Raw genomic sequence first — 83,701 nt, 5'->3', positions numbered from 1 at the left:
TGACAATATTAAAGAACTTATTCTCATTTTATACTTTCCTCTTTCGTTAAAATCATTATTTTAAAAAATTTCTTTTCTTAAATCTCAATATCTGTTATAATACAAATTATGAAAAAAGTAAATAACAAAAGATTTTTATTTTTGGTTTCGGCCAGTTTTTTAACACTATTATCTTTCGCTAATAGTTCTTTTGCGGCGAGACAATATTTCTCAGATTACGAACATGGTGGCATGGATACTTATCCTACTGACGACAAATGTTTACCTGCTATAAATAAGTGCTTAGCAGCGGTATGTAAAGAGAGTGATATGTCTAGAGCTCAGCTTAATGGTTTATATAGCAGATGTGATAGATATCAACCCTCAGATATTTATGGAAAGATTGAGTCTTGTTTGAGTGGAGCTTCTGTTCAGGATAGAATTAAATATGTTCCTTACTGTTCTAAATTTATTGTTGCTAAAACTCAAGAGTTTTTGACTAATAAAAATAAGATAAACGATTCTGCTTCTGAAAATTCATATGCATGTCAGCAAGCTAAAATTCAAGAGATGGCTTCGGCGACTTGTTTTAACTTTATATATACTCAAACTGCTCCATTTGCTGGAAGTGTTTTATCTAGACTTCAAAGTTTTTGTGGTAACGGAGTTGTTGGTGGATCAAATAAAATGGCTCAAGAGTATTTCTTAGCAGGTAATTATTCTGCAGTAGAAGCTTTTGAAAAAGGATTACCTGCTAATTCTAAGAGAGATAATTGGAAAGATGCTGCGAGAGCTGTAGCGACTTCTTATGAGACTAAAAAGATAAATGCATGTAGCAGTTCTAAGACTGAATATGATATGCCTAAGGTTCTTGGTAGTTATCAAAATTAATATCTAGGTTGGGAGAGGATTATGTTTAACCGAGGTTTTCAAACTTTTTTAGTTGGTTTGTTTTTAGGGATTTCTGGAACTTCTTATTCTGCTTATTTTGATGTTACTTCTATGCCAGACTTAAAGAAAAAAGAAGATGCTAGGAATATGACTAGGCATACTAGGGATTTGAGTAATGATTGTAATAAGTTTATTGGTGCTTGTATTGATCAGATTTGTGCTGACAAAGAACAAGTAAAGAGACGAGAGACTTCTGGTGGTCTTTACGATAAATGTGGTAGAATGTCTTTAAATAAATTGGTTGGAAAGATTTCTGATTGTATGGAAAGATTTAACACAGACGAATTTAATTATCAATTAAGATGTAGAGCCGGTATTGTTGGACAAGTTGAGCAGTTCCTTACTAATAAAGATGAATTAGAAAAGAACTTTAAGAGCTCTTCTATTGAATGTGTAGAGTCTAAAAGAGATATGATGGCTGCTAGAAATTGTTATTCTGTAATGATTAAAAGTGATGGCGGAGTTGATGTTCCTATGCAAGAAGCTCTTTATCAAAACTGCGGACCTGTTTCTATGAATGGTAGTGCTGTTGTTGCTGCGGACTTCTTTACTACTGGTTTGGTGGGAAGAAGTAATGCTGGCGAACTTATGGCTAATGACATGAAACCTTATAGAGAAGAAAACTGGAGAGAGCTTGTTGAAGTTAAATTGGCTGGGTATATTGAAAAAGCTCAATCTTCTTGTGGTGATGAAGATTTTGAAATTTCTCAAATTAATCTTTATAAGCCGGATGAGAAATCTGTTGAGCTACAAAAGCAAGAAGCTGCTGCGTGGCAAATGGGTGTAGATGCTGCTAATGGTACTGATGCTCAAGAGTGTCGTGATAGAAATATATATCAGCCGTTAGATGATGCCATTTGGAAATATGATCCTGCTCAAGGATGCCTTAAAATTAAAGTAGATTAAAATATGATTTCCCTGCTCTCTGAGTGGGGATTTTTTTTTAATTTGTAGGATTGAATGTATTCTTATTTTATGCTATCTTGTGTTGTATTATTTAATAATTGAAAGGATTAAAATAGTGTTATTAAAACAAAATCAAAAAGGTAGATCCATGATCGAAATGCTTGGTGTACTAGGTATTATGGCTGTTATCACAGTTTTAGGTATCACTGCTTATACTATGGCTACAAGAAACGTTAAATCAAACAACATTAAAGCTGAAGTTGCTACTATTGCTCAACAAGTTAGAACTATGACTCAAAGGTCTGAATGGGGAGAATGGGGACGAGGAGGAAATAAAACTTTTAAGTCGGCTTTCGTTGATACAGGACTTATGAAACCTTATAATGGAATGGGTGTTGGTACTGATGGAGAAACAACTACAGGATATCTTCTTAGAGGTAGAGATAATGATAGATTTGATATATATATATAACTTTAGACGATACTAAAGATTGTAACCTTATTAAATCTATGGATTGGAGTAATGCTACATTTGTAACAGCTGATTGCTCTGAAGGCAACCCAAATGTTATGATTACTTATACTGAATAATAATCACTTAATATTAGATTTATTCCCTGCTCTATGAGTGGGGATTTTTTTCTTTTATGTGCTTGAAAGAATCTTTCTTTTATGTTATATTTTTCTCGATTATTTTTAGAAAAGAAAGGATATGAAATAATGTTATCAAGACAAAATCAAAAAGGTAGATCTATGATCGAAATGCTTGGTGTGTTAGGTATTATGGCTGTTATTACAGTTTTAGGTATCACTGCTTACACTATGGCTACAAGAAACGTTAAATCAAACAACATTAAAGCTGAAGTTGCTACTATTGCTCAACAAGTTAGAACAATGACTCAACCTTCAGAATTTGGTGAATGGAATGGTTCTACAAGAAGTTATGACTCTGCTTTTGTACAAACAGGCTTAATGAAAGAATATAATGGCATGGGTGTTTCTAATGGATATACTATTATCGGTGCTAACAATGTTGGTTTCTCAATTACTGTTAATCTAGATGATGATGAAGATGCAGCTTTAGTTTACTCTATGGATTGGTCAAATGCAGATGCTGTCGTATGTACTGGTAGAGCTCCAGGATCTATATCATCAATTCCTACTTTAGATACTCCTTGTTCTTCAGGATCAAGAGCGATTGTTATTTACTATGCTCAATAATAATTAATTGATATTAGATTTATTCCCTGCTCTGATGAGTGGGGATTTTTTATTGAAAAATATTTTTTTATATTATATTCTGAAATAAATTTACATTTAAAAACTAACTAAATATCATTTTACTATGAAAGAGAAGTATATAGTAGTTCAAAAATTTATTACTATTAATAATGAAAGATCTGAGAATCTAGAAAAAATAACTGGAGAAGCAAGAGAAGAACTTATCGAAAAGGTAAATAAGAAAGTTAAAGACGGTTACAAACCTCAGGGAGGATTATCTATAACTGTTATCCTTTCTATGATTTATCTTTCTCAGGCGATGTTCCTAGATGAATAAAAAGACTAAATAAATATAAGGGCCTTCGGGGAATTGACTGAAGACCCTTATTTTTTTTTGACACATTATAGTACTGAACTATTATGGGAATGTGTAGGAGTTTATACCGCTAATGTGTCATCGCCAGATTTCCATCCACAAGGAGTTAATCCACCGGTTTGAAGAGCGTCCAATACTCTTAAAACTTCTTCTGGGTTTCTGCCAATACCTAGGTCAGTAACCATAACAAACTTGATAGTTCCTTCTGGATCTACAATGTAAGTAGCTCTTTGAGAAACGCCTGCATCTTTATCTAAAATACCTAATTCTGTAGATAATTCTCTTTTAACGTCTGCTAACATTGGCATTTGTAAGTTCTTTAATTGAGGATGGCTTTCTTTCCATGCGTGGTGAACGAATTCTGTGTCGATGCTGGCACCCATTAGAACTGCTCCTCTTTTTTCGAATTCTGAGTTTAAGTTATCGAATGCTACGATTTCTGTTGGGCAAACAAATGTGAAATCTTTTGGCCAGAAAAATACTATTTGCCATTTACCTTTGTTTGTTTCATCAGTAATCACTGGGAAGTTTAGACCTCCATCTTTTGTGCATGCTTCTAATTTAAATTTTGGGAATTTATCGCCTACGCCTAACATCATTTGTTTTGCTCCTTTTCTTTACTTAGTCTTTATATAACTTGTAAAAACTTTTTTTGTGTTAATTAATTTCTTTAATCATTCTATATAATTTTTATTAAAAAAGGAATTGAAACAATATTAGATTTTTTTGAAATATATTTTGAGTTGAATTTTTAATAAAAAAATCTCCTATTTTTCAAGGAGATAATTTTATTTATTTAAAGTAAGTCTTTAGTGACTTTTAAAAATATGCAATGCTATAATTGGTTTTCTTCCAATCATTCTGTTAACATATCTCTTGATTTCTTGCCCTACTACCTTTTCTACGTTAGAAGGAGAAATCTTATCACTTGGCATGCTTCCAACAGTTGCTTTAACTAATTGTTTGATACCTTCGATAAGGAAGCCCATGTCTTCTGTTTCTGCAAGAGCTACTGAAGAAACTTGAACTTTACCAGATACTTTACCCTTTCTGTCCATTGGGAATGATACAAAAAGAGTTCCGTTAAAGTGAGCTTTCTTTCTATTAGCAACAACTTTATCACCTGCAACGAATTTTCTGAATGGCTCGATGTAAACGTCACCTTCAGGAACTTCAGCAACTATTTCTAGTTTGTCTTTAGTTATTTCTATAAGGTCTCCATTTCCAAGTAGAATACCATCATACTTATTATTCTTATGCGCTTTTTTAAGATCATCAACTATTGCATAGTTATGTTTTAAGTGAGAATAAGTTCCGTGCATTGGTATGATATGCTTAGCTCCTAGAGCTTCGTAAAATCTGATAAGATCTTTCTTTGCAGGGTGACCTGATGCGTGGATGTCTGGATTTTCATTAGTAGAAATCACGTGAACACCTCTTTTAGCATAGTTATCATGAACTCTGTTAACATATTTTTCGTTACCTGGAATAATTCTGGCAGAGAAAAGAGCTGTGTCGCCTGGCTTAGTTTCTAAACCTCTGAAACGCCCTTGGCTTAATCTTGTCATTGCTGAGAATGGTTCCGCTTGAGTTCCTGTACAAAGGTATAGAACTTTATCATCATCTATCAATGTAGAATCTGCATCTTTTAAGTTTTCAAATTCTATATCTTTTAGATAGCCTAATTCCTTATATATTGCGAACATTCTTTCAAGAGATGCTCCTACTAAGTATGGAGTTCTTCCTGCTTCTTTTGCAGCAAGGTATGCTGTTTCCATTCTTACCATAGAAGTTGAGAAGCATGTCATGAATACACGACCTGTTTTGATACCTTTAACTACCTTGATAACTTCTTCTCTAGCTACTTTTTCAGATTTAGTGAAAAGTCCGTCGATTGCGTTTGTAGAGTCTGATACTACTGCAAGTACGCCCTCTTTCTTCATTTCTTCAAGTCTTTTAAAATTAGTAGTTTCTCCGATAAGTGGAGTTTCATCAACTTTAAAGTCACCAGTATGGAATACTATACCGTTTCCTGTATAGATTGCTAAACCGTAAGCTTCTAATACTGAGTGAGTTAAATGAACCGCTTCTAGGTTAAATGGACCAGCCTTGAACTTACCGCCGCCTTTTGGAAGTGCTTTAATAGGTAATGTAAATCTATTTTCTTTACCTGTTTGTTTTTGTATCATAAGAAGTACTTTTTCTACGATAGGTGAACAATAGATTGGACATTTGATTTCTGGCCATAGATCAACTACACCACCTAAGTGATCCCAGTGTGTGTGAGTTATTACTATACCAACTATATCTTTTTTAATAGCTCTTATGAATGCTGGATCTGGAACGATTCTTTCTACATTAGGTTCTTCCCTTTGATCTGGAACGAACATACCAATGTCTACGATTATCCATTTGCCTTTATAACCATAGGCGTAGCAGTTTTTACCGATTCTAACCATACCACCTAATGCAGTGAAGTATAGAGTTTCTGATTTTTCTGCTTCTGGACCTTGATTGATTTTGAAGTTTCTTTTGAATTCTGCAACTTTTTCTAATGAGAAATTAGATGGAAGATCTAATGATACTACTTTATCATTTTCTCCTTTGAAAGATTTTTGACGATTGAAGTTTTCTACGAACTTCTTGTCTGACATTCTATCTTTTCTTGCTTTACTTCTTTTTAAAATTTGGCTTACTGAAAATGTTTTTTCAGCTTTTTGCTTTTTGTTTTTGTGTTTTCTACCCAACTGTTTATTCCTTTATATTTTAGGTATTAAATTCACGCCAAAAATGGTCTCCCATATAGGAAAACTTTTCAATTATTTTTTGAAAACTCTCTCCATTTTTAGCAATTTGTGTTTCCTTTTTAGAAACATTCTAGATTAATTATTTGATTTTCCCAATCTAGTTATGGAAATACCTTTTTATGATTCTTCTTTTTGCGGTAGTAGCTTATTTTTAATCTCTGTAAACTTCTCTCTTGCTACTGGTATCCAGAAATATGCGAAGAACATTACGAATGTAATTATAGCACAGTCATTTTTTAAATCAAATGGTTTAACAAAATATAGTGAATAATAAACTTTTATTAATGAAATTGTGAAGAGGAACTGAACTGTTCTTCTTAAAAACTTTTTATCATCTGCGTTATCGATAAGGCTAGATGCGTAAACGAATGAAAAATACATTGGTATAAGCCAGAACTCAAAGAATTGTATTCCTCGAGCCATTGTGCCCCATAGATGAAATGCTAGGAAAAATAGTATAAGGTATACGAAACCAAACATTTTCCAATATGCTCTTTCTTCTATTAATTTTTTTATAAATGCCAACATTTTTTCTTAAACCTTTACTTATGAGTCCAATTTATAACTTTAATCTGTTTTTGTCAAGGAAGTTTGGGCGTAAAAAACCAGGTAGTCTTTGTGAGACATACCCGGTTCGTTTATTTGGTTTTCTAGGTGCAATCAATTTTTAGCCGTTTCCGACTCTTCCTCCACCTCTTTCATCACCGTTATTTTCGGTGTCTGCTGGGGCTCCATTGCCAGCACCGTCTCCGCCCTCGTTATTATCTCGAGCGACGCCGTTACCAACACCTCCTGAACCACCTCCCTCTTCTCGGTCGGGGTTTTCTTTTTCAAAAGTTTTTTCTATCATATCTTGAGGTTTATGAGTTTCACTTCTTCTATCAATGCATTCCATCGCTATTGCGAGTATAAATACACATGGTATTAAAATAATTGCTCTGAACCTTCCTGGTTTAAAATTTTCCATATCTTTTTTTATATTTTAGGTTTAACGCTTTTAATATAAGTTATCTTTTGTGATTTGTCAAGATATGAAGTGTTTTACCGTATATTTTGCTACTAAATCACTTTTTTAGAGCTTTTTCTTGACAATATAAAATAGGAATAATATATTATTTCAAACCTAATTTTTAAAAAAAATAAGTATTCATGAATAGTAAAGTAGATTACTTGGTGCACTCTTCTGTGCCAATTATTACAAGTGTGAGCCCTCTAGCTCTAGAAAAATTCCTTAATATTTTCTACCGCATAGATAATAGTGAATTTTCAGATACGATTGTGAAGATTGCAGAAAATCTACCTAATGCTATAGATTCTTCAGAACTATTATGGGCAGAAGAAATAAGCATAAAGGATGTTCTAAAGGAAATGCTTAGAGAAACTAGACAAGATGAGGCTGAGGCATTTGCTGAGAAAATGGAAAGTATTGTCAGTGACATTAAAAAATCTGATAATGAAGCTATACTCAAAAATATGCTAGAACCTTCTTCTAACTAATAAAAATCCCCGATTTACCGGGGATTATTTTTTATATCATTGATTTAACTTTTTCTCTGGCGTCGTTGGCGTTTTCTATTGATGCTGCGCCTCCTTGTGCCATATCAGGACGACCTCCTCCTCCTCTACCACCTAAGATTTCGGCAGTAGTACGAACTAGGTCTACCGCTGATAGGTTTGATGTCAAATCGTCTGAAACTGAAGCTACTATTGAAACTTTACCTTCGTTTTCATTCATTAATAACACAACTGTCTTTTTGCCACCTTGTTTTATTTTGATAGCGTCTGCAATTGGTTTTAAGTTCTTTGGAGAGATTCCTGAAAGTTCTTCTCCTATGAATGAAATTCCGTTAACCTTTTCAATTTTAACCGCTTCTAGCACTGTTTTGATTTCGTCATCTTTACCAGCTGCTTCAGCTTTCTTTTTAGCTTCTTTTTCTGCTATTTGTTTTTGTCTTTCAACTTCAGCTTTTTCAGCCTCTTCTTTACGTTTATTTTGTACGAATTCTACTGCTTCGCCAGCTTTAACGAAAGAGTATCTGCTCATAGATACACGACGAACACCAGCTGAGATACTTTCATCTTTTTCAAATACTAGGCAGTTGATCTTAGATGTGTTTTCAATATGAGTACCACCGCAAAACTCTATAGAAGGAAGATTCTCGCCCTCTCCTATTGTAAGAACTTTAACTTTATCTCCATACTTTTCATCGAATGGAGCTATAGCGCCTGTCTTACGAGCTTCTTCTAACGTCATTTCTTCGTGTTTAACTGGAAGTTTTTGATCTATGTAAGTATTTACTAAGTCTTCTACTTTAGCCTTTTCTTCGTCTGTTAGACCTTTACCGTGTGAGAAGTCAAAGTGTAGTTTGAATTGTTCTACTTTCGAACCTCTTTGTACTACGTGGTCACCAAGCACTTCTTTAAGGGCAGCTTGTAATAAGTGGCAGCCTGTATGATGAGCCATAATTCTTTGTCTTCTATGAGAGTCTATGCCTAGTTTTACTTTATCGCCTACTTTAAGGATTTCTTGAAGTTGTGCAGGAGATTTCTTACAGCTTTCGCATATATGGTAATAATGTACGAAGATACCGTCTACTGCTTTTTGTACGTCTAGGATATCTAGTTTACCTTCTAGGAATACTAGAGCTCCTTTGTCAGATACCTGACCACCGCTTTCCGCGTAGAATGGAGTTTTATCGAATACCATCTTTTCATCATCTATGTAAAGGATAGTTGCGTCATCGCATTCATATTCTTTATCGCCTATGAAGTTAGTACTACCGTGTTCTGCTTTAATGTCGTACCATAGCTTTTCTGTTTCTGTTCCTGATACAGATTTCTTAGCTCCCCTTGAACGAGCTTTTTGTTCTTCCATAGCTTTTTGGAAGCCTTCTTCGTCTATGTCTAGACCTTTGTCTTTAAGAACGTCCCTTACTATGTCTGATGGTAGGCCATAAGTATCGTATAGTTTGAATACAGTTTCACCTTTAAGGATTTTATCTCCTTCTGGCATATTAGCAATCTCTTTATCTAGTATTTTCATTCCATCGCCAAGAGTTCTAAGGAATAGTTCTTCTTCAGTCTTAAGGGCATTCTTAATGTAATCTGCTTTTTCATTAAGCTCATTATATGTGTCGCCCATTTCTTTTACTACTAAGTCATGGAATTTGTAGAAAGTAGCTTCTTCTATACCTAGACGATTTAGAGTACCTAATGCTCTACGGATAATCTTTCTTATAACGTAACCTTGACCTTCGTTAGAGAATGCAGCTCCATCTGCTAGGGCAAATGAACACGCTCTGATATGGTCTGCTACGATATTGAATAGAACATTATTTTCAGGTGTAATGTCTACATTGATTATTTTGCTTATACCTTCTTTGATGTTTGTAATAAGGTCTGTGTCGTAGTTAGATGATTTACCTTGAACTACTGAAGAAAATCTTTCTAGACCTGATCCTGTGTCTACGCATGGTTTAGGAAGATCTTTTTGTAAGATTTCTCCATTTTCTCCGTAGTACTTTTCATATTGCATGAATACTAAGTTCCATACTTCTACCCATCTGTCACCGTCTTCGTCTGGAGTACCTGGTTTGTCACCGAATACTTCTGGACCATAATCGAAGAAGATTTCAGAACATGGACCACATGGACCTACTTCGCCCATTTCCCAGAAATTATCTTTAGTTGCAATACGAATTATGTTTTCTTCTTTTAAGCCGTCTGGACAAGCTACTTCTTTCCAAATGTTATATGCTTCGTCGTCTGTATGGTATACAGTTATGCACAGTTTATCGATTGGAAGTTTCATTTCTTTAGTAATGAATGTCCACGCCCATTTGATAGCATCTTCTTTGAAGTAATCTCCGAAAGAGAAATTACCTAACATTTCGAAGAATGTATGATGACGGTTTGTGTAACCTACGTTTTCTAAGTCATTGTGCTTACCACCGGCTCTAAGGCACTTTTGTGATGAGCATGCTCTAGTGTAGTCTCTAGTTTCTTTTCCTAGGAAAATATCTTTGAATTGGTTCATACCTGCATTGATGAACAATAGTGTTTTATCGTTTTGAGGAATTACTGGTGATGAGGCGACAGCCGTATGTCCTTTACCTTCAAAGAACTTCATAAATTTTTCACGGACTTGGTTTACTGTCATAGTCATCTTGTTTTTCCTTATACTTATATAATTTGTTATAAATAAAACTGCGAATATTTTCATTCGCAATAGTTCCTAAACATTATAAATTAAAGGACTACAATAGTCAAGATGGGAGTTTATGCAAAAAAAAACATCCCCTACAAAAATGTATGGGGATATCTTTTTTTTAGCGTTTTATCTCAACTGGCAGTTCTAATACCAGATGAGCTTCCATCAACTAATTCCAGAATGAAAGATGTACTTCCATCAACAATCCTTAGAATGTTAACTCCTCGATTAATTGAATTTGTAATTCTTGTTTTAGCCTTTCCCACATCAGGAATTTCCTCTGTGAAAGGTAGCATACTTAGGCGATTTAACATACTTTTTCTGTATGCCTTGTCACTCTCACATTCATGCAAAATCCTATCAATGAGAACTCTTATGGCCTCTCCAGGATTTCCACTCATGTATTTAGAGGTGTTTAGGATTGCTGATAACAATCCACTTAAAACCACTTTTCCTTTTGGAGCAAGAAATTTTCCTACTTCCTCGTTAAATAACAATGGATTTAGGTTTATCTCTATTCTTTCTAATTGATTTACAGATGCGTTCATGTTGTAAATTTTTATTTATGTCAGATGTTTACATTATTAATTAAACTCATTGTACATTTTGATTCTTCATTTGTCAAGACTTTTATTTTTCGTAGGTAAAAAAATACCCCTCACATATAAAATGCAAGGGGATTCTCGAAAAATTTAAACCTAATTATCGGCCGATTAAAGATAAATCACTATAGTAATTTATAAATGATATAATCAAGCCAATTACTAAAACTATGAAAACGGTCCAAACTATGTACCCTATTCTTTCATAAGTCTTTTCTCGTTCTTTATTTATCTCTGCAACCTCGGCTCTCCTATCGATATTAACCTCTGATACATATTTGGAAAGCTCCTTATAAGCTTTTCCTATATCACGAAGTTGTGCATCGGTGTAACCTTCTGTATCATCATTAATATAATCTAATAGCTGGTACCTCATACCTCCTATATAACTTGATAAGGCTTGCTTCTCTGTAAGAGGTTTGAAGTTTTTTCTAGTACTGATTTTAACGGCATATATGCCAACAATGACTGTTAAGATAAATAATATCAGAAATATAAACGCTTTCTTTTTCATGATTGTACAAATTTTATTAAATTTTTTAAATTCTTACTTTGTACAAATCAATATATACTCAAAATTATATTTGTCAAGTATTTTTTAATAAACCTGGGATTGACTTATTTTATTAAGAGAAGTATAATTGCTCTGATTATTATAATACTAATGTTTAGGGAGAATTTAATATGAAAGATAAATTGTTGGAGCTGGCTTCCTATTTAATACTTTCCAAAAGAAAAAGAAGTAGTTTTAGAGCTAAACATAAGATTCTTCCTGTTAAGGAACTTAAGAAGCTTTTTCTTAAGAGAAAGGGGTATAAGCTGGACCTTAAAAATCCAAAAACTTTCAGTGAGAAAGTTCAATGGCTAAAATATTATACCAAAAATAATTCTACTATGAGATTATGTGCTGATAAACATCTTGTTAGAGATTATATTGCCTCTAAAGGTTTTGAAGATATATTAGTAAAATCCTATGGTGTTTGGGATAAGCTAGAAGATATTGAATGGAATAAATTACCTAAAAGATTTGTTATTAAACTAACCCATGACTCTGGTGGTGTTTGGATAGTTAAAGATAAAAATAAATTTGATAAAGAAGCCTTTTTTGTTGAAGCTGAGAAAAAATTAAAAAAGAAGTATGGAGCTCAAAAAGCTGAATTTAATTATGTTGGTATAAAACCTAGAATTATAGCTGAAGAATTTTTAGAAGAAGATGACGGATCAGAGCTTAAAGATTATAAATTCTTTTGTTTTAACGGAGATCCAAAATACATACAAGTTGATTTTGATAGAAACTCTAATCATACGAGGACTTTCTTTGATGCAAAATGGAAAGATATGAGATTTACTTCAGCAGGCTACCCTTTAACTAATGAAAAGCTTAAAAAACCTGCTGAGTTTGATAGGATGCTTGATATTGCGAGAGAGCTTAGCAAAGAATTTTATTTCGCTAGAATTGATTTCTATTTTACTAATGGAAAAATTTATTTTGGAGAGGTTACTTTTTGGAATGGGAGTGGTATGGTAGATTTTAATCCTTTGGATTGGGATCAGAAGTTTGGTGATCTATTAATATTACCGATTAACGAATAAAGAAAAGGATATAGTTGTGAAAAACAAACTTCTATTTGTAAGAAGAAAAGTAGTTAAATTTTTATCTAATTTTTTAATTTTTAAACCTCTAAGAAGAGAATTTATAATAATATTTAGTCAGAAAAGTGGCTTTTTTAGAAGGGTAAAAAATTCTTGTCAGATAAATAATTTGATGAAACTACTGAGAGCTGGCACTAAATTCCCTCATCCTGTTGGAATAGTTATTGCTGGAGATGTAAAGCTTGGTAAAAAGTGTTGTATATATCAAAATGTTACCATTGGTGGTAAAGATGATTTTAGAGGCAGAGGAAAGAGACCTGTTATAGGAGATAATGTTATTGCTTTTTCTGGAAGTGTTATAGTTGGGGATATATCAATAGGAGATAATGTTATTATTGCAGCTAACTCTGTGGTTTCAAAAGATGTTCCAAGTAATTCAATTGTATTTGGAGTTAATAAATTTAAAAAGAGAGAGGATATATAATAAATGGGAAAGACTATGAATGTAGTGTTATCCGGAGATGATAATTATAGCCCTTATATGGCTACAACTATGGTAAATTTGAGAAAATATTTACCTAATAATATAAAAACTGATTTTTATATATTATATTCTGGTAATGATGAAGTTGTTAAAAACAACCTAACAGACTTTGTAAATAATAAATTAGAAAACTCTTCTATTAAGTTTTATGATGTGGCGAAGAAGAACAAAAAGGAATTAGAGTTTCTAAAAGATTTTCATCATGGGGAGCATTTATCTATTGGTACTTATGCATTGTATTTCGTTGCAGATGCTTTCCCTGAGATAGATAAAGCACTATATATGGATGTAGATATAATAATTAATGATAATCTACTTCCTATGTATGAAACTGATTTGAAAGATAAGTATGCAGGCGTTGTGAGACATACTGATAATTCTTATCATGGAATAAATAAAATATGTAAAAATGGTATGAACTTTAAGGAATACTTTGCTAAATTTTATGAAGATAAAAATTGTGAAACTTACTTTAATGCAGGTATTCAATTAATGAATCTTAAGAAAATGAGAGAAGATAAATGCTCTACTCTATTTTTAAAAGAGATGAAAAGAATTGGATTAAAGACTTTTAAATCTGATATAGAATATCACAATCAAGATTTTTTTAATTCTGTATTTTACGAAAAGACATTAATAATTGATATGAGATATAATATTAATGTTAATAGAAAATTTAAATTTAAAAGTATGAAGAAATTTTTCCCTGCAGAGATAGCTGAAAATCTTGATAAAGCAGTTTTAAATCCAGCTATAATACATTGCACTGGTTCTAAGAAACCATGGAATAACTTTAAGGTTAAAAAATCTAGAATATGGTGGAGATGTGCTTTTAAAACACCATTTATCAAATATATAATTAGAAAAAATACTAAAAAGTTGCTTAAAAGCTTTTTTTAGAACTTTAAAAAAGAGGTAGAAGTATATGAAAACTATTTTAGTTACAGGTGGAGCTGGTTTTATAGGATCAACTCTTTCTGAAAGTTTGCTTATAGATGGCAGTAATGTCTTAGTCATTGATTCTATGAATGATTATTACGATGTTAGAATAAAGAGAGATAATATATCTAATTTAGAGAAAGCTGCAAAGACTTCTGGAAGTTTTAAGTTTTATGAAAACGATATTAGAGATTTGGATGCACTCGAAAAGATATTTTCTGACAATAATATCGATAATGTGGTTCACCTTGCTGCTAGAGCTGGAGTTAGACCTTCTATAGAAGATCCTTCTTTATATATGGATGTCAATGTTACTGGAACTACTAATATTTTAGATATGTGTAAGAAGTATAGCATTAAAAAAATAGCTTTTGCTTCATCTAGCTCTGTGTATGGAGCGTTGAAGAAAGGTCCTTTTTCTGAAGATATGGCAAGCATGAATACTATATCTCCTTATGCGGCTAGTAAAATGGCTGGGGAGATTATCTGTAAAACATATACCAATCTTTATGACATGAATATAGTAGCCTTAAGATTTTTTACAGTATATGGCCCTAAACAAAGACCTGATTTAGCTATTAATAAGTTTGCTTCACTTATGGCAGAAGGCAAAGAAATACCTGTTTATGGAGATGGATCAACTCAAAGAAATTATACTTATATAGATGATATAGTTGATGGTATTAAAAGAGCTATGTCTTATAATGAGAAAAAGTTTGAAGTATTTAATCTAGGTGGGGATAAAACTGTTTCATTATCAGATTTAATTTATGAGATTGAAAATGCTATGGGGAAAAAAGCTATTATAAAAAGACTTCCCGAGCAACCTGGAGATGTACCTCTAACACATGCTGATATATCTAAGGCTAGAGAGATCTTAGGATATGAACCAAAGGTTTCAATTAAAGATGGATTAAAAAAGTTCGTTGAATGGAAATTTTCCTAAGATAGATATATATTAAGATAATTTAAAAGCCCCTATTTTTTTAGAGGCTTTTTTATTAAGCAGATTTCTTTTTCTTAATTCTAAATATTCGTTTAAATAAACTTTTCTTCTTTTTCTTTTTTTTCTCTTTTATAACTTCTTTATAATGTTTTATAACTGAGGTTCTTTCTTCTGTGTTTATGCTCCATGTAACTGCTAAGCCTTTACGGAAATAACAAATGTCCCAATTTTTAACATTGGCCTTGTCTGCCATTTTAATCACATATTCTTTCTTATTAATATCATTGCGATAAAGATTATATGTAGGGTTTTCAGTACGCATACGGTGCTTTGCAAAAAGCTCTTTACCTACAGCCATTTTAACATTGTTTTTCCATGCTTCATAGAAAAAGATATAATGCTCCTGAGTTTTCATTTCATTATCCCAAGGATATTTTTTTACGATATCTGTTTTTGCTATGAAATAGTTCATCATACAATGTGTATAGGCAAATTCCGGAATGCAAAATTCATCAACATTCAGTATTAGATTGTTATCATACTCTATGAATTTAGCTACGAAGCCTCTCTCTTCATATTCACCTGTAGACATATTATATTGGTTTTTCCACCACCCACCGTAGATATCTAAATTTTTCTTTTCTAAAACTTTTATTACGTCTTCGAAATTAGAGTCTATATCTAGCAGTACATCATCATCACACAAAAGGAAATACTTCGTTTTAACTATATCAACTAGGCGATTTCTACCTTCGGCAAGACCTATATTAAATTCAAATGCTTGGAAATTTATATTTACATCTGGATATTTAGCTACAACCTTTTTATTTTCCTCTATAATTTCTTCAGGACTATCATCCCCTACTAATACTTCAGGAAACTTAATATTATGTTTTTTTTGATAATCTGAAACAGACTTTAGAAAGCTGTCCAACATATCTGGTCTAAGAAATGTTTTTACTATAATTGATAAGTCTTGTAATACTTTATTATCCATGATTTTTCCCTTCCAATTGAAAAATAATAAAAAAGTTATTTAAAGATAACACACATATTTAAAGTAATCAACTATTTAATACCTCTGGAAAGTCTTGAAAACTCTCACTTTTGTAGAAATTTTATTTTTTATTATAATAATTTATATTTTTTTTGTTGACAAATTATTTTTTGTCAAATATATTTAATTCATAATTACTAATATTTGTGTACAATAACCAAAAAATAAGATATGAAAAGTCAAAACCCTTTCACTTACGTAGTGATAATTATCGTAGCATTTGTTTTTGTTTTTACTTCATGTGACCAACCCACAGGAGAAAAGAAAATTTCCCGCCTTGCTTACAATGAAATTGAGGCTGCAGAACAAGACCACAATCTTTTTGAAACGGCATATACAGAGCTTTCTGTGCCGGTATTTAAAAAAGAAGATGGTTATAAGTTTGTTCCAGATAGCATTTTCTATGTTGTCAGAAGTAGTGCTGATAAATACGAAGGCTGCTATTATGTGGATCATTCTAATGACCGCACAGTTGAAATCTTTGTTTCAGGCGGTGAGTATAAAATTAACATATTCTATTATACTCTATCAAATCTGAAGAAACTCGGAATTGATGACTATAACAGAATTAGAGATGACTCAGATCTTCACTGGAGAAATGAGCATCTGATTATAAACGAAATTTTTATGGATGAAAACCAATATTTAGATGTCGAATATGAGACTGATAAATTTTGGGAGCTTTCAAAAAAAGTAGCCGTTTATAAAAAGCAACACCGATGGGAAAGTTTACTGGATGAGCCGTTTCATAACATTGAAGTCTATGAAAAAGATGAAAAGTATGAAAGAGATGATGCAAGTAGTTACCTAGAAGCCCTACTTCAATTTGAAAAAGGCAAAGGACTTGTATCTGAAGGTAGGCGCCGCAGGAGAAATCAAACTCCAAGGAACCAAAATCCAACTGTTGGTAATCAGCAGTAAAAAAACAAATGAAAAAAATCTACTGAATGCCCCTGCTTTATGCGGGGGTTATTCTTTTATTAAAATAACTACAATCAAAAAATTATTATTGACAAATAATAAAATAAGGTATATATTTAAAGAACATTAATTGTTAAATGCAAAAATATGGAAAAGTTTAGTTTGTTTTCGCTAGATGAAAATGGCGAAAATGTTCTTAGGGAAGTTCGACATAACTTCTTTGGAGTAATTGCTTATGAAGCTTATTACAATCCTGAAGGAAAAATGATTTCTGCTAGGTTTTATAAAGCTAATGATACAATTAGCAATAAATCTGTTGGAATTTACCTTAAAGATGGGAAGCTTCATTATGCACTAACCTCCCCGGCAGATGATAGGGAATTTGAGTCTTACGACGAATGGGCCGAAATTAATAAGCCTAAGACTTTTGAATACCATTCAGAAGAAGCCCTACTGCACACCGCTTTCGCTGAGAGTAAGAAAATGGTTGGATTGAAGAATCCCGAACTATTTCTTAGAAAAGCTCTTGAGTATTTCGATGATAGGATGAGATTAAACTTCTTTGATAAATATATGAAAGAAGCAGATACATCATCCATTCCTCGTGACGAAAATGGCGAACTTGATATTGTTTACCTAGCTAGATTAATTTCTATAGGGAGAAATATTCAAAAAGTTGCCAATAAAGGGGAAGATGGAGAGGACCTTGAGTTTAGACTAAAGAAACTGGAGGATTACCTAAAAGAACGACTGTAAAATTTTGACTATTTTTTCGCCCGTGTTGTATATACAGCATGGGCGTTTTTTATATATTCTTGACAAAATTAATATTTTATTTTAAGTTATTGTCAATATTGTATAATTTAAACCTTTTTTAACATGCGTAGAAGTTATTTAATTGCTCATACTAGAGGTGGTAAAAAATATTTTGCTGAAGAACGCTATGATTTTGATCACTTGCTGTGGCTCTCTATCTCTAGAAATGATGATGGGCTCATTGAAAAAGCTCAATTTGTTAAACCATATCATCACTGTGAATTAAAAGGAATTGGTATATTTTTTAAGAATGGATTTCTTTGCTTAAAAAGCTGTTATATTAAGAAGCCTTTCGTATTTGAGACATTTGATCAATGGCTGAAGTTTCATAAAGAAAAAGTCGGCTTAATGGAAGTTGAAGAATTATTCTTGTACCAGGTAATCCTAAGTATGAAAGATAGCATCAAATGTGGTACTAATAAAAATAACCATAAAGAAGTTGAAGATCTTTTTAAAACATTACGAAGTATGCTTGAACCGAAATTTGACTTCATGAAAACTGAAGATTGGATTGAAAAAATTCAGAATTTAAATGAGACACTTATTGCGGCTGATTCAGGTAATGAAGAAACCTTCATGGAGCTTTTGGATCTTCAGTATGAAGGTATAAAACTTAGCATCGCAGCAAGGCATAATGAACTTTCTGAAGAAGGTATGGAAAATCTTAAATCCGCACAGGAAAAGATTAACCATCTATTGAACTATTTTACCAGTTCAAATTGAAACAATTTTTGAGGCCCGTTTTTATAGCGGGCTTCCTTTCTCTATTGACAAGATCAAAATCCCATACTAGACTGATTTAAAATTATTTATACCAATCCTTTTAAATATGATTTTAGATGGAACCTTTGAAAACATTCTATTTATCCCTTCTATTGATACGGAACTTATTTTTGATTTTATGTGGGTTATGCCTAATAATGACCACACTAATAGCAATACGGCCGTGTTTTTGGTTAAAGCGGAAGAAATGGAAAGCAATGATGACATTGAAATAGGAATTGAGAGATCTATAAAGAACGTTATTATTATTTTAGAAAATAAAGTTATGTTAGATATGAGAGAAGAACTTAGTCTTCAGCATATGCGAAATTATCTAACTATATTCTCTAAAAAAGAACTTCGTAGAGAAATTCCTGCTGGAATAATGGAATCATTAGAAATGAAATTAAAACCTGAATTTATGGAAAATGTTAAGCTCGGAGCTTACATTGCCAACGCAGGTTATGCCTTAAAATAAAATCTCTATATGTCTGAAATATGGAGGTTTTATTTTTTTGTTGACTTAGGAAAAGAATCTAATAAGATAGACTTCACTGATTACTTATAAAGGAGCTTGGTGGCACAAGCAACGAAATTTTTTCTCAACTGGGGGCCTTCTTAGGAGGGCTTCCAATTGAAAATTTAAATTCGAAATTATTTATAAAAATATATAACAAAACAGGGTTAGGTTTGGTTAAAAGTGGGTGGATCCGTTTAATAAAGATTATTCGGATCCACCTTTTTAGAAGGGATTGATTTTGTTATAAATGAAATTGAGTTTTCTTTCTAGCCATTGAATACTTTAAGAAAGGTCTTTTACAAAAGTATAAAAGACCTTTTTTTATGCTCTTAAATTATGGAAACTTATTTTACTTTAGTATCCATTCTTTAAGCTCATCGTCACTTGGACTTCTTCCGAAGCACTTAACTTCTTCATCCACTACAACGGCAGGAGCAGACATTACTCCGTAGCTCATTACTACTGCTATATCAGTGATCTTTTCAACTGTAGCTTCTACGTTATTGTCTTTAACAAACTTTTCAATATGGTCTTTTAAGTTTGAACAGCTTGAGCACATTTCTGCTCCTAGTACTTTTATGTTTTTCATTTTAAGTTACCTCCCTGGTTTATTGTTAATTAAAATATTGCGTTATATAGGTATCCTACAAATATAAATGCTATTAATAGGAATGTTGCGAAGTATGCTATAAGTCTTGGTTTAAGCACCTTTCTTAAGATAATCATTTCTGGTAGTGATACTGCAACCACACTCATCATCATGGCTAGTACAGTTCCAATTGGCACGCCCTTACCTAACAAAGATTCTGCGATAGGTATTACTCCTGTTGCATCTGAGTATAGAGGAATACCTAGAATTACTGCTAGAGGTACTGCGAACAGATTATCCGCACTTGCATACTTTGCGAAGAATTCTTGTGGAACGAAACCATGTATTGCGGCCCCTATTCCAATACCTATAACTATATATAGCCATATCTTTTTAAGCATATCTTTTGCGTATTCGAATGCGTATGAAAGTCTTTCTTTAAATCCTGAAATCTTTTCTTCTACAACATTGTTTTTACCCATTTTGATATTGTATACATATTCTTCTACGTACTTTGCAAAGCCTAATTTTTCCATTAATAGTCCACCGATGATACCAACTCCCATTCCTGTAAGGACATATACCACCGCTATTTTCCAACCTATTATGGATGCTAAGACTGCTATGGCGATTTCGTTAATCATTGGAGATGTTATCAAGAATGCCATTGTTACACCAAATGGGATACCTGCCTCTACAAAGCCAATGAACAATGGAATTGATGAGCATGAGCAAAATGGTGTTACGGCTCCTAAACCTACGGACATTATATATGCCATCCATTTTGGTTTACCCTCTAGGTATTCTCTAATCTTTTCTGGTTTAAGATGAGATCTAAAGAATGATATTATTGTTATCATTACCGTAAGTAAGAATAGGATTTTAGTAACGTCTTCTATGAAGAAGTGAACGGCATGACCAAAGTGAGATCCTGGCACTAGATTAAGTAGATCATATGCTAAGTAATCTGCTAATAGCGTGAACAATGATAATATATTAAGGTTTATATTAATCATTGGTGCTAAGTAGTGATATCCTGCAAACATAAATAATACGCCCGTAATTCTTCTAGCCCACTTTTCGAAAGTAGCAAGTTTGTTATATACTTTAGATACATTCTTTACACTAAAGGCGATTACGAATGATAATATGATAACTGGAATACCTGTACCTATACCGTAAACAATTAATGCTGGAATATTTCCTTGTGTTTGTACTAGATGTCCCAGGAATAATGCAGCTGAGACTGGACAAAGCATCAAGGCAAATAGTGCGCCCAGTGAAAATGATCCTAGCAAACCTTTCTTTTGTAGGTTCTCTTGAGACTTCTCTTTTATTTGAAATTTAGGTAGTTTTACTTTTATCACACCTAGCATCATTAAACCAATAGCTATAAGTAATGGTCCTGCTATGTAAGCTAGCTGACTTTGTAAAAATTGTGAAACTACTGGTATTGAGCTTACACTTAGTGATAAAGCAAATCCTAATACTGTATATAAGAATGCTCTTCCTAAAGTATAAAACAGACCTGATAATAATACGTGGGATGGTTTACTAACCTTTTGTCCAACGTATGATACCGCGGCGATGTTTGTCGTTAGAGGGCATGGACTTATTGATGTCAATATTCCAAGCCATAGCGATGCTAAAAATAGTTCTATTATCATTTTTTCCTCCTTCTTATATAGAATCTAATTCTTTTGTGAATTGTTGCTTTACTTCACTATCAGTTGCACCTCTTTTGATTAGATTTCTGATAGATGAAACTTTATATTCTTCTGTGTTAGGATTATAAATAACTACTTCTTTTTGGGTTGGATGATATCCATCTATGTAGTCTTTATTATCCTCTGATGTATTTATAGATGAGAAGGTAAGATCTTTATCTGATTCCTTTACTATTTCTTTAATACATCTTTCTGCTTCTGAGCAAGTATAGCCATAGGGATTATGATAGAAGTGGTAAACCTTTAGGTTTTTATTTCCACTGTAATCTTTATTAAAGATTTTCATTGCAAATCCAAGGATGACTATACCAGCTAGTGCTAGTATTTTGTACATATCCTTTTCCTACGATTTAGTTAAATAAGAAGCTTTTCACCTCTGTTGTTATGTAGTTTTGAAAATCTTGTTTGTCACCTGCTTTGACCCAAACTTTATCAAGATTTCTAAAATCTACTTCTTGTCCATTCTCAGCTTTTGCTAAGACAACAGACCTGCTATATAAATTGTACTTCTCTATAAAGTGTCTGTTTTCTGGAGCATCTAGATTTATTAACTTCATATCAAGAGTATCTCTAAATTCGTTATCAAAAACTTCTTGAGTATACGCCTCTATTTTTTGACAAGTTTGACATCTCTTGTTTCCGTGGAAGTAATAAATTGTAGATTTATTAAGGGAGTTGTTTTTAACAATCTCTTGTTTTATTTGTTCAGCAGTTGCTGACTTTTTAGTTTCTTGTTTACATGCTGTTAGCAATACTAAACTTGAAACCGCAATTAACATAGTTTTCTTTAACATGGCTCTATCCCCCTACTTTATTATTTGCTTTTTGTTTTTGTAAATTCGCATTTGCCTAATAGAAAGTTTCCAAGCTCTCTGATGAACTCACATTCAGCATAATAGTGAACGAATTTACCTTTTTTTTCTTTTCTTACCAAACCAGCGTTTTCTAATTCTTTTAGGTGGAATGATAAGTTTGCGTTTGTTAAATCAATTTTCTCCAATATATTGCAAGGACAAAGACCTTCAGAATTGTGTTCCTCCAATAACCTTACTATTTCTAATCTGGTATCTTGGGCTAATGCAGAAAATGCTTTAACTGATGTTTTAATATCCAATTTTACCTCCGTGTTTCATTTTAACATTTCAATATTTATTTAAATATTAAAATAAGAATCGATTCGAGTCAATAAGAATATTTATTTATTTTCTTCAAACAATATTTCATGTTTTTCTTGTATTAAATTTTAGATTGTATTAAGCTTTTTATGTAACATAAAAAAAGGGGGTTATTATGTCTTTACAATCTGCTGTTCTGATGGGGATCGGAATATATTTTTTAATGATGCTTTGGATAGCATACTCAACTAAAAAACATGAAACTGAAGATGACTTTGTAATTGGAAGTCGTAAGGTAGGTATAATTCCTACAGTAGCTTCTATTGCTTCTGGGCTTAGAGATGGGGCTGGAATTGTCGTATGGGTAGGATTGGGTTTCTTACTTGGTTATGCTGGAATACTTTGGTTGATATTGGGACTTACTATTGGAACAATATTATTAGGATTATATGGTCCTAGGATGAGAGATCTTGCCGCTAAGAATAGTTGCATTACTATTGGACAAATGGTTAGGCATTTTATTGGAAGCAGAACTGCTAAATATATATCTTTTATAATTATACTATTCTCTACTCTAGTTATTGCTATGCAGCTTTTTGTTGCCGGTAATCTTATTTCTAAAATAGCTGATATAGCTCCAGTGTTTGGAATTTTATTCTCAGCATTAGTTGTTGCTATGTATTTAATGAGTGGTGGATACAAAGCTGTGATTAAGACAGATACTTTACAATTCTTTATTATATTATCGCTGATATTTATTCCTTTATTCATTCAGCCTAAATTAGTAGACATGAAAGATTTATCTACTGTATTTGCAATGGGAACTGAAAATAATATAGCTATATTAATTATAGGTGTTATGTATATGCTTGCTGGCGCAGATATATGGCAAAGAATTTTCTCAGCAAAAGATGGGAAAACTATTGTGAAAAGTATTTCTATGTTTCCTATATTTCTTTTTATAATGACATTGAGTTTAATGTGGTTGGGAATGGGTGCTAGAAATTTTGTTACTACTACTAACTCTGATGATGTACTTTTCTTATTATTTAAAAGTCCAGAAATTCCTGTAGCTGTTCTTGCTTATATAGCGATTGTTATTATTTCTATAACTATGTCTACTTTGGATACATATACTTACTTATTATCATCTACTTACCTTGAAGACTTTACTAAGTATGATGTTAAAAAACATAAAAAATAATATATTAAATTTTCTAGGTATATAATGGCTGGCGCTCTTACTTTTGGAAGTATCGCAGCTCTATTTATTGGAGATGTACTTCAATTCGTATTTTCAGTTACTAGTATAGTTTATATATTTGCTCCTATATTCTTGCTTACTGCTATGGGTAAGTTTAAGAAATCTGAAAGATTGGATAAGGCCGTTACTATTAATATGGCTGTAAATACCGTTATATACTTCTATATGTTTACAGGAGGATACTTTAAAGAATTTATTAACACTGCAATTCCTGCGGGTACATCTTTAATAGGTATTTTGATCTGCCTTACATTCTTTAATAAGGAGACCAAAGTTAAAAAAGTTAAGGTAAACTAGCTAAAAGGGTTGACATTTGAGAAAGTTGTTATATATTACAGACAATTAATTATTTGGACCCTAGTGAAGGTTTGCTAATTGTATAACCCATACCCTTTTTAGCAAACACTAAATAGAAAGCCCCTCTCCCGGGGCTTTTTTTTTTATTTATAGGAATATTTACATTGACAATTTAATTTGCTTGATATAATTTTTGAAGAAATTAAATATAAGTTTGAACCTAATATAATTTAAATGAAAAACAAAAACATTGAAATAGACGATGAGTTTGATTTAAAACTCTATTTCACTGATAACTGGACACTCATGTATACTTTAGATGAGCATGATGGTTTCAGGAAACTTCAATTGAGAAAAGTTGAAGGAGTATTTTCAGAGAAGATCTATAGACTTTTTTCTGATAAAGAAGCTAGAGTAATACTTCCTAATAAGGATACTATTCAACTTCTTACAGCTAAAGAAGTTATAGATAAAGCTATATACTTTAAAAGACGTGAAGTAAGAAAGAAAAATGCTTTAAGCAAACAAAATAGTAACGACAAAAAAACTTCTAGAAGAAGATCTAGGAGAAACAGGATGTTTTAATCAAATACTTATCTAGAATGTGCAAGAATAAAAAAACAGAGCAAGAAAGTGAAGACTTTAATATAAAATTTTATTATTCCAACACTGAAAAAGGAAGCTTGGCTTATGCCCTTAGTTATAATGGGAATAATAAAAAATCTCAAATAAGGAAAATTGAGGGAACGTTTTCAAATATGCTGAATTCTTTCTTTTCGGATAAAACCGCTAAGGTTATTTTTCCTGATGGAGAAAAGTTGGAGTTATATGCTAAGGATATATTATTAAAAGTTAGCGAATTAAAAATAAACTCTTCTGCAATGTCAGCCTAAATGGCAAAACTCCCCTAAATCAAAACGATTTAAGGGAGTTTTTTTCTGTTTTATTCTTCGTGTTTTTTTATGGCAACTCTAAGGTTTGTATCTCCTACCACCTCAACGTTTAAGTCGCTTCGTTTCATTATAAACCAAGAGTCCTGGTATATAAATAGCAATCCACCTGATTTTTCACCGGTAATCTGCTCTACGACCTCTTCTTTAATCGCCTGCTCTGTTCCAAGGAGTAAAGTAACGTAAGTACTCTTATTTGTTAGAGCTCCTAACTCAGTTGGATAATAAAACTTTGAAAGAACATTTCCTTCTTGAATGGAAAAGATTTTTACAACATCTTTTTCCTCTTCTTCCGCGTCAGCTTCTTCTACTGCTTCTACAGCCTTTGGATATGCGATTTTATATAAATCACCTGAACCAAAGCCATGAAGATAGTTAACGTCTTTGAAAGCATTCTGTACATTAAAAAAAGATTCTTTGTTCATCATTTTTAAATTTAGTTATAAAAAATTAATTGTTGGGAGTATAAAATATCAATCCAACTATTTCAAGGGGAAAATAAACTTAGAGTTGTTCTGATTTTATCAAATCACAAAAAAACACCCTTTATTCAAAGGTTTAAGTAAATATATCTATGTATTTGATTTTGGTAAAAAAAATCACCCAACTGGGTGTTTCTTATAAAAGACTTAGAATGGTGCCTGCTGACGGAGTCGAACCGCCGACCTGATGATTACAAATCAACTGCTCTACCAGCTGAGCTAAGCAGGCACTTATTAACCATGTCTGAGAGTATTATATGGATATAAAATTGAATTGCAACATTTTTTTTTGTTTTTTTATATTTTTTTTAATTTTTATTTTAGGTGGATTTTTAAGTCTTTGTAAGAACTGGAAAATTATTTTTATCTATTGCAGTATTTTTTTTATTTTTATATAATTTAGCAAAATATTAAGGATTAAATTATGGGAAAATTCACTGTAGAAAATAAAAACATTTTAATTGTTGGTCTAGGCAAGACAGGATCTGTAGCAGCTAAGGCTTTAAAAGAAATGGGAGCTAATCTTTTATTATGGGATGATAAAGAAGCTTCTATGGAGAAAGCAAGAAAAGATGGGTTCGAATGCCCTGCTTCTATTGAAGATATAGATTTTAAATCTTTGGAATTAGTTTTGTGGAGCCCTGGTATACCCCATACATTCCCTACTGATAAAGTTCATCCTATTGCTGAGAAGGCTAGAATGTTTGGCGTTAGACTTATGTCGGATATAAATCTATTTTATTTACTAAATCCTGAAGCAACTTATGTGGGTATTACTGGTTCCAATGGTAAATCTACTACTACGAAATTGACTTATTTTACTTTGCAACAAATGGAAAAGAATGTTTACCTTGGGGGTAATATAGGTTCTACTATTATGTTTGAAAATCCTTCATTGGGTAAAGGTGATATTTGTGTTGTAGAGTTATCATCTTATCAATTGGAATTGTCTCCTGACTTGAGATTAGCTGTTGGGGCATTGATTAATATTACTCCTGATCACCTAGCTAGACATGGTGGATTTGAAGGTTATGTAAATGCTAAGAAGATTATATGTAATATATCTGATAAATTAGTTATCGGAGTTGACGATGAGAATACTAAGAAGGTTGCTGAAAATTGTACTGATGCTGGTAAAGACGTTACCACCGTGTCGGCATTTGGTAATGAGGCTACTTTATATGTAGAGAAAAGAGATGTCAAAGGTGGAGATAAGACTTTCGTTATAGTTAATAATTTATCTGGTACACCTAGAAAGGTTTTAGATCTTGCTGAGCTTGAATATCTTAAAGGATTGCATAATGCTCAGAATATAGAGGTTGTATATGGGATTATGAAAGGCTTAGGTCTTTGTGGTAAAAGGACTATGAAGGCTGTGAAAGAATTTACTGGATTGGAACATAGGCAACAAATTGCTGGCACTAAGAATATAGATGGAGTTGAAGTTCTTTTCGTTAATGATAGTAAAGCGACTAATGCTGAAGCTGTTGAGCCAGCTCTTAAGGCATATGCAGACTATTATATATACTGGATAGCTGGAGGTATTCCTAAAGAAGGTGGACTTGATATGCTTGAGAGGTATTTTGCTGATGGCATAGTTAAAAAATCTTTCATGATTGGTCAGTGTGAAAAAGACTTTGCCAAGGTTTGTGAAAAGTATCACCCTTCTCTAGTTTGCAATACTTTAAACATAGCTATGGATGAAATCGTTAAAGCTATTAAATTAGATATCAAATCTGGAGAGATTACTTCTGATAAGAAGGTTGTTGTGCTTTTATCTCCTGCGACTGCTTCTTGGGATCAGTATCCTAGTTTTGAAGTTCGTGGTAATGCTTTTATAGATCTGTATAAAAAGATTTAACTAGTTTTAAAATTTGCGATTGACTTTGAGCCCTCACTACATTATGTTGTGGGGGCTAATTAATAAATATAAACCTAATAACAAAATACACATGTTTACATTTGAACAGACTAAGATTGATGGACTTATTGTAGTAAAACCAAAAATATACACAGATAATAGAGGTGAATTTTGGGATTCCTATAAGAAAAATGAATTCTTCGAAAATGGGATAACTTCTGAGTTCATTCAGGATAATATTTCTGAATCCCATAAAAACACCATTAGAGGACTTCACTTTCAAGCTGATAAATTTGCACAAGCAAAATTAGTAAAGGTAATGAAGGGAAGTATAAAGGATGTCGTCCTTGACTTAAGAGATGGATCTAAGACCTTTGGAGAACATTTGGTTTTTGAAATGAAAGCCGATGGTTCTATGCTTTATGTACCTAGGGGATTTGCTCATGGCTTTATCTCCTTAGAAGATAATACAATATTTCATTATCAAGTGGATAACTCTTATGAGCCTACCGCAGAACGTTGTATAAATGCTTTTGACCCTAATCTTAATATTGACTGGGGTATAAAGAAAAGAGAGGCTGAATTATCTCCTAAAGATAATTTAGGAATGTATTTTTCCGATTTCAAACGGGATAAAGAGATGCTTGAAGTGCATTAAAAAATATAACTTTCCTTCGTATATACGGAGGAATTTTATTTTATAGATAGGATTTCAAGTTGGCAAGCTTTCCAAAGTATTACATCTATGAACCCTCTGCTCTCTCCTGTTTGTTCTTCAAGAGAATTAAATATGTCATCACAGATAACTTTTACATCATCTGTTACTGGAAATTTTATTAGTGTTTCTGTTTCTTTTTTAGAAAGTTCTGGATATTTTAAAGCTATACCTAGACGTTGTATCCATACATCATATTTAACAATGCTTATACCTAAATTACGAGCTAAGTGATTCTTTGTTGTTTTACCTATGTAAGGAATTGTTTCTAGATAATCCACCTGTTCCTGAAGAGGTCTGTTTTCATTGCGAAGATTATAGAAGCCGTCTCTGAACTCTTTTTTATTTTCCCAAGCTTTAACTATGGATTTTATTTTGGTTTGGTTTTTAAATATTTGGATAAGCTCATCAAAGTTAGCTCCATTAGAATTTATTTCATTCATTATCTCTCTCCACTTCTTTATGGCAGTTCTTTGAGAGAAGCCTGAGGCTAAGATTACATATATTATTTCTTGCGCGAACTCTTCTGGAGTTAGTACTGGAGGATTTTTCAAAACTTTAGAAAGTTCTGCTGAAGAAATTCTATCTGAGTCTAAATTATTTTCTCTTAGGTATGATAAAATGTCATTGAATAAATTTTTATTTATAGATGAGATTTCTTTCTCTTTTAGGCTGAACAATACTTTCATAAAACTTTCCTTCTTTTATTAAAATAGTTTAAAATAATTGTTTGACATGTCAATCAGAAATTGATATTATTTTAAGTGAGAATTATGATTTAAACGAAAACAATCCTTAAATTAGATGCTTATGAAAAAAACATTTTTCAAGTATGACGAACCGGTTAATGGGAAAGTCGAGGTGTTAGCTGTCGGAAAGTATATTTTCTGAAAAAATTCACCAATAAGCAATAAATGCTTAAGGTAAAGATAATTATTAAACAATAAAGCGCCTGGTACTTCCAGGCGTTTTGAAACAAACTATTTAAATATCAATTTTTATTTGATATTGTGATTTTAATTAAAACAATTATTAACAAAAACCCAGGCTTATGCAAAGACATTAGTTCAATTAGACATTTTTATTCAAGAAAAACACTCTGGAATTTTCCCAAATTTTACAGGGTGTTTTTTTTATAATAATAATTTGACAAGGCAACTATAAATTGATATAATTTTCTCATTCAGTTTTACTTGTGAAATTAAATTTTAATTTTTAAAATCCACTGCCTATGGAAAAATCTTATTTTGTTAGGTAACAATATTTTTAGGATGATGTTTTGCACTAACAAAATAGTTTAGAATTCAGGAAAAATTTTACTCATTAAGAACGCTCGGGATACTCGGGCGTTTTTTATTTCTCTTGCAAATATTTAGGGCTGGAACTATAATGGGCGTAATGAGCTTATTATGTGAGGATAAAAATGAATATAAAAATATATACACCTAAAGATTTTCAAAAATTGAGAAGAGCTGGAAAATTAGCTTCTCAAACATTGGATTATGTTGCTGGTTATATTAAACCGGGTGTTTCTACTGAGAGATTAAATCAAATCTGTCATGATTTTATAGTTAAAAATGGTGCTAAACCTGCGCCACTTAATTATCATGGCTTTCCTAAATCTATATGCACTTCTATAAATGAAGTTATTTGTCATGGAATTCCATCTTCTGAAGAAGTATTAAAAGAAGGTGATATTGTGAATATAGATGTTACTGTTATTAAAAAAGGATACTATGGAGATACATCTCGTACTTTCATAGTTGGAAAGGCTTCCAAAAAGGCTGAGACACTTGTTAAAGATACTGAGAAAGCTTTGATGGATGCTATTGGAATTTGTAGACCTGGCACTACTTTAGCTGATATAGGAAAGACTATACAAGATTATGCTGAGGCTAAAGGTTATTCGGTTGTTAGAGATTACTGTGGACATGGAATAGGAACTCTATTTCATGAAGATCCAAATATACTTCATTATTATACTAAAGAAATGGAAAAAGTTGTTTTACAAGAAGGTATGGTATTTACTATTGAGCCTATGATTAATCTAGGTGTTTATGATGGTATTACTGATGAGAATGATGGCTGGACTGTTAGAACTGCTGATGGTAAGCTTTCTGCTCAATTCGAACATACTATAGGTATTACTGCTGATGGAGTAGAAATATTCACTAAAACAGCTTAGAATAATTCTATTGACTAGCTGTTGAATATGTTTTATAACTATTATTAGTTAGTAAGTAATTTAAAGTTAAAGATGAAATAGATCGCAATCCTGGAAATGCCATTCTGTAGCGATCTGATCCTCGATTTTTTAAAGTCCTCCCTCCCTGGGAGGCTTTTGTTTTTGATATTTCTATATTTTTTTTATAGGAATATTTTTTTATACTTGACACAGAAGCCTTATATCATTAGGATAACCATACGAATATTTGTATACACCTTTTTTTAAATTTTATAAACAATATGAAAAATGATTCAAATGACAGAAGTGTCTCACATATGCCAGGCATAAATGAGGCATGGCTAAATTGGATTGATAAAAATCCATTTGGCGAAGATGCTAAAAGTTACCTTATGAAGTTATTTTCTTCTTTTGAGAAGAAAAAGTTCGATTTCAAGGATAAAGAGTTCAATGTTTTAATAAGTGAATTTAGTTCTATAGCTAAATTCTTTAAAGACCGAGGCTCCCTTGATAAAGAGTTAAGCACTGATAACTGTAAGAGCTTATTAATAAGTTATAATGGTGAAGTGTTTATCTTTGGACTTGTCTTTATATCGAGGAAAGAAAATCCTCGTGATGAAGAAGTGAAAGCAGAAATAATATCTCCGGATGAAATTTTAAAGTTTAATTCATTTTCTTTGAAAGCATTCTATGTAGACTTTAATGTCTCAAGATGTGATTTCTTGGAAAAAGATATTAACTTTTCTGAAATGATTTCAGCTGGGAAACAGGGCTATTCAAATTATTATGAAGAAAAGCCTACCATAGATTTTATTGATGATTTATTAACTGATGAAGATCGAAAGGCAAAAAAAGCTGAAAACTTATTCAGAATTGTTTGCACTAGTAAAAAATTCAACCTACATCAGTTTGGTCTAAACTTCGGTGATGGCATATTCGAAACAGGAGGAAAAGAAAGCTCCTTTATCAGAATATTGCCTGTAAGTAATAAGAAGCCGGAAAAAAATGCTGAACGTGTAATTTTAACAGAATAACTCGTTGAGATATTTTTTGAAAAATAGGGTCTGTTAAAGGGCCCTATTTTCATATCTAAAGAATTCACTTTTATTTATATAAAAAAAGAGGTCGCAATTGCGAACCCCTTCTATATATATTGTGCAATCTATAATTAGTTTACAGCGTCTTTTAAAGCAGAACCAGCTTTGAATTTTGGTTGGTTAGATGCTTTAATTTTGATTTCTTCACCAGTTCTTGGGTTTCTACCAGTTGTAGCTTTTCTTTTGCTAACTGAGAAAGTACCGAAACCAACTAGTCTTACGTCGCCGCCTTTTTTAAGTGATTTAGTAACTGCTTCTACGAATGCATCTACTGCTTCACCTGCTTTTGCTTTTGATAAATCCGCTGATTTTGCGATTGCTTCGATTAATTCTGCTTTGTTCATTGTAAAACTCCTTTTCTTAATAGTTTTTTTTACATAAATCTATATTGGGGGTATTTCAATCCCAAGTCAAGAAAAAAACGTATATTTTATCAAAAAAGCCCAGATTTTATTGAAAAACCGAGCTTTTTTATGCATTTTTTTCTTAATTTTGGTTGTATTTTTTAAAATAAAGTTCTTGGAGATAGGTCATATTTCTCATTTTTTTTGCTATCTTTATCCAAATTCTTTACATTGTATTCTACTAAAGAGTAGCCACTTTCTGATATTAGATACTTCTTTTTTATAAATACAGCGCCTGCTTCATCGGAGTCACAACGTCTATAAAATTGGTTTGGTTGAGTACAATTTATATAGTTATGATTACGTGCAACATCTACTAATGAGAATTCTTCACCTAGGAAATATTCTAATGCAACGGCACCAAATACTAATGCGAATAATGCTATACCCATGTTCTTGAATTTATCTAATTTTAAATCGTCTTTATGCATATGGAAGACATTAAAGACTATATAACCAAAAACATAAACGAAAACTATTTTTAGCAAAAGCTTATAAACCATACCTGCTTTTTGGATGAATGGCCTTAGCTCTGTATATTTATCTGAGACAGTAGTTCTTTTTTCATATACGCATAGTGGAACAACTGATGGATTTGTGTTGTTTCTAACTTTTGATAAATGTTGCTTACATTTTTTTACTAGTTCAGGGGCTACTTTAGCTTTAGTTTGATAGGTTCTATTAGATGTTCTGTATGCTGCTTCTGATGTAGTTAATAATGGTGCAGATAAAAATATTGATACTAGAACAAATAGTAGTGATTTCTTTAAAAGATTTCTCATTTGATGATTTCCTTTCTCAAAAATAGTTTTGCAATTTTTGTTTAATACATTATAATATATCTCATGGTAAAATTGAAGAAAAAAATATTTATTATCGCGGGTGAGGCTTCAGGAGATATTCTAGCCTCTTCTATTATGGAAAAAATCATTGATAAGAAGAAAGATGTTGCTTTCGTTGGTATGGGTGGAGAAGAAATGCAAAAAGTTTCTGGCTTCAAAAGTATCATAGATATTAAGGATTTTTCAGTTATGGGATTTGTCGAAGTTCTTAAAAGATACAGAACTTTGAAAAGAAAAATTGATTTTGTTGTAGATGAAATTGTTAAGGCTAAGCCTGATGTTATTATGAGTGTAGATGCCCCTTCCCTTGCAAAGGCTATTATATTGAGAGCTAAGAAGCGTGGTGTTACTGTTCCTTGTGTTCATATTGTTGCGCCTCAGGTTTGGGCATGGAGACCTAAAAGAGCTAAAAAATATGCTAAAGTTTTTGATGAGATTCTTTGCTTCTTTAAATTTGAAGAACCTTTCTTTACCAAATATGGGGGGAAGATTAAAGCGATTGGACATCCAGCTATAGAAAGATATAAAGGCGATCATTCTGCTTTTACTAATAAGTATAAGTTTGTTAGAGGTAAGAAGATTATTGCTTTAATACCTGGTTCTAGAGAGGCTGAGATTGATGTTATGCTACCTGTTCTTAAAGAAGTATCTGAAAGGTTAAGAGATAAATATAATAACTGTTCTTTCTTTATGCCTTTAGTTGAAAGTACTGAAGATAAGGTTCGTAGTATTGTCGAGACTTGGGATGCCAAGCCTGCGTTTGTTAAAGGTAGTAAAGATCGATATGATATGTTTGCGCGTTCTAACTTAGCTATTTGTGCTTCGGGTACTGTGTCGCTTGAATTAGCTATCAGGAATGTTCCTACTGTTGCTTGCTATAAAGTTTCTAAATTAACTCACTTTATTATAAAGAGATTTATCAGTATTAAATATTTTTCATTAGTTAATATACTTAGTGATGAGATGATTATACCTGAATTATTCCAAGATGAGTTAACTGCTGACAATGTATTTAATGAAGCTTGTAAGGTTCTTGATGACAAGGATTACAAAAAGAAATATACTAAGAAGATAAAACCTTCTATAGATATGCTTAAGGCTGGGGCTGGAATGCCATCTACCAAAGCAGCTACGGAAGTTTTGAAATATATAAAATAAAAAAGAGCCCTAACTGGGCTCCTTTTTATTAAGTGCGAGTTCACCTCTTTCTATTCGAGTGGAGATGATTCTTGATTTTTTTCCGTTTGACACCATAATGAAATTTTCTCTGTAGCCCCATTTCTTATAGGATGCATCTGTCAGATCCAAACTTTCTTTCATGATACCATCTTCATTAAATTTTCTTGATAGTAATCTAATTTCATAGAAAAATCTATGATTAGCCTTAAAATTAGACGTAGTGTCTAATTGATTACCAAACATATCTATATCTTTTGGCCTGGAGCCAAATTCAGATAGAATTTTGAAATCTCTTTTTCCTGGATAATGCTTTTTAAAATCATTACTCATCATTCTGTAAAGATATTCTCTTTTACAGAAAACTTTTCCACTGTCCTTTTCATAGAAATCTGTCACTAGATATCTTCTGTTTAAAGGATTTTCTGTTTCTAAGTTTTTTAGTTGAATTATTTGTTTTTTAGGATTTCCATTTTTGAAAAAGAACTTTGAAGTGTCTGTAAAGAAAACTTCAAAATAAGTTTTTTCGAAGTTTAACTCACTGGCTAAAACTCCGCTTTCAAAATAAATTTTTGTTTGGTATTTTTTGCTATAGAGGTTTCTGCCATGTAGAAAAATTACAGCTGAAAATATTACTATACAAAATGTAATCTTTAATAGTTCTATCTTATTTATCAGATAGCGGCTCATATATAGGTAGAGCCCTATTATTAAAAAAAATCGTTTTGGATTCATATGTAAGGGATTTAAAGTGTTATTGTTTGTTGAGAATATAAGCTTATTTCAATGTTTTGTCAACGAGAAAGTTGTGTTTTTAATAAAAAAAATCCAGAGGAGTGTCCGGATTTTATTTCTTTTTTACATTTGCGCTCAAAATTGAAGGTTTCTCGCCAGTCATCAGGAGTTTTGTTGGCTATAAATAGTGCCAGCACTACCGCCATGAGAATGACTTGTATTACGAAAAATCCCTTTTCAAATTTAGTTTTCATAGGTAGTTGATTTTTCTGTTTTAAAAGGAATTGTTTCCTTAGAATATAATTCTATATTAAGATGATGTCAATTGGAAAAAAGAAGCTCAGTTTTATTTCTGAGCTTTGTCTTTTATAGGTCTTTTAATTGCCATCTTGGATTTGGAACTATATCTAGTGGAGATGTTTTACCTTTTCTAAATAATTCTAAACCTGTCCAGGCTATCATTACGCCGTTATCCATACAAAGTTTGATTGGAGGGGCAATGAAGTCTATATCGCTTTCTTCCGATATATTTTGAAGAGTTTTTCTAACTCCTGAATTAGCACCCACACCACCGCTAACAACTAAAGATGTTGGATTGATTCCCCTGCTCTTAACTTCGTCCAAAGCTCTGCGAATTTTTACATCTACTATTTCGCAAACTGTTTTTTGGAATACGGCTGATATATCTGCTTTCTTTGTTTCGTCTATTGGTTGTAGATCATTAACTAATCTTAATGATGCAGATTTTAAACCTGAAAAACTGAAGTTGCAATTAGGTTCTTTGATAAGAGGTTTAGGTAAGGTATATTTATTTGAGTCACCCTCGCCTGATAACTTATCTATCTTTGGTCCCCCTGGATATGGTAGGTCCATAATCTTAGCTACTTTGTCGAAACATTCTCCTGCGGCGTCATCTATACTTTCACCGATAAGTTCGAAGTCATCTACGTCTTTAACTAGAAGGATTTGTGTGTGTCCGCCTGATACTAGCAATAGTATATATGGGAATTGTAAATCTGTTCCCATTCTTGCCATAAGTCCATGTGCTTGTAAGTGATTAACTGATATGAATGGTTTATTTGAGAAGCCTGCTATAGCTTGGGCGAATGTTGTGCCTACAATAAGTCCGCCGACAAGTCCTGGACCTGTAGTCGCAGATATTGCGTCTAAGTCTTCTATTTTACAATTAGCTTCATCTAGGGCTTTATTGAATAGCGAGTCTATAGCGTCTACGTGTGCTCTTGATGCAATTTCAGGAACTACACCACCGTATTCAAGGTGTTCTGTTTGGGATATTAATTGATGTGATAATACCTCACCTTTTTCATTTACTATAGCTACTGCTGTTTCATCGCAAGATGATTCTATGCCCAATATCTTCATTTTTAATCCTTCGTCTTTTTCACGAATTTAAATAGAAACTATTCTAGTTTTTTTCTTTAATTATTATAAATTCTTTTACTGGGAAATCAATTGAAAAAAAGAAGTCACAAATTGTAACTCCTTAATTTTATCTAAAAGCCTTCTATCTAGGTAATAGTAGATATAAGCTTCCTTGAGCGTGAGTTCTTCCTGCTTCTGCGAAAGCGTCTGAACCTGTTCCCCAGAAATAGTCTGCTCTTATACCACCTTTGATAGCTGTTCCTGTGTCTTGGGCAAATGCCATCTTAGAAATAGTTTCTTTATCTACAGTTTTAAAGTCAATCCACATAGGTAATCCTAATGGGTAGTATGTTCTATCTACAGCAAGACTTCGACCTGATGTTAGTGGCACACCCATTGTTCCTAGAGGACCAGGACTTTTTACTTGAGTATAGTAAATGTATCTTGGGTTTTCTTTCATGTATTGTTTAGCTGCTTCAGGATTTGCTTTTAACCAAGCTTTAACTGATTGCATACTCCAATCGTTTAGTTTAACACCTTTATCTTTTAGTATTTTTCCTATACCTAAGAATTTGTGGCTATTGTTACCTGCGTATGCTAGACGAGTTTGCCCTCTTTCTTCGTCTAAGATTACACCACCGCCTTGGATTTGCATAATGAAGTAGTCTACAGGATTTTCAACCCAGTAAATTACTGGAGCTTTGTCTGTAAGGATACCACTTTCTATGTTGGCCCTTGTATAGTTTCTATGACCTTCTTTGAATGGTAGACCGTATACTGGTGTAAGAGTTTCACAAGTTGGGAACTTTGTACCTTTCATATAAGGTTCGTAGTATCCTGTGATAGTTCCAGTTGGTTTACCTCTTGAATATATTTTCTTGGCTTCGAAGTTACTTTCGAAGAAACCTCTGATTGATGAAGATGAAGCTTCATGGTACCTACCTCTTTTCCATCTTTCACAAACTGTTTGCATATCGCCAACTGTTACGTCTACGTATGAAGTTGAGATTTTTTTGTTTGGTGACATTTTTAAGAATGCTTTACATGAACGAGTGAATGGAGCTACAACTTCTTTCCAATCTTCTCTGTACCAATTTGGAATATCTCCATGGCTAATTCTTTGTGCGTAAAACTCTCTGTCTGTAGGAACTGAGTCAGGATAACCTCCCATGTTTACGAACGGATCACATGATGCTAATAATAGCGTTGCTAATATAAGATGAAAATTCTTTTTAATCATTCTTTTTATGCCCCTTTTTTTCATTAGTTTATCATAATAATATTTTTTTGCAAAATATTTTATTTATTTGCCTTGAAAAATGTAGAGAATCTGCTATATCTTTTATATAGGATATAATTATTTTTTAATTGCAATACGAAAGGGTTAAGTCATGTTTAAAATTCCAGAAAAAATTAAAATCACTGGTGGTAAACCAGTTTCAGGTAAAGTTAGAATTTCAGGTGCTAAAAATTCAGTTATGGGATTGATGGCTGCATCGCTCTTGACTAGAGAAAAAGTTGTATTGAAAAATGTTCCATTAATCTCAGATGTTCTTTTGTTTGGTTCTATTATGCAACACATTGGTGTAGATATTAAACACAGTCCTGAATCAAGAGAAATGGAAATTGAAGCTAAAACAATAAAAACGAATGTTATACCTGCAGATGCTTCAAAGAAAATTAGAGGATCTTATTACTTCTGGTCTGCTCTATTAGCTAGATTTGCTATCACTAGAGAGTTTGATAGCTTAGTTGTTGTAAGTCCTGGTGGATGTAAAATTGGTGAGTCTACTAGAAAATATGACTTCCATATCAAATTATTAGAAAAAGTTTTAGGTGTTACTACTGAAGAAAAAGTTGATAAAGATGGTAATGCTTTATTAGTATTCACTCTTCCTGAAAATAAAAAGATGGATGATAAACTTACTTACTTCTCTACTGTAAGAATGTCTCACGGTGCTACAATGAACTTCTTGTTAGCATCAGTTGGTAATGGAACTATTTCTATGCTTAATGCTTCTCAAGAACCTGAGATTGAAGATTTACTTAATATGTTAAACTTAATGGGTAAAGATATTATTAAGATTAATGGTAGAAATTCTACTGGTCTTGTGAAAAACCAATTAGCTAAGCCATCTCTTCTTAAAGGTGTGACTTATGTTATTATGCCAGATAGATTAGAAGCTGCTAGTTATGCGTTGTTAGCTGCTGTTACTGGAGGTGAAGTATTTATAGAACAATGTGATTACAATACTTTAACGCCGTTCCTAAGTAGATTTAAGCATTGTGCTGATGTGAGAATTATGCCTAATGGTATCTTTGTATCTGCTCATAAAGATTATAAAGATGTTCCGCTACAACATATGTTAATGACTCCATTCCCTGGTGATGAAACTGATCTTCATCAATTGTGGGCTCCATTATTACTTAAAGCGAATGGTATGTCTGAAATCATAGATCCTATTTGGATTTCAAGAATAGTTCATATGCCTGAGCTATCTAAGATGGGCGCTAAGTTTGAAGCTGAAATTGTTAAGAGTGAAGAGTCTTATTCTGTAAATTCTTATTCTACAGGTGAACATGCTTATATCAAAATTCATGGTAACCCAGAGTTTGAATTTAAAGCGGCCGACATGGAAGGTCCTGACTTAAGAGGTACTTGTGCTTTAATTTGGGCAGCTTGTGCAGCTAAAGGAACTAGTACTGTTTCTAATGCTAAATGGGCAATTAGAGGATACCCTAACCTAGTTAAAAATCTTAGAAATCTTGGCGTAGATGTAGAAGAAATTGGTGAAGATAAAATGTCATCGGTTCCTCTATTGCCTGAGTTAGAGATTGAATTCTATTAATAAGAAAGCCTCCTTCGGGAGGTTTTATTTTTGTAAAAAAAAGATGCTCAATAAATGAACATCTTTCTTTTTATTCGCAAGCCACTACGGCTGAAAAATTTTAGAATGTAAAGGCTAGGCCTATTCGATTCTTTCCCTCATATTTCCCGTCTTTTTTATACATAGAGCTGACTACAGGACTGAAGAAAATTTCAGCAGGACCGTAACCAAATCTTAAAGTTACATCACCGTCGAAGTGTGTTTCCTTTTGATCTTTGAATTCATCAAAGGAGCTGTCCATTTCGTACTTGTTAAATGCTACTCCAAGGCTAAATGATAAGCCGGCACGAAGTTTAGATTCTTCATTAAAATGGTACATGAACTCAGGACGAATACCTATAAAGATCCCTGTTCCCTTCATTTTGAAATCACTCCGGCGATAACCTCTGGTAAATTCTTCTCCTTTAGGAAGATGGAAGTTTATTCCTCTGAGCTGGTATCCAACCATATCTTCATGAGTGAAAGTTGAGTATCCAAGATAGCTCCAAAAAGAACTTTTTATTGGTAAATCAAACTTTTCTTCGAAGAAATTAACTTTAAACATTCGCTTCTCTATTTCTAAGCGAATGTGATTAATTGTTGTTGGAGCCTCTCCTCCTGGATTTATAATTCCGTATACATTAGGATTTGCTGGATCATCATAATAACCGGCAAAGCGATCGATACTGACAAAATCAAACGTCCAAGGTTCCATATTTGATCCTCGTTGATGATCTGTGTTCATACTGCTCTTACTTACGTTAATTCTGAGACCTAGGTCTTTCTTGTTTTCCTGTGCTATAGTTAATACTGTGATTAACAATAAGGCGATAAGTGAAATTAAATTTTTCATTATTCTACGATTTTAAGTTTTTGTGGGTATAAAAAGTATTGTGTTTATTGACAATAATATACTACGATTCATTTTTATTTGTCAAGTTTTTTGTTTTTGAATGGGGTTGCTTTTATATATAAAACCTTTAAAACCCAAGTGTATTCGGGCATTTCACCTCCTTTAATAAAATTTTGCTTTTTAGGTACTTTTCCTATTCTTAATTATTATTTACATAAATTCATGACTAAAAAACTATTTTTTGCGAATCACATTATTATTAATAAACAACATTTTTTATTTGAAAGTTTCTTAGGTTTTTGCTATATTTGGTCTTATGAGTAGTAAGGTGGAAAATAATAAAAATTTTGTGACTAGGAGAGAAGTTTTAGCAAAGATATCTAATTTTGCTGTTTTTTGCGTTTTATTTTCAAAAGTCTCTCCGTCGATTGCGTTTGCAGCCGGCACTAACCGTGATGGTGGTAAAGGTAAAAACAATCTGAAAGCATTCAGACTTGGCAAGCAAAATGGTAAGCTAATTAGGTTTGTGATAGAGAGTTCTGATAAGATTAAATATACTTATTCTTTCATTAAAAATCCTAATAGAATGATTATCAATATTGAGAATGCTAATTTTAATGGATTAGATGATACGACTGTTAAAACCGGTTTTGTGAATAAGACTAGATATATTGTAGATCCCCAAAATAATAAAAATATTAAAATAATTCTAGATTTATCTGATAGCGCTGCTATACAAAAGGACTTTGCTATACCTCCTTCTGCGGATAAAGGGCATAGACTTGTATTTGATTTAAAGCTTGCTGAGAAAGAAGCCGTTGAAGGTGATACCAACAAGCCTGTTGTTAAAGAAAAAAGAACTTATACTGTAGTTATTGATGCTGGTCATGGTGGTAAAGATCCTGGTGCTATTGGAAGAAAGAGAACTAGAGAGAAAGATATTGTTCTTTTGTTAGCTAAGAACATTAGAAATCAACTTAGGAAAGAAAAGAATTTTAAAGTTATTATGACTAGGGATTCTGATAAGTTTATCAAGTTAAAAGATAGAGCTATGATTTCTGATAAAAATAAAGCTGATTTATTCTTATCTATTCATGCCGATTCTAATAGAAATAAAAGAGCTCGTGGCTTATCTGTGTATACACTTTCTGATAAAGCATCCGACGAAGAAGCTAGAAGACTGGCTGAAAAAGAAAATGCTGCCGATTTAATTGGAGACAATCACTTTGAAGAATATGATCCTGTGGTAAAAAATATCTTAGGAGAATTAAATCAAACTATTGTAAAAGAAACTTCTATGGAATTTGCAGATGCTATAGTTAGAGAAGTTAAGAGAAATAGAAACATTAAATTATTATCTAAGCCTCATAGACAAGCTCCGTTTGCCGTTCTTAAGTCTTCTGTCCCATCTGTATTAATTGAGGCTGGGTTCCTTTCTAATTCTAAGGAAGAAGGCTTGCTTAATAAACTTTGGTATAGAACTGAAGTTGCTGGCTCTATTAAGAATGCAATCAAAAAACAATTATTAGGTTAGGATTTAAAAAATATAAAAACTCCCTCTCGATTTTGAGGGGTTTATTTTTCTATTTCTAGGATTTTGTTTTTTGATAGTTCGCCAACCTTTATTTCTATAGAAGATTTTGAAACTGAGAAATGTTTTGATAAAAGTTTTATCAGTTGTTTATTTGCTTTACCCTTTTCAGGTACGCAAGTAAGGTAGGCTTTGAATTCATTATTGCCTACCTCTTCTATTGCGTTACGAGAGCTGTTTGTGATTACTTTTACCGATATTTGCATATTACATATCTATGAAGATTGGCTCTGCTACCATCTTGATGTCTTTTCCTATTAGGAAGTTTTCAATCCATAGTGCTGATTTATCATCTATGCCAATTTCTTCTTTTATTGCTGATTTGATTGACATGTTTTTGCCTATTAATCTTTTAAGTTGCTCTATTTCAGATGATGAATCTGGGATAGATTTTAAGATTACTAAATCAGTTTCTTTTAATCCTAGTTCTACTTTCATTTTATTAACTACAGTGTTGTAATCTGCAATACCATCGACTAATTTGTTTCTAACTGAGTTTTTACCAAGCCATACTCTACCTCTTGCTAACTTATCAAGTTCTTTAAGAGATATACCTCTTGCTTCTGATACTTTAGTTGTAAAGTCTTGGTACACTAAGTCTAGGCTTCTTTCAAATGCAGCTTTTTGAGTTTCTGAGAAATCTTTTGTTACGCTTCCCATTCCTGCGTTTTTACCTATTGAATGTCTGTACCAGTTTATACCTAGAGTATTCCAAAGTTCTTCTGTTCCAACAAATTTACCACCGTAAACTCCTATAGATCCAGTAAGAGTACCCTTGTTCGCGAAAATCTTATCTGAAGCTATTGAGATGAAGTATCCTCCTGAGGCTGCATAATCTCCTTGGCTTACGAATACAGGTATGCCCTTCTCTCTTGCCCACATAAGAGCTTTATATATTTCGTTTGATGCTGTATAGCTTCCGCCTGGAGAGTTTACCCTTACAACTATACCATCTATGCTTTCTGATTTAACTTCTTGGTAGATAGATGTTACTATTGGTTCTGAAACAACATATCCCATTGGAGCGTCTTCAGCTTCTCCGTCTATAATAATTCCATCTATATTGATAGAAAGGATAACCTTATCTTCTTTTGTGTTATTATATCCGAAATCTTCTAGATTTGGTTTGTAGCTAGCGATGTCTTTAAATTTGATATCTTCACCATATAGTTTTTTAAGCTCTTCGTTAAATTCAATTCTTGTAGAGATTTTATCTATAAGTTTTAGTTGAAGGGCTTCTTTGTCATTTAGAGGTGCTGTATCAACAATTTTTGAAACTGTATCTACGCTTATTCCTCTTTTGATGGCAATTTCACTTATGATCATGTCGTATACTTCTTTAGAGAAGTCTTTTGTGAATGACATTTCTTCTGGTGTTGCGTTGTTTTCTAAGTATGTGTTTGGACCTGTTTTGTATTCATGTCTTTTTGAGAAGACTGGCTTAACATCAATCTTATTAAACAATTCTTTATAATAAGGTTTTTCTATGCCTATACCTAGAAGGTTTAATGTGCTATTACTTTCCATCCAGATTTCTTTTAGAGATGTTGCTAAGTAGTATTCTGCTATGCCGTTAGACATACCTGCTCCGAAAGTTTTTGAGAAGTAGATAGATTTCTTTCCGCTTTCGTTGTATTTCTTAAGAGCGTTTTTGATTTCTTCTATTGATGCAAGACCCAACTGGTTGTCTTCACCTTTGAAAACTATTGCTTTAATTTTTTCGTCTTTAGCTGCTATTTCAATTTTTTTAGAAAGGCTTGATAGATGATATGGTTGATCGAAATCTATATTGATAAAGAATTCTTCTTCGCTGTCAGCTACACCTTTGTTAAGGTCAACTACTAGAACCATTTCGTCTTCTGTTTCTTTTCCTTCTAATAGGCTTCCGATGAAACCTGCTATGTTTAGGATTACTATTAATGCGAAGATTGCTGCTATGAAATTACCAAGAACTCTTAGCCCTCTCATTAGATAATTAAATATTGATATAAATGGTCTGAAGAGAATGAATGGCTTTTTCTTTTTGAATATTTCTCTTTTGCCTGGTTTTACAACTTTCTTTAATCTGAAAATTCTTTTTACGCCTTTTTTTGGTTTAGTGTTTTGTGCGTCCATGGTCGTAGCCTTTCAATTTTGTCCTCTTTATAATTATATGGTAGATGATTAAAAATATCTTTTCAATAGCAAATTGAGTTTTTCACACTATTGATTGTAATAAAAAAATCTCCCGAATATAATTCGAGAGATCTAAGTATTATATTATTTTTTAGAATAAGTTCTTAATGTTGTTTAAGAATTTACCTAGTATTCCTGCCGCTTTAATGTCTTCTTTGGCAACTAGATCAAATGTTTTAAGTACTTTACCTTCTTTCTCTATAGAAAGCTCTCCAATAACTTCGCCTTTTTTAACTCCGGCATTGATTGGACCTAAGTAGTAAGCGATGAAGTCTACATTTTTGTATCCACCTTTTTGAAGAGTTAAAACTATATCTTCTGAAGTTGTTAGTTCAGCAGTAGCTTTTTTACCATACCAAACTGGAGCTTCAAGAACTGTTTGACCTGCAGTAAAGAATTTGTAGTTTTCTGTTGTTGCGTAACCCCAATCTGCAAATTCTTTTAATCTTTTAGATCTTTCAATATTTTTTCTTGCTGAGCCGTTAGCTTCTAATGTCATTCCGTTCATAACTGCAACTAGCTTTCTTCCGCCTCTATCGAAAGATGCTGTCATACCGTAACCACCAACTGTTGTATGACCTGTTTTTAGTCCAGTTGCTGATTTATCCAGCCAAAGTAGTTTGTTTCTATTTATGAATGGAGCTGAAGATGTTTTAAATTCAAAGCTCTTTTTAGAAAAGTATTCGAAATGATCTGGGAAATCTTTTTGTAACCTCATACCTAATACGGCAAGGTCGTGAGAGGTCATAAGGTGATCTGGAACTGGCCAGCCTGATGCATTTACAATATTAGAACCTGTCATTCCGATTTCTTCTGCTTTTTTGTTAGCGTCTATTGCGAATTGTTCTTCTGAACCTGAAACTAATTCTGCGATTACTACGCAAGCTTCGTTTGCAGATGCTATGATTACGCCTTTAAGTAGTTCGTCTACTTTTACCATATCCCCTGCTTTAAGGTACATAGTTGATCCGCCTTCTCTTTGCATTTCTAGAGACTTTTGACCTGCGTGTTCTGATACTACGACCTCTTGGTCTAAAGTAACTTGACCATCTTTTATTGCATCAAGAAGCATGTATGCTGTCATAAGTTTACTCATTGATGATGGTGGAAGTGGTGTGTCTGAATTTTTTGAATAGATTATGTCGCCCGTTTGAACGTCTAATAATGTAGCAGTTTTTGCAGTAGTTTCAAAGGAATAGGACTGGCTAACTGCTGCTACTGAAAGTGTTAATGTCAATAATGCTGTTTTTAAAAAATGATTTTTCATAAATCCGTCCCTCTTCTGTTTTATTTTTATATCCTCGATTTCCTTTATGATAAACGATTTGCCCTTTCATTTCAATAGCAAATATAAATAAAAAGCACCATCTTTTTAGGATAGTGCTCTATTTAAAATTTTATGCCATGTTATAATTTGATACTACTTGGCAAGTTGGAAATCCAGCAAAGTAACTTCCTGAAGATATTGTCCATCTCGAAGTTGAAATAGACTTAAAATCTTTAGCTTGAACATTATTCTTATTAATAACTAGTTCTCTAATACTGTCATTAACCATGTTTATCACTAGATTATCTTCTAACCTCTCTAGTGGGAGAGTAAATCTACCGACCTTTTTATTTTTAAAAATATAAAGATTTTTTTCATTACCCACGTCTTCACCCACATCATGGTTAATAACTAGTCTAATAGTTCCAATACTTTCATTTTCGAAAAAGTTTTTAATTTCCTTTTTTATAGAAGGTGTTGGAGTACAATCTATATTCTTTAAATATTTAAAAATATTACTTAAAACTTCTTTACTTGGTTTAACTCTGAAACTTTCTGTTTTTAACATTTAACTTTTTTTAAAGGTTTAAATTTTTTTCCTAAAGGAAAATATTATTATCCTACCAATTTGTCAAATATTTTTTTCACAAAAAAACACCCCTGGAGGGATGCCTTTTTAAATCTTATCAAATATTAATTTGGATTATGAGTGGAAATTATCTTACAAAGATGGTTTTTTATGAGATATTTTCCCCTCGGGAATGTTCTTTTTTCTATATTTGTATATTTTTTCCTTTCCAAGGAAATATCATTTCTGATAATGATCTCCATGGCATTAGTTGTAATGTTTTCTATAGTTGAGGTTTTTACTAGCCTTTCTATATCTGCTATTTCAACAGCTTCATCATCTGGATTTTTAAATATATAAATAGATTTTTCTCTAATATCTCCGAAGTTGTTAACTATCCACATCATTCCCAAGTCTTTATTTTGGAAAAATTTCTCAATATCTTTTTCTAGAGTGGTTATTTGCCTGTAGTCTAGCTTTTTGATAAAGGTTGATATGTAAGATAAAACATCTTCGAGAGCTTCTTTTTTTGCTTTTGACATTTAACTGTAATTTGAGGTTTATATTTTTTTCTTCTTAGGAAAATATTATTATACTATCAATTTGTCAATTGTTTTTTACTTTACAAATATTTTTGATGTTGATATTTATTTAAGAACACAGTTTTTATATAAAAATTATATCTATGAACAAAATTGATCTAAACAAAGCATTAAATATAGTTGATGAGATTAAAATAGAAGTGAACTCGTTCTACTTTAAGAAAGAAAAAACTGATCTTAAATTTCAATTTGATTGTCCTGGGACTGGTCGCTTTAATACTTTTTATAGAGGTATTAGGCCTCCTAATTTTTTAAATGAAATTGCGGAAATATTTAATGATGAATGGTGTTGGGAATTTTCTAAAGACTATGGAAGTATTGAGGATAACTTAGACCTATTACCAAATGCTATTTTTATAACTAAAAATGAAATTGAACTATTGTATTTTGATGAAGATAGATTTAATACTTCTCAATGGGAAATTTTGAAAGAAAATATTTTAGATTTTTTAAATTTAAAGTTTATCCATCAAAATCAGATCTCTTTATTATTTCAATAAAAAAACACTGTCCTTTTGGGCAGTGCTTTTTCTTTTGTAACTACTTGGTTATTAAATTTTACCTATGTAAATTCCCAAATCTTTAGCTGTCTTAACTATGTCAGAGTCTTTTTGGACTGCAACTGTAGTGTTTGACTTAAACATTTTGCTAAATGCTACATGTGATACCTTACCACCGTCATCACAAACCATTACACTTCTTTTACCTTCTATCATTAGGTCTAGGGCGTGAGTACCGAATTCGATACCTTTAATTTTATCTTTGATTGTAACTCTTCCACCTCTTTGTATGTGACCTGGAATGTTACATCTGATATTTTTCTCACCCATTTCTTTGAATTTTTCAACTATGTATTGACCAGCACTCATACCTTTGTATTTAGGATCTTTTTCATCTTCAGGAAGTTTTTTGATACCTTCTGAAACTACGATAGTAATTGCCTTTTTAAAGAATGAAGCTCTTGTTTTTTGAATATGTTTGTATAGTTCACAGAAGTCATATTCTATTTCTGGGATTAGAACTGCGTCTGCACATCCTGCAACACCTGAGTTGATTGCTATGTGACCAACTGAGTTACCCATAACTTCTACAACCATAATCATGTCATGAGAGTAAGATGTCATTTCTAGTGCTGAGATTACGTCTATAACTTGGTTACAAGCCGTATCAAAACCTAGAGAATAATCTGTGCAAGGTGTATCGTTATCGATTGTTTTTGGTATAGCTATAATTGGTGTGTTTGGAATTAATTCCGCCAAGAACTTGTTTGCATATATACTTCCGTCACCACCTGTGAAAATAATACCATCGATGTTATATTTTCTAATATTTTCTTTGAAAATTTTTAGTTGTTCTTCGTCTATTGTAGCTTCACCAAAGTCAGAAACTAAACCGCTTTCTCCTAGATCTACAACACCACCTCTTCTTGAACCAAGTATTGTACCAGATCTGTCGAAGTGAATATCAAAGTGGTTGTAGTTTAGTTTACCACAAACTGGGTTAGCTGTTCCGAAGCCTTCGTCTCCATTAAATAAACCGTAAACTTCTATGCCTTTTTGTTGCGCTCTTTTCATAATACCATACATGGCTTGGTTTAGACCGGCACAGTCTCCACCCGAGTTAAATATTGCTATTGTTTTTATGTCTTTTTTCGCTGCTGCGTTCATTATTTTTTCCTTCGTTTTTTGCACGACTAATCGTTTTGTTTCTTTATAAAAAGAATTTTTTTAGGGGCTTATGAGTTGTGAACTATTAGCATACCATCCCCTAATGGAGAGATGCTTGTAGATAGAGAATTGTCTTGGCATATATCCTCTACTAGCTCTTTCATAAGCAAAATTCTTTTTAGTTTTCTTGGATTGTTATCCTTATATTTCTCTTCTATTTCCTCAGTAGAAAAGAATATTTCTCCTTCTTGGAAAATGTTGTCTATTATTATAGCCCCACCATCTTCCAGCATCTTTAAAGATACTTCAAAGTAATTTCTGTAATTGTTCTTGTCCGCATCGATGAAGATGAAATCATACTTTTTATTTTGTGAAAGTAAAGAATTTAATTCTGATAGAGCTTCACTATTTATTTTGTTTGGATCTCTTCTATCTTTGCAGTTTATTTCTGTAATTTTGTTTGATACTTCTGGTATAAGTTTATCCCATTGTTCTCTTGCTTTTTCTAGACTTCTTTCATCTCTATCGATTGTTGTTATTTTTGTGTCTTCTGAAGTGTAAATCGCTAAGCAAGCAGTAGAATATCCGTAGAAAGTTCCTACCTCTAAAATGTTTTTTGGGTTTTGGGATTTTAGGAATGATCTGAAGAAAGCCACTTGAGAATCTGATATTGAAAGATCTATTTCGCTTCTTTTGGAAATATATTCCCTTAAGTCTTTTAATTCACTTGGGATTTTTAAGATTTTATTCAAATAGTTTTCACCCTCTTTTGTTAGGGCTTTATTGTATAAACTCATAATGTAATATTCCTGAAATACTTATTTCCGTTGATATTTTACCATAAAATTGAAGATGTTTCTAGTATTTTTTATAGATACTTGAACGGAAGCTCTTTAGATCTGATGCCTGCAGCTTTTTTATGACCGCCGCCACCATGTTTTTTAGCTAGGAGACTTACATCGATATCTTTATACTTTTCGTTACCAGTTCCTCTTAGAGAAAGCTTCCATTGTCCTTCGTTATTTCTATAATAAGTTATTACGAATGGATACTCCTCATATAGGTTTCCTTCTTTTGCGTGGAAGAATACTTCATACTTGAAGAAGTATATATTTGCTGCTGGAACTTTGTAACCTTCGAACTCTACGAAATGAATGATTTCTTGAGCTGCTTCTTGCTCTATAGACTCTCTATATCTTTGAGCTACCCTGCCCTCTGTTAATAATGTAGAAAGCATACCTTCATCGTTATTTATTAATTTTTCCCAATCTGGATTTGTTGGGTCATATAACTCTGTATGCAAAATTAATGCCGTAAGGAATTCTTCTGAATCTTTTAAAGGTTTCTTTATGTCTACGTGTCCTACGTAATTTATTGCTTCTGGGAATTTAGCTGTTTCTATACTTGAAAATTTATCTTGATTGAACCAGAACCAAGTTAGTTGTATTGCTGCGTAATCAGCTCTTTGTATACCTCTAATGTTTAGACCTTCGCAATTCTTCATAGATGATGCGTGGTGATCATTCCAAATAAAGTTATCACCGTAAGTTTCTAGCAAATATTCCATTTGCTCTCTTTTCGGAAAAGATATATCTGACATATAAACCATGGCATCTTTATCCCATTCTTTATAATCATGAGGAACTTCTTCATTATTTAATGGAATGTTTACTATTTCGAAACCTTCTTTGTTTCTGTAGAAGTCATTTATTACCGCTGCTGAACCTCTGCCATCAAAATCTGTTCTGTGATATATTACGTAAACTTTCATTATATTTCCTTTGTAATACTAGGGTTTCGTATATTTTTCATATCTATTTTTAATAATCGATTTCTCAAGTATTATTTATACTATACGAAAGCCGATTTTAAAAATATTTAAAGCAAACTATCCAAAACTCCAAGAGTTGTCGTTTATTGGATGAATATCTTAAAATACCTTTCCTTTTATGGGAATAAGATACCAGACCATTTAATAATTTTCAAGGGAGATTTGATTAGAGAAATAATTTTTGAAAAATAGCTTGACAAATATTTTTTCGAGTATATGCTGATTTGTATAGTAGATAAAATATAAATAACCAAAAATATATAAAATGAAAAAAGTTAACTTTAAAAAGATTTCTATTGTAAATGCTATAATGAAATCTCTTAGTAATAATGAAACTTATTCTCATAACGGAATTATTGCCATGCTCAAAAGTGCTGGTATTTCCGAAGATGAGGAAGCCATTGTTTTTGCTATGCTTACTGAATTTTCTTTAAATGTAATGTGTAGCAATGAATGTGAAAGCAAAAATGCTTTTATGAAACTGGCTGAAATTGAGTCTGGGAAGTTTCCTGGCAAAAGCATACTTGATCTTATTTTCAAGTATAACTTTGAAAAGGACGATGCTGAGTCAGCCATGTTTTTTAATATAAACAAGTTTAAGAAAGAGCTTGAGATAGACTTCGAGTTCAAAAACCTTAATGAAGTTTATAAAAAAATAGCAGTTAATGAAGATGCTATTAAAGAGCGATGGGACAACTATTTTTCCTCTGATGAATTTGATGAGTTCGTTGAAGGAAGAAGAAGCGACGTTATATCTGAAGGAGCTGAATTAGCTGAGGAATTTGTTGGAAATCCTGCTGGTGCAGACCTATTCCTCCAGGATAAAGGATATTAATTTTTTTTAGGTTTAAATTAGAAAGAGCTATGAGATGTAAAAATCCATAGCTCTTTTTTTATAAAATATTTGTTTTTTAAAAGTTGATTTATCCAAACATGTAAAATATAATAATAATATGAAAAACATTTATATATATAATGATGATGGTGTTGTAAAAAAACATATTAAAAAAGTTAAAAATTGGGCTATGTTAACTTTTAATTCTAAAAATGTTTTTACAATTAATTCTAAAGACATACTATCTAAAAAATATCTATCTAAAGATAATATCTTAATAATTCCTGGTGGAGAAGCTAGGTTTTATACTGATAAACTTTATGGTAATGGAAATATTATTATTAGAGATTTTATTAAAAATGGAGGTATTTATATTGGAATTTGTGCCGGAGCATATTATGCATCTTCACACATTGACTTTATAGGAAATGATGGTGTCATAAACACTGTTCAAAATACAGATGGAGATCTTAAATTATTCTTTGGAACTTGCAAAGGAACTATTAGAGAAATTGCCCCTTTATATAGAAATGATTTTTCCTCTGCTACTGATATTTTTATTGATGGGTTTTCGGAAAAATTTAAAACATATTATAATGGAGGCCCTGAATTTATACCAGAAAAAAGAGAAGAAGTAGAAATACCTTTCCTATATTCCAAAATTGATAAATACGCATCAATATATAAAATATATGGTAAAGGAAAGGTATTTCTATTTGGATTTCATCCTGAACTATCTAAAGATGAAAATTTACAAAAAAAGTTAAACTTATTTTTTCGGATAAAGGTTTATTCCAACATCTATTCCTGAAACCAAATGCTCTTCAGTTCCATCTTCTTTTTGAGCTATTAATAAACCATCCTCATCTATCCCTTTATCTATAATTTTATAACTACTTCCATCCTTTAAGTGAACTTTAGTTTTTTGATTATAGTATTGAGAATACTCTGGGTATTTTTCCTCAATTTTAAGCTCTTCGGAAAGAAGAAGTTTTAACTTATAAATAAAGGATTTTAAAATCTTATCTAATATTTCTATTGGATCATGATTCTTATTTGTTACAATACGCAATGAAGTTGCAATATCCTTTATTTCTTCAGGGAATGATGTTTGATTTATATTCACACCAATACCCATACATAAATTACCAGAATTATTATGAAACAATATCCCTGATAACTTTCTTTTATCAACTAGGACATCATTTGGCCATTTCACTTTAGCCCTATCACCTACAAACTCCTTAATAACATCACAGATAGCATATCCACTAATAATGTTTATTTTAAGTGCTAAAGCTGCATAAGAAGTTGGTAAAGCCATAGAAAAACACAATGTTTGATCTTTTTCTGACAACCATTTTCTACCAGTTCTTCCTTTTCCTTTAGTTTGAAGTCGAGCCACAATAACGTCCCATTCCGAGAGTTCTATATCTCCAAGCTTCATTTCTTTAAAAGGATCCATAGTAGATTCCATTTGATCAACAACATAACAGTTACCATTACCTGTCAATGCCTCATACAAATAACTTTTTTCAATAATCATACTTATTTAAATTTTAATTAAAATTGCATTTAATATATAAACAACTAAAAATTTCAATTAAAATTTTTATTTTTTTTATTCTAGGCTGTTTTTAGCAATCCTTTTGGGATGGATGTGATTTCTGCTAGGTGGTTTATTAACTTTTGTGTATCTATTATGTTGGATAATTGACCTTCTCCTAGAATGCTTAGTGAAGATATAAATCTTTGGATGTTTGCTATTTCTCTGTCGTTGTTTACGTTCATTATTGGTGAACTGTATTTTAATGAGATTATATTTCCATCTATGATTAGGTTTGCTATCTCCCCTCTTCTTTTAAGGATGCTTACTGCTCTTTCGATTAATGGTGTAAGGAGTTCCGTTTGAAGTCGTGAGAACACTGCTGTAAGTGTTTGATATAATTCCATTGTTCTTGCAGAAACTTCTGTTGCAGTCATTTGTTTGCTTTCTTCCGGCTTACCTAGAACATCTGTATAGAACGCTTTATTTATATTGTTTCTTAAGTCTGAAAGGACTAGTTGTGAAACGTTGAAGTTAGCTCCTGTTTGTAATGGTGATAGACCTTGAGAGCCTATTGCTTTTGGTATTATTGAACCTGGTGACAGATCAATATTATTAAAGTTAATTACTCCGTCGTCTTCAGCTTGCCATACTCCTGAGATTGCTATTGTTGCGTTTTGTAAAGTTAGTTCTACAACCTTGTTTGCTGTTTTGATATCTGGAAGAACCTTCATTACCGGTGATCTTCCATATACTTCGCTTGAGGTTTTTAACCATCTGAAACAAATGAATGGAGAGCTTTGTAAGACACCTTCTTTTAATACTAATATGTTATCTTCTTTTGCTGATTTTTTAGGTGTAAGGATATTTTTTTCATCTTCTATAAATGCTGTATATACAAAGCCTTGCTGTCCTATTTCTTTCATATTAGGGACTACAGCTTCAATCAGTTTAACTCGCTCTTCTTTGAACTTTGTTGCGAGGTTACTTAAACCATTTTCTTCAAAAAATTCTGGGAAACGAAGTTGTAGATTTTCTACCGTTATGCTTGTTTCTCTATAGATTTTATTTACGTTACCTTCGCTGTCTTCATCTATAGTCAGTTGGTTTAATGGAACTGATTTAAACCTGAAGGCAGATTTTTTACCTATTTGGTTTTCTTCGAAGAACAGACAAGAGGTTCCCAATGTAACTAGATCAAAGTAACATTGTTGTATTTCTGTCGCGAAGTTTGAAAGTGAGATATTTTCTGAAATTGTTTTTTCTATTTTCTCTATATCTTTTTCAATATTTGCTTTTGTTGTTTCATCCTCAACAGTGATATTTCCTAGAGATAAATTAAACCATTTTTCATATGATGGTGTTAGGCTTGAAGCTATTGTAGATACTAAATTTTCTACCCCGCAAATTGCAGTTGAGTCGTAGATATCTACATTGTTTTTATTAGCTTCTTGGAATGAGTTATAGAAGCTTCCATATCTTTCTGGGGATGAATATTTTATGCAATCTTCCCAAAGATTTTCCCAATTGCTTCTTTTGTTTTTTGCCTTTTTATATTCTTTAATTAGAGTATCTCTATTTATTAAGTTTGAGTTTATTTCTGGTATTTTTTTCATTTAATTATCCTTTATAATATTAATGTTTCGTATATTTAACTTCATCTAATCGCGAGAAATAATTTTGAAATTCAACGATTGAGTATTAATATACGCAATATTAAATTTAAAAATCATTTTCGCTTCTATCTAAAGCAAACTATCCAAAACTCTCTGGGGAGAGATTGCTTGATGAAGTTTTTTATAAAAAAACACCCTCAATTGAGGGCGTTTTCATTAGTTTTGTTTAAACTTTATTAGAAGTTGTTACAAAATCTTGTGTTGTCGTAATCTTTTGCTTTACTATTAGATTTGTAAGCAATTATTCTATAAACATCGTCTGATACTTTTTCTAAGTCACCTTCTCCAAGTGCTTCTAATTTAGTAGCCTCTTCAAGAGTTAGGTCACTTAAACGGATATTGAAACCGTCTGATGAACCGCAAAGAGCAACGTCTCCACCGAATGGGTGCTTTGCTTTTATTAATTCTTGGCCTTCTAGTTCATCATTTAAATTATCTAGTGTTAGAGTTGAATAATTACCATCTATATAAATAGAATTTATTTTTCCTCTAATATCTTCTAATAAGAATTCTGTTCTTTTGAATGTAGCTTTAGTAGATACTTTCGTATAGAAAGAAACTATAAGAACTGACATTACTGTTACTATTGCTAAAGTTCCTAAAACTTCTACGATAGACATACCTTTTTGATTATTTTTTCTCATCTTATAAATTCCTTAATTAAAAGTGAAAGTAACTGTTTTATTAGATGTAGATGAGCATGTATCTGTCGTTTCAGCTTCATCCATACCTTCTAGTTTTTTAGCAGCAAATTTATAGCAATCTTCTTGATCTTCAATATTTACAATTTGGATTGTATATGAACTAAATGGAGATTGAGAACCTATTACTAAACTTGTACCATATGCATCTCTTAAGAATTTAGGATCCACACCTTTATTTTCTAGACGAGTAACATTTATTCCACTATAGCTGTTTCTTCCCCAGTATATAGTTTTAATACTATCTGTTAATTCTGAAATATTATACATAGTCTTTGTAATTTTTACTTTTGCATCATTCTTTTGATAAGTTCTCATTGCAAGAGCGATACCGATTGAAGCTATTGCTAGAACACCGATAACTTCTACAATACTTCTACCTCTTTGATTGAATTTTGTCATAATCTAACTCCTTTTAAAATTATTAGTATATTTTGGCTTTATTATAACAAAAATCATATATTTATAAAAGTAAAAAGTTTTAATAAAATTTCATAATTGATGGTGATGGAATTATATTCTTAAACCTATTTAATGTTATGCCTGAAACGGCATCCAATCCATCATCTTTTCCGTCTATGTTTGGTCGCCAATTTTTAATTTCATTTATGAACTGATTTGCCTTAGAAAATATTGTTTTATTAAAGCTTATTATTTCTGCTGAAACTAGAGGTTCTATTCCTTCCATAATTCTTATACTCTTGCTGTTATGATTATAAATTTCTGAGACTTCTATTTTTAGTCGTAGTCGGCGAATTTCCTTGTTTATTAATTCTGGGATAAATTTCCCTATACCATTTGTTTCTATGTGAATTATTCCTATATCGTATTTTTTTAATATAGAAATAACTTCTTCTATTTGTTTCGTTATTCCTTCCTCGCCTCTTTTGATAATTGAGTTTAAGTATATGATTTTTTCTATGTATATTCTGTCTTTGTTATCTTTGAATGCTATGACTAGAACTGAACCGTCTCTTTTTCTTCCACATGAAGATGGATCCCAATAGGATGAGGCCTGGACGACTTTTTCATTATTAATTTTATAGACTGATCGGAAGTTTTGCTCTGTTTTTGAAAAGCATATGTCATATGTTTTGAAATCATTTATATCGAAAAATGGATCTGTTAAGTTTACTGGTTGTAATTGCATTTGAGCTTGGAATTTCTTTTCCCCTACTCGTTTACGAAGTTCTTTAATTCTTTTCAGAGGAAATCTTTTTGACCAAGCTGATCTTCCAGCCTCTGATAACAAAGGAATTTTTAATCTTTTATATCCTGATAGAAGCTTTTCTGTTTCTTCTTCTTTAGGTTTTAATTCGTTATCTATTGTTTTGTTGTAAATCTTTTGCATTTATTCTCCCCTGGATTTTAGACAATAAAAAAACGCCTTGCGGCGCATTTTAAATAAACCTCGGAGCTCTTAAAAAAAGGAGGAAAGGATATATAAAGGAAACTCCGAGGATTAAAAAGAACTTTCGGAGTCTTCTTAAAGAGGAGAGAGAAATAAGTAGGGAGATCTCCGAAAGTAAGTTTAGTTTAGAACTTTCATTTTATTTTGTCAACTATTTTTTGACATTTTTTTCATTTTTCTTATTTTTAAGTTGTAAGCCACTGTTTTTTCTTAGAACTTTCTTGACATATTTTTTTGTCCAAAAATGAATATTTCCCTTTTACTGATTCTTTTTTTAATAATAAATACTATTTTCTGTATGGGGAGTACCCACATATAGAATCATTCCTTTTGGCGTTATTATAAATTCTAACTCTGCCAATCTCTCTCTTAACTCTTCTCTTTTCAATTCAGTATCGCAAGTATTTGGGACTTCGACATCGTCACATATTATTATATCGGCTCTAGATCCCGTTGCGTTTCCTGAAAGTCCTATGGCAAGCATTGAAGGGTCTCTCATTTCTTTGAACCTTTCTATGGTGAATTCTTTGCTTGCCCATCGCCCTCCCTTTTTCTTTGGTATAAGATGTGAAAGCAGCGCATGTCTTTCTATTATGGCTTTGACATTTTTGCTCATTTTACCAGCTAGGCGTTCTTCTGCTGATATTACCAATATTCTTAGATTTGGGTTTTGATAAAGTAGCCAACAGCAGAATAAACCTACTATGGTAGATTTACCTGACCCTCTGAAGGACATTAAAACCCCTCTTCTGTCTGACTTTTCTTCAAGCCATAATTTTTCTAACCACCGTGCAATCTTTTTATGGTGGGCAGGAGTTGTTTGCTCCTGATCTTGATTCCATAATTCTATGAAATCTAAAAATGTTATTTTTTCTATATTTTCTTTTAAATTTTTTTCATCTTTAAATTCCGCCATTATCGCCTTCTGTGATTTCTCCTAAGTCATTAGATACTAATGAGCTATCTTTTATCTCACCATTATCATCAAAGTCTTCTGGGAATTTATTATTTAAGAAAGTTAATATGTCTTGGATTTTTCCTGCTAAACCCGCTGTCTCTGAAGTTCCTAATAATGTAGACATTGCATCGTACATATCTTGGCAGATAGTTGCATAGTCATGAGCTTCATTGCTTGCTTCTATTATTAGGTCAGCGTTTCTTAGTTCTAGTCCATTTTCTGTTTTGTTCCAAACCATCATACAACCCGCTTTTGGTTCTGGAACAGTTAAGTCTATATCTTGATCTTCGACATCTGATCCAAATTTCATTGCATTCCCAAGTTCGTAATTAACTTGTTGAAGGCACAGAGTTTGGTAGTCTAGTTCTTGATTTATGTCTTCAGCTCTGAAGCTTCCACCTGATTGAAAGTCGTGCTTTCTCGTAATATCTAGAACTCTCTTGATTGAGACTTCTGAATTTGTAACTGGAGCTGTTTCAAATGTTATCATTCCACCTTCTACATCTTCGTGATATTCTATAATGAATGTAGTTTGTATTTCTTTTCCATTTATGGACACTTTTAATTCATCTGCTGAATATATTTTAAATGGGAATGAAAATTGTTTTGAAGTTCCATTTGCTAGGTATGTTATTAGGACTGATTTGTTAGTTATCATACTTTCTCTCCTTTATGTTCTATATCTTTGAGATCTTAGAGTTTCGTCGTGGCTTTCGATTTCTTTTAATATATTTTCGAAATTGTTAAGGCTATTTCTTTTAGAATTTTTATCATATTCTAATAGATTTGCCTCTGTATCAAATTGAAGTTGTTTGTCTGCTTTTTCCATATTTAGATCAAATAGCTTTTGCCTTTGAGCTGTGTCATTATTGTAATCTCTAACGGCTCTATTCTTTGCGGCTTTTGCAGAACCTTCTGTAGAACTCATATTATAAGCTCCGTAGTTTGCTGAAATATTGCTTAGATTTTCTTCTAAAAGATTTCTACTTTCTAAATCAGAATAGTACTTATTAACTTCTGCTATTTCTTTATTTATTTTGCTTTCTTCTTTTGCTCTTTCTCTAGCCAATCGGCTTTCGTCCTTTGAACTGCTCCCTGAAATTAGATCAGATCCTAGTGAGTTGACACTAGATATTAGTGATATCATCTTTATCTCTCCTTTTGTGATTGATTATTGTATAAAAAAAACAGCCGGATATTTCCGACTGTAATTTTAATTCTTTAGTTTTGTAAACTATTTACCTGTAACGATAGTACATTCAGTTGAACCTAAGATCCAGTTTCTACCTTCTACATCGACACTCATAATTTGTGTAATACCAGCACTTTCTTTAGCTCTAAGAATTGAGTTTCCATTTTTTGAACCCATTGGGAACATGTGTAAAAATCTATCTTCACAAGATTTTCCAACTTTTAATTCACTTGGAGCTACTTTAACGTTAGTAACTTGGTGAGGTCTTGTAGCACATGATGCTGTTAAAGCTATAATAGCTGTAAGTAATACTTTTTTCATTATGATTTCTCCTTCATATTTAAATTTAGTTATATAAAATAACTCATCGTAGTTTACTCATATGAAAGTTTAAATCAATAGTTAATATTATTTATTTACAATAAATTTTGAGAGTGATGAAATTACCTTGAAATTGTTTGGATAATAATCATCTATTTTCCAAAGTATTTGGCTTCCTGCTTTTTTCCATCCGAATGATTTTATATTTATATCCCCTGAGAAAGTTCCTTTTATATTTTCTGAAGAAAGGAATGTTTCTGAATTATCGTATTCTTTTAATGATATATTCTTTATTCCTTGCCCAGTATCTATTGAAAGGTTTTTACTTTCTGATAATCTGAAAGAAACTTCCAGCAATCTTATCTTTTTAAATTCTATCATCTCTGGTGATGGAGCAAGGATATGCCTATATGCTATTCCTAATCTTAGATTGTTAACTGGTTTTTGAAGTTTTATAGCATCATTCTCTATGATAGGTTCTCCTAGGAATTCGCCGTCTCCTATTGCTAAAATTATTGCATTAGTTTGCTCTTTTAAGTCCTTTATTTTTAAAAGTTCTGGATAATCTATAATTTCAAATATATTATCTCTTTTATCATCCTCTCTGGATATGGTAATCTCGCAATCTGTATAGGTATTTAATTCTGTGAAATCAAACTTTTCTAAATATGGTTTGTCGTTTCTTCTTACTACCACATAAGTTTCTTCATTCAAACTTTCCACTGAGATAAATGAACCTTTTGTTTCCCATAGTCCCCAAGATCTAACTCCATAATTTTTACTCATGGTCAATGTGGCTAGGCTTCCATCGTTGTTTACTATAAAGTATATTTTTTCATTTTTATTGTAAGATGTTTCTAGTGGTTTATTTAATAAATGATTAGATAAGCTAACTAGGTTTTCTGTTTGATATTGCTCCTCTATTTCTCCAAAGAAGAATTCGCAAACTTCTGATTTGTTCTTAGATATAAAAATTGTAGAACCTTCTATAAACTGAGGGCTAAGATAGTTGTCTTGGTTTGAACCTAGTTCTGTTTGTTTCTGCAATTGTATACTAGTTGGTGTGATAGGAAATCCTGTTACTATCCATTCAGCATTATTTGTAAAAACCTGAAGATGTCTTCCTGTAAATATTGTTTGAATAGTTTCTTCATTTTGGGAAAGTATATCAAATTCTATAGCATCTCCATCGTATGCTGATCCTAAATTAAAATTAAAGAAGTTATCTGTTTTAGACATCCATATTCTTTTGGGAAGCGATTTTGATCCACCTACCACCATTCTGTTTTGATAGAAATTTATACTTCTTATCCAACCTCGCTTTTTTGAAAAGGCTTGTTCTGAGACTGAAGGATTTTTCTCTTTAAAATCAGTAGGAAGCTTTATTATTTCTCCTAGTAACTTCCTTGTTGTTACTACGTGGGTAATTCGATATTCCCCATCTCCAATTCTCATTTTTATATTTTTGCAATCGAAATTGAATATATCATATATATCGGAGCATGTTATTTCTACTTGAGGGGGAGGTGTAGATTCGTCCTCTACGAAAGTATATGCTGGTTCATTTCTCTCCATCCAATCTGGATTTAAAACCCATTCACCAGCGCCCTCTTGATCCCAATCTAAATCTTCTGGATCTATTATTATAGGAGTTGCTTTTATACCTTTATTTTGCATATCTTCAAAGTATGCGAATGGCTCAAAACTTTCACCCGTATAAGAATCTATATCAAATTCTATATTTTGAATTTTCCAATTAGTATCGCTTTCTTTTACTATGACTTTTGTTTCTATGTCTGGGTGGGTAACGAAAATTTTATTATCTTTAGAGATATATTGCAAACTTGAAAGTATTTCTTTTTTAAAGGGGCTTTTTGATATTGTACAGATTAGCTTATCGTCCTTGAAAACTCTTATCTTACTTTCTCCTATAGCTAAAATATATTTGTCTTCTATGCTAGTCTGCATAGAAATAATCTTAGCATTCTCTTCAAGGTCTGAAATTTTCTTTAATCCAGGTCTTCGTTTGATTTGACCAGTTTCTTCTACCTGCATATTTCTTTGAAGGAAAGATGTATTGTTTTTATACTTGGATCCTAAGTTCTCTAAGCCAGAATAATTCACTTCTCCAAATCTGAAGTTGTTGCTTTTTGTGTATGACTTTTGCATATATTGTATCCTTTATTAATTTAATTTTTTAATTACGGCTTGAAATTAAACTAAATGTTTTTATCTTTTTAATTTTTGTTTGATCTGAATCTTGGTTTTTAGCTTTTGATAAAAGCATTATACTTTCGTTCATTAATGAGTTATATTTTGAGTTATCTTCCGTCAGTGGCATAACAAATTCTTTTGCTAAAGAAGTAGTCATTAAATTTACAAAGAATTGAGGAAAGTATTTTTCTCCGACTCTATATATGTATGTGATATAAACTTTCTCTGCGTTGGTATGAATTTCATCTTGATAAAGTTTATAGTCTATAGAAATTCCATTTGCTGAAGAGCTTATGCTTAACACTCTTATTAGGTCATGTGGTAATTGGAAAACATTCTCGTATCCTTCTTGATCACTCTCTACATTCAGGATATTTAATTCCTGTGTTTTTGTTGCGAAAGACCATTCATGTTCTGATAATAAACTCTCTTTTACTATGTCATAAAATTGAGATGAGATAATGCTTTCTGAAGTATTCTCTTCTAGTGATTGGATTGGACTTGCTCCTATCTTCATTAAGGCCTTTGAGCAAATATCGATTTTTGTTGTAGATGATGGCATTTTGTTCTCCTGTAAATTGGTGATTTTATTGGTTAAAGTTTGAGTCTTTTCCGATTCTTAGGCTTATATTCTTAATTAATTGATTCAATTGAAGTGTTGAGTCAACTTGGATATTGTAAATTAGTTAAAGTGTTGATTCAAAATGTATGCTTTAAATGAGAAAAAGACCGCTTTGAAAACGGTCTTATATTCTATATCTCAAGCAGTTTTTAAACTGATGTTGTGTCGTCGCAAGATACTTTTACTACGCCTTTTGCGTCGATAAGAACTGAACCTTGGCTCATGCAGTTTGATACAAAGTTTGCAGCTCTTTCACCTTGCCAGCTGATGTCTGTTTTTACATCTTGTCCGATTGCGTGACCGATTGCATTCTTGTGGTAGATGAAGCATTCTCTTGTTGTTGTGCTTAATGGCAAATCTGTGTGTAAGATCCAAATTACCCCCATCCATTTTCTTGCTTCTGCACCGTTAACTAGTGGATAGTTATCACCTACGTAATCTGCTGAAGTGAACTCTGGCATATTTAATAATTCAGTCCATTGGTGAACGCCTACAACAGCATATCTTTGACCATCGTCTGGAACATTATTTGCGTTTAATGTTTCGATAGCTTTCATGATTTTGCCTTTTGTTAAGCCTTCTGAATTTTCAACAACTTCTTGAGTAGATTTAGACAGTTCTGTGATGATTAGCTCATCTGTTTTTCTACCTAAAGCGTATGCACCTGCTGATGCGATAACAGCTCTTTCGTCGATGTTTGTTTTTAATTCATCTAGTTTATCTACCCAGTCGCCTGCGTAGTAGTCTTGTAGATCACATTCTACTGGTGTGTGTGTTGCGTTCATCACTGGGATTAAGCCGTTTCTTTCTTTAGTAGATGCTGTTCCTTGACCTACTGATTGGAATACTGTTGCTGATCCAATTACGTCGTTTTTAACTCTAACTGTTGATCTTAATTTTGTACCTGTTTGTTGGTATGCTAAGTGAACTTCTGCTTCGAAGTTTTTTATGAATGATTGGTCTATAGTATTAGCCATTTTTTTTACCTTTCGTCTTTTGCACGAATTTAAGGCAAAATTACAATTATTAAATCTTGGTCATTTATTAACTATAAACTCCCTGCGATTTAAAATTTATTTTACCTTCCTTCGCACAAAATACTCGGTTAAACCCTAAATACTTATTTGCGAAGATTTTCGTGATATTATTTTTTTTGATTTATTTAATTGCGATAGGTTGTGTTTTAATTTGATTAAAACGCCTTGATTTTATTTGTTTTTTGTTTAGAGGACCTTTCGGTTTGTCTCTTAATTGCTATTTAGAAAAATAACAAAAAAGCCCTAGGAAAACTTAGGGCTTTGTAATTACTTCTCAGTAGAAACTAAAATTATTTTTTAGAATAATTTCTTCTTGGACGTCTATTATTTTTATTATATCCGTTGTTATTTCTTCTTCTGTTTTGTTGTTTTTCAGCGTCGAAGATGAAAGAGAAACCTTTCCAAATTCCTGTTAATGCTGAAATCATTAAGAACACATAGATTGAGTGTATAGCAAAAATTCCTACATATCTTCTTACTAAGAATTCTCCACCGTTGTTTGGTGAGAAGAATGATAGCAATGTGATTGCTAGACCTAATAATACTGCTAGGCCAATTCTTTTGCATATTGCTTTTCTTGCTATTGAGCTTAAGCTTATTCTTGCTTTTCTAACTTTGAAGTATTTGATTAATACTAATGGTAAGAAAATGAATAAGAATGATTGGAATATTCTTAAAGATAGAACTCCAAATTCAGCTATTGCCGATAGACCAAATACTTGGTTTAAGTTTTCTGCTCTAAACATAGCGCTCATTGCGAAATGGAAGATAACTAGTAATAATATTGACCATTTCATTATTAGGTTTTCGTTTATTTTATAAATCAAACCTTTTTTGCTTTTTGCTCTTCTGCGGTTGTTACTTTTATATGGACCGCGTCTGTTATTGTTATAAGGCATAATTGCTCCTTTCTTATTTTGATGAGCGTATTATATCTTATTAGTTCTTTTTTTCAAGCTATTATTATTATTTAAACTCTTTTGCACGAGCTAATCGTAAAAAATGATTTTAATCTTTGGCAATTGAGTATTAAAATATACACAATACCAAATATAAAAATCATCTTTACATCTATTCGCACAAAATACTTTAAATACTATTTATTATACTAATTTATGTGTATAGATTCTTAAAACCTTCTTCTACTTTGTTTCTATATTCAGGATCTTTGTCTCGCCAGTAAGAAGGATTTTTCATCATATCTTTAAGATGTTTTTCCTCTTCTTCTCTTGTTTTTTTGTGTCCGTCTTGTAGAGAATTTATTGATGAGGAATTGTTGTTTTTTTCTTCTTGCATCATTTTATACATAGCAATAACTCCTTTGCTATCCTTTGATAAACTCTTGTAAACTCTGCTTTCAAGGTTTTTAATTGCCCAGGAATTAATCTGTCTAGAGATAGAAGCAAATTTTTCTTCTCCGCCAAAATAATCCTTTAATTTTTCTAGATCATTATATGCTTTCACATCATGATATAGCTCTAAGATTTCAGGCATTATAAACTTAACTAAAACATCGTAGAAAGTTCTTACTTGCTCAACGGAATATTTCGCATCGAAAAGAACTTGGTTAATTTCTTCTGAAGCATTTATTATATCGAAATCAATTTCGTCTAAGTATTGTTTTGGAGATGATGGTAAGCTTTCTCCTTTTAAAAGATTTTTATCCTCTGCTGCTATCTTTTCCTCCTTAAGGGAATTTACTTCTTGGCTTAATTGAGAAAGTTTTTTTTCTAACTCTTTATAACTTTTAGACATTTCTTCCAGCCTTGTTGTGCCCTGCTCTTCATCCCAGAATTTTTTTGGTAAGAAATCTGGTTTTTTAGAAATTGTAACTTCTTCAACCTTTTTAGTTTCTTCCTTAACTTCTTTTTTGATTTCGTTATTTGTCATTTAGTTTTTCCTCCAGCTTTTCTTTAGATGATTCAATCATTTCTTTTATATCTGCTTTTGTTTTTTCTGCTCTTACTGCGACTGCATTTGCGCTTGCTTTTGCAACACTACTTGCAATATCTTTAACTGGTTTACTAGCTATGTTTATTACAAATTTTGCAATATCTACGACTAGTACTTTTAGTAGTTCTTTTATTAATATTCTCATTTTTATTTACTCCATCTTATTTGGTTATAAAAAATGAAGCCCGAGAGCTTCAATATTTCAGACTGTTCTTTTGCCCAATCTGGAAAGTGTTGTTCTTTATGATAGTGAAAAAGTTTTTCTCTATATTTATCTTCTGTTTTGTGTTCGTGATACCCTTTTAATAATTTAGTAACAGTTCTTTGATATGATTTATAAAATTTGTTTTCTTTATATTGTCGGAAAGCTTCATCATACACATCTTTTGTAAGTCCATAGTTAAATTTTTTTAGGTCATCTTCTGTGTGATGCATTAAATATTTTTGCGTATACCTTATATTCTCATACAGCGTTTTGCATGTCGTTTTGATAACTTCTTTTGAATTATTCGTTAGAAGATTTATTATGCTTTGAGCCATAGTTTCTATTAGTTCGAAGTTTTGTTTGGTTTTGTGAGGCATGCTCTTTAATTCATCAAATATTGTTTTTGAAATGATAAATCTTATTTTAAAATTATTTGGTAATTGTGCCTTTTTTATGCTTTGCCTCATTGTTCTCTCCCTTCTCTGCAATTCGATTCTAGCTTTACTTTAAATAAACTTGTTTATAATTTTGTATTTTCTACTTTTTCTTCTATCCTTATTAAGTGATTTGTCAATCGTTTTTCTAGATCTTTTATGTATGATATTGATGCATATTCTTTTGCTGAATATAGCTTGAATTCTGATAATTCTTTTAGTAATTCTGAAATTTGATAGTCTAGTTTATTCTCTAACTTTTCATCCCCTTTAATAGTTGCTTCCCCATTATTCCTTATAAGATAGAATAGAAGTCCTAAGATTGGGATTTCTATGACAGATATCCACCAATAGATGTCTATTCCAGTTCTCATCATTTCTACTTCTGCTGACATTGTTTTAAATTCTCTCCCCTATTAAATGAAACCAACTCCCGATAGCACAAAAAGAAAACCTACTTATAAAAAGTAGGTGTTCGAGAGTGTTGTTTTACTTATTTGTTAATTTAAAGGAAAAAATTAATACAATTCTCCCCTTTATATGTTTTCGAGTATAATATAAAATGTTCTAAAAGTCAAGAACAAAATCCGAACAAAACTCGAATATAGTTGTAAATATTTGAAATTGCAAGAAACTTTTATTTGATACTTTTTAACTTAGGAATTTATTCAACCCCTTGTTTTTAAAGGTTTTTTATAGATTCGGTTTTTATACCAAAAAATAAAACCCTGCTGGATGGCAGAGTTTTATCAGATTTATAATTCTTTAACTATTTGTTATAGTTTTGAGTTTCTAGAATATCGATAACTTTTTGAACTACTTTATGAGTAGATTGAGGGTTTTGACCTGTTATCAAGTTTCCACTTACTATAACGTTTTCTTGGAAGTCTTTACCTGCTCTGAAGATAACGCCTTGAGCTTCTAATTCATTTTGAAGCATGAAAGGAATTACTTCTTTTAAGCCTGTTTTTTCTTCTTCTGCGTTAGTGAAGCCTGTTACTTCTTTAGCATATACTAATTTTTTACCGTTTTTAAGTTCTACGTTAACGATACCTGCCACACCGTGGCAAACTGCAGCAACTACACCACCGTTGTCATATATTTTAGCTGTGATTTCTTGTAGAGCTTCGTTGTTTGGTAAATCGAACATTGCTCCGTGACCACCTACGAAATAGATTGCTCTATATTTTGCATAATCGATGTCTTCTGGTTTGAATGTTGCAACTAGTTTATCGTTTTCATTTCTTAAGAACTTTTTGTTTGGATAAGTTATAAAATCTAAACTTTTTACGTCGATTGGAGGTAATCCGCCTTTAGGACTTACGTATACTGGTTCGTATCCAGCGTTTCTGAATGCTTCGTATGCTTCAGATGCTTCTGATAACCAGTAGCCAGTTGTCTCTCTTGGATTATCTGATTTTATATCTGAATGAGACGTCATTACGAATAGAACTTTCTTTGAGCTTAAGTCAATTGGTCTATTGTTATATAAGTTCATTAATAGAGATCCGATTGCGATGATTGCAACTAATATAACTGCGATTAATGCTTTTGAACCTTGGAATTCAGACAGCTCTTTATGTCTTGCTTTTTGTTCTTGAACTTCTAAGTCTACTGATGTTTTCTTAGGTGCAGCCTTCTTTGGAGAAGGTTTTGTATTGATTGCGCCTTTAGTATTTTTAGTTGGTTTCTTTGGCATTTTATTTCCCTCTTATTTTAGATTAGAATTATAATATCTATATGTATTTTACTCTAAAAGCAATGGGTTGTCAATGGGGAAAGATTCACTTGTGTGTAGCACTTTTTTAGACTCATGAAAATTCCTCCTTACGGGGGAAAATTCATTGGAAACATATTTATATTCTAATTTGTCTCCCAAGATCCTACTTATGTAATGGGTGACAACGATTGCAGACTTATGATCCAAAGAGACCAGCTACAAACCCGAGAGACAAAAATACTAATTTTATTTTTCATTTCCAAGGTATACAAATACGTTACAATTATATGTTAGCGCTATATATCTATAATGACAATTAAAGAAATATTTCATTTTATTAGTAAATCATTGATTTTGCAGAATATTTTTAAACTGTAAAAAACATGTGAATTGAAAGTTTAAATTGATAAAAATTTAAATAAATGTTTGAATTTTTGTAGTAATTAAATGAGTTTTATGATATAATGCATTTGATTTAATTTATTAGAGGAAGAATTACATGATTGATTTTCATTCGGAGAAACTAAAAAGATTATACTTTTTTGGATTTTTATTATCTGCATTTTTTATATATTTTACTGCACCAATATTTGAAAGAATTGGTGGTGCTAGTATCTTTATGAGTTCTTCTTTTATATTTATATTAGTTTTCTCTCTTTTATCTCTAGGAAATAATAAGAAAGTTGTTTTGTCTGCGTTCTTAATATCTATACCTGTTCTGATAACTACAGTATCTTTCCTTATTTTTGGAGAAAACTATTTGCCTAGGGCTCTGCCTCTTGCATCTGGAGCTGCCTTCTTCCTTTATGTTATATGTTTGAACTTAACGCAGATATTCAATAGAAAAAAAGTAAATTTAAATATTATTTTAGATGCTATATATGTGTATCTGTTGATTGGTATCTTCTGGGGTTTCCTATATAATATCTTAGATAGTTTAGTTCCTGGTTCTTTTGCAGTTCACAATGGATTGATTGACCCTATTAATAAATTTATTTATTTTAGTATGGTTACTTTGACTACTCTTGGTTATGGAGATATAACTCCTGTGACTCACTTTGCTCAATCTCTATCTACTTTAGAAGCTATGACTGGACAGGTTTATATGACTGTGTTAGTTGGTTATCTTGTTGGTGAAAGGTTATATCAAAAAAGAGTTGAGGACGAAAATTTCTTTAATTAAGATTAGGTAAAATCTCTTATTTAAAAATCAGTTTTAATTGAAATATTTTTTTAGCTGGAAGTATTCCGGTTCTACTTGACTTGAAAATTCAATTATATATACTTTTTTGAAAGTTAACTAATTTAAATGAAATGAGAGAAAAAATAAATGGCTATGATTAAAAAGCTTTTACAAGGTTATAAAGAATTTAAAAAAGAAAGTTTGAAAGATGGAGCTTCGGATCCTTTTAAGGATTTAAAGAATTCTCAAAGTCCTAAAACTTTGGTTATTGGTTGCAGTGATTCTCGTGTGGATCCAGCTATTATTACTAAGGCAGATGTTGGTGATATTTTTATGATTAGAAATATTGCAAACATAGTTCCTCCTTATGAAGAAGACTGGAAATCTTATCATGGAACTAGTTCAGCTATTGAATATGCTGTTACGGTTCTTAAAGTACATGACATTGTTATTATGGGGCATTCTAATTGCGGAGGCATTAGAGCGCTTGTAGATAAACAATTGGAAATGACTGACAAACCTAGCTTCATTAGAAGTTGGATTAACATTATGAAAGATGTTAGAGACAACTTAAAAACTAATGATAAAGAAACTAAGTATTGCTCTTGTGAAAAGGCTGGAATTAAAAAATCTATTGAAAATTTAATGACATTCCCTTTTGTTAAAGATGCAGTTGAAAATGGTGAATTAAAATTAAATGGTTGGTACTTTAACATAGGAGATGCGTCGCTATCTACTTTGGATAAAGAAACTGGCAACTTCGAAAAAGTTTAGTTTTATGAAATCTATGAAAATCGAAAACGCCCCTATTATGGGGCGCTTCTTTTTGTTTGAAGAAAGACTACTGCATGTAGTGTTTATTTTACGTATAAAGTTCCTGTTAAATTTGTGTCGCTAGATATAGCGGCTTCTTTAACTTCCATATTTATTACAACTCCATTGTAATAAAGTCTGAATTTTATATTTTCATCTTCTTTAGAAGACTTATAAGTTTTTTTATCTTTGCTTAAGTTCTTTCCAAATATTAATCTTATGTTATCTTCTTCTATGCATATTAGGATTTGAGGAGATTGGAGCACTCTTAAGTATTTACCGTCTTCATTTTGGTATTCAAGAAGGAATTCTCCGAAATCTGCATTTTCTAAGTCAACCGGTGGCTCTACTATGTTACCACCTTCTACTACACATCCTGTCTCGTTTAATCTTGAAGAAACATAAAGAAATGTTAAATCGTTCATATTCTAAATTAAGTTTAAATTGTTTGTAATGTTCTGGCATATTACTATAGATATTTCATAAGTCAATGAATTTAATAAAATAAAAACACCCGTAATTAAAATACTTACGAGTGTTATTATGTTTTCCGTTTGGGTCTTTGTGTGAGGGTGATTTGGAATATGATAGAAATTTTCAAACCTTGTTAATTTTAAAAGTTCCTAACATACTACTACTTGCGTAGGTTTCTATTTCAGTAAATGATAAATGTAAAAAACATCCTCCATGATAAAGCCTGAATTTTAGTTTTTTTCCTTCAGGAGCTTTATAACTACTGATTTTTACTTCTTTATCACCGTCTAATCTAGAACCGAAACGAATTTCTTTTCCCTTTGCCGCATGACAAAATGTTGTTTTAGGAGATTGAAATAGTCTTTCATAACCATTTTCTCCTTCTACTTCCATTATAATATCAGCTTCCTCTACCCCTGAAAGATTAATTCCTTCATTAATTGGAGGAGGATTTTCAGCTATAACCCCAATGCTGCTAAGCCCAAGGCTAAATAATTCTAATGGTATATTCCCCATGACAGATGTGTTTTAAAGTTTAACTTGTCTGTGTATATATTACTATAAAAACAGAGTTTTATCAAATATTTTATGAAATATGTTGTGAGAAATAAAAAAACACCTGCGAATTTGCAGGTGCTTCTTTAATTAAAGAGAAGTAAATTTTAATCACTTAAAATGTCATAACACATTTTTAAATCATCTACTCTTCTACCTATAATGGTTTCGTTGTTCCTGTCTTTTTCATCCAGTGTTTTCGCTTTATCCAGAAACTTTTTAAAGTTCCCTTTTGGATTTTCGATATCAACGTCAGGCCAATAACTTAAGCTGTAATTAATAAGCGTATCTTCTGGTATTATAAAAAAATCATCGAATGCTTCTCCAATTCTTTCATAATTCTTAACGAAAACATCTATCCATGATTTACAACTACGACCTTCTTCCATAAATTTTTCGATATTTTCATATCTTTTAAAAAAGTATGGAAACATCCACTTATTATGCTCGAAGGTAATCATAGCTATATAATCTGCCTTAAAGTTAAAACCAAAATAATTTTGGTATTTCTTTTCCTTGAGCCACGCAATTTTGTTTTGAAGCAGATTTGAAAATTCAGGATACTGCATTAACTGCTTAATATCCTCAGGTTCGATTCTTCCGTCATTCTCATAATAACTTTCCAAAAAATATAGGTTTCTTGGAACAATTATGTCTTCAGGTAATGGCCCTCGGCTTACTAACTTAGGTTTTCGCAACAACTTCCATAAGGTTACTAAGTCTTCTAGGAACTCTTTTCTTTGCGGAATATCCTTGGATAAAACTGGAAAGAAAGATTCTTTAAAAGATTCTTTTATCATATCCTTAAATGTTATCTTTGATGGGGAAAGATTAACCTTATCGTTTAGATAATTTTCATAAATTTCCTTTCCGGTTCCTAGTATACCTAGAATTTTAAAGAAACCTGCCTTGAAATGATCTGATTTAGAGTTTTTTAAACTCTCTAATACTTCGCTGTTTTTCATATAAATTATATTAGATTTAAATGTTTTTTGTTTGTTTATATAAAAGCTTATTCAACTTAAAATGTCAATAAAATAAAAACGCCCTCTCTTTCGAAAGGACGTCTGGTGTTTGTTAGTAGTATCTATATCTAGTTATTATAACATCACCTGGTTCTGAAATCATTTCTATGCAATCGTTATACATAATTGTAAAATCATATATTGAAGTTGTATTCACTACATGGTAGATAAATCTTCCTACTTGATTTACATTGTCTTTTGTTAGAATGTATTCATTATTTCTAATTTCAATTCCTAAAAAAGTGTCGATTAGCTTACGATTTCCATCTTTGTTTTTATAATAAAAATAAAACATAGTTATTTTATTTTTTTTTGAGGTATTTAATGTGTCTTAGCACAGGTTTAAATGATACTTAATCCAAATATAAGTTATCTTGTTACCTATAAAATGTCAATAGGAAGCTATTCATTATGAAAATTTGAGCATAAAAAAAGTCCCTAGCGGAACTGAATATCAAATGGTGGGGTTGGCTGGACTCGAACCAGCGACCAGATCGTTATGAGCGACCTGCTCTAACCAACTGAGCTACAACCCCTTTGATTTGATGTTTATATAATATGTATTCTTCAATAAAAGTCAACTACTATATGAAAAAAAATTATATTTTTTTGTAAATCTTTGTAATTTTTATTGTTTCTATAAGACACCCTTTAATTTTGATTTGGCTAGGCGGACAGAATTGTCGTAAACTTGATCTACTAATGACCAGAATGCATCGCTGTGATTCATTTCTATAAGATGGCATAATTCATGAGCTATCACGTAATCTATTACCCATGGTTCGTAGTGAGACAGTTTTAATGCAAAGGATAAGTTCCCATTTGATGCGCAGCTTCCCCAACGAGATGATGTATCACGAATTGTAACTTTTCCATATTTTTTAATTCTTGGAATCATATTGACATCGTATAGAACAGATATCTCATGATAATAATGCTCTATTCTGCTTTTGATATATTTATCAAGCTCATTCTTTTGAAGAGTTTTTAATCTACGAGGTAGAAATTGTTCGTCCCCTGAAATTGCTATAGTCATATCTTCTTCATTTATAGGAGATTGCCCTCTTCTTTCGGCTTGAACAACTTTGTATGTTTTACCAAATAGCTTGACCTTACCACCGAAAGTGATTTCTTCTATATTGTGATCTTTGCCATTGTCTTTATGCTTTTTAAAAATTTGCCAAAGCCAGTTCTCTTTCTTTTTTAAGAATTTCTTTGCTTGTTGTTTAGCGAATGGGATTGCAGGATAAGTAATTATGATTTCATTCTTTTCTGGCTTAGGGCGAATAGATATGTTTTTCGCCCTTACAGACCTGTTAAAAGTCAAGGTTATTCCTTCTATTAGTTCATAGCCCTCGCTATGATTAAGAGTTACTAATTGACTTTCTTTCATCTGTATCTATACCATCCTCTACTTCTATAGATTCTATTTTCTCTGCTCTAGATGTGATTTTGTTTGATGATGTTTTTATCATATCTATATCTTTTGAGGCTTGTGTGAAATGAGTATCTAGCTTTTGAACTCTTTCGTCCAGACGAGTTAAGTCTGTCATAAGCATTCCCACTTCTTTTTGTATAATAGCTGTTTGCTCTTTCATTTTTGCGTCTTTAAGAACGGCTCTTACAGTATTAAGAGTTGCCATTAAAGTTGTTGGTGAAACAATCCAAACATGAGCTTTAAAAGATTTTTCAACTAGTTGTGGAAAGCTGGCATAGATCTCTGCGTATATTGCTTCACTTGGAATGAACATTAATGCTGAATCTGCAGTTTCTCCTGAAATTATATATTTTTCAGATATGTCTTTTATATGTTTTTCTACGTCAGTTCTGAAAGCTCTTGCGTATGAGATTTTTTCTACATCTGTTTTTGCATTTGCATAAGTTTGATAGTTTTCTAATGGGAATTTACTGTCCACTACAATTGATCCTGGAGGATTAGGCATTTTAATTAAGCAGTCTGCTCTTTTTGTATTAGAAAGAGTTGCTTGGAATTCATAAGCTGATGGAGGAAGTATGTTTGAAACTAAGTCGTTAAGTTGAACCTCTCCAAACGCTCCTCTACTTTGTTTGTTAGAAAGTATGTCTTTAAATTGGTCTACCTGAGTAGAAAGCTTTAAAATATTTTCTTGAGCTTTATCAAGTGTTGCTAGCCTCTCGTGAATTTTATTAATAGTAGCAGAAGTTTTTTCTGTTGTCTTTTCCATACCTTGAGATACTTGTTTATTAATAGCGTCAAACTTTTCACCTAGTATTTTTTGGAACTGTAAATTTTGATTAAAGTTTTGATTTAGATTTTCTTGAAGCTGTCTGTTGTTAAACTCCATTTCTCTCATTTGATTAGCAGTACTACTTACTAATTGTTTTTGAGCATTTTGAAAATGAATAAAAACTAAAATTACTATTAATGTGAATATTGCTACTATTGCGTATGTCATATACTTCCTCTCCTATATTAAAACTTCTTTTAAAAGCTCATCAAATTTTGTAAAACCGGCGGCTTTATTTAAGTGACCACCATTTTTTATTAACTTAAATTTACCACCTAATTTACTATATATTCCCTCCGCTTCACTCAAAGGAATAAATGGATCATCATCAGAATGATATATTGTTATTTCGTTTGTGTTGTTTTTAATGTTTTCCCAATTAAAATCTTTGATAAAAGGTCTATTTAAGTTATCATATTCTTCGTTTCCTAATTCTGAGTTAAATACTGAAACAAATATCGCTTTTTTAATTTTAACTTTTCTTTCCATATCCAGTATATGAAGTAAATAGTTAGCTCCTAATGAATGCCCTATTAATACTGTATCATCATCAAATATAAATGGAACTTCTTTAATTAAAACATTACACCAATTTTCTGGGGATTGATTTTCAGGAGTTGGAAAACTAGGAACGTATACTTCGTGACCTAATTCTTCTAATTTTCCTTTTAACCAAGGAAACCAGTTTCCTTCAGGACTTCCATATGTACCATGTATAATAACAACTTTCATTTGGACAAACCTCCTTCTTTTTCCAATGTAGAACATTATAAGAACTTTTTAATACATTGTAAAGAACTTTTTTATTTTACTTTTAATATATTGGAAATTGTTTTATAATGAAACTGTTTTAATTTATTTGGAGGTTTAACATGGATAAAAATAGCGTATATAATAGCAAAACTTTTGTTATATCTGCTGCCATAGTTCTTATTGTCGCTATAGGACATTTAAGCAGTGGAAGCAAAATTCACAGTAAAGAACAAGGGACTATTTCTGTTTCTGGTGAATGTACTAGAGAAGTAATTGCTGATAAACATAAATTAGATGTATATCTTGAAGTTACTAGTGAAAATGCGAAGGAAGCTAATGATAAAGTTCAAGCCTCTTACAAAGCTCTTTTAGAAAAGATTAAAAAAGTTGATGATTTAGAATTCTCTTCTAGTAATTATTCTGTTAGAAAAGATGAAGATTGGACTTGGGATAAAGAAGAGAAAAAAGATATTCTTGTATTTAAAGGATATAAAGCAAGAATTGAATTTGACGTAGATACTTATAACAAAGATAGAATTGCCGAAGCTGTTGCTTTGATTTCATCTTCTGATGATGCGTTTATACAAAACTTATCTACTTATATTTCTAAAGAGTTCATGACTGAAATTAGAGATGATTGTACTGAAGAAGCGTTATTAGACGCTAAAGAAAAAGCTGAGTTTATGGCTGAAACTTTAGATCAAAGAGTCGATGACGTAAAAAGCATTAGTGTTTACTCTCGCACTCCAAGAGGTAACTTTATGGTAAATAGAAAAATGGAAGATGTTAGTCTTGCTATGGAAATGGATGTTCCTGAATTTTTCGATAGTAAAGAAAACCTTACTTTCAATGCTAATGTTGTTTTCTTTTTGAAATAACTGATAGTTAAGTTCTACTTATTTTAAAAGTCTAGATTATTGTAAAATCTAGGCTTTTTTATTTTTGAACTTATTCTATCTTAAATTGTAGATTTTATTGGTTTAAATAGTTGCAAAATTTTTACCTTATTATATAATAAAATCATAAAAATAAGGGATAGTTTTATGGCTAATTTAGAAGACGTTAAAAACAATGAAAATGATATTAAAGAAGCAGTAGAAAATACTCAAGCAAAGCCTGTGAGATATATTAATTTAAGAACTCATACTGCTTACTCTTTAGCAGAAGGTGCTATTAAGATTAAAGATCTTGTTAGTCATTGTAAAGATAATGAAATTCCTGCTGTAGCTATTACAGATACTAACAACTTATTTGGTGGTGCAGATTTTTCTTATAACTTAGTTGGAGCTGGTGTTCAACCTATTCTTGGTACTCAGCTTGCTGTGAACTTTAAAACTGAAATTGATGGAGATAGACTTAGAAAAGAGTCTTCTTATGCTACTTCGTGGTTGCCAGAAGGTGTGGTATTTAAATCTGATGCAGCTGGTGTTGCTAACTTTTTATCTCAAATAATTTTATTGGTTCAAAATGAAACAGGCTATAGAAACCTTTTGAAGATTATTTCTGATGCGCATTTATTGTCTCCAGATAATGAACCTGCACATACTTTGCTTAAATATATTAAAGATAGATCTGAAGGATTGATTTGTTTAACTGGTGGTGTTAGAGGTATAGTTGGTCAAGCTATTCTTATGGAAGAAGAAGAAATTGCTGAGCAAAAATTACTTGAGCTTAAGGAAGTTTTTGGAGATAGACTATATTTAGAGATGTCTCGTCTTGGAACTAATGAAGAAGAAAAATGCGAAGATAAATTTATTGAATTAGCTTATAAACATAATATTCCTTTAGTTGCTACTAATGAGACTTTCTTCCTTACTAAAGATATGTATGTGGCTCATGATGCTTTGATTTGTGTTACAGCCTCTAGATTCGTTGAAGAAGAAGATAGAAGACATGAGACTATGGAAAATTATTTGAAGTCAGAAGAGGAAATGGCTGAACTATTTGAAGATCTTCCTGAAGCATTAGAAAGCACAGTTAATATTGCCAGAAGATGTGGATATGGTGTTAAGAAGTCCCCTCCTCTTTTACCTCACGTTGAGAAAGGTATTACTGACGAAGACGAAAAGAAGATGCTATATGATAATTGTATGGTTGGTATTAAAAAGAGATTTGAAGAAAGAAATATACCTGAAGATAAATGGCAAAAATATTATGATATGATTGATTTCGAAGTTGGTGTTATCAATAACATGGGATTCCCTGGATATTTCCTAATTGTCGAAGACTTTATGAGATGGTGTGCTGAAAATGGAGTTCCTACTGGACCTGGTAGAGGTTCTGGTGCTGGATCTTGTGTTGCATGGGCGTTGAGAATTACTGAATTAGACCCAGATAGATTTGGCCTACTGTTCGAAAGATTCCTTAATCCAGATCGTGTTAATATGCCCGATTTTGATATAGACTTCTGTCAGGATAACAGACATAGAGTTATTGAATATGTGCAACAAAAATATGGTTACGATTCTGTTTCTCAGATTATTACTTTCGGTCAATTTAAGGCTAAGCTAGTTATTAGAGATATTGCTCGTGTGCTTAAGTTCCCTTATTCTAGGGCTGATATGTTATCTAAGATGATACCCGATAAATCATTGGCAAATCCTATGACTATTGCTGAGGCGCTTGATGCTTCTGATGAGTTTAGAGCTGAATATGAAGATCATGAAGAAATCAAATTCTTGATAGATATTTGTTTGAAGTTAGAAGGTTTGTATAGACATGCCTCTACTCACGCTGCCGGTGTTTTGATTGGTGATAGACCTATTGAACAGTTGTCTCCTCTTTATAAGGATCCTAAATCGGATATGCCTGTGTCACAATATAACATGAAATATATTGAAGATACTGGTTTGGTTAAGTATGACTTCTTAGGTTTGAAAACGCTTTCTATTATTAAACAAGCTATTGATTTAGTTAAAAGAAATCATGATGTAGATATAGATTTCTCTCGTATGGAGTTTGAAGATAAGAGAACTTATGAATTATTCTCGGCTGCTCAAACTGTTGGTGTGTTCCAGCTAGAGTCGAGAGGTATGCAAAAGTATCTCGGTGAATTGAAGCCGTCTAATATAGAAGACATCATTGCGATGTGTGCACTTTATAGACCAGGACCTATGGATAACATTCCATCTTTCATTAACAGAAAACATGGTTTGGAAGAAGTTACTTATCCGCATCCATTACTTGAGGAAATCTTAAAGCCTACTTATGGTATTATCGTTTATCAAGAACAGGTGATGCAGATTTCTCGTGTGCTGGCAGGATATACTCGTGGTGAGTCAGATTCTCTTAGAAAAGCCATGGGTAAGAAGATTGCTAAGTTGATGGCTGAGCATAAGGTTAAATTCCGTGATGGTTGTTTGGCTAATAACGTAGATGAAGAAGTTATTACTAAGCTTTGGGATGATATGGAAAAGTTTGCCGCTTATGCCTTCAATAAAGCCCACTCTGCTTGTTATGGTATTATAGCTTATCAAACTGCTTATTTGAAAGCAAACTATCCTATTGAGTTTATGACTGCGACGTTTAACTACGATCTTGGAAACCAAGATAAGATTAAATTGTTCTATGAAGATACCAAGAAGATGGGGTATGATATTCTTCCCCCTGATATTAATAAATCTGAAGGTAAATTTACTACTGAAGATGGTAAGGTTAGATTTGGTTTGACTGCATTGAAAAATGTTGGTGAAGGTTTTGTTGCTGACATAGTTGAGGAAAGAAAAAATAACGGTGAATTTAAAACTCTTAATGATTTCATTCAAAGAGTTGCTAGAAGAAAGACTGGATCTATTAACAAGAAGATGCTTGATGGTTTGATTAAAGCTGGTGCGTTGGATAAGTTAGAGCCAAATAGAGCTAAGTTGTTCGAAGGTATTCCTAATATTCTTTCTTATGCTCATGGACTTTCTAAAGACGCTGAGATAAATCAGTCTTCTCTATTCTTTAATGATACTGAAGATGAAAATACAGCTGTATTTGATTTCAAGTTTCCTGACTGTGCTGATTGGATGCCATCGGAAAAACTTAATTATGAGAATGAGATTATAGGTTTTAATATTACGCCTAATCCTTTGAAGATTTATGAAAAGCATATTAAGAGTTTTGCCTATGATAGGATTAAAGATATTCCTAAGTTAAAGAAAGGTCGTATAGTTAAAGTGGTTGGTATCATTGAAGAATTCTATAAGAGAACTTCTAGAAATGGTAAAGATTATATTGCTTTAAAACTTGGTGATGATCTTGAAAGTATGGACTTCCTATTCTTTAATGAATTAGACTTTATAAAGAAACAAGCTGATTCTGTTGGCAAGGCTCCTGTTGTAGTTGAAGGAGATTTCAAGATTAATTCCAGTGGAACCATTTGTTTTGGAAAGAGAATTTCTTTATTGAGAGATAGTCTTGGAGATTCTGTTAACGAAATAGAAATAGAGATTACTTCTGAGGAAGCTGTTAAGCAATTGAGAGATACACTTGCTAAAGCTGGTAGAGGTCATAATTCTGTTATACTTGTTTCTAATGCTGGTGGTAAGAGAGTTACTATGAAGTTACCTGAGAAGTATAATATTAATGAAGAATTCCGTGAGATGATTAATAATCTTAATGGATGTAAAATAGTTGTGTAAATAGAAAGGGGGAATTAATCCCCCTATTCTTTTACTTCTATAAATTAAAAACCCTCTTATTTTGAATTATTATTAGTAAGCGTATTATTGTTATTAGATGAACTAGTATTGTTATTGCTGCTATTTCCCATATTAGATAAATTAATATTAGGAGAGACAACAACATTATTATTTATTGGGTTTTGTTGTGATGTAGATACTGCGTTTGCTGCAGTTGCTGCTGCAGTTGCTGCTTTAGATGTAGATTTTATTGCATCTGTGTTTGCTTCGATACGTTCTTCTCTTAACATATTTTGTCTTTCGATTGCATAACGAAGCTGTCTTTGTTCATATAGCTCAGCATCTTTCATACGTGCTGCTAATTTTTCTTCTTTAGTAAGTGTGTTCCATTCTGCCTCTGTCATTCCTAGTGGATAAAATGTACAAGCTGTTAGCATCATTCCTAGACTAAATGTTAGTAATTTTTTCATGTGAAGTTCTCCTATTTTTTTTATTATTATACTGATGCTTAGTTTTTATTCAATAAGAAATAATTCTTTTTCTGAAAAAGAAAAAAGGACCGAACAAATTATATGTTCTAGTCCCCTTTCATTACGAAGCTAATATTTTCAATTTCATTCTTGGCTCCTCTTTTTTCATGAATGAAGATTTTATTTTAACCTTCATTTCACACTCTCTGTTAAAACCAGAGAAGCATTTTAAGTTTAGATTATCTAAGGAATTATTTTTCCCTTCGATACTCCATTCTTTCGAAATTTCCTTTTCGTCGATACCATTTGGAATATTTATTATTACATTTCCAAAACCATCAAATCTCCAAAGGACTTTCTGAAAGCTATTTTTAAACTTATAATGCTGAGCTAAGTCAAAGTTTGCTGTTATTGTTATTAATATTTCAACAACTTTTTCCTTTTCTGAAAAAAGTTCGAAAATAAATTCGTTCTTATTTTCCTTAGAAACTCTTTCAAAATTAATTGATAAACTTTCTAAAAGTACTAAAAATATTTCTTTCATGTCTATAGGTTTAAATTTGTTATTTTGACATAAAATATACGAATCATATATTTAAGTCAAGAAGAAAGTTGTATTTTTATTCTTAAAAATCAAGTTAAACCTTAGAAAAATGTATTTTAATTGACATCTTATATATTTGGGATAAAGTATTATTACTAACTTCTAATTTTTATACTATGGGATTATATAGAAAAATCTTATCCAGCTTATTAGCAATATTTTTGTTTATGATAGCTGCATTTGTATTATTTGGACTCTTTTTTGAGGACTTGTTTTCATCTTTTGTGATAGATGTTATCGGGGATTTAAAATATATATACCCTGATATGGATCCTTTTCATAAATGGATGGCTGTACTTATTCTTTTTGTTTGCATTGGATATGCTTTTATATTCACTATAATTGCAAAAAGCAAGACTGAAAACTAATTTTACTAAAGTAAGGGATTGAGCCATATCAGCTCAGTCCTTTTTTAATATTTACAATCACCTTCATTTCCTGCTGAGCAAGATGCTGCGCAAGTACTTGCGTCTCTTTGGCTATAAGCGCAAGCGTGAAGTAATTGGCTTGCATTAGCATCATTCTTTGTTGCTACTGCTTTGCAGGCATCTACATTCTTATTATTAATACAAATATCGCTCATATTTTTTGCAGTGGAACTCTCATTGGATAATGCTGCTGAACAAGCTGGGTCATATTTATTCGTTCTAGAAGATACACATACTGATGTTAAATAGTCTGTAGATGTATCTGGATGAGCTATCATTGTATCGCAAGCGTTAGCATCTCCATTGCTATAATGGCATGCATAGAATAACTGACTTGAATTAGCATCGTCTTTTGTTGCAACACCTTTACATGCATCTACGCTCTTATTATTAATACAAACATCACTTAAATTTTTTGCAGTGGAATTTTCGCTTGCTAGCAACGCATCACATGATGGACCATATTTGTTTGTTCTTGAAGATACACATACCGACGTTAAGTAATCAGTTGTTGTATCTGGATGAGCTATCATTGTATCGCAAGCGTTAGTATCTCCATTACTATAATGACATGCATAGAATAACTGACTTGAATTAGCATCGTCTTTTGTTGCAACACCTTTACATGCATCTACGCTTTTATTATTAATACATACATCACTTAAATTTTTTGCAGTGGAATTTTCGCTTGCTAGCAACGCATCACATGATGGAGCATATTTGTTTGTTCTTGAAGATACACATACCGACGTTAAGTAATCAGTTGTTGTATCAGGATGAGCTATCATTGTATCACAGGCATTAGCATCTCCATTACTGTAATGACATGCGTAAAATAGTTGTGTTGCATCTGCATCATCTTTGTATGCTACTGCTTTACAAGCTTCAACATCCTTTAAGTTTATACACATGTCAGATAACTCTTTTGTTGTTTTTCCATTTATTAAATCTTGGAGTTCTGAAGGAATTTGATTTCCTGAATTAGGATTGTTGGGACTATAGTAATCTGTACCTGATATATCTTCACATGCCATACTTATTTCTGGAAATTTTTTTGTGATGGCATCGTCTGAGATTATGTAATTGCAATCTTCTGCTTCTGCTCCTGTAACTTTAAGCTCAAACATGTCATTTGATATTGCCGATAGTTCGTATGATCCTCCAAATGGTGTTGTAGATGATTTAAACATTTTGGTTTCTATAAATAGATTTTCAAATGTCTTGTCTTCACCTAGAACAACGCCTTCGTCTGTATATCTTTGATTACTATATACCTTTCCTAGCTGTTGGGATATAGATGCTACGTCTTGCTTCAAATCGTTCATCTTAGAATTTCTGTATGCTATTCTATATGCTGTTATTGCTAGAAGTGTTATAACTGCCATAACACCTAGTACACCTAGCATTTCTATCATTGAACGACCTTGTTCTGATTTTTTCATAAAAAATTCCCTTCTTTTTACAGAAGGGATTATATCATTTTTATCTAATGATGGCAATAATATTTATTAGAATTCTAGACCCATATCATCGTAAAATTCTTTTGTATCTTGCCAATTATCTTTAATCTTTACGAACAATCTTAAATCTACTCTTTTTCTGAAATGACGACGTAATTGGTCTCTTGATTCTGTTCCGATTCTTTTCAGGTTAGAACCTTTGTTTCCTATGATAATAAGTTTGTGACTTTTTCTTGTAGCATAAATAGTTTGATGTATTTCTACTTTGTTGCCTTTGTCTTCTATTACGTCTGTACTTACGTTTATTTCATATGGAAGTTCTTGGTGAAGATATTTATAAACGCTTTCTCTTGTGATTTCTGCACAGAAAAGCTTGTCGTTTATGTCTGTGTTTTGATCTACTTCATAGAACCAAGGAGATTCTTCTGAATGTTCTACAAGGTCATCTACTATGTCTTGAACTCCGTGAGATGTTGTTGCTGAAATCATATAAGTAGCATCAAAGAAACCGTATTCGTTATATCTTTGAGTTATTTCTAGAAGATCTTCTTTTTTGATAAGGTCTACTTTGTTAAGTACTAAAAGAACTCTTTTCTTATCTGACATTTTTTGAAGTTGTTGTATGAACTTATCGTTATACCCTTCTCTCTTTGCCTTTGTACAATCCATTAGAAAGATAACTATGTCACTGTCTGAAACTGCATTCCAGATAGATGAAATCATAGCTTTATCTAATCTACGTCTTGGGTTGAAATCTCCTGGAGTGTCTATGAAAACAAGCTGTGTATCGTCTACTTGTTTTATACCTTTGATATTAAATCTTGTTGTTTGAACTTTATGAGATATGATGGAAATCTTCTTGTCCAACATTGCGTTAAGAAGTGTAGATTTTCCTGCGTTTGTAGCTCCTACGATTGAAATGAAGCTTGATTTAGTTTTTTGAGTTTGGCTCATAAATAGTTCCTTGTTTTTTCTTAATTTTATTGCAGTTTAACTAATTATTATTAATTTGCAAGAGGTTTTATGAAGAAGCTTACTTATAGTATAGATGTATACATCTTCCCCAGCCAGATGTTTCTCTCATTTCTTGTCTCCATAGTTCGCTATAACTTTGTGATATAACAAATTCGCAATCTTCTGGATCCATCGGATTTGGACCCCCTACCTCTATCACTACAGGGTAAGGCTTTCTGTCTTCATTGTATTCTGATGCGTCAACAACTTTATAGGTTCCTCCAAATGGAGTTTGATTTTCTTTGAATAGGCCTGTATCTATGAAAAACTCTTGAAAGTTTTCTTCGAAAGCAGTTACTGAATATCCATTTTTATTTAATTTTTTGCAACCAATTTCGTTTGGACAAATTTTATTTACTTGCATTACTATTTTTTGAATGTCGCTTTTCAGCCTATTCATTTTAATATTTCTATTCACTAATTTGTAAGCTGATAATCCTAGTACGGTAATGATTGCCATGATGCCTAGCACACCTAGCATTTCTATCATTGAACGACCGTATTGATTTTTCTTTTTCATTTACCCCTATTCTATTCGCAATATTCTGGTGCAACTAAATTACGATAACATGCCCTGGCTGTTACATATTCATTTGCATTTCCGCTTTCTACAACCACTTTGCAAGAGATTTATTTATCTACAGCTGTCAGACCCACAAACTTTATTACAAGATGAAGTGTCTCCTCTTGAGCACATTTCTTGGCAAGCCCAATCTTTTGATTGATATGTGCAAAGATATCCACCGTATTTATCTTCCATTAAATCTGGTTCATTTTGTAACATGGAGCATGCTACGTCTTTTCTATTATTGTAGCATGTTGAGTTTAGTGCTGTAATATCACTTGCGCTTAAGGTACTTGTGTCAAAATCACCCATTTTGTTACAGCTATCATCATTTTGTAAGCCACAACTTTTGCTGCATGAAGAAAAGCTATCTCGGCTGCAAAGCTCACTACATGCCCATTCTTTTGATTGGAAATTACAAAGGTATCCACCATATTTATCGTCTATTAATTCAGGCTCTTCTTGTAGCATTGAACAAGCTACATCTTTTTGGTTATTATAACATGTAGAATTTAACGCCGTAACTTCACTATCTGTTAAGGTACTTGTATCGAATTCAGACATTTTATTGCAACTTTCGTCATTTGCAAATCCGCAACTTTTATTACATGAGATGAAATTATCTCTATCACAAAGCTCACTACACGCCCAATCTTTTGCTTGATAATTACATAGATAGTTTCCATATCTATCGTCTATTAAATCTGGTTGCTCTTGAAGTATTGAGCAAGCAGCATCTTTTTGATTATTATAACAGATAGAATTTAGAATTGTTAACTCTTCTTTTGTTAAAGAGTCTATATCAAATTCTGAAATTCTGTTACAACTATCATCGTCGTTTAAAGCACAACCTTTATTACATGATATAAAATTATCTCTATCACAAAGCTCACTACATGCCCAGTCTTTATTTTTGAAATTACACAAATAACCACCGTGTTGCTCATCTATTAAATCTGGATTTTCTTGTAAAAGAGAACATGCTGCTTCGTCATTATTATTATAGCACCTTGAATTTATTTCTCTTGCGTTAGTAAATCCGTTCTCTTGAGCTATTTCATCTGGGGATAGATTTGGTACTCCATTTGGATTGTTATTAGTGTAATGCTCAGTACCATCTATGTCTTCACATGCCATACTTATTTCTGGAAACTTTTTTGTGATAGCATCGTCTGAGATTATATATTTGCAATCTTCTGTTTCTGCTCCTGTTACTTTAAGTTCGAACATATCGTTTGATACTGCTG

92 protein-coding genes, 2 tRNA genes and 1 pseudogene are annotated in these 83,701 nt (G+C 32.0%); 32 read left to right on the top strand and 63 right to left on the bottom strand.

Features of this window, described 5'->3' with window-relative positions; all coding sequences use genetic code 11:
- The first annotated feature begins 108 nt into the window (after window positions 1-108).
- The 5 genes from N4A44_00950 (at window position 109) to N4A44_00930 (ending at window position 3,394) form a co-directional block, all read left to right on the top strand.
- The gene (locus N4A44_00950) at window positions 109-870 is read left to right on the top strand and encodes a hypothetical protein (protein ID MCT4552214.1); all 762 of its coding nucleotides are present in this window, start codon (window positions 109-111) and stop codon (window positions 868-870) included.
- Window positions 871-891: 21 nt separating this feature from the next.
- Entirely contained in the window at window positions 892-1,836 is a 945-nt protein-coding gene (locus N4A44_00945; protein MCT4552213.1) for a hypothetical protein, read from the top strand.
- A gap of 115 nt (window positions 1,837-1,951) precedes the next feature.
- Window positions 1,952-2,308 carry a hypothetical protein gene (locus N4A44_00940; protein ID MCT4552212.1) on the top strand — a complete coding sequence of 119 codons (357 nt, stop codon included), beginning with the start codon at window positions 1,952-1,954 and terminating at the stop codon, window positions 2,306-2,308.
- Between the two features lie 248 nt (window positions 2,309-2,556).
- The gene (locus N4A44_00935; protein ID MCT4552211.1) at window positions 2,557-3,057 is read left to right on the top strand and encodes a type II secretion system GspH family protein; all 501 of its coding nucleotides are present in this window, start codon (window positions 2,557-2,559) and stop codon (window positions 3,055-3,057) included.
- Window positions 3,058-3,181: 124 nt separating this feature from the next.
- Window positions 3,182-3,394 carry a hypothetical protein gene (locus tag N4A44_00930; GenBank protein ID MCT4552210.1) on the top strand — a complete coding sequence of 71 codons (213 nt, stop codon included), beginning with the start codon at window positions 3,182-3,184 and terminating at the stop codon, window positions 3,392-3,394.
- A 101-nt stretch (window positions 3,395-3,495) separates the two neighbouring features.
- Here N4A44_00930 and N4A44_00925 read toward each other — a convergent pair whose 3' ends face one another.
- From N4A44_00925 to N4A44_00910, 4 genes are all read right to left on the bottom strand, one after another.
- Window positions 3,496-4,029, bottom strand: a complete 534-nt coding sequence (locus tag N4A44_00925; protein ID MCT4552209.1) for a peroxiredoxin — start codon at window positions 4,027-4,029, stop codon at window positions 3,496-3,498.
- A gap of 213 nt (window positions 4,030-4,242) precedes the next feature.
- Window positions 4,243-6,180 carry a ribonuclease J gene (locus N4A44_00920; GenBank protein MCT4552208.1) on the bottom strand — a complete coding sequence of 646 codons (1,938 nt, stop codon included), beginning with the start codon at window positions 6,178-6,180 and terminating at the stop codon, window positions 4,243-4,245.
- A gap of 177 nt (window positions 6,181-6,357) precedes the next feature.
- Window positions 6,358-6,768, bottom strand: coding sequence for a hypothetical protein (locus tag N4A44_00915; protein MCT4552207.1), 411 nt, complete (start codon window positions 6,766-6,768; stop codon window positions 6,358-6,360).
- Window positions 6,769-6,907: 139 nt separating this feature from the next.
- On the bottom strand, window positions 6,908-7,207 hold the full coding sequence (locus tag N4A44_00910) for a hypothetical protein (GenBank protein MCT4552206.1): 300 nt from the start codon (window positions 7,205-7,207) through the stop codon (window positions 6,908-6,910).
- 182 nt (window positions 7,208-7,389) lie between these two features.
- Between N4A44_00910 and N4A44_00905 the strand changes: the two genes are divergently transcribed.
- On the top strand, window positions 7,390-7,737 hold the full coding sequence (locus N4A44_00905) for a hypothetical protein (protein ID MCT4552205.1): 348 nt from the start codon (window positions 7,390-7,392) through the stop codon (window positions 7,735-7,737).
- Window positions 7,738-7,768: 31 nt separating this feature from the next.
- Here N4A44_00905 and alaS read toward each other — a convergent pair whose 3' ends face one another.
- From alaS to N4A44_00890, 3 genes are all read right to left on the bottom strand, one after another.
- Window positions 7,769-10,405 (bottom strand): alanine--tRNA ligase, encoded by a 2,637-nt coding sequence (gene alaS / locus N4A44_00900; protein MCT4552204.1) that lies wholly within the window; start codon window positions 10,403-10,405, stop codon window positions 7,769-7,771.
- Window positions 10,406-10,581: 176 nt separating this feature from the next.
- Window positions 10,582-10,998 carry a hypothetical protein gene (locus N4A44_00895; protein MCT4552203.1) on the bottom strand — a complete coding sequence of 139 codons (417 nt, stop codon included), beginning with the start codon at window positions 10,996-10,998 and terminating at the stop codon, window positions 10,582-10,584.
- Window positions 10,999-11,152: 154 nt separating this feature from the next.
- Window positions 11,153-11,428, bottom strand: a complete 276-nt coding sequence (locus tag N4A44_00890) for a hypothetical protein (GenBank protein ID MCT4552202.1) — start codon at window positions 11,426-11,428, stop codon at window positions 11,153-11,155.
- Window positions 11,429-11,736: 308 nt separating this feature from the next.
- Between N4A44_00890 and N4A44_00885 the strand changes: the two genes are divergently transcribed.
- Genes N4A44_00885 through N4A44_00870 form a run of 4 tightly spaced genes read left to right on the top strand, consistent with a single transcriptional unit; the run spans window position 11,737 to window position 15,074 of the window.
- Window positions 11,737-12,645, top strand: coding sequence for a glycosyl transferase (locus N4A44_00885; protein ID MCT4552201.1), 909 nt, complete (start codon window positions 11,737-11,739; stop codon window positions 12,643-12,645).
- A gap of 16 nt (window positions 12,646-12,661) precedes the next feature.
- Window positions 12,662-13,129: a serine acetyltransferase gene (locus N4A44_00880; GenBank protein MCT4552200.1), complete on the top strand. Its 468-nt coding sequence runs from the start codon at window positions 12,662-12,664 to the stop codon at window positions 13,127-13,129.
- A 3-nt stretch (window positions 13,130-13,132) separates the two neighbouring features.
- A complete protein-coding gene (locus N4A44_00875; protein ID MCT4552199.1) occupies window positions 13,133-14,089 on the top strand; it encodes a glycosyltransferase family 8 protein in 957 nt (318 codons plus the stop codon).
- A 25-nt stretch (window positions 14,090-14,114) separates the two neighbouring features.
- Window positions 14,115-15,074, top strand: a complete 960-nt coding sequence (locus N4A44_00870) for a GDP-mannose 4,6-dehydratase (GenBank protein MCT4552198.1) — start codon at window positions 14,115-14,117, stop codon at window positions 15,072-15,074.
- Between the two features lie 55 nt (window positions 15,075-15,129).
- Here N4A44_00870 and N4A44_00865 read toward each other — a convergent pair whose 3' ends face one another.
- Window positions 15,130-16,071 carry a glycosyltransferase gene (locus tag N4A44_00865; GenBank protein MCT4552197.1) on the bottom strand — a complete coding sequence of 314 codons (942 nt, stop codon included), beginning with the start codon at window positions 16,069-16,071 and terminating at the stop codon, window positions 15,130-15,132.
- A 231-nt stretch (window positions 16,072-16,302) separates the two neighbouring features.
- Between N4A44_00865 and N4A44_00860 the strand changes: the two genes are divergently transcribed.
- The 4 genes from N4A44_00860 (at window position 16,303) to N4A44_00845 (ending at window position 19,108) form a co-directional block, all read left to right on the top strand.
- Complete coding sequence (locus N4A44_00860) at window positions 16,303-17,052, top strand: hypothetical protein (protein MCT4552196.1); 750 nt, start codon at window positions 16,303-16,305, stop codon at window positions 17,050-17,052.
- A 147-nt stretch (window positions 17,053-17,199) separates the two neighbouring features.
- Window positions 17,200-17,808, top strand: a complete 609-nt coding sequence (locus N4A44_00855; GenBank protein ID MCT4552195.1) for a hypothetical protein — start codon at window positions 17,200-17,202, stop codon at window positions 17,806-17,808.
- Window positions 17,809-17,931: 123 nt separating this feature from the next.
- On the top strand, window positions 17,932-18,591 hold the full coding sequence (locus N4A44_00850) for a hypothetical protein (protein MCT4552194.1): 660 nt from the start codon (window positions 17,932-17,934) through the stop codon (window positions 18,589-18,591).
- A gap of 106 nt (window positions 18,592-18,697) precedes the next feature.
- Window positions 18,698-19,108 carry a hypothetical protein gene (locus tag N4A44_00845; protein ID MCT4552193.1) on the top strand — a complete coding sequence of 137 codons (411 nt, stop codon included), beginning with the start codon at window positions 18,698-18,700 and terminating at the stop codon, window positions 19,106-19,108.
- A gap of 391 nt (window positions 19,109-19,499) precedes the next feature.
- Here N4A44_00845 and N4A44_00840 read toward each other — a convergent pair whose 3' ends face one another.
- The 6 genes and pseudogenes from N4A44_00840 to N4A44_00815 form a co-directional block, all read right to left on the bottom strand.
- Window positions 19,500-19,739, bottom strand: a complete 240-nt coding sequence (locus N4A44_00840; protein ID MCT4552192.1) for a thioredoxin family protein — start codon at window positions 19,737-19,739, stop codon at window positions 19,500-19,502.
- Window positions 19,740-19,768: 29 nt separating this feature from the next.
- Complete coding sequence (locus tag N4A44_00835) at window positions 19,769-20,725, bottom strand: permease (protein ID MCT4552191.1); 957 nt, start codon at window positions 20,723-20,725, stop codon at window positions 19,769-19,771.
- A gap of 45 nt (window positions 20,726-20,770) precedes the next feature.
- Window positions 20,771-21,406, bottom strand: a pseudogene (locus N4A44_00830) (aromatic aminobenezylarsenical efflux permease ArsG family transporter).
- A gap of 13 nt (window positions 21,407-21,419) precedes the next feature.
- Entirely contained in the window at window positions 21,420-21,800 is a 381-nt protein-coding gene (locus tag N4A44_00825) for a hypothetical protein (GenBank protein MCT4552190.1), read from the bottom strand.
- A gap of 16 nt (window positions 21,801-21,816) precedes the next feature.
- Entirely contained in the window at window positions 21,817-22,260 is a 444-nt protein-coding gene (locus N4A44_00820) for a nitrophenyl compound nitroreductase subunit ArsF family protein (GenBank protein ID MCT4552189.1), read from the bottom strand.
- Window positions 22,261-22,280: 20 nt separating this feature from the next.
- Complete coding sequence (locus N4A44_00815) at window positions 22,281-22,580, bottom strand: metalloregulator ArsR/SmtB family transcription factor (GenBank protein MCT4552188.1); 300 nt, start codon at window positions 22,578-22,580, stop codon at window positions 22,281-22,283.
- Window positions 22,581-22,756: 176 nt separating this feature from the next.
- On the opposite strand from N4A44_00815, the gene N4A44_00810 reads away from it, so the two are divergent.
- From N4A44_00810 to N4A44_00795, 4 genes are all read left to right on the top strand, one after another.
- Window positions 22,757-23,785 (top strand): hypothetical protein, encoded by a 1,029-nt coding sequence (locus N4A44_00810; GenBank protein MCT4552187.1) that lies wholly within the window; start codon window positions 22,757-22,759, stop codon window positions 23,783-23,785.
- Between the two features lie 24 nt (window positions 23,786-23,809).
- The gene (locus tag N4A44_00805) at window positions 23,810-24,142 is read left to right on the top strand and encodes a hypothetical protein (protein MCT4552186.1); all 333 of its coding nucleotides are present in this window, start codon (window positions 23,810-23,812) and stop codon (window positions 24,140-24,142) included.
- Window positions 24,143-24,376: 234 nt separating this feature from the next.
- Window positions 24,377-24,727, top strand: a complete 351-nt coding sequence (locus N4A44_00800) for a hypothetical protein (GenBank protein MCT4552185.1) — start codon at window positions 24,377-24,379, stop codon at window positions 24,725-24,727.
- 17 nt (window positions 24,728-24,744) lie between these two features.
- Entirely contained in the window at window positions 24,745-25,035 is a 291-nt protein-coding gene (locus tag N4A44_00795; protein MCT4552184.1) for a hypothetical protein, read from the top strand.
- Window positions 25,036-25,085: 50 nt separating this feature from the next.
- On the opposite strand, the gene N4A44_00790 is transcribed toward N4A44_00795, so the two are convergent.
- Both N4A44_00790 and N4A44_00785 read right to left on the bottom strand, forming a co-directional pair.
- On the bottom strand, window positions 25,086-25,517 hold the full coding sequence (locus tag N4A44_00790) for a hypothetical protein (GenBank protein MCT4552183.1): 432 nt from the start codon (window positions 25,515-25,517) through the stop codon (window positions 25,086-25,088).
- Between the two features lie 210 nt (window positions 25,518-25,727).
- Window positions 25,728-25,803: transfer RNA gene (locus N4A44_00785), tRNA-Thr, on the bottom strand.
- Window positions 25,804-25,998: 195 nt separating this feature from the next.
- Between N4A44_00785 and murD the strand changes: the two genes are divergently transcribed.
- Both murD and rfbC read left to right on the top strand, forming a co-directional pair.
- Window positions 25,999-27,435, top strand: a complete 1,437-nt coding sequence (gene murD, locus N4A44_00780) for a UDP-N-acetylmuramoyl-L-alanine--D-glutamate ligase (GenBank protein ID MCT4552182.1) — start codon at window positions 25,999-26,001, stop codon at window positions 27,433-27,435.
- Between the two features lie 43 nt (window positions 27,436-27,478).
- Window positions 27,479-28,093, top strand: coding sequence for a dTDP-4-dehydrorhamnose 3,5-epimerase (rfbC, locus tag N4A44_00775; GenBank protein MCT4552181.1), 615 nt, complete (start codon window positions 27,479-27,481; stop codon window positions 28,091-28,093).
- A gap of 35 nt (window positions 28,094-28,128) precedes the next feature.
- Here rfbC and N4A44_00770 read toward each other — a convergent pair whose 3' ends face one another.
- Entirely contained in the window at window positions 28,129-28,839 is a 711-nt protein-coding gene (locus N4A44_00770) for a hypothetical protein (protein ID MCT4552180.1), read from the bottom strand.
- A 734-nt stretch (window positions 28,840-29,573) separates the two neighbouring features.
- Here N4A44_00770 and map point away from each other — a divergent pair.
- Together map and N4A44_00760 are read left to right on the top strand one after the other, a co-directional pair.
- Window positions 29,574-30,335 (top strand): type I methionyl aminopeptidase, encoded by a 762-nt coding sequence (gene map, locus N4A44_00765; protein ID MCT4552179.1) that lies wholly within the window; start codon window positions 29,574-29,576, stop codon window positions 30,333-30,335.
- Window positions 30,336-30,652: 317 nt separating this feature from the next.
- Entirely contained in the window at window positions 30,653-31,369 is a 717-nt protein-coding gene (locus tag N4A44_00760; protein ID MCT4552178.1) for a hypothetical protein, read from the top strand.
- A gap of 134 nt (window positions 31,370-31,503) precedes the next feature.
- On the opposite strand, the gene N4A44_00755 is transcribed toward N4A44_00760, so the two are convergent.
- Both N4A44_00755 and N4A44_00750 read right to left on the bottom strand, forming a co-directional pair.
- Window positions 31,504-31,776: an HU family DNA-binding protein gene (locus tag N4A44_00755; protein ID MCT4552177.1), complete on the bottom strand. Its 273-nt coding sequence runs from the start codon at window positions 31,774-31,776 to the stop codon at window positions 31,504-31,506.
- Window positions 31,777-31,937: 161 nt separating this feature from the next.
- Window positions 31,938-32,618 carry a hypothetical protein gene (locus tag N4A44_00750; protein MCT4552176.1) on the bottom strand — a complete coding sequence of 227 codons (681 nt, stop codon included), beginning with the start codon at window positions 32,616-32,618 and terminating at the stop codon, window positions 31,938-31,940.
- Between the two features lie 63 nt (window positions 32,619-32,681).
- Here N4A44_00750 and lpxB point away from each other — a divergent pair, with 63 nt between their 5' ends.
- Window positions 32,682-33,836, top strand: coding sequence for a lipid-A-disaccharide synthase (lpxB, locus tag N4A44_00745; GenBank protein ID MCT4552175.1), 1,155 nt, complete (start codon window positions 32,682-32,684; stop codon window positions 33,834-33,836).
- A gap of 9 nt (window positions 33,837-33,845) precedes the next feature.
- On the opposite strand, the gene N4A44_00740 is transcribed toward lpxB, so the two are convergent.
- The 3 genes from N4A44_00740 to N4A44_00730 all read right to left on the bottom strand — a co-directional run bounded on the left by N4A44_00740 (window position 33,846) and on the right by N4A44_00730 (window position 37,212).
- Entirely contained in the window at window positions 33,846-34,544 is a 699-nt protein-coding gene (locus tag N4A44_00740; GenBank protein ID MCT4552174.1) for a hypothetical protein, read from the bottom strand.
- A gap of 411 nt (window positions 34,545-34,955) precedes the next feature.
- Window positions 34,956-35,972: a tRNA (adenosine(37)-N6)-threonylcarbamoyltransferase complex transferase subunit TsaD gene (gene tsaD / locus N4A44_00735; GenBank protein ID MCT4552173.1), complete on the bottom strand. Its 1,017-nt coding sequence runs from the start codon at window positions 35,970-35,972 to the stop codon at window positions 34,956-34,958.
- Window positions 35,973-36,114: 142 nt separating this feature from the next.
- Complete coding sequence (locus N4A44_00730) at window positions 36,115-37,212, bottom strand: MltA domain-containing protein (GenBank protein ID MCT4552172.1); 1,098 nt, start codon at window positions 37,210-37,212, stop codon at window positions 36,115-36,117.
- Window positions 37,213-37,363: 151 nt separating this feature from the next.
- Here N4A44_00730 and N4A44_00725 point away from each other — a divergent pair, with 151 nt between their 5' ends.
- A complete protein-coding gene (locus N4A44_00725) occupies window positions 37,364-38,821 on the top strand; it encodes a UDP-N-acetylglucosamine 1-carboxyvinyltransferase (GenBank protein MCT4552171.1) in 1,458 nt (485 codons plus the stop codon).
- 100 nt (window positions 38,822-38,921) lie between these two features.
- On the opposite strand, the gene N4A44_00720 is transcribed toward N4A44_00725, so the two are convergent.
- On the bottom strand, window positions 38,922-39,692 hold the full coding sequence (locus N4A44_00720; protein MCT4552170.1) for a hypothetical protein: 771 nt from the start codon (window positions 39,690-39,692) through the stop codon (window positions 38,922-38,924).
- A gap of 328 nt (window positions 39,693-40,020) precedes the next feature.
- Between N4A44_00720 and N4A44_00715 the strand changes: the two genes are divergently transcribed.
- The gene (locus N4A44_00715) at window positions 40,021-41,226 is read left to right on the top strand and encodes an N-acetylmuramoyl-L-alanine amidase (protein ID MCT4552169.1); all 1,206 of its coding nucleotides are present in this window, start codon (window positions 40,021-40,023) and stop codon (window positions 41,224-41,226) included.
- A 41-nt stretch (window positions 41,227-41,267) separates the two neighbouring features.
- On the opposite strand, the gene N4A44_00710 is transcribed toward N4A44_00715, so the two are convergent.
- The 5 genes from N4A44_00710 to N4A44_00690 all read right to left on the bottom strand — a co-directional run bounded on the left by N4A44_00710 (window position 41,268) and on the right by N4A44_00690 (window position 45,835).
- Window positions 41,268-41,489, bottom strand: a complete 222-nt coding sequence (locus N4A44_00710) for a DUF167 domain-containing protein (protein MCT4552168.1) — start codon at window positions 41,487-41,489, stop codon at window positions 41,268-41,270.
- 1 nt (window position 41,490) lies between these two features.
- The gene (locus tag N4A44_00705; GenBank protein MCT4552167.1) at window positions 41,491-43,398 is read right to left on the bottom strand and encodes a S49 family peptidase; all 1,908 of its coding nucleotides are present in this window, start codon (window positions 43,396-43,398) and stop codon (window positions 41,491-41,493) included.
- 151 nt (window positions 43,399-43,549) lie between these two features.
- Window positions 43,550-44,725 (bottom strand): D-alanyl-D-alanine carboxypeptidase, encoded by a 1,176-nt coding sequence (locus N4A44_00700; GenBank protein ID MCT4552166.1) that lies wholly within the window; start codon window positions 44,723-44,725, stop codon window positions 43,550-43,552.
- A 130-nt stretch (window positions 44,726-44,855) separates the two neighbouring features.
- The gene (locus tag N4A44_00695) at window positions 44,856-45,293 is read right to left on the bottom strand and encodes a hypothetical protein (protein MCT4552165.1); all 438 of its coding nucleotides are present in this window, start codon (window positions 45,291-45,293) and stop codon (window positions 44,856-44,858) included.
- Between the two features lie 125 nt (window positions 45,294-45,418).
- Window positions 45,419-45,835: a hypothetical protein gene (locus N4A44_00690; protein ID MCT4552164.1), complete on the bottom strand. Its 417-nt coding sequence runs from the start codon at window positions 45,833-45,835 to the stop codon at window positions 45,419-45,421.
- A 143-nt stretch (window positions 45,836-45,978) separates the two neighbouring features.
- On the opposite strand from N4A44_00690, the gene N4A44_00685 reads away from it, so the two are divergent.
- Window positions 45,979-46,395, top strand: coding sequence for a hypothetical protein (locus N4A44_00685; protein MCT4552163.1), 417 nt, complete (start codon window positions 45,979-45,981; stop codon window positions 46,393-46,395).
- Between the two features lie 51 nt (window positions 46,396-46,446).
- Here the strand turns inward: N4A44_00685 and N4A44_00680 are convergent, their stop codons facing one another.
- From N4A44_00680 to N4A44_00670, 3 genes are all read right to left on the bottom strand, one after another.
- Window positions 46,447-47,562 carry an ATP-dependent 6-phosphofructokinase gene (locus tag N4A44_00680; GenBank protein ID MCT4552162.1) on the bottom strand — a complete coding sequence of 372 codons (1,116 nt, stop codon included), beginning with the start codon at window positions 47,560-47,562 and terminating at the stop codon, window positions 46,447-46,449.
- 68 nt (window positions 47,563-47,630) lie between these two features.
- Window positions 47,631-48,359 carry an O-methyltransferase gene (locus tag N4A44_00675; protein ID MCT4552161.1) on the bottom strand — a complete coding sequence of 243 codons (729 nt, stop codon included), beginning with the start codon at window positions 48,357-48,359 and terminating at the stop codon, window positions 47,631-47,633.
- 71 nt (window positions 48,360-48,430) lie between these two features.
- Window positions 48,431-49,333 (bottom strand): DHHA1 domain-containing protein, encoded by a 903-nt coding sequence (locus tag N4A44_00670; protein ID MCT4552160.1) that lies wholly within the window; start codon window positions 49,331-49,333, stop codon window positions 48,431-48,433.
- A 325-nt stretch (window positions 49,334-49,658) separates the two neighbouring features.
- Here N4A44_00670 and N4A44_00665 point away from each other — a divergent pair, with 325 nt between their 5' ends.
- Both N4A44_00665 and N4A44_00660 read left to right on the top strand, forming a co-directional pair.
- Entirely contained in the window at window positions 49,659-50,228 is a 570-nt protein-coding gene (locus tag N4A44_00665) for a hypothetical protein (GenBank protein MCT4552159.1), read from the top strand.
- A 118-nt stretch (window positions 50,229-50,346) separates the two neighbouring features.
- Window positions 50,347-51,039, top strand: a complete 693-nt coding sequence (locus N4A44_00660; GenBank protein ID MCT4552158.1) for a BPL-N domain-containing protein — start codon at window positions 50,347-50,349, stop codon at window positions 51,037-51,039.
- Here N4A44_00660 and N4A44_00655 read toward each other — a convergent pair.
- The 18 genes from N4A44_00655 to N4A44_00570 form a co-directional block, all read right to left on the bottom strand.
- Window positions 50,998-51,774 (bottom strand): biotin--[acetyl-CoA-carboxylase] ligase, encoded by a 777-nt coding sequence (locus tag N4A44_00655; GenBank protein ID MCT4552157.1) that lies wholly within the window; start codon window positions 51,772-51,774, stop codon window positions 50,998-51,000. The genes N4A44_00660 and N4A44_00655 overlap by 42 nt on opposite strands.
- A gap of 80 nt (window positions 51,775-51,854) precedes the next feature.
- A complete protein-coding gene (locus N4A44_00650) occupies window positions 51,855-53,390 on the bottom strand; it encodes a portal protein (GenBank protein ID MCT4552156.1) in 1,536 nt (511 codons plus the stop codon).
- 236 nt (window positions 53,391-53,626) lie between these two features.
- A complete protein-coding gene (locus tag N4A44_00645; protein MCT4552155.1) occupies window positions 53,627-54,094 on the bottom strand; it encodes a type II secretion system GspH family protein in 468 nt (155 codons plus the stop codon).
- Between the two features lie 12 nt (window positions 54,095-54,106).
- Complete coding sequence (locus N4A44_00640; GenBank protein ID MCT4552154.1) at window positions 54,107-54,553, bottom strand: hypothetical protein; 447 nt, start codon at window positions 54,551-54,553, stop codon at window positions 54,107-54,109.
- A gap of 79 nt (window positions 54,554-54,632) precedes the next feature.
- Complete coding sequence (locus tag N4A44_00635) at window positions 54,633-55,502, bottom strand: hypothetical protein (GenBank protein MCT4552153.1); 870 nt, start codon at window positions 55,500-55,502, stop codon at window positions 54,633-54,635.
- Between the two features lie 334 nt (window positions 55,503-55,836).
- A complete protein-coding gene (gene terL / locus N4A44_00630; GenBank protein MCT4552152.1) occupies window positions 55,837-56,478 on the bottom strand; it encodes a phage terminase large subunit in 642 nt (213 codons plus the stop codon).
- Window positions 56,465-57,178 carry a phage tail fiber protein gene (locus tag N4A44_00625; GenBank protein ID MCT4552151.1) on the bottom strand — a complete coding sequence of 238 codons (714 nt, stop codon included), beginning with the start codon at window positions 57,176-57,178 and terminating at the stop codon, window positions 56,465-56,467. Before N4A44_00625 ends, terL begins: the two co-directional genes overlap by 14 nt.
- Window positions 57,179-57,190: 12 nt before the next feature.
- On the bottom strand, window positions 57,191-57,667 hold the full coding sequence (locus N4A44_00620) for a hypothetical protein (GenBank protein MCT4552150.1): 477 nt from the start codon (window positions 57,665-57,667) through the stop codon (window positions 57,191-57,193).
- Window positions 57,668-57,754: 87 nt separating this feature from the next.
- A complete protein-coding gene (locus N4A44_00615; protein ID MCT4552149.1) occupies window positions 57,755-58,033 on the bottom strand; it encodes a TRL-like family protein in 279 nt (92 codons plus the stop codon).
- Between the two features lie 87 nt (window positions 58,034-58,120).
- A complete protein-coding gene (locus N4A44_00610; GenBank protein ID MCT4552148.1) occupies window positions 58,121-60,202 on the bottom strand; it encodes a hypothetical protein in 2,082 nt (693 codons plus the stop codon).
- A 28-nt stretch (window positions 60,203-60,230) separates the two neighbouring features.
- Complete coding sequence (locus N4A44_00605) at window positions 60,231-60,809, bottom strand: hypothetical protein (GenBank protein MCT4552147.1); 579 nt, start codon at window positions 60,807-60,809, stop codon at window positions 60,231-60,233.
- A gap of 209 nt (window positions 60,810-61,018) precedes the next feature.
- Window positions 61,019-61,846, bottom strand: a complete 828-nt coding sequence (locus tag N4A44_00600) for a phage capsid protein (protein MCT4552146.1) — start codon at window positions 61,844-61,846, stop codon at window positions 61,019-61,021.
- Between the two features lie 350 nt (window positions 61,847-62,196).
- Window positions 62,197-62,805, bottom strand: a complete 609-nt coding sequence (locus tag N4A44_00595) for a hypothetical protein (protein ID MCT4552145.1) — start codon at window positions 62,803-62,805, stop codon at window positions 62,197-62,199.
- Window positions 62,806-63,019: 214 nt separating this feature from the next.
- Entirely contained in the window at window positions 63,020-63,796 is a 777-nt protein-coding gene (locus tag N4A44_00590; protein ID MCT4552144.1) for a hypothetical protein, read from the bottom strand.
- Complete coding sequence (locus N4A44_00585) at window positions 63,786-64,004, bottom strand: hypothetical protein (protein MCT4552143.1); 219 nt, start codon at window positions 64,002-64,004, stop codon at window positions 63,786-63,788. Before N4A44_00585 ends, N4A44_00590 begins: the two co-directional genes overlap by 11 nt.
- Window positions 64,005-64,006: 2 nt before the next feature.
- Entirely contained in the window at window positions 64,007-64,531 is a 525-nt protein-coding gene (locus N4A44_00580) for a hypothetical protein (GenBank protein ID MCT4552142.1), read from the bottom strand.
- Window positions 64,532-64,584: 53 nt separating this feature from the next.
- A complete protein-coding gene (locus N4A44_00575; GenBank protein MCT4552141.1) occupies window positions 64,585-64,893 on the bottom strand; it encodes a hypothetical protein in 309 nt (102 codons plus the stop codon).
- 374 nt (window positions 64,894-65,267) lie between these two features.
- Window positions 65,268-66,197, bottom strand: a complete 930-nt coding sequence (locus tag N4A44_00570) for a type 1 glutamine amidotransferase domain-containing protein (GenBank protein MCT4552140.1) — start codon at window positions 66,195-66,197, stop codon at window positions 65,268-65,270.
- A gap of 520 nt (window positions 66,198-66,717) precedes the next feature.
- On the opposite strand from N4A44_00570, the gene N4A44_00565 reads away from it, so the two are divergent.
- Complete coding sequence (locus N4A44_00565) at window positions 66,718-67,401, top strand: ion channel (protein MCT4552139.1); 684 nt, start codon at window positions 66,718-66,720, stop codon at window positions 67,399-67,401.
- A 147-nt stretch (window positions 67,402-67,548) separates the two neighbouring features.
- Window positions 67,549-68,175, top strand: a complete 627-nt coding sequence (locus N4A44_00560) for a carbonic anhydrase (protein MCT4552138.1) — start codon at window positions 67,549-67,551, stop codon at window positions 68,173-68,175.
- Between the two features lie 83 nt (window positions 68,176-68,258).
- Here N4A44_00560 and N4A44_00555 read toward each other — a convergent pair whose 3' ends face one another.
- The 8 genes from N4A44_00555 to N4A44_00520 form a co-directional block, all read right to left on the bottom strand.
- Window positions 68,259-68,639 carry a hypothetical protein gene (locus N4A44_00555; GenBank protein MCT4552137.1) on the bottom strand — a complete coding sequence of 127 codons (381 nt, stop codon included), beginning with the start codon at window positions 68,637-68,639 and terminating at the stop codon, window positions 68,259-68,261.
- A 172-nt stretch (window positions 68,640-68,811) separates the two neighbouring features.
- Window positions 68,812-69,204 (bottom strand): hypothetical protein, encoded by a 393-nt coding sequence (locus N4A44_00550; protein ID MCT4552136.1) that lies wholly within the window; start codon window positions 69,202-69,204, stop codon window positions 68,812-68,814.
- Window positions 69,205-69,350: 146 nt separating this feature from the next.
- On the bottom strand, window positions 69,351-70,208 hold the full coding sequence (locus N4A44_00545; protein ID MCT4552135.1) for a hypothetical protein: 858 nt from the start codon (window positions 70,206-70,208) through the stop codon (window positions 69,351-69,353).
- 112 nt (window positions 70,209-70,320) lie between these two features.
- Entirely contained in the window at window positions 70,321-70,563 is a 243-nt protein-coding gene (locus N4A44_00540; protein MCT4552134.1) for a hypothetical protein, read from the bottom strand.
- Between the two features lie 164 nt (window positions 70,564-70,727).
- Window positions 70,728-70,804 (bottom strand) — tRNA-Ile (locus tag N4A44_00535).
- Between the two features lie 101 nt (window positions 70,805-70,905).
- Window positions 70,906-71,661 carry a M48 family metallopeptidase gene (locus N4A44_00530; protein MCT4552133.1) on the bottom strand — a complete coding sequence of 252 codons (756 nt, stop codon included), beginning with the start codon at window positions 71,659-71,661 and terminating at the stop codon, window positions 70,906-70,908.
- Window positions 71,633-72,703 carry a DNA recombination protein RmuC gene (locus N4A44_00525; protein ID MCT4552132.1) on the bottom strand — a complete coding sequence of 357 codons (1,071 nt, stop codon included), beginning with the start codon at window positions 72,701-72,703 and terminating at the stop codon, window positions 71,633-71,635. Before N4A44_00525 ends, N4A44_00530 begins: the two co-directional genes overlap by 29 nt.
- Window positions 72,704-72,715: 12 nt before the next feature.
- Entirely contained in the window at window positions 72,716-73,267 is a 552-nt protein-coding gene (locus N4A44_00520; protein ID MCT4552131.1) for an alpha/beta hydrolase, read from the bottom strand.
- 140 nt (window positions 73,268-73,407) lie between these two features.
- On the opposite strand from N4A44_00520, the gene N4A44_00515 reads away from it, so the two are divergent.
- Together N4A44_00515 and dnaE are read left to right on the top strand one after the other, a co-directional pair.
- A complete protein-coding gene (locus N4A44_00515) occupies window positions 73,408-74,166 on the top strand; it encodes an SIMPL domain-containing protein (GenBank protein MCT4552130.1) in 759 nt (252 codons plus the stop codon).
- Window positions 74,167-74,331: 165 nt separating this feature from the next.
- A complete protein-coding gene (gene dnaE, locus N4A44_00510) occupies window positions 74,332-77,913 on the top strand; it encodes a DNA polymerase III subunit alpha (protein MCT4552129.1) in 3,582 nt (1,193 codons plus the stop codon).
- Between the two features lie 56 nt (window positions 77,914-77,969).
- On the opposite strand, the gene N4A44_00505 is transcribed toward dnaE, so the two are convergent.
- From N4A44_00505 to N4A44_00480, 6 genes are all read right to left on the bottom strand, one after another.
- A complete protein-coding gene (locus N4A44_00505; GenBank protein ID MCT4552128.1) occupies window positions 77,970-78,350 on the bottom strand; it encodes a hypothetical protein in 381 nt (126 codons plus the stop codon).
- 154 nt (window positions 78,351-78,504) lie between these two features.
- Window positions 78,505-78,927 (bottom strand): hypothetical protein, encoded by a 423-nt coding sequence (locus N4A44_00500; protein ID MCT4552127.1) that lies wholly within the window; start codon window positions 78,925-78,927, stop codon window positions 78,505-78,507.
- A gap of 472 nt (window positions 78,928-79,399) precedes the next feature.
- The gene (locus tag N4A44_00495; protein MCT4552126.1) at window positions 79,400-80,857 is read right to left on the bottom strand and encodes a hypothetical protein; all 1,458 of its coding nucleotides are present in this window, start codon (window positions 80,855-80,857) and stop codon (window positions 79,400-79,402) included.
- A gap of 66 nt (window positions 80,858-80,923) precedes the next feature.
- The gene (era, locus tag N4A44_00490) at window positions 80,924-81,829 is read right to left on the bottom strand and encodes a GTPase Era (protein ID MCT4552125.1); all 906 of its coding nucleotides are present in this window, start codon (window positions 81,827-81,829) and stop codon (window positions 80,924-80,926) included.
- A gap of 79 nt (window positions 81,830-81,908) precedes the next feature.
- Entirely contained in the window at window positions 81,909-82,409 is a 501-nt protein-coding gene (locus tag N4A44_00485; protein MCT4552124.1) for a hypothetical protein, read from the bottom strand.
- Between the two features lie 114 nt (window positions 82,410-82,523).
- Window positions 82,524-83,701 (bottom strand): hypothetical protein (locus N4A44_00480; GenBank protein MCT4552123.1); only part of this gene is annotated, 1,178 nt, incomplete at its 5' end.

This window comes from Alphaproteobacteria bacterium, from assembly GCA_025210155.1.
GTDB lineage: Bacteria > Pseudomonadota > Alphaproteobacteria > Rs-D84 > CASDRH01 > JAOASE01.
This window is presented reverse-complemented; position numbering and strand designations above follow the sequence as displayed.

What these genes read in the sequence shown, in the direction of transcription:
- N4A44_00950 (MCT4552214.1), top strand. Translation starts at nt 109, where the DNA reads ATGAAAAAAGTAAATAACAAAAGATTTTTATTTTTGGTTTCGGCCAGT.
- N4A44_00945 (MCT4552213.1), top strand. Translation starts at nt 892, where the DNA reads ATGTTTAACCGAGGTTTTCAAACTTTTTTAGTTGGTTTGTTTTTAGGG.
- N4A44_00935 (MCT4552211.1), top strand. Translation starts at nt 2,557, where the DNA reads ATGTTATCAAGACAAAATCAAAAAGGTAGATCTATGATCGAAATGCTT.
- N4A44_00930 (MCT4552210.1), top strand. Translation starts at nt 3,182, where the DNA reads ATGAAAGAGAAGTATATAGTAGTTCAAAAATTTATTACTATTAATAAT.
- N4A44_00925 (MCT4552209.1), bottom strand. Translation starts at nt 4,029, where the DNA reads ATGTTAGGCGTAGGCGATAAATTCCCAAAATTTAAATTAGAAGCATGC.
- N4A44_00915 (MCT4552207.1), bottom strand. Translation starts at nt 6,768, where the DNA reads ATGTTGGCATTTATAAAAAAATTAATAGAAGAAAGAGCATATTGGAAA.
- N4A44_00910 (MCT4552206.1), bottom strand. Translation starts at nt 7,207, where the DNA reads ATGGAAAATTTTAAACCAGGAAGGTTCAGAGCAATTATTTTAATACCA.
- N4A44_00905 (MCT4552205.1), top strand. Translation starts at nt 7,390, where the DNA reads ATGAATAGTAAAGTAGATTACTTGGTGCACTCTTCTGTGCCAATTATT.
- alaS (MCT4552204.1), bottom strand. Translation starts at nt 10,405, where the DNA reads ATGACTATGACAGTAAACCAAGTCCGTGAAAAATTTATGAAGTTCTTT.
- N4A44_00895 (MCT4552203.1), bottom strand. Translation starts at nt 10,998, where the DNA reads ATGAACGCATCTGTAAATCAATTAGAAAGAATAGAGATAAACCTAAAT.
- N4A44_00890 (MCT4552202.1), bottom strand. Translation starts at nt 11,428, where the DNA reads ATGAGGTACCAGCTATTAGATTATATTAATGATGATACAGAAGGTTAC.
- N4A44_00885 (MCT4552201.1), top strand. Translation starts at nt 11,737, where the DNA reads ATGAAAGATAAATTGTTGGAGCTGGCTTCCTATTTAATACTTTCCAAA.
- N4A44_00875 (MCT4552199.1), top strand. Translation starts at nt 13,133, where the DNA reads ATGGGAAAGACTATGAATGTAGTGTTATCCGGAGATGATAATTATAGC.
- N4A44_00870 (MCT4552198.1), top strand. Translation starts at nt 14,115, where the DNA reads ATGAAAACTATTTTAGTTACAGGTGGAGCTGGTTTTATAGGATCAACT.
- N4A44_00865 (MCT4552197.1), bottom strand. Translation starts at nt 16,071, where the DNA reads ATGGATAATAAAGTATTACAAGACTTATCAATTATAGTAAAAACATTT.
- N4A44_00860 (MCT4552196.1), top strand. Translation starts at nt 16,303, where the DNA reads ATGAAAAGTCAAAACCCTTTCACTTACGTAGTGATAATTATCGTAGCA.
- N4A44_00855 (MCT4552195.1), top strand. Translation starts at nt 17,200, where the DNA reads ATGGAAAAGTTTAGTTTGTTTTCGCTAGATGAAAATGGCGAAAATGTT.
- N4A44_00850 (MCT4552194.1), top strand. Translation starts at nt 17,932, where the DNA reads ATGCGTAGAAGTTATTTAATTGCTCATACTAGAGGTGGTAAAAAATAT.
- N4A44_00845 (MCT4552193.1), top strand. Translation starts at nt 18,698, where the DNA reads ATGATTTTAGATGGAACCTTTGAAAACATTCTATTTATCCCTTCTATT.
- N4A44_00840 (MCT4552192.1), bottom strand. Translation starts at nt 19,739, where the DNA reads ATGAAAAACATAAAAGTACTAGGAGCAGAAATGTGCTCAAGCTGTTCA.
- N4A44_00825 (MCT4552190.1), bottom strand. Translation starts at nt 21,800, where the DNA reads ATGTACAAAATACTAGCACTAGCTGGTATAGTCATCCTTGGATTTGCA.
- N4A44_00820 (MCT4552189.1), bottom strand. Translation starts at nt 22,260, where the DNA reads ATGTTAAAGAAAACTATGTTAATTGCGGTTTCAAGTTTAGTATTGCTA.
- N4A44_00810 (MCT4552187.1), top strand. Translation starts at nt 22,757, where the DNA reads ATGTCTTTACAATCTGCTGTTCTGATGGGGATCGGAATATATTTTTTA.
- N4A44_00805 (MCT4552186.1), top strand. Translation starts at nt 23,810, where the DNA reads ATGGCTGGCGCTCTTACTTTTGGAAGTATCGCAGCTCTATTTATTGGA.
- N4A44_00800 (MCT4552185.1), top strand. Translation starts at nt 24,377, where the DNA reads ATGAAAAACAAAAACATTGAAATAGACGATGAGTTTGATTTAAAACTC.
- N4A44_00795 (MCT4552184.1), top strand. Translation starts at nt 24,745, where the DNA reads ATGTGCAAGAATAAAAAAACAGAGCAAGAAAGTGAAGACTTTAATATA.
- N4A44_00790 (MCT4552183.1), bottom strand. Translation starts at nt 25,517, where the DNA reads ATGAACAAAGAATCTTTTTTTAATGTACAGAATGCTTTCAAAGACGTT.
- murD (MCT4552182.1), top strand. Translation starts at nt 25,999, where the DNA reads ATGGGAAAATTCACTGTAGAAAATAAAAACATTTTAATTGTTGGTCTA.
- rfbC (MCT4552181.1), top strand. Translation starts at nt 27,479, where the DNA reads ATGTTGTGGGGGCTAATTAATAAATATAAACCTAATAACAAAATACAC.
- N4A44_00770 (MCT4552180.1), bottom strand. Translation starts at nt 28,839, where the DNA reads ATGAAAGTATTGTTCAGCCTAAAAGAGAAAGAAATCTCATCTATAAAT.
- map (MCT4552179.1), top strand. Translation starts at nt 29,574, where the DNA reads ATGAATATAAAAATATATACACCTAAAGATTTTCAAAAATTGAGAAGA.
- N4A44_00760 (MCT4552178.1), top strand. Translation starts at nt 30,653, where the DNA reads ATGCCAGGCATAAATGAGGCATGGCTAAATTGGATTGATAAAAATCCA.
- N4A44_00755 (MCT4552177.1), bottom strand. Translation starts at nt 31,776, where the DNA reads ATGAACAAAGCAGAATTAATCGAAGCAATCGCAAAATCAGCGGATTTA.
- N4A44_00750 (MCT4552176.1), bottom strand. Translation starts at nt 32,618, where the DNA reads ATGAGAAATCTTTTAAAGAAATCACTACTATTTGTTCTAGTATCAATA.
- lpxB (MCT4552175.1), top strand. Translation starts at nt 32,682, where the DNA reads ATGGTAAAATTGAAGAAAAAAATATTTATTATCGCGGGTGAGGCTTCA.
- N4A44_00740 (MCT4552174.1), bottom strand. Translation starts at nt 34,544, where the DNA reads ATGAGCCGCTATCTGATAAATAAGATAGAACTATTAAAGATTACATTT.
- tsaD (MCT4552173.1), bottom strand. Translation starts at nt 35,972, where the DNA reads ATGAAGATATTGGGCATAGAATCATCTTGCGATGAAACAGCAGTAGCT.
- N4A44_00730 (MCT4552172.1), bottom strand. Translation starts at nt 37,212, where the DNA reads ATGATTAAAAAGAATTTTCATCTTATATTAGCAACGCTATTATTAGCA.
- N4A44_00725 (MCT4552171.1), top strand. Translation starts at nt 37,364, where the DNA reads ATGTTTAAAATTCCAGAAAAAATTAAAATCACTGGTGGTAAACCAGTT.
- N4A44_00720 (MCT4552170.1), bottom strand. Translation starts at nt 39,692, where the DNA reads ATGAAAAATTTAATTTCACTTATCGCCTTATTGTTAATCACAGTATTA.
- N4A44_00710 (MCT4552168.1), bottom strand. Translation starts at nt 41,489, where the DNA reads ATGCAAATATCGGTAAAAGTAATCACAAACAGCTCTCGTAACGCAATA.
- N4A44_00705 (MCT4552167.1), bottom strand. Translation starts at nt 43,398, where the DNA reads ATGGACGCACAAAACACTAAACCAAAAAAAGGCGTAAAAAGAATTTTC.
- N4A44_00700 (MCT4552166.1), bottom strand. Translation starts at nt 44,725, where the DNA reads ATGAAAAATCATTTTTTAAAAACAGCATTATTGACATTAACACTTTCA.
- N4A44_00695 (MCT4552165.1), bottom strand. Translation starts at nt 45,293, where the DNA reads ATGTTAAAAACAGAAAGTTTCAGAGTTAAACCAAGTAAAGAAGTTTTA.
- N4A44_00690 (MCT4552164.1), bottom strand. Translation starts at nt 45,835, where the DNA reads ATGTCAAAAGCAAAAAAAGAAGCTCTCGAAGATGTTTTATCTTACATA.
- N4A44_00685 (MCT4552163.1), top strand. Translation starts at nt 45,979, where the DNA reads ATGAACAAAATTGATCTAAACAAAGCATTAAATATAGTTGATGAGATT.
- N4A44_00680 (MCT4552162.1), bottom strand. Translation starts at nt 47,562, where the DNA reads ATGAACGCAGCAGCGAAAAAAGACATAAAAACAATAGCAATATTTAAC.
- N4A44_00675 (MCT4552161.1), bottom strand. Translation starts at nt 48,359, where the DNA reads ATGAGTTTATACAATAAAGCCCTAACAAAAGAGGGTGAAAACTATTTG.
- N4A44_00670 (MCT4552160.1), bottom strand. Translation starts at nt 49,333, where the DNA reads ATGAAAGTTTACGTAATATATCACAGAACAGATTTTGATGGCAGAGGT.
- N4A44_00665 (MCT4552159.1), top strand. Translation starts at nt 49,659, where the DNA reads ATGAAAAAAGTTAACTTTAAAAAGATTTCTATTGTAAATGCTATAATG.
- N4A44_00660 (MCT4552158.1), top strand. Translation starts at nt 50,347, where the DNA reads ATGAAAAACATTTATATATATAATGATGATGGTGTTGTAAAAAAACAT.
- N4A44_00655 (MCT4552157.1), bottom strand. Translation starts at nt 51,774, where the DNA reads ATGATTATTGAAAAAAGTTATTTGTATGAGGCATTGACAGGTAATGGT.
- N4A44_00650 (MCT4552156.1), bottom strand. Translation starts at nt 53,390, where the DNA reads ATGAAAAAAATACCAGAAATAAACTCAAACTTAATAAATAGAGATACT.
- N4A44_00645 (MCT4552155.1), bottom strand. Translation starts at nt 54,094, where the DNA reads ATGAGAAAAAATAATCAAAAAGGTATGTCTATCGTAGAAGTTTTAGGA.
- N4A44_00640 (MCT4552154.1), bottom strand. Translation starts at nt 54,553, where the DNA reads ATGACAAAATTCAATCAAAGAGGTAGAAGTATTGTAGAAGTTATCGGT.
- N4A44_00635 (MCT4552153.1), bottom strand. Translation starts at nt 55,502, where the DNA reads ATGCAAAAGATTTACAACAAAACAATAGATAACGAATTAAAACCTAAA.
- terL (MCT4552152.1), bottom strand. Translation starts at nt 56,478, where the DNA reads ATGGCGGAATTTAAAGATGAAAAAAATTTAAAAGAAAATATAGAAAAA.
- N4A44_00625 (MCT4552151.1), bottom strand. Translation starts at nt 57,178, where the DNA reads ATGATAACTAACAAATCAGTCCTAATAACATACCTAGCAAATGGAACT.
- N4A44_00620 (MCT4552150.1), bottom strand. Translation starts at nt 57,667, where the DNA reads ATGATATCACTAATATCTAGTGTCAACTCACTAGGATCTGATCTAATT.
- N4A44_00615 (MCT4552149.1), bottom strand. Translation starts at nt 58,033, where the DNA reads ATGAAAAAAGTATTACTTACAGCTATTATAGCTTTAACAGCATCATGT.
- N4A44_00610 (MCT4552148.1), bottom strand. Translation starts at nt 60,202, where the DNA reads ATGCAAAAGTCATACACAAAAAGCAACAACTTCAGATTTGGAGAAGTG.
- N4A44_00605 (MCT4552147.1), bottom strand. Translation starts at nt 60,809, where the DNA reads ATGCCATCATCTACAACAAAAATCGATATTTGCTCAAAGGCCTTAATG.
- N4A44_00600 (MCT4552146.1), bottom strand. Translation starts at nt 61,846, where the DNA reads ATGGCTAATACTATAGACCAATCATTCATAAAAAACTTCGAAGCAGAA.
- N4A44_00595 (MCT4552145.1), bottom strand. Translation starts at nt 62,805, where the DNA reads ATGCCTTATAACAATAACAGACGCGGTCCATATAAAAGTAACAACCGC.
- N4A44_00590 (MCT4552144.1), bottom strand. Translation starts at nt 63,796, where the DNA reads ATGACAAATAACGAAATCAAAAAAGAAGTTAAGGAAGAAACTAAAAAG.
- N4A44_00585 (MCT4552143.1), bottom strand. Translation starts at nt 64,004, where the DNA reads ATGAGAATATTAATAAAAGAACTACTAAAAGTACTAGTCGTAGATATT.
- N4A44_00580 (MCT4552142.1), bottom strand. Translation starts at nt 64,531, where the DNA reads ATGAGGCAAAGCATAAAAAAGGCACAATTACCAAATAATTTTAAAATA.
- N4A44_00575 (MCT4552141.1), bottom strand. Translation starts at nt 64,893, where the DNA reads ATGTCAGCAGAAGTAGAAATGATGAGAACTGGAATAGACATCTATTGG.
- N4A44_00570 (MCT4552140.1), bottom strand. Translation starts at nt 66,197, where the DNA reads ATGCCAAAGAAACCAACTAAAAATACTAAAGGCGCAATCAATACAAAA.
- N4A44_00565 (MCT4552139.1), top strand. Translation starts at nt 66,718, where the DNA reads ATGATTGATTTTCATTCGGAGAAACTAAAAAGATTATACTTTTTTGGA.
- N4A44_00560 (MCT4552138.1), top strand. Translation starts at nt 67,549, where the DNA reads ATGGCTATGATTAAAAAGCTTTTACAAGGTTATAAAGAATTTAAAAAA.
- N4A44_00555 (MCT4552137.1), bottom strand. Translation starts at nt 68,639, where the DNA reads ATGAACGATTTAACATTTCTTTATGTTTCTTCAAGATTAAACGAGACA.
- N4A44_00550 (MCT4552136.1), bottom strand. Translation starts at nt 69,204, where the DNA reads ATGGGGAATATACCATTAGAATTATTTAGCCTTGGGCTTAGCAGCATT.
- N4A44_00545 (MCT4552135.1), bottom strand. Translation starts at nt 70,208, where the DNA reads ATGAAAAACAGCGAAGTATTAGAGAGTTTAAAAAACTCTAAATCAGAT.
- N4A44_00540 (MCT4552134.1), bottom strand. Translation starts at nt 70,563, where the DNA reads ATGTTTTATTTTTATTATAAAAACAAAGATGGAAATCGTAAGCTAATC.
- N4A44_00530 (MCT4552133.1), bottom strand. Translation starts at nt 71,661, where the DNA reads ATGAAAGAAAGTCAATTAGTAACTCTTAATCATAGCGAGGGCTATGAA.
- N4A44_00525 (MCT4552132.1), bottom strand. Translation starts at nt 72,703, where the DNA reads ATGACATACGCAATAGTAGCAATATTCACATTAATAGTAATTTTAGTT.
- N4A44_00520 (MCT4552131.1), bottom strand. Translation starts at nt 73,267, where the DNA reads ATGAAAGTTGTTATTATACATGGTACATATGGAAGTCCTGAAGGAAAC.
- N4A44_00515 (MCT4552130.1), top strand. Translation starts at nt 73,408, where the DNA reads ATGGATAAAAATAGCGTATATAATAGCAAAACTTTTGTTATATCTGCT.
- dnaE (MCT4552129.1), top strand. Translation starts at nt 74,332, where the DNA reads ATGGCTAATTTAGAAGACGTTAAAAACAATGAAAATGATATTAAAGAA.
- N4A44_00505 (MCT4552128.1), bottom strand. Translation starts at nt 78,350, where the DNA reads ATGCTAACAGCTTGTACATTTTATCCACTAGGAATGACAGAGGCAGAA.
- N4A44_00500 (MCT4552127.1), bottom strand. Translation starts at nt 78,927, where the DNA reads ATGAAAGAAATATTTTTAGTACTTTTAGAAAGTTTATCAATTAATTTT.
- N4A44_00495 (MCT4552126.1), bottom strand. Translation starts at nt 80,857, where the DNA reads ATGAAAAAATCAGAACAAGGTCGTTCAATGATAGAAATGCTAGGTGTA.
- era (MCT4552125.1), bottom strand. Translation starts at nt 81,829, where the DNA reads ATGAGCCAAACTCAAAAAACTAAATCAAGCTTCATTTCAATCGTAGGA.
- N4A44_00485 (MCT4552124.1), bottom strand. Translation starts at nt 82,409, where the DNA reads ATGAAAAAGAAAAATCAATACGGTCGTTCAATGATAGAAATGCTAGGT.